The 112,051-nt window shown below is 68.8% G+C and carries 112 protein-coding genes and 1 tRNA gene (1 of these 113 cut by a window edge); 54 read left to right on the top strand and 59 right to left on the bottom strand.

The window, feature by feature from the left end:
• The 3 genes in view from AAFO60_RS13375 to AAFO60_RS13365 are tightly spaced (at most 43 nt apart) and all read left to right on the top strand, a layout consistent with a single transcriptional unit that may run on beyond the window.
• On the top strand, positions 1-264 hold the end of the coding sequence (locus AAFO60_RS13375; RefSeq protein WP_347956697.1) for a lipid droplet-associated protein. Its footprint begins 480 nt before the window's first position; the window shows 264 of its 744 coding nt (coding positions 481-744); the start codon falls outside the window, past its left edge; the stop codon is at positions 262-264.
• A gap of 43 nt (positions 265-307) precedes the next feature.
• A complete protein-coding gene (gene xseA, locus AAFO60_RS13370) occupies positions 308-1,609 on the top strand; it encodes an exodeoxyribonuclease VII large subunit (protein WP_347956696.1) in 1,302 nt (433 codons plus the stop codon).
• Positions 1,606-1,851, top strand: a complete 246-nt coding sequence (locus AAFO60_RS13365; protein WP_347956695.1) for an exodeoxyribonuclease VII small subunit — start codon at positions 1,606-1,608, stop codon at positions 1,849-1,851. The genes xseA and AAFO60_RS13365 overlap by 4 nt, the downstream gene beginning before the upstream one ends.
• Before the next feature lie 9 nt (positions 1,852-1,860).
• Here AAFO60_RS13365 and AAFO60_RS13360 read toward each other — a convergent pair whose 3' ends face one another.
• Entirely contained in the window at positions 1,861-2,433 is a 573-nt protein-coding gene (locus tag AAFO60_RS13360; protein ID WP_347956694.1) for a DUF4245 domain-containing protein, read from the bottom strand.
• A 110-nt stretch (positions 2,434-2,543) separates the two neighbouring features.
• Between AAFO60_RS13360 and glpX the strand changes: the two genes are divergently transcribed.
• Positions 2,544-3,530 carry a class II fructose-bisphosphatase gene (gene glpX / locus AAFO60_RS13355; RefSeq protein ID WP_347956693.1) on the top strand — a complete coding sequence of 329 codons (987 nt, stop codon included), beginning with the start codon at positions 2,544-2,546 and terminating at the stop codon, positions 3,528-3,530.
• A 117-nt stretch (positions 3,531-3,647) separates the two neighbouring features.
• On the opposite strand, the gene AAFO60_RS13350 is transcribed toward glpX, so the two are convergent.
• Positions 3,648-4,334: an ABC transporter ATP-binding protein gene (locus AAFO60_RS13350; protein ID WP_347956692.1), complete on the bottom strand. Its 687-nt coding sequence runs from the start codon at positions 4,332-4,334 to the stop codon at positions 3,648-3,650.
• Positions 4,335-4,371: 37 nt separating this feature from the next.
• Positions 4,372-5,283: an ABC transporter permease gene (locus tag AAFO60_RS13345; RefSeq protein WP_347956691.1), complete on the bottom strand. Its 912-nt coding sequence runs from the start codon at positions 5,281-5,283 to the stop codon at positions 4,372-4,374.
• Positions 5,284-5,522: 239 nt separating this feature from the next.
• On the opposite strand from AAFO60_RS13345, the gene AAFO60_RS13340 reads away from it, so the two are divergent.
• The 3 genes from AAFO60_RS13340 (at position 5,523) to AAFO60_RS13330 (ending at position 8,720) form a co-directional block, all read left to right on the top strand.
• Positions 5,523-6,710: a sensor histidine kinase gene (locus tag AAFO60_RS13340; protein WP_347956690.1), complete on the top strand. Its 1,188-nt coding sequence runs from the start codon at positions 5,523-5,525 to the stop codon at positions 6,708-6,710.
• A gap of 61 nt (positions 6,711-6,771) precedes the next feature.
• On the top strand, positions 6,772-7,404 hold the full coding sequence (locus AAFO60_RS13335; protein ID WP_347956689.1) for a response regulator transcription factor: 633 nt from the start codon (positions 6,772-6,774) through the stop codon (positions 7,402-7,404).
• Positions 7,405-8,039: 635 nt separating this feature from the next.
• The gene (locus tag AAFO60_RS13330) at positions 8,040-8,720 is read left to right on the top strand and encodes a PIG-L deacetylase family protein (RefSeq protein ID WP_347956688.1); all 681 of its coding nucleotides are present in this window, start codon (positions 8,040-8,042) and stop codon (positions 8,718-8,720) included.
• 98 nt (positions 8,721-8,818) lie between these two features.
• Here the strand turns inward: AAFO60_RS13330 and AAFO60_RS13325 are convergent, their stop codons facing one another.
• The gene (locus AAFO60_RS13325) at positions 8,819-9,664 is read right to left on the bottom strand and encodes a L,D-transpeptidase family protein (protein WP_347956687.1); all 846 of its coding nucleotides are present in this window, start codon (positions 9,662-9,664) and stop codon (positions 8,819-8,821) included.
• Positions 9,665-9,815: 151 nt separating this feature from the next.
• Here AAFO60_RS13325 and AAFO60_RS13320 point away from each other — a divergent pair, with 151 nt between their 5' ends.
• A complete protein-coding gene (locus AAFO60_RS13320; protein ID WP_347956686.1) occupies positions 9,816-10,415 on the top strand; it encodes a class I SAM-dependent methyltransferase in 600 nt (199 codons plus the stop codon).
• A gap of 20 nt (positions 10,416-10,435) precedes the next feature.
• Here the strand turns inward: AAFO60_RS13320 and AAFO60_RS13315 are convergent, their stop codons facing one another.
• Entirely contained in the window at positions 10,436-11,740 is a 1,305-nt protein-coding gene (locus AAFO60_RS13315) for a PhoH family protein (RefSeq protein ID WP_347956685.1), read from the bottom strand.
• A 373-nt stretch (positions 11,741-12,113) separates the two neighbouring features.
• Here AAFO60_RS13315 and AAFO60_RS13310 point away from each other — a divergent pair, with 373 nt between their 5' ends.
• Together AAFO60_RS13310 and AAFO60_RS13305 are read left to right on the top strand one after the other, a co-directional pair.
• The gene (locus AAFO60_RS13310) at positions 12,114-12,581 is read left to right on the top strand and encodes a hypothetical protein (RefSeq protein ID WP_347956684.1); all 468 of its coding nucleotides are present in this window, start codon (positions 12,114-12,116) and stop codon (positions 12,579-12,581) included.
• Positions 12,578-12,871, top strand: coding sequence for a transcriptional regulator (locus AAFO60_RS13305; protein ID WP_347956683.1), 294 nt, complete (start codon positions 12,578-12,580; stop codon positions 12,869-12,871). The genes AAFO60_RS13310 and AAFO60_RS13305 overlap by 4 nt, the downstream gene beginning before the upstream one ends.
• Before the next feature lie 91 nt (positions 12,872-12,962).
• On the opposite strand, the gene AAFO60_RS13300 is transcribed toward AAFO60_RS13305, so the two are convergent.
• The 3 genes from AAFO60_RS13300 to AAFO60_RS13290 all read right to left on the bottom strand — a co-directional run bounded on the left by AAFO60_RS13300 (position 12,963) and on the right by AAFO60_RS13290 (position 16,556).
• Entirely contained in the window at positions 12,963-13,835 is an 873-nt protein-coding gene (locus AAFO60_RS13300) for an acyl-ACP desaturase (protein ID WP_347956682.1), read from the bottom strand.
• Positions 13,836-14,022: 187 nt separating this feature from the next.
• The gene (glyA, locus tag AAFO60_RS13295) at positions 14,023-15,315 is read right to left on the bottom strand and encodes a serine hydroxymethyltransferase (RefSeq protein WP_347956681.1); all 1,293 of its coding nucleotides are present in this window, start codon (positions 15,313-15,315) and stop codon (positions 14,023-14,025) included.
• 11 nt (positions 15,316-15,326) lie between these two features.
• A complete protein-coding gene (locus AAFO60_RS13290) occupies positions 15,327-16,556 on the bottom strand; it encodes a DUF885 domain-containing protein (protein ID WP_347956680.1) in 1,230 nt (409 codons plus the stop codon).
• A gap of 53 nt (positions 16,557-16,609) precedes the next feature.
• Between AAFO60_RS13290 and coaA the strand changes: the two genes are divergently transcribed.
• Entirely contained in the window at positions 16,610-17,551 is a 942-nt protein-coding gene (gene coaA / locus AAFO60_RS13285) for a type I pantothenate kinase (protein WP_347956679.1), read from the top strand.
• A gap of 14 nt (positions 17,552-17,565) precedes the next feature.
• Here the strand turns inward: coaA and ybaK are convergent, their stop codons facing one another.
• Genes ybaK through AAFO60_RS13270 form a run of 3 tightly spaced genes read right to left on the bottom strand, consistent with a single transcriptional unit; the run spans position 17,566 to position 19,633 of the window.
• Complete coding sequence (gene ybaK, locus AAFO60_RS13280) at positions 17,566-18,072, bottom strand: Cys-tRNA(Pro) deacylase (RefSeq protein WP_347956739.1); 507 nt, start codon at positions 18,070-18,072, stop codon at positions 17,566-17,568.
• A complete protein-coding gene (locus AAFO60_RS21010; protein WP_424307887.1) occupies positions 18,054-18,794 on the bottom strand; it encodes an SDR family oxidoreductase in 741 nt (246 codons plus the stop codon). The genes ybaK and AAFO60_RS21010 overlap by 19 nt, the downstream gene beginning before the upstream one ends.
• A gap of 56 nt (positions 18,795-18,850) precedes the next feature.
• Positions 18,851-19,633: an isoprenyl transferase gene (locus tag AAFO60_RS13270; protein ID WP_347956678.1), complete on the bottom strand. Its 783-nt coding sequence runs from the start codon at positions 19,631-19,633 to the stop codon at positions 18,851-18,853.
• 118 nt (positions 19,634-19,751) lie between these two features.
• Between AAFO60_RS13270 and trhA the strand changes: the two genes are divergently transcribed.
• From trhA to AAFO60_RS13255, 3 genes are all read left to right on the top strand, one after another.
• The gene (trhA, locus tag AAFO60_RS13265) at positions 19,752-20,393 is read left to right on the top strand and encodes a PAQR family membrane homeostasis protein TrhA (RefSeq protein WP_347956677.1); all 642 of its coding nucleotides are present in this window, start codon (positions 19,752-19,754) and stop codon (positions 20,391-20,393) included.
• Between the two features lie 41 nt (positions 20,394-20,434).
• The gene (locus AAFO60_RS13260) at positions 20,435-20,947 is read left to right on the top strand and encodes a hypothetical protein (RefSeq protein ID WP_347956676.1); all 513 of its coding nucleotides are present in this window, start codon (positions 20,435-20,437) and stop codon (positions 20,945-20,947) included.
• A 193-nt stretch (positions 20,948-21,140) separates the two neighbouring features.
• Positions 21,141-22,478: a PepSY-associated TM helix domain-containing protein gene (locus tag AAFO60_RS13255; RefSeq protein WP_347956738.1), complete on the top strand. Its 1,338-nt coding sequence runs from the start codon at positions 21,141-21,143 to the stop codon at positions 22,476-22,478.
• Positions 22,479-22,663: 185 nt separating this feature from the next.
• Here AAFO60_RS13255 and AAFO60_RS13250 read toward each other — a convergent pair whose 3' ends face one another.
• The 4 genes from AAFO60_RS13250 to mca form a co-directional block, all read right to left on the bottom strand.
• Positions 22,664-23,761 (bottom strand): 3-deoxy-7-phosphoheptulonate synthase, encoded by a 1,098-nt coding sequence (locus tag AAFO60_RS13250; RefSeq protein WP_347956675.1) that lies wholly within the window; start codon positions 23,759-23,761, stop codon positions 22,664-22,666.
• Between the two features lie 269 nt (positions 23,762-24,030).
• A complete protein-coding gene (locus AAFO60_RS13245; RefSeq protein WP_347956674.1) occupies positions 24,031-26,052 on the bottom strand; it encodes a thioredoxin domain-containing protein in 2,022 nt (673 codons plus the stop codon).
• Positions 26,027-26,341: a hypothetical protein gene (locus tag AAFO60_RS13240; protein WP_347956673.1), complete on the bottom strand. Its 315-nt coding sequence runs from the start codon at positions 26,339-26,341 to the stop codon at positions 26,027-26,029. Before AAFO60_RS13240 ends, AAFO60_RS13245 begins: the two co-directional genes overlap by 26 nt.
• Complete coding sequence (mca, locus tag AAFO60_RS13235) at positions 26,338-27,189, bottom strand: mycothiol conjugate amidase Mca (RefSeq protein ID WP_347956737.1); 852 nt, start codon at positions 27,187-27,189, stop codon at positions 26,338-26,340. The genes AAFO60_RS13240 and mca overlap by 4 nt, the downstream gene beginning before the upstream one ends.
• Before the next feature lie 79 nt (positions 27,190-27,268).
• On the opposite strand from mca, the gene AAFO60_RS13230 reads away from it, so the two are divergent.
• The 3 genes from AAFO60_RS13230 (at position 27,269) to greA (ending at position 29,058) form a co-directional block, all read left to right on the top strand.
• Positions 27,269-27,724, top strand: coding sequence for a DUF4307 domain-containing protein (locus tag AAFO60_RS13230; RefSeq protein ID WP_347956672.1), 456 nt, complete (start codon positions 27,269-27,271; stop codon positions 27,722-27,724).
• Positions 27,721-28,470: a queuosine precursor transporter gene (locus tag AAFO60_RS13225; RefSeq protein ID WP_347956671.1), complete on the top strand. Its 750-nt coding sequence runs from the start codon at positions 27,721-27,723 to the stop codon at positions 28,468-28,470. The genes AAFO60_RS13230 and AAFO60_RS13225 overlap by 4 nt, the downstream gene beginning before the upstream one ends.
• A gap of 99 nt (positions 28,471-28,569) precedes the next feature.
• Positions 28,570-29,058, top strand: coding sequence for a transcription elongation factor GreA (gene greA, locus AAFO60_RS13220; RefSeq protein WP_347956670.1), 489 nt, complete (start codon positions 28,570-28,572; stop codon positions 29,056-29,058).
• A gap of 152 nt (positions 29,059-29,210) precedes the next feature.
• Here greA and AAFO60_RS13215 read toward each other — a convergent pair whose 3' ends face one another.
• The 3 genes from AAFO60_RS13215 to AAFO60_RS13210 all read right to left on the bottom strand — a co-directional run bounded on the left by AAFO60_RS13215 (position 29,211) and on the right by AAFO60_RS13210 (position 30,677).
• Positions 29,211-29,660: a helix-turn-helix domain-containing protein gene (locus AAFO60_RS13215; protein WP_347956669.1), complete on the bottom strand. Its 450-nt coding sequence runs from the start codon at positions 29,658-29,660 to the stop codon at positions 29,211-29,213.
• An 89-nt stretch (positions 29,661-29,749) separates the two neighbouring features.
• On the bottom strand, positions 29,750-30,406 hold the full coding sequence (locus AAFO60_RS21005) for a DUF3558 family protein (protein WP_432211714.1): 657 nt from the start codon (positions 30,404-30,406) through the stop codon (positions 29,750-29,752).
• Positions 30,381-30,677 (bottom strand): hypothetical protein, encoded by a 297-nt coding sequence (locus AAFO60_RS13210; RefSeq protein ID WP_347956668.1) that lies wholly within the window; start codon positions 30,675-30,677, stop codon positions 30,381-30,383. The genes AAFO60_RS21005 and AAFO60_RS13210 overlap by 26 nt, the downstream gene beginning before the upstream one ends.
• Positions 30,678-30,950: 273 nt before the next feature.
• Between AAFO60_RS13210 and AAFO60_RS13205 the strand changes: the two genes are divergently transcribed.
• Positions 30,951-31,448, top strand: coding sequence for an SRPBCC family protein (locus tag AAFO60_RS13205; RefSeq protein ID WP_347956667.1), 498 nt, complete (start codon positions 30,951-30,953; stop codon positions 31,446-31,448).
• A gap of 179 nt (positions 31,449-31,627) precedes the next feature.
• Here AAFO60_RS13205 and AAFO60_RS13200 read toward each other — a convergent pair whose 3' ends face one another.
• Both AAFO60_RS13200 and AAFO60_RS13195 read right to left on the bottom strand, forming a co-directional pair.
• Positions 31,628-32,770, bottom strand: a complete 1,143-nt coding sequence (locus AAFO60_RS13200) for a cystathionine gamma-synthase (RefSeq protein ID WP_347956666.1) — start codon at positions 32,768-32,770, stop codon at positions 31,628-31,630.
• Entirely contained in the window at positions 32,770-34,185 is a 1,416-nt protein-coding gene (locus tag AAFO60_RS13195) for a cystathionine beta-synthase (RefSeq protein WP_347956736.1), read from the bottom strand. The genes AAFO60_RS13200 and AAFO60_RS13195 overlap by 1 nt, the downstream gene beginning before the upstream one ends.
• 99 nt (positions 34,186-34,284) lie before the next feature.
• Here AAFO60_RS13195 and AAFO60_RS13190 point away from each other — a divergent pair, with 99 nt between their 5' ends.
• Complete coding sequence (locus AAFO60_RS13190) at positions 34,285-35,505, top strand: acetyl-CoA C-acetyltransferase (protein ID WP_347956665.1); 1,221 nt, start codon at positions 34,285-34,287, stop codon at positions 35,503-35,505.
• Here AAFO60_RS13190 and AAFO60_RS13185 read toward each other — a convergent pair.
• From AAFO60_RS13185 to AAFO60_RS13165, 5 genes are all read right to left on the bottom strand, one after another.
• The gene (locus AAFO60_RS13185) at positions 35,427-37,031 is read right to left on the bottom strand and encodes an MDR family MFS transporter (RefSeq protein WP_424325953.1); all 1,605 of its coding nucleotides are present in this window, start codon (positions 37,029-37,031) and stop codon (positions 35,427-35,429) included. The two genes, AAFO60_RS13190 and AAFO60_RS13185, sit on opposite strands and share 79 nt — an antisense overlap.
• 144 nt (positions 37,032-37,175) lie before the next feature.
• On the bottom strand, positions 37,176-37,631 hold the full coding sequence (locus AAFO60_RS13180) for a hypothetical protein (RefSeq protein ID WP_347956664.1): 456 nt from the start codon (positions 37,629-37,631) through the stop codon (positions 37,176-37,178).
• A gap of 164 nt (positions 37,632-37,795) precedes the next feature.
• Positions 37,796-38,659: a Bax inhibitor-1/YccA family protein gene (locus tag AAFO60_RS13175; protein ID WP_347956663.1), complete on the bottom strand. Its 864-nt coding sequence runs from the start codon at positions 38,657-38,659 to the stop codon at positions 37,796-37,798.
• A gap of 107 nt (positions 38,660-38,766) precedes the next feature.
• The gene (locus tag AAFO60_RS13170; protein WP_347956662.1) at positions 38,767-39,390 is read right to left on the bottom strand and encodes a TetR/AcrR family transcriptional regulator; all 624 of its coding nucleotides are present in this window, start codon (positions 39,388-39,390) and stop codon (positions 38,767-38,769) included.
• A gap of 9 nt (positions 39,391-39,399) precedes the next feature.
• Positions 39,400-41,613: an MMPL family transporter gene (locus AAFO60_RS13165; RefSeq protein ID WP_347956661.1), complete on the bottom strand. Its 2,214-nt coding sequence runs from the start codon at positions 41,611-41,613 to the stop codon at positions 39,400-39,402.
• A 127-nt stretch (positions 41,614-41,740) separates the two neighbouring features.
• Between AAFO60_RS13165 and AAFO60_RS13160 the strand changes: the two genes are divergently transcribed.
• Together AAFO60_RS13160 and AAFO60_RS13155 are read left to right on the top strand one after the other, a co-directional pair.
• Positions 41,741-42,859 carry a phosphotransferase family protein gene (locus AAFO60_RS13160; RefSeq protein ID WP_347956660.1) on the top strand — a complete coding sequence of 373 codons (1,119 nt, stop codon included), beginning with the start codon at positions 41,741-41,743 and terminating at the stop codon, positions 42,857-42,859.
• Complete coding sequence (locus AAFO60_RS13155) at positions 42,859-43,983, top strand: hypothetical protein (RefSeq protein ID WP_347956659.1); 1,125 nt, start codon at positions 42,859-42,861, stop codon at positions 43,981-43,983. The genes AAFO60_RS13160 and AAFO60_RS13155 overlap by 1 nt, the downstream gene beginning before the upstream one ends.
• Before the next feature lie 345 nt (positions 43,984-44,328).
• Here AAFO60_RS13155 and AAFO60_RS13150 read toward each other — a convergent pair whose 3' ends face one another.
• From AAFO60_RS13150 to AAFO60_RS13140, 3 genes are all read right to left on the bottom strand, one after another.
• A complete protein-coding gene (locus AAFO60_RS13150; protein WP_347956658.1) occupies positions 44,329-45,036 on the bottom strand; it encodes a DsbA family oxidoreductase in 708 nt (235 codons plus the stop codon).
• Positions 45,037-45,166: 130 nt separating this feature from the next.
• Positions 45,167-46,021, bottom strand: coding sequence for a 3-hydroxyacyl-CoA dehydrogenase (locus AAFO60_RS13145; protein ID WP_347956657.1), 855 nt, complete (start codon positions 46,019-46,021; stop codon positions 45,167-45,169).
• A 2-nt stretch (positions 46,022-46,023) separates the two neighbouring features.
• Positions 46,024-46,689 (bottom strand): TetR/AcrR family transcriptional regulator, encoded by a 666-nt coding sequence (locus AAFO60_RS13140; protein WP_347956656.1) that lies wholly within the window; start codon positions 46,687-46,689, stop codon positions 46,024-46,026.
• A gap of 126 nt (positions 46,690-46,815) precedes the next feature.
• Between AAFO60_RS13140 and AAFO60_RS13135 the strand changes: the two genes are divergently transcribed.
• A tRNA-Leu gene (locus tag AAFO60_RS13135) sits at positions 46,816-46,889 on the top strand.
• Positions 46,890-47,060: 171 nt separating this feature from the next.
• Positions 47,061-47,462, top strand: coding sequence for a hypothetical protein (locus AAFO60_RS13130; RefSeq protein ID WP_347956655.1), 402 nt, complete (start codon positions 47,061-47,063; stop codon positions 47,460-47,462).
• 11 nt (positions 47,463-47,473) lie between these two features.
• Here AAFO60_RS13130 and AAFO60_RS13125 read toward each other — a convergent pair whose 3' ends face one another.
• Positions 47,474-48,763, bottom strand: a complete 1,290-nt coding sequence (locus tag AAFO60_RS13125) for a competence/damage-inducible protein A (RefSeq protein WP_347956654.1) — start codon at positions 48,761-48,763, stop codon at positions 47,474-47,476.
• Positions 48,764-48,911: 148 nt separating this feature from the next.
• Between AAFO60_RS13125 and AAFO60_RS13120 the strand changes: the two genes are divergently transcribed.
• Complete coding sequence (locus AAFO60_RS13120) at positions 48,912-49,442, top strand: DinB family protein (RefSeq protein WP_347956653.1); 531 nt, start codon at positions 48,912-48,914, stop codon at positions 49,440-49,442.
• Positions 49,443-49,509: 67 nt separating this feature from the next.
• Positions 49,510-50,379, top strand: coding sequence for a patatin-like phospholipase family protein (locus AAFO60_RS13115; RefSeq protein WP_347956652.1), 870 nt, complete (start codon positions 49,510-49,512; stop codon positions 50,377-50,379).
• A 39-nt stretch (positions 50,380-50,418) separates the two neighbouring features.
• Here AAFO60_RS13115 and AAFO60_RS13110 read toward each other — a convergent pair whose 3' ends face one another.
• Complete coding sequence (locus tag AAFO60_RS13110; RefSeq protein WP_347956651.1) at positions 50,419-51,102, bottom strand: helix-turn-helix transcriptional regulator; 684 nt, start codon at positions 51,100-51,102, stop codon at positions 50,419-50,421.
• Between the two features lie 95 nt (positions 51,103-51,197).
• On the opposite strand from AAFO60_RS13110, the gene AAFO60_RS13105 reads away from it, so the two are divergent.
• Both AAFO60_RS13105 and AAFO60_RS13100 read left to right on the top strand, forming a co-directional pair.
• Positions 51,198-51,671 carry a DUF2231 domain-containing protein gene (locus tag AAFO60_RS13105; protein WP_347956650.1) on the top strand — a complete coding sequence of 158 codons (474 nt, stop codon included), beginning with the start codon at positions 51,198-51,200 and terminating at the stop codon, positions 51,669-51,671.
• Between the two features lie 73 nt (positions 51,672-51,744).
• On the top strand, positions 51,745-53,445 hold the full coding sequence (locus AAFO60_RS13100; protein ID WP_347956649.1) for a fumarate hydratase: 1,701 nt from the start codon (positions 51,745-51,747) through the stop codon (positions 53,443-53,445).
• A gap of 327 nt (positions 53,446-53,772) precedes the next feature.
• Here the strand turns inward: AAFO60_RS13100 and AAFO60_RS13095 are convergent, their stop codons facing one another.
• The 6 genes from AAFO60_RS13095 to AAFO60_RS13070 all read right to left on the bottom strand — a co-directional run bounded on the left by AAFO60_RS13095 (position 53,773) and on the right by AAFO60_RS13070 (position 60,126).
• Positions 53,773-55,179: a class II fumarate hydratase gene (locus AAFO60_RS13095; RefSeq protein ID WP_347956648.1), complete on the bottom strand. Its 1,407-nt coding sequence runs from the start codon at positions 55,177-55,179 to the stop codon at positions 53,773-53,775.
• 88 nt (positions 55,180-55,267) lie between these two features.
• A complete protein-coding gene (locus AAFO60_RS13090) occupies positions 55,268-56,245 on the bottom strand; it encodes a siderophore-interacting protein (RefSeq protein WP_347956647.1) in 978 nt (325 codons plus the stop codon).
• A gap of 29 nt (positions 56,246-56,274) precedes the next feature.
• Positions 56,275-57,333, bottom strand: a complete 1,059-nt coding sequence (locus tag AAFO60_RS13085; RefSeq protein WP_347956646.1) for a FecCD family ABC transporter permease — start codon at positions 57,331-57,333, stop codon at positions 56,275-56,277.
• Complete coding sequence (locus tag AAFO60_RS13080; RefSeq protein WP_432211715.1) at positions 57,330-58,280, bottom strand: FecCD family ABC transporter permease; 951 nt, start codon at positions 58,278-58,280, stop codon at positions 57,330-57,332. The genes AAFO60_RS13085 and AAFO60_RS13080 overlap by 4 nt, the downstream gene beginning before the upstream one ends.
• A 98-nt stretch (positions 58,281-58,378) precedes the next feature.
• Complete coding sequence (locus tag AAFO60_RS13075) at positions 58,379-59,395, bottom strand: iron-siderophore ABC transporter substrate-binding protein (RefSeq protein ID WP_347956644.1); 1,017 nt, start codon at positions 59,393-59,395, stop codon at positions 58,379-58,381.
• Positions 59,396-59,505: 110 nt separating this feature from the next.
• Positions 59,506-60,126 (bottom strand): phosphoribosylanthranilate isomerase, encoded by a 621-nt coding sequence (locus tag AAFO60_RS13070; protein WP_347956643.1) that lies wholly within the window; start codon positions 60,124-60,126, stop codon positions 59,506-59,508.
• 111 nt (positions 60,127-60,237) lie between these two features.
• On the opposite strand from AAFO60_RS13070, the gene AAFO60_RS13065 reads away from it, so the two are divergent.
• From AAFO60_RS13065 to AAFO60_RS13020, 10 genes are all read left to right on the top strand, one after another.
• A complete protein-coding gene (locus AAFO60_RS13065; protein ID WP_347956642.1) occupies positions 60,238-60,855 on the top strand; it encodes a TetR/AcrR family transcriptional regulator in 618 nt (205 codons plus the stop codon).
• Between the two features lie 86 nt (positions 60,856-60,941).
• A complete protein-coding gene (locus tag AAFO60_RS13060) occupies positions 60,942-62,099 on the top strand; it encodes an acyl-CoA dehydrogenase family protein (protein ID WP_347956641.1) in 1,158 nt (385 codons plus the stop codon).
• A gap of 76 nt (positions 62,100-62,175) precedes the next feature.
• Positions 62,176-63,723: a YibE/F family protein gene (locus AAFO60_RS13055; RefSeq protein WP_347956640.1), complete on the top strand. Its 1,548-nt coding sequence runs from the start codon at positions 62,176-62,178 to the stop codon at positions 63,721-63,723.
• Positions 63,724-63,734: 11 nt separating this feature from the next.
• Positions 63,735-65,981: an MMPL family transporter gene (locus tag AAFO60_RS13050; RefSeq protein WP_347956639.1), complete on the top strand. Its 2,247-nt coding sequence runs from the start codon at positions 63,735-63,737 to the stop codon at positions 65,979-65,981.
• A 9-nt stretch (positions 65,982-65,990) separates the two neighbouring features.
• Positions 65,991-66,653 (top strand): TetR/AcrR family transcriptional regulator, encoded by a 663-nt coding sequence (locus AAFO60_RS13045; protein ID WP_347956638.1) that lies wholly within the window; start codon positions 65,991-65,993, stop codon positions 66,651-66,653.
• Between the two features lie 9 nt (positions 66,654-66,662).
• The gene (locus tag AAFO60_RS13040; RefSeq protein WP_424326696.1) at positions 66,663-67,367 is read left to right on the top strand and encodes a hypothetical protein; all 705 of its coding nucleotides are present in this window, start codon (positions 66,663-66,665) and stop codon (positions 67,365-67,367) included.
• A 14-nt stretch (positions 67,368-67,381) separates the two neighbouring features.
• A complete protein-coding gene (locus AAFO60_RS13035) occupies positions 67,382-68,869 on the top strand; it encodes a serine/threonine-protein kinase (RefSeq protein WP_347956637.1) in 1,488 nt (495 codons plus the stop codon).
• Positions 68,870-69,102: 233 nt separating this feature from the next.
• Entirely contained in the window at positions 69,103-69,264 is a 162-nt protein-coding gene (locus tag AAFO60_RS13030) for a hypothetical protein (protein ID WP_347956636.1), read from the top strand.
• A 5-nt stretch (positions 69,265-69,269) separates the two neighbouring features.
• The gene (locus AAFO60_RS13025) at positions 69,270-70,115 is read left to right on the top strand and encodes an SDR family NAD(P)-dependent oxidoreductase (protein ID WP_424307978.1); all 846 of its coding nucleotides are present in this window, start codon (positions 69,270-69,272) and stop codon (positions 70,113-70,115) included.
• Positions 70,116-70,176: 61 nt separating this feature from the next.
• The gene (locus AAFO60_RS13020; RefSeq protein ID WP_347956634.1) at positions 70,177-71,982 is read left to right on the top strand and encodes an acyl-CoA dehydrogenase; all 1,806 of its coding nucleotides are present in this window, start codon (positions 70,177-70,179) and stop codon (positions 71,980-71,982) included.
• A gap of 525 nt (positions 71,983-72,507) precedes the next feature.
• Here the strand turns inward: AAFO60_RS13020 and AAFO60_RS13015 are convergent.
• The 3 genes from AAFO60_RS13015 to AAFO60_RS13005 all read right to left on the bottom strand — a co-directional run bounded on the left by AAFO60_RS13015 (position 72,508) and on the right by AAFO60_RS13005 (position 74,634).
• A complete protein-coding gene (locus AAFO60_RS13015) occupies positions 72,508-73,341 on the bottom strand; it encodes a lysophospholipase (RefSeq protein ID WP_432211713.1) in 834 nt (277 codons plus the stop codon).
• A 4-nt stretch (positions 73,342-73,345) separates the two neighbouring features.
• Positions 73,346-74,125, bottom strand: coding sequence for an aquaporin Z (aqpZ, locus tag AAFO60_RS13010; RefSeq protein ID WP_347956632.1), 780 nt, complete (start codon positions 74,123-74,125; stop codon positions 73,346-73,348).
• A gap of 95 nt (positions 74,126-74,220) precedes the next feature.
• Positions 74,221-74,634, bottom strand: a complete 414-nt coding sequence (locus AAFO60_RS13005) for a hypothetical protein (protein WP_347956631.1) — start codon at positions 74,632-74,634, stop codon at positions 74,221-74,223.
• Between the two features lie 116 nt (positions 74,635-74,750).
• Between AAFO60_RS13005 and AAFO60_RS13000 the strand changes: the two genes are divergently transcribed.
• The 4 genes from AAFO60_RS13000 to AAFO60_RS12985 are packed head-to-tail and all read left to right on the top strand — an operon-like array spanning position 74,751 to position 78,367.
• Positions 74,751-75,722 carry a pirin family protein gene (locus tag AAFO60_RS13000; protein ID WP_347956733.1) on the top strand — a complete coding sequence of 324 codons (972 nt, stop codon included), beginning with the start codon at positions 74,751-74,753 and terminating at the stop codon, positions 75,720-75,722.
• Positions 75,719-76,219 (top strand): MarR family winged helix-turn-helix transcriptional regulator, encoded by a 501-nt coding sequence (locus tag AAFO60_RS12995; protein WP_347956630.1) that lies wholly within the window; start codon positions 75,719-75,721, stop codon positions 76,217-76,219. The genes AAFO60_RS13000 and AAFO60_RS12995 overlap by 4 nt, the downstream gene beginning before the upstream one ends.
• Complete coding sequence (locus AAFO60_RS12990) at positions 76,216-76,974, top strand: pirin family protein (RefSeq protein WP_347956629.1); 759 nt, start codon at positions 76,216-76,218, stop codon at positions 76,972-76,974. The genes AAFO60_RS12995 and AAFO60_RS12990 overlap by 4 nt, the downstream gene beginning before the upstream one ends.
• Before the next feature lie 28 nt (positions 76,975-77,002).
• Positions 77,003-78,367, top strand: a complete 1,365-nt coding sequence (locus AAFO60_RS12985; protein ID WP_347956628.1) for a dipeptidase — start codon at positions 77,003-77,005, stop codon at positions 78,365-78,367.
• Between the two features lie 84 nt (positions 78,368-78,451).
• On the opposite strand, the gene AAFO60_RS12980 is transcribed toward AAFO60_RS12985, so the two are convergent.
• The 4 genes from AAFO60_RS12980 to AAFO60_RS12965 form a co-directional block, all read right to left on the bottom strand.
• A complete protein-coding gene (locus tag AAFO60_RS12980) occupies positions 78,452-79,333 on the bottom strand; it encodes a hypothetical protein (RefSeq protein ID WP_347956732.1) in 882 nt (293 codons plus the stop codon).
• Between the two features lie 139 nt (positions 79,334-79,472).
• Positions 79,473-80,384 (bottom strand): hypothetical protein, encoded by a 912-nt coding sequence (locus AAFO60_RS12975; RefSeq protein ID WP_347956627.1) that lies wholly within the window; start codon positions 80,382-80,384, stop codon positions 79,473-79,475.
• Positions 80,385-80,503: 119 nt separating this feature from the next.
• Complete coding sequence (locus AAFO60_RS12970; protein WP_347956626.1) at positions 80,504-82,075, bottom strand: serine/threonine-protein kinase; 1,572 nt, start codon at positions 82,073-82,075, stop codon at positions 80,504-80,506.
• Positions 82,076-82,205: 130 nt separating this feature from the next.
• Positions 82,206-82,898, bottom strand: a complete 693-nt coding sequence (locus AAFO60_RS12965) for a TetR family transcriptional regulator (RefSeq protein WP_347956625.1) — start codon at positions 82,896-82,898, stop codon at positions 82,206-82,208.
• Between the two features lie 166 nt (positions 82,899-83,064).
• On the opposite strand from AAFO60_RS12965, the gene AAFO60_RS12960 reads away from it, so the two are divergent.
• The 6 genes from AAFO60_RS12960 (at position 83,065) to AAFO60_RS12935 (ending at position 89,260) form a co-directional block, all read left to right on the top strand.
• Positions 83,065-84,141, top strand: a complete 1,077-nt coding sequence (locus tag AAFO60_RS12960; RefSeq protein ID WP_347956624.1) for a ferredoxin reductase — start codon at positions 83,065-83,067, stop codon at positions 84,139-84,141.
• A 2-nt stretch (positions 84,142-84,143) separates the two neighbouring features.
• Positions 84,144-85,301 carry a fatty acid desaturase family protein gene (locus AAFO60_RS12955; RefSeq protein ID WP_347956623.1) on the top strand — a complete coding sequence of 386 codons (1,158 nt, stop codon included), beginning with the start codon at positions 84,144-84,146 and terminating at the stop codon, positions 85,299-85,301.
• Positions 85,302-85,352: 51 nt separating this feature from the next.
• The gene (locus AAFO60_RS12950; RefSeq protein WP_347956622.1) at positions 85,353-86,285 is read left to right on the top strand and encodes an alpha/beta hydrolase; all 933 of its coding nucleotides are present in this window, start codon (positions 85,353-85,355) and stop codon (positions 86,283-86,285) included.
• A gap of 187 nt (positions 86,286-86,472) precedes the next feature.
• A complete protein-coding gene (locus tag AAFO60_RS12945) occupies positions 86,473-86,751 on the top strand; it encodes a hypothetical protein (RefSeq protein WP_347956621.1) in 279 nt (92 codons plus the stop codon).
• 8 nt (positions 86,752-86,759) lie between these two features.
• A complete protein-coding gene (gene recQ, locus AAFO60_RS12940; RefSeq protein ID WP_347956620.1) occupies positions 86,760-88,592 on the top strand; it encodes a DNA helicase RecQ in 1,833 nt (610 codons plus the stop codon).
• Positions 88,593-88,759: 167 nt separating this feature from the next.
• Positions 88,760-89,260 (top strand): DUF4395 domain-containing protein, encoded by a 501-nt coding sequence (locus tag AAFO60_RS12935; protein WP_347956731.1) that lies wholly within the window; start codon positions 88,760-88,762, stop codon positions 89,258-89,260.
• A gap of 480 nt (positions 89,261-89,740) precedes the next feature.
• Here AAFO60_RS12935 and AAFO60_RS12930 read toward each other — a convergent pair whose 3' ends face one another.
• From AAFO60_RS12930 to AAFO60_RS12910, 5 genes are all read right to left on the bottom strand, one after another.
• On the bottom strand, positions 89,741-90,697 hold the full coding sequence (locus tag AAFO60_RS12930; protein WP_347956619.1) for a Ppx/GppA phosphatase family protein: 957 nt from the start codon (positions 90,695-90,697) through the stop codon (positions 89,741-89,743).
• Positions 90,694-91,242 carry a DUF501 domain-containing protein gene (locus AAFO60_RS12925; protein WP_347956618.1) on the bottom strand — a complete coding sequence of 183 codons (549 nt, stop codon included), beginning with the start codon at positions 91,240-91,242 and terminating at the stop codon, positions 90,694-90,696. Before AAFO60_RS12925 ends, AAFO60_RS12930 begins: the two co-directional genes overlap by 4 nt.
• A 12-nt stretch (positions 91,243-91,254) precedes the next feature.
• Entirely contained in the window at positions 91,255-91,812 is a 558-nt protein-coding gene (locus tag AAFO60_RS12920; protein ID WP_347956617.1) for an FtsB family cell division protein, read from the bottom strand.
• Between the two features lie 193 nt (positions 91,813-92,005).
• The gene (gene eno, locus AAFO60_RS12915) at positions 92,006-93,289 is read right to left on the bottom strand and encodes a phosphopyruvate hydratase (protein WP_347956616.1); all 1,284 of its coding nucleotides are present in this window, start codon (positions 93,287-93,289) and stop codon (positions 92,006-92,008) included.
• Positions 93,290-93,364: 75 nt separating this feature from the next.
• The gene (locus AAFO60_RS12910) at positions 93,365-94,126 is read right to left on the bottom strand and encodes a lytic transglycosylase domain-containing protein (protein WP_347956615.1); all 762 of its coding nucleotides are present in this window, start codon (positions 94,124-94,126) and stop codon (positions 93,365-93,367) included.
• A gap of 316 nt (positions 94,127-94,442) precedes the next feature.
• On the opposite strand from AAFO60_RS12910, the gene efeU reads away from it, so the two are divergent.
• The 4 genes from efeU to AAFO60_RS12890 all read left to right on the top strand — a co-directional run bounded on the left by efeU (position 94,443) and on the right by AAFO60_RS12890 (position 98,781).
• Positions 94,443-95,330, top strand: coding sequence for an iron uptake transporter permease EfeU (gene efeU, locus AAFO60_RS12905; protein ID WP_347956614.1), 888 nt, complete (start codon positions 94,443-94,445; stop codon positions 95,328-95,330).
• Between the two features lie 56 nt (positions 95,331-95,386).
• Positions 95,387-96,604 carry an iron uptake system protein EfeO gene (efeO, locus tag AAFO60_RS12900; protein ID WP_347956613.1) on the top strand — a complete coding sequence of 406 codons (1,218 nt, stop codon included), beginning with the start codon at positions 95,387-95,389 and terminating at the stop codon, positions 96,602-96,604.
• 13 nt (positions 96,605-96,617) lie between these two features.
• Positions 96,618-97,943: an iron uptake transporter deferrochelatase/peroxidase subunit gene (efeB, locus tag AAFO60_RS12895; protein ID WP_347956612.1), complete on the top strand. Its 1,326-nt coding sequence runs from the start codon at positions 96,618-96,620 to the stop codon at positions 97,941-97,943.
• A gap of 421 nt (positions 97,944-98,364) precedes the next feature.
• Entirely contained in the window at positions 98,365-98,781 is a 417-nt protein-coding gene (locus AAFO60_RS12890; RefSeq protein ID WP_347956611.1) for a TIGR02611 family protein, read from the top strand.
• Here AAFO60_RS12890 and AAFO60_RS12885 read toward each other — a convergent pair.
• From AAFO60_RS12885 to AAFO60_RS12840, 10 genes are all read right to left on the bottom strand, one after another.
• The gene (locus AAFO60_RS12885; RefSeq protein ID WP_347956610.1) at positions 98,778-99,614 is read right to left on the bottom strand and encodes a GntR family transcriptional regulator; all 837 of its coding nucleotides are present in this window, start codon (positions 99,612-99,614) and stop codon (positions 98,778-98,780) included. The two genes, AAFO60_RS12890 and AAFO60_RS12885, sit on opposite strands and share 4 nt — an antisense overlap.
• A gap of 50 nt (positions 99,615-99,664) precedes the next feature.
• Positions 99,665-100,435: a 3-oxoacyl-ACP reductase FabG gene (fabG, locus tag AAFO60_RS12880; protein ID WP_347956609.1), complete on the bottom strand. Its 771-nt coding sequence runs from the start codon at positions 100,433-100,435 to the stop codon at positions 99,665-99,667.
• A 16-nt stretch (positions 100,436-100,451) separates the two neighbouring features.
• Positions 100,452-101,471 carry a phosphotransferase enzyme family protein gene (locus AAFO60_RS12875; RefSeq protein ID WP_347956608.1) on the bottom strand — a complete coding sequence of 340 codons (1,020 nt, stop codon included), beginning with the start codon at positions 101,469-101,471 and terminating at the stop codon, positions 100,452-100,454.
• A gap of 3 nt (positions 101,472-101,474) precedes the next feature.
• Positions 101,475-102,122 carry a microcompartment protein gene (locus AAFO60_RS12870; protein ID WP_347956607.1) on the bottom strand — a complete coding sequence of 216 codons (648 nt, stop codon included), beginning with the start codon at positions 102,120-102,122 and terminating at the stop codon, positions 101,475-101,477.
• 80 nt (positions 102,123-102,202) lie between these two features.
• Complete coding sequence (locus tag AAFO60_RS12865; protein ID WP_347956606.1) at positions 102,203-102,484, bottom strand: BMC domain-containing protein; 282 nt, start codon at positions 102,482-102,484, stop codon at positions 102,203-102,205.
• Positions 102,485-102,599: 115 nt separating this feature from the next.
• Positions 102,600-102,839, bottom strand: a complete 240-nt coding sequence (locus AAFO60_RS12860; protein WP_347956605.1) for a EutN/CcmL family microcompartment protein — start codon at positions 102,837-102,839, stop codon at positions 102,600-102,602.
• Positions 102,839-103,360, bottom strand: a complete 522-nt coding sequence (locus tag AAFO60_RS12855) for a hypothetical protein (protein WP_347956604.1) — start codon at positions 103,358-103,360, stop codon at positions 102,839-102,841. The genes AAFO60_RS12860 and AAFO60_RS12855 overlap by 1 nt, the downstream gene beginning before the upstream one ends.
• Entirely contained in the window at positions 103,360-103,959 is a 600-nt protein-coding gene (locus tag AAFO60_RS12850) for a BMC domain-containing protein (RefSeq protein WP_347956603.1), read from the bottom strand. Before AAFO60_RS12850 ends, AAFO60_RS12855 begins: the two co-directional genes overlap by 1 nt.
• Position 103,960: 1 nt before the next feature.
• Complete coding sequence (locus tag AAFO60_RS12845; protein ID WP_347956602.1) at positions 103,961-105,568, bottom strand: aldehyde dehydrogenase family protein; 1,608 nt, start codon at positions 105,566-105,568, stop codon at positions 103,961-103,963.
• Positions 105,568-106,851 (bottom strand): aspartate aminotransferase family protein, encoded by a 1,284-nt coding sequence (locus AAFO60_RS12840; protein ID WP_347956601.1) that lies wholly within the window; start codon positions 106,849-106,851, stop codon positions 105,568-105,570. The genes AAFO60_RS12845 and AAFO60_RS12840 overlap by 1 nt, the downstream gene beginning before the upstream one ends.
• Before the next feature lie 216 nt (positions 106,852-107,067).
• Between AAFO60_RS12840 and AAFO60_RS12835 the strand changes: the two genes are divergently transcribed.
• The 3 genes from AAFO60_RS12835 to AAFO60_RS12825 all read left to right on the top strand — a co-directional run bounded on the left by AAFO60_RS12835 (position 107,068) and on the right by AAFO60_RS12825 (position 110,700).
• Positions 107,068-108,690 carry an APC family permease gene (locus AAFO60_RS12835; RefSeq protein ID WP_432211712.1) on the top strand — a complete coding sequence of 541 codons (1,623 nt, stop codon included), beginning with the start codon at positions 107,068-107,070 and terminating at the stop codon, positions 108,688-108,690.
• A 130-nt stretch (positions 108,691-108,820) separates the two neighbouring features.
• On the top strand, positions 108,821-109,726 hold the full coding sequence (locus AAFO60_RS12830) for an ABC transporter substrate-binding protein (protein WP_347956600.1): 906 nt from the start codon (positions 108,821-108,823) through the stop codon (positions 109,724-109,726).
• 8 nt (positions 109,727-109,734) lie between these two features.
• Entirely contained in the window at positions 109,735-110,700 is a 966-nt protein-coding gene (locus tag AAFO60_RS12825; RefSeq protein ID WP_347956599.1) for an alpha/beta hydrolase family protein, read from the top strand.
• A gap of 342 nt (positions 110,701-111,042) precedes the next feature.
• Here AAFO60_RS12825 and AAFO60_RS12820 read toward each other — a convergent pair whose 3' ends face one another.
• Positions 111,043-111,636, bottom strand: a complete 594-nt coding sequence (locus AAFO60_RS12820) for a hypothetical protein (protein ID WP_347956598.1) — start codon at positions 111,634-111,636, stop codon at positions 111,043-111,045.
• Positions 111,637-112,051: the final 415 nt, after the last annotated feature.

Raw genomic sequence — 112,051 nt, 5'->3', positions numbered from 1 at the left:
GCCGCCCCCGCCGACCTCACCGCCGGCGCCACCTCCTCGCAGCCGGGCGAGGCCGACGGCCGCCCGCTTCCGCCTGCGGTCGCCGCGCTCGACTACCCGAACCTCACCCTTGCCCAGCTCCGCGCCAAGGTCCGCGGCCTCAGCGCCGACGATCTGACCGAGGTCCTCGCCTTCGAGAAGGCCGGACGCAACCGGACCCCGTTCGTGACGATGCTCGACAACCGTCTCGCGAGCCAGCAGAAGAAGTCCGAATCCGCCCAGTGAGCCGCAGGCAGCACTCGCTCACGCAGCCCGGCGTGGCGGGCCGATGACCTCGCCCCCTGGTTCGGGTGCCCCGGGCACGGGTCCGGCGCCCCCGCAGAACTCGGCGGAGACGCCGTGGCCGGTCCGGACACTGAGCTTCAAGATCGCCGATTGGATCCACCGGCTCGGGCAGGTGTGGGTGGAGGGTCAGCTGACCCAGATCAATCACCGACGCGGGACGCGCACGGCCTTCCTGACGCTGCGCGACCCGGCCGCCGACATGTCGATCTCGGTGACCTGCGATCCCGGCTTGCTGCAGCGCAGCGCCGTCCCGCTCACCGAGGGCACCCGGGTGGTGGTCTACGGTCGGCCCAACTTCTACGCCGGTCGCGGCACGCTGTCGTTGCGGATCACCGACATCCGGCCGGTCGGCATCGGCGAACTCCTCGCCCGCATCGAACGCGTCAAGGGGCTGCTGGCCGCCGAAGGTCTCTTCGACGCCCGGCGCAAGCGGCCCCTGCCCTTCCTGCCGCACACCGTCGGACTCATCAGCGGCCGCGCCAGCGCCGCCCAGCGCGACGTCTTGGCGGTGGCGCAGACGCGCTGGTCCGCGGTCCGGTTCGAGGTCCGCGACTCGCCCGTCCAGGGCCCGACGGCGGTGCCGTCGATCATCGAGCAGCTGGCCGCGCTCGACGCCGCACCGCACGTGGAGGTGATCATCATCGCGCGCGGCGGCGGCAGCGTCGAAGACCTGCTGCCCTTCTCCGACGAGACGCTGCTGCGCGCCGTCGCCGCGTGCCGGACACCGGTCGTCAGCGCGATCGGCCACGAGCCCGACAATCCGCTGCTCGACCTGGTCGCCGACGTGCGCGCCGCCACCCCCACCGATGCCGCCAAGAAGGTGGTGCCCGATGTGGCCGCGGAGACGGCCGCCATCGGACAGTTGCGCAGGCGCAGCGCCCACGCCCTGCGGAACTGGGTCCACCGGGAGCAGCACGTCCTCGACGGGCTGCGCGCACGACCGGCGCTGGCGAACCCGCTGCGGATGGTCGACGAGCGGCAGGCGCGAGTGGAGTCGGCCGTGCGCGACCTGCGCCGCAGCGTCACCCACCTGCTCGACCTCGAAGAGTACCGGGTCCACCGGCTGGCCGCGCAGTTGTCGACGCTCGGTCCGGCGCAGACGCTCGCCCGCGGCTACGCCGTCGTCCAACGCACCGATGCCGGCGCGCCGCACGCCGTGCGTTCCACCGACGACCTGCCGGTCGGCGCGCACGTGCGGATCCGGGTGTCCGACGGTTCCGCGGCCGCCGTCATCGCCCCCGCCACCACCCGTCCCGCAGATCAGCCCGAGGAGAACGACCAGTGACCGATCCCGGTGCCGACGGCTTCGTGCCCGTCGCGCAACTCGACTACGAGCAGGCCCGTGACGAGCTGACCGAGGTGGTGGCCGCCCTGGAGCGCGGCGGCCTCGGCCTCGACGAATCGCTGGCGCTCTGGGAGCGCGGCGAGGCGCTCGCGAAGCGATGCACCGAGCATCTGGAGGGTGCGCGGACCCGCATCGAGTCCGTGCTCAATCCCGAGGCGGACGACGAGTCCGAGTCGGACTGACGGGCTCGATCAGGGGTGGCCCTTGACCGGCAGCGGCTGGGCCTGCGTGACCGCCGCCGCGAGGGTCTGCATGTCGGCGTCACGACCGCGGCTCATCACGGCCAGGCGCACATCGCCCATGTCGGTGATCCAGGCCTTGCGATTCTCCTCGCCGGCGTAGGCGACCCACTGGTGTCCGGCGATGTCGCGGACCCCTTCACCGCTGGCGGTGTCGCCGAGCAGCTTGCGGACCAGTTGCTCCTCGGTGGCCGCGCTCTGCGTCAGCTGAACGTAGATGCCGCCCGGCGTGATCCAGCCGACGTTGCTCGAGACGGTGTTCCCGATCTCCTGTGTGGAGCCGGAGTTCGACTTCCAGTCCGCGGGCACCGCGGGTTCACGGATCGGGAAGGGCATGGTCTCGGCGTCGGCGCGCAGACCGGCCGAGACGTCGAAACTCGGGACTCGCTGGTCGGTCGCCGAACTCCCGAAACCCCAGGAGCAGCTACCACTGACGCCGGCGACGATCAGCGCGATCAGCATCAACGGGATCAGCGACCAGATCAGATCTTTGCCGTCATGCAGGATTCGGGGTTTGTCGGCCATGGCGTCGATTATCGCAGTACGCTGCCGCCCCCAGCCAATCGCCGCTCTCGCGCATGAAAGAATTGAAGCCCAGACCTCTATTCAAGGTTCGCAACGAAAGTGGAGTCCGCATGACGAAGCAAGCCCCCGATCGCAACCTGGCCATGGAACTGGTCCGAGTCACCGAGGCCGCGGCGCTGGCTGCAGGCCGCTGGGTCGGCCGCGGCAACAAGAACGCGGGCGACGGCGCCGCCGTCGACGCCATGCGGGATCTCCTCTCGACCGTGTCGATGCGCGGCACCGTGGTGATCGGCGAGGGCGAGAAGGACGAGGCCCCGATGCTGTACAACGGCGAGGTCGTCGGCAACGGCGAGGGCCCCGAGGTCGACGTCGCCGTCGACCCGATCGACGGCACCACCCTGATGGCCGAGGGTCGCCCCAACTCGATCGCGGTCATCGCCGTCTCCGAGCGCGGCACCATGTACGACCCGTCGGCCGTGTTCTACATGAACAAGATCGCCGTCGGCCCGGCCGCCAAGGGCGCCATCGACATCAACCAGTCGGTGGAGTGGAACATCAACTCGGTCGCCGCCGCCAAGGGCATCGACGTCGCCGACATGACCGTGGTGGTCCTCGACCGGCCCCGGCACGCCGACCTGATCAAGGAGATCCGCGAAGCCGGCGCCAAGATCCGCATGATCTCCGACGGCGACGTGGCCGGCGCGGTGGCCGCCGCGGGCGACTACAGCACCGTCGACATGCTGATGGGCATCGGCGGCACCCCCGAGGGCATCATCAGCGCCGTCGCGATGAAGTGCATGGGCGGCGAGATCCAGGGCAAGCTGTGGCCGACCAGCGACGCCGAGCGTCAGAAGGCGATCGACGCCGGTCTGGACCTCGACCAGGTGCTCACCAACGACGTCCTGGTCCGCGGCGAGAACTCCTTCTTCTGCGCGACCGGCGTCACCAACGGCGACATGCTGCGCGGGGTCACCTACCGACCGAACGGCGCCACCACGCGCTCGCTGGTGATGCGGTCCAAGTCGGGCACCATCCGCACCATCGAGGCCGTCCACCAGACCTCGAAGCTGCGCGAGTACGCCCGCCTCGACCTCTGATCGGACCGCCCGAACGCATCGAGCCCCCGTGCCTGGCACGGGGGCTCGATGCGTTCGGTCACTCGCGGGGAGCACGGGGCCGCCGGTTCGGGGACCCGGGGCGGTCCCGGGGATCGTTCACACCAGCGAGGCCTGGGAGATGAGCGCGCCGTCCTTCATGTGCAGCATGCCGTCGACCCCGTCGAGCGTCTCGACGTCGTGGCTGACCAGCAGGGAGGCGATGTCGCGGTCGCGGGCCAGCGAGGTCAGCAGCTCGATGATCTCGGCCCCGCGAACCGAGTCGAGAGCCGAGGTCGGCTCGTCGATCAGCAGCACCTCGGGGTCGCCGATGAGCGCCCGGGCGATGTTGACGCGCTGGCGCATGCCGCCCGACAACTGTCCCGGCAGGCGGCCGAGGGCGCCGGCCAGCCCGACGTCGGCGAGCAGGTCGCGGGCACGGGCGCGATAGCGCGACGGGCGCTTGCCGCGCACGTGGACCGCGAGCAGCACCTGCTCCTCGGCGGTCAGGCCGGGGATGAGGTTGTCGTTCTGGAAGATCAGGCCGACCTTCTCGCGTCGCACCCGCGCCAGGTCCTCGCCGGACATGCCGGTGATCGAGGTGTCGCCGATCTGCACGGTGCCCGAGTCGGGCTGGATCAGCGTTCCGGCGACGGCCAGCACGCTCGACTTGCCGCAGCCCGACGGGCCGGTCAGCGCCACCGTGCGACCCCGCGGGATCTGCAGGCTGACGCCGTCGACCGCGTGGACCACGGCGCCGTCGCCGTCCGGGTAGGTGAGGGTGATGTCGGTCAGGGTCAGGCTCATGATTCTTCCTTCCGAGAGGGTGGGAGACGGGTGACGGTCAGCGGTTGAGGGCGGTGAGCGGGTCGACCTTGACCAGCGGTCGCAGCGACAGCCCCGCACCGATCAGGCCGAGCGCGCCCATGCCGCCGAGAACGAGCGCCATCGTCGACGGGTCGATCGCGACCGGGGCCTTGCCCGACAGCAGCGAGACGAGTCCGAAGCCCAGCAGGGCGCCCACGGCGAGCCCGCCGACGAGGACCAGGACCGCCTGGCCGAGTCCGTCGCGAAGCAGGTACCAGCGTCCGGCGCCCATCGCCCGGACCACCGCGAGCGAGCCGACGCGCTGGCCGGTCCACACGGCGAAGAAGCCGCCGACGACGACCGCGGAGACGATCAGCAACAGCCCCTGGATCAGCAGCAGCGACATGTGCTCCGAGCTGTAGCCGGGCACGAGGTCGGTGACGGCCGAACGCTCGACCCAGACCGCACCCGGCAGGTCGGCCGGCGCGCGGTCGGCGATGAGCGCGTTGACGTGATCGCGCCCGGTGACCTGCTGCCACGTCGCGACCGGCATCTCGATGACCGGCTGGTGCGCGTACTGTCCGACGTCCGCGACCTGTTCCACGCGCAGCGCCTCATCGCCGATCCGGACGGTGTCGCCCACCGCCAGCGAGAGGTCGTCGGCGACCGACGGCGACACCGTCACCGAATGCACGTCGCTGCGCCCGAAGGCGGCCACGGTCGCGTTCCGGTTGTCGGCGCCGGCGCGAACCGTCGCGATCCCCAGTTCGGTGACCTGACCGGTGGACTGCGCCGCGAGCAGCGTCGCGGGGTCGAGCTGGCTGTCGGACAGGACGGCGGGCGCGCCGTCGTCGGCCTGCACCACCAGTCCGTTGCCGGGCAACGCCTCCACCGCTGACACCGACTGCTGGCGCAGCCCCTCGGTCAGCGCCGAAAGCGTGAACACCATGAATGCAACCAATGCCACGACTCCGGCGATGACTCCGAATCGTCCTGCTGCAGCGCGAATCTCACGCAGACCCAAGTACATGTCGACCTCCTGAACTCCTAGTGACTCCAGCCTGTCGAAGATCGCGCGCCGGAACATCGCTCCCGTACCCGAGTTCGTCGTCCATCCGACGACGCCGCCGCATCCATCGAAAGTCGTACTCGGGCCGCACTGTCGTGGGCACCGGCGATACTGGTCCCATGAGTCCGGCTCGCCACACCGATCAGTACGCCGAATGGGGTGGCCACATCCTGTTCCTCGCCCTGCTGGGCGTCGGTCTGGGGCAGGTGCTGTCCGGTTCGGCGCCGGTCGCGTTCGGTGGCACCGCACTCGTGCTCGGCGGGGCGGCCGCCGTCGCCGCCTGGTACGTGTACGGCGCGGTCACGATCGCGCTCGATCGCCGCGACCGCGCACCGCGCTGGGTCGTGGCGCTGACCGTCCTGTGGATCGGGTTGGTGCTGCTGTCGCCCGCCTTCGTCTGGCTGGCCTTCGTGCTGGCCATGCTGTGCTGGCGTTTCCTGCCGCTGCCCTTCGCGGTGGTCGCCGAGATCGTGGTCGCGGGCACCTCCATCTCCGCGACGCTGATTCACACCCCGCAGACGGGTGTCGGCGGCGTCGTCGGACCGGTGATCGGCATCGCCACCGCCGCCGCCGTCACCGAGGTCTACGGCCGGGTGTCGGTGATGGTCGACGAGCGCGACGCGCTGGTCGCCGATCTGCTGGCGACCAGGCAGCGGCTGGCGCAGCAGCAGCGGCAGGCCGGCGTGCTGGCCGAACGGGAACGGCTCGGTGGCGAGATCCACGACGGGACCGGGCAGAGTCTGGCCAGCATCATCCTGCTGCTGCGGTCGGCGACCAGCCCGGAGACCCCGGCCGACCGGCGGGAGGTGCAGGTCGCCACCGCGTTGGAGACGGCGCAGGCGGCGCTGGTGGAGTCGCGGCGGTTCCTGCGCGGCCTCGACGGCCCGGAACTCGACTCCGACGGTCTGATCGAAGCCTTGCGCGCGGAGGTCGCCCGTTCCACCGACGCCGGGCTGCCCGCCGAGTTCCGCCTCGACGGCACACCGGTGCCGCTCCCCCGCGATGCCGGGACGACGCTGCTGCGCGTGGCACAGGAGGCGCTGACGAATGCGGGCAAGCACTCGGGTGCCGACCGCGCGGTGGTCACGCTGACCCATCTGCCCGGCGAGGTTCACCTCGACGTCGCCGACAACGGTGCCGGTTTCGATCCGGCGCGCCCGACGCCGTCGGAGGCGACGGGTGCGGGGTTCGGCCTGCGCGCGATGCGGCGGCGGGTGTCGGAGTGCGGCGGTAGTGTGTCGGTCGAGTCCCAGCCCGGCGACGGCACCATCGTTCACGCCCGGATCCCCATCGAGGTCCCGGACTGACCGCTGCGTCAACAGCATTCATCCCCCTGCAGGATTCGAGCTCTCGACGGAAAGGCCCTCAATGATCCGGATCATGCTGGTCGACGACCACCCGGTCGTCCGCGCCGGTCTGCGCGCCGTCCTCAGCGCCGCCGCCGACCTCGATGTGGTCGCCGAGGCGGGCACGGCGGCCGAGGCGATCGCCCAGGCGGGCGACCTCTCCCTCGACGTGGTCCTGATGGACCTGCGGCTGCACGGCACCGAGCAGCACGAGGCTGACGGTGTCTATGCGACGCAGGAGATCAGGCGCCTCGCCGATCCGCCGAACGTCCTGATCCTGACGACGTACGAGTCCGACGCCGACATCGTGCGCGCGGTGAACGCCGGCGCGACGGGCTATCTGCTCAAGGATGCGGCGCCGGAGACTCTCATCGGCGCCATCCGGTCGGCCGCGGCCGGCGAGACGGTCCTGGGTCCCGCGGTGGCGGCGCGCCTGCTCAACCGGGTCACCGACACCCGTCCGGCGCTGACCCCGCGGGAGTTGGAGATCGTCGAACACCTCGACCTCGGCCTGAGCAATCGGGAGATCGCCAAACGCCTCTTCATCTCGGAGGCGACCGTGAAATCCCACCTGGTGCACATCTTCGACAAGCTCGACGTCAACAGCCGCAGCAAGGTCGTCGCCGTCGCCCGCCAGCGCGGCCTGATCGGCTGATCCAAGCCTCAGCCGTGAGCGCCCAGGCTGGTCGAGTAGCCCCCACACCCCCGGTCTCGATGCGCGGCCTCCGCTACGCTCCGGTCGCTTACTCGACCACCCTAAAGCCGCCCAGCCCAGGCTGGTCGAGTAGCCCGCGAACGAAGTGAGCGAGCGTATCGAGACCCCACCCCCGGCCTCGATGCGCGGCCTCCGCTACGCTCCGGACACTTACTCGACCACCCTGAAAAACCGCCCAGCCTAGGCTGGTCGAGTAGCCCGCGAACGAAGTGAGCGAGCGTATCGAGACCCCGCCCACGCGGTCTCGATGCGCGGCCTCCGCTACGCTCCGGTCGCTTACTCGACAACCCTAAAAAGCCGCCCCTCCCAGGCTGGTCGAGTAGCCCCTGCATCCCAGGTCTCGATGCGCGGCCTGCACTACGCTCCGGACGCTTACTCGACCACCCTAAAAACCTCCATCCCCAGGCTGGTCGAGTAGCCCGCGAACGTAGTGAGCGAGCGTATCGAGACCCCCGCACCCCGGTCTCGATACTCGACCACCCTGAAACGCCACCGTCCCAGGCTGAGCGAGCGTATCCACTGCGGCTGGCGCCGTCCCGGCGCGCCGGGAGGTCGGCCGCTGTACGGTGACCGATATGAGCCTGATGGAGTTCCCCACCGATTGGTCCACCGCGCTTGTTCTCGTCGCACACCCCGACGACCCGGAGTACGGCATGTCGGCGGCGATCGCCCGCTGGACCCGTGAGGGCAAGCGCATCGTCTACGGGTTGGCCACCAGCGGCGAGGTCGGCATCGAAGGCATGCCCGCCGAGAAGGCCGGCCCGCTGAGAGAGGACGAGCAGATCGCCTCCGCCGCCGTCGTCGGCGTCGACGAGGTCGAGTTCTGGGGCTTCCCCGACAGCAACGTCGAGAACACTCCGGCGTTGCGCGCCAAGATCACCGAGGTCATCGACCGGGTGAAGCCCGACATCGTGCTGTGCACCTACGGCGGCCCCGGCTGGTCCCCGGAGCAGCCGAATCAGCGCGACCACATCGAGTTCGCCGCCGCCGTCATCGACGCCTACGACGAACTGGCCGACCCGCCGTCGCGGCTGTTCTGGAACGGTCCAGACCGTTCGCACGCGGTCGACGTGACCGGCTTCGTCGAATCGGCGGTCGAGGCGCTCGCCTGCCACCGGGTCTACCTCGAAGTCCTCGACCCCGCGACGCCGGTCCGCACGCAGGCCCGCAACCAGGTCGAGTCCTTCACCGCACCCATCGACGGGTTCGACGCCGAGCACGCGACCGCCTTCCTGCAGCTGCGCCCGCCGCTCTGACCTCCGCCGGACCCTCGGTCCGGCCCCGAACAGCACCGGAGCCGCACGCGCAGGTCGCGTACGGCTCCGGGTTTCACCGAGATGGCTTGTCGTTCAGGTCAGCTGAGACCCTTAAGCGCAGTCGGGATCAGCGCGGCGAGGTTGCCGAGCACGCCGCCGAGCAGATCGGCGCCGGGCAGCGACGGGGTCGCGGGCGTGTCCTTGGGCACGTCGACGTTGGTGCCGATGGTGATCTTCGGGTTCTTCGCGGGATCGAGCCACTTGAGGATCTCGATCATCTTCTCGCGCTCGATCGCCACGCAGCCCATCGTCGGGTTGCCGTCGCTGACATGCAGGAAGATCGCCGAGGCGTCACCGGGGGTCCGGCTCGGGTTGTGGTTGATGTTGACCGCGTAGTCGTACATCGGGCCCGTGTTGTACAGGTTCTCGCTGTCGCCGCCGGGGCTGGTGTCCGACACGACGTGGGTGTTGTACGTCGGCGACTTCTCGTTGGAGTCCCACCAGTCACGCGGCGTGGTCTGGAAGTACTTCATCTTGGTGCCGGGATTCTCCTGGCGACCGAAGGCCTGGTCGAGCGGGAACGTGCCCTCCGGGGTCCGGTAGACGTTGTCCTGCGCCTTGCCCATGCCCTTCTCGCCGAGGAACGCCTGGGTGGGGCCGATGACCGGCTTCCACTTGCCTTCGGCGTCCTTCTCGAACGCGGTCAGGGTGGCGGTGGTCGACGTCGCCACCGGGGCGGTCACCATGATCATCTGCCCGGTCTCCGGTGCGCCGGGCACCGCCGGAGTTCCGGGCTGGATGAAGCCCTTGATCAGGTTCTCGATCAGTGTCGTGATGCTGTCGGACCCGGCGGGCGGTGCTGTCTGCGGCACCGCGGCCGCCTGTCCGGCGCCCACGACGAGTGCTCCGAGGAGTGCGGTGACCACAAACCCCACTTGCAACATTCGTCTCATCAGTAACTTCAGCACCACCTCAGTGTGCCAGTGCCACTGCGCCCCCGCCACCGACGGAGAGCATCGTCACCTTTCCGCAACTGTTCCGTGAGTGACGCCGGCGCGGCGCGTCGCGCCGTCGAACCGGGCTACGGTGGACGTCATGACCAGGCCTCCCCGATGGATCACCGACACCTCTCCCGGCCACAGCGAGTGGTATGTCGAGCGCTTTCGTCAGATGGCGGCCGACGGCGACGACCTGTTCGGCGAGGCGCGGTTCATCGACGCGACCGTCGGCCGCGGGGCACGGATCCTCGACGCCGGGTGCGGACCGGGCCGGGTCGGCGGGTACCTGCACACCGTCGGACATCGCGTCACCGGCGTCGACGTGGACCCGGTGCTCATCGAGGCCGCACAGGCCGACTATCCCGGACCGGATTGGCGGGTCGGCGACCTCACCGAACTCGACCTGCGCGACGACGACGGCTCCCGCAGCACCTTCGACGCGATCGTCTGCGCGGGCAACGTGCTGGCCTTCGTCGCCCCGGAGACCGAAGCCCTGGTCCTGAACCGACTGGCCGACCACCTCGCCCCCGAGGGGCGCCTGACCGTCGGCTTCCATGTCGCCAAGCTGGCGCTCGACGACTTCGACACCGCGCTGGCCGAGACCGGTCTGGTCCTGGACCTGCGACTGGCGACGTGGGCCGTCCACCCGTGGCACGACGGCGCCGACTTCGCCGTCTCGGTGCTGCGCCACGGATAGGACGACCCCGCCGACCGCGGCTACGCGCCCGAGCCCGGCGCGAACTCCTCCAGCATGTCGGTGACCAGCGCGGCGATCGGCGACCGCTCACTGCGAGTCAGCGTGATGTGCGCGAACAGCGGATGACCCTTCAGCTTCTCGATCACCGCGGCGACACCGTCGTGCCGCCCGACACGCAGGTTGTCGCGCTGGGCGACGTCGTGGGTCAACACGACGCGCGACCCGGAACCGAGCCGCGACAGCACGGTGAGCAGCACGTTGCGTTCCAGCGACTGCGCCTCGTCGACGATGACGAACGAGTCGTGCAGCGATCGGCCCCGGATGTGGGTCAGCGGCAGGACTTCGAGCATGCCGCGCGAGAGCACCTCGTCGACGACCTCGGTGGAGACCAGGCCTTCGAGGGTGTCGAACACCGCCTGCGCCCAGGGCCCCATCTTCTCTGCCTCGCCACCGGGCAGGTAGCCGAGCTGCTGGCCGCCGACCGCGTACAGCGGCCGGAACACCACGACCTTGCGCTGCGTGCGTCGTTCGAGGACCGCTTCGAGCCCCGCGCACAGCGCCAGGGCGGACTTTCCGGTGCCCGCCTTGCCGCCGAGGGAGACGATGCCGACCGATTCGTCGAGCAGCAGGTCCAGGGCCACGCGCTGTTCGGCTGAGCGGCCCCGCAGGCCGAAGGCCTCCCGGTCGCCCCGCACCAGTTGCACCTGCTTGGTCTCGGTCACCCGTCCCAGCGCGCTGCCGCCGTTGCCGAGCAGCCGCAGTCCGGTGTGGCACGGCAGCTCGCGGGCCTCGTCGAGATCGATCTGCCCGTCGGCGAACAGCGCATCGATCGCGGTGTCGGCGACGTCGGTCTCGGCCATCCCGGTCCACCCCGACACCACGACGTCCTGGGCGTGATACTCGTCGGCCGCCAATCCGACCGCGCCCGCCTTGACGCGCAGGGGCGTGTCCTTCGAGACGAGGGTGACTTCGCGGCCTTCGGCCCGCAGGTTGAGCGCGCACGCCAGGATCCGCGAGTCGTTGGTGTCGGTACGGAAGCCTGCGGGCAGGACCGCCGGATCGGTGTGGTTGAGCTCCACCTGCACGGTGCCGCCGTCGTCGCCGATCGGGATCGGGCGGTCGAGCCGCTCGTGCTGTACGCGCAGGTCGTCGAGCAGGCGCAACGCCTGACGCGCGAACCAGCCGAGTTCACTGTGGTGCCGTTTGCCCTCGAGCTCACCGATCACGACCAGTGGCAGCACCACGTGGTGCTCGGCGAAGCGGGTCACCGCCCACGGATCGGACAGGAGGACGGAGGTATCGAGGACGTAGGTGCGTGCGGTCACGTCGGACTCCTAGGCGTCCATGCGGGCCCCGCACGGAACCATGTTGTCTTGAGCAGCCGGTCGGCTCGTGCCTTGCCGATTCCCGCCTCGCGGCGGTCAGCGGTCCTCGGCGAGAGCCGGGGCCGGCTCCCTCGTGACACCTGCGTCGTTCACGAATCGAACCTCCCGAACGAACCGCTTCTCACGGCCCGTTGCGCTCAACGTACGCGGGTTCGACACCACGATCGGCGACCGACAGTCGGCGCGTCGGTTAACTTCACGTGGCCGAAAGCTCGACGTCAGCGCTCTCCCGCCACCCACGACGCACCCGCACCATCAGCCCCACTTCCGAGATCACTTGCCGGTTTGGAAACCGATCCGTACGCTTTCCAGTATGGAAAGCGACCAGCAGCCAGACGACGTCCGCGTCCTCCTGCGCATCGCCGAGCGCGCGGCGGCGGCTCCGTTCGTCGACTATCCACCGACGCCCTCGTGGTATCCGCCGGCCGTGGGCGCCTGGACCGCGGCCCTCGCGGGCGTCCTCGCCCATCGACCCGCACCGGTGATCGCCATTCCCATCCTCGTGCTCCTGGTCGGCCTGCTCGGCGGTTTCGTCGGCTGGTACACCCGTCTGCGCGGGACCATGCCGACGATCACCGACGCTCCCCCGGAGTTCCGGCACCTCTTCAAGCGCTATCTGGCCGGGGTGATCGCGGTTGCGGCGATCGTGATCGCGCTGATGCTGTTCACTCCGGCCCCGATCGGCATCGCGGCGACCTTCGTACTCGTCACGGCCGCGATCGCGCTGTACGAGCGCGCGTACGCGCGCGCCGCCGTCGCGACCCGGGAACGACTGGGATGACCGGCCCGCTCGACGACATCGACTCGGTCATTCAACCGCCCAAGCGTCTGGCCGCGATGGCCGTGCTCGCCCATTCGACGGCGACCGACTTCCCGTTCCTGAAGAACCACCTGCAGATCAGTGATTCGGACCTGTCGAAACAGATGGCGGCACTGATCACCGCGGGATACGTGACGTCGACGCGGGCGCGCGGGCGCGGCAGCATGACGACCTACCGCATCACGAAGTCCGGGCGCCGGGCGTTCGACGCGCACGTCGAGGCGCTCCAGCGACTGGTCTCGTTCGGCTGAGGCCCGGCCTCACTGCCGCTCCCGCCCGAAGACGCCGAAGCCGGTGCCCGCTCGGCCGAGCGGGCACCGGCTGTTCGGTCGACGGAGTCGATCAGGCCTTTCCGGCGGCCAGCGCAAGAATACGCAGGCGGGCGGCCTCGGCCTCGTCGCCGAGACCGTGGACGTTCTCGAGCTTGAGCTCGTCGGCGAGCTTCTTCGCGATCGCCGCGTCCGACGACACGTCCTCGAAGTCGGAGATGAAGTCGCGCTTGGCGTCGAAGTCGGCGATGTCGGCACCGATGTGCTCGATCGCGGCGAGCGCGCGGTCGACCGCGACGATGGTGGCTTCCTGGTCGGCGACCATGCCCGCCATCAGGAAGGCCTGGAAGGTGGCGGCCTGCACGGCGTCGTCGGTGCGCACCTTCTTCAGGATCTCGACGAGGTTCTCGTCGTCGACGTAGCCGATGAGCTTGTCGACGAAGGTGACGCACTGGTTCTCGTGGACGGCGAGCAGGGCCAGCACGTCCATCGGGGCCAGCTCTTCGACGGCCGCCGGGTTCTGCCGCCAACCGGCGACGACGTGGATCCGGCGGCGGTTCTCGGCCTCCACCGGGTCGACGGCGCGCGTGACGACCAGGTAGTCGCGCAGGACGATCGAGTGACGGTTGTCCTCGGCGGTCCACACGCCGACGAGCTGACGCCAGTCGGAGAACGCCGGGAAGTGCATGGCGAGCACGCGATGGAAGGACGGGAGGTTGTCCTTGGTCAGCAGCAGGGCGAGCAGGCCCGCGGCCGCCGTGTCCGACAGCTTGGAGTCGCCGGGTTCGTAGTCACTGCCGCCCAGGAAGGCGAAGTTGCGACCGAGATCCCACGGCACCCAGTCCGACGGGGTCCACGAGACAGCACCCTCGGCGTGCTCCTCGGCGATTTCCGGAAGCGCCTTCTCGAGCGCGGTGATCAACTCGTCATTGCTCAGTACAGCCACGGACCCACCCTAATCGACACCCCGTCCCGACGGGTAATACGCGAGCGAGTCCACGGTACGGCTGGGTTCCGCACCCCACACACGACCCAGCAGATTCACCGACTCCAGGCCGAGAAGCGGAGACCCCGCGGCATCCGCCGGTCCGGGGACCGGTCGATGCCGCGGGGTTTCGAGTCGCTCAACCAGCTCAGGCGCCGCTCATCAGGCCCCAGGTCTCCAGGCCCTCGTACAGCGGCAGTTCCAGGGCGAGCTTGCTGACGCGGGCGCGCAGCGCGGAGACGTCGGCGCCCTTGCCCGCGGCGAGCGCGGTGCCGATGATGTCGGCGACCTCGGTGAACTCGGCGTCGCCGAAACCGCGGGTGGCCAGCGCCGGCGTGCCGATGCGCAGACCCGAGGTGACCATCGGCGGGCGCGGATCGAACGGCACGGCGTTGCGGTTGACGGTGATGCCGACCTCGTGGAGCAGGTCCTCGGCCTGCTGCCCGTCGAGGTCGGAGTTGCGCAGGTCCACCAGCACCAGGTGCACGTCGGTGCCGCCGGTCAGGACCGAGACGCCGGCCTTGGCGACGTCGGCGGCGGTCAGCCGCTCGGCCAGGATCTTGGCGCCCGAGAGCGTGCGACGCTGACGCTCGGCGAACTCCTCGCTCGCGGCGATCTTCAGCGCGACGGCCTTGGCGGCCACCACGTGCATCAGCGGCCCGCCCTGCTGACCCGGGAAGACTGCGGAGTTGAGCTTCTTGGCCCACTCCTTCTTCGCCAGGATCATGCCCGACCGCGGTCCGCCGAGGGTCTTGTGCACGGTGGTGGAGACGACGTCGGCGTGCGGCACCGGGCTCGGGTGCAGACCGGCGGCGACGAGGCCGGCGAAGTGCGCCATGTCGACCCACAGGTGCGCACCGACCTCGTCGGCGATCTCGCGGAACGCCGCGAAGTCGAGGGTGCGCGGGTAGGCCGACCAGCCGGCGACGATCACCTTGGGCTTGGTGTCGAGGGCGATCTTGCGCACCTCGTCCATGTCGACCCGGAAGTCTTCCTTGCTGACGCCGTAGAAGGCGTTCTCGTACAGCTTGCCGGAGAAGTTGAGCCGCATCCCGTGGGTGAGGTGACCGCCGTGTGCGAGATCGAGCCCGAGCAGGGTCTCGCCCGGCTCCATCAGCGCCTGCAGCACGGCGGCGTTGGCCTGTGCGCCCGCGTGCGGCTGCACGTTGGCGAACTCCGCGCCGAACAGCGCCTTCGCGCGGTCGCGTGCGATGTCCTCGACGACGTCGACGTGCTCGCAGCCGCCGTAGTAGCGGCGGCCGGGGTAGCCTTCGGCGTACTTGTTGGTGAGCACACTGCCCTGCGCCTGCAGGACGGCGCGGGGAACGAAGTTCTCCGATGCGATCATCTCGAGCGTGTCGCGCTGGCGCGACAGCTCACCGTTCATGGCAGCGGCGACATCGGGGTCCAGGTCGGCAAGGGACTGGGAAAACTGGCTCATGACCCCCAAGTCTAAAGCGCCAACTCCCTGCGCAGTACCGCCGGGGTGAGCGGCTCGTCGAGCAGGCGACCAAAGCGCGCCAGTCGCGCCGGACCCGCGGGCCCCGCGACGTCGAGCCACTGTCCCAGCAGCGCGTATCCCTCGACGTACGTGGAGATGTATGCGCGCCACAGCGGCGAGGTCAGGAAGCGCAGCATCTGCCGTGACCGGTCGGGGGCGACGAGCAGCCATCGCTGCAGGAAGGCGGCGACGTCGTCGAGGTCGGCGCCCCGGTCGTGCAGGGCCAGGGCCGCGTCCTGGCGCACGCGGAGCAGTCCGGCCGCGGCCGTCGACACGGCGCGCGCCCGCTCGGCGTCGAACCGGAGCCCGAAGTCGGCGTAGATCCGGCTCGCCCACTCCTGCCAGGACGTGCCCATCGCGGCGGCGAGCGCGTGGTCGGCGAGCCCCTCGGCCATCAGGCACTGCGGCGTGTTGACCAGGAAGACGGTGTGCTCGAGCTGACCGGTCCCCACCAGCCGCTGCTCCTTGCGGCAGTGCTCGGTGTGGTGGCCGGGATACGCCTCGTGCGCGATCAGCCCGGGAAGCGACGAGAGGTACTGCGGCAGATCGGTGTTGACGGCGACCTTGGAGCGGTAGTCGCCGAGGTAGTAGTTGAACCCCGACCACGGCTTGTCGCCGACGACCTCGAAGTCGACGATCTCGGTGTCGGGCAACGGGAACTCCCGCCGCACCGTCTCGCGCAGGCTGCCGGCGAACTCGGCGATCAGTTGCGCGACCAGCTCGGCGGGGATCTCGTCGGCGCGCCGGTAACGGGCGTAGGCCGCGCGCAGCGCATCGCCGGTGGCGCCGGGGACGCCGAGGGCGTCGGCCATCCGCGCGTGCGCCTCGCGGTACACGTCCTCCTCGCCCGGCTCGATGCGGACGTCGAAGTACGCCTGCACCTCGTCGACGAAGCCGATCTCCTCGCCGGCGAACTTGCGCGCCGAGCACTCCAGCGCGCGCAGGTGCGAGGCGATGAACTCGGCGCGGTCGACCGGCAGTCCTGCGGGCAACGCGTCCCGGAGCGCCCGTGCCCGGTTCGCCAGGTCGGCCGGGTCGGGCGCGGGACCGTTCTCGGCCTCCACGCGAAGCGCGGGGTCACCGGTGTAGGCGTCGACGAATCCCTCTTCGATCCGGTCGAAGGCCAGCCCCAGCCGCAGGTACTCGGTCACCGGATCGTCGGTGATACGACCAACACTCATGTGACCAACGCTACCGGCGTGCCGCCGAAGTGGCCCCTGTAGCCTTACCGTCCATGGCGCGTCTACCCCATGACCGCGACCCCGGGCTGTACCTGGAGCTCGACCGCAAGCAGTGGCGTGAACTGCGGCAGTCGATGCCGATGGTGCTGAACGAGACCGAGCTCGACAAGCTCGTCGGCCTGGGCGAGCAGGTCGACCTCAACGAGGTCGCCGAGGTGTACCTGCCGCTGTCGCGTCTGATCCACCTGCAGGTGGAGGCCCGACAGCGGCTGTTCGCGGCTACCTCCACGTTCCTGGGCGAGCGGCAACGCAATCGGCAGGTGCCGTTCGTGATCGGGATCGCCGGGTCGGTCGCGGTCGGCAAGTCGACGACCGCGCGCGTGCTGGCCACCCTGCTGTCGCGCTGGGAGACGCACCCGAAGGTCGATCTGATCACGACCGACGGCTTCCTGCTGCCGACGGCCGAACTCGAGCGGCGAGGCATCATGCACCGCAAGGGTTTTCCGGAGTCGTACGACCGCCGGGCGCTGCTGCGGTTCGTCACCGAGGTCAAGTCCGGGACCCCGGAGGTGACCGCGCCGGTGTACTCGCACATCAGCTACGACATCGTGCCGGGCGAGGTGCATTCGGTACGCCAGCCCGACATCCTGATCGTCGAGGGCCTGAACGTGCTGCAGACCGGGCCCACCCTGACCGTCTCGGACCTGTTCGACTTCTCGGTCTATGTGGACGCCAAGACCTCCGACATCGAGAAGTGGTACATCTCGCGGTTCCTGCAGATGCGGACCGGCTCGTTCGCCGATCCCCAGTCGCACTTCCACTTCTACTCGTCGCTGACCGACGAGCAGGCGACGATCGCCGCCCGCGACATCTGGACGTCGATCAACCGCCCCAACCTGATCGAGAACATCCTGCCGACCCGCCCGCGCGCCACCCTGGTGTTGCGCAAAGACGGCAACCACGCGATCAATCGGGTACGACTGCGGAAGCTGTAGCGGCCTGCGGGCGGTCACACCGTCACTTCGGCGACCACCGCGCCGGTCGCCGACACCAGGTCGGCTGGCGCCAACCGGATCTCCAGTCCGCGTCGGCCACCGCTGCACAGCACCGAATCCCATTGCAGCGCAGAGTCGTCCACCACGGTCGGCAGGGTCGTCTTCTGCCCGAGCGGCGACACTCCGCCCAGCACGTAGCCGGTGGAGCGAGTGACCTTCGCGGCCTGCGCCATCTGCGCCTTGGGTGCCCCCAGGGCTTTCGCGACGGCCTTCATCGACAGCTTCTGCGGCACCGGGATCACCGCGACGCCCAGCCGCCCGTCGCCGAGTTCGACGACGAGCGTCTTGAAGATCTGCGCCGCCTCGACGCCGAGCGTCGCCGCCGTGATTGCGACGGCCTCGTCGCCGTAGTCGTCGCGGCGGGAGTCGTGCTTGTACTTGTGGACCTCGAAGGGCAGCCCGGCCGCCTCGAGTGCGGCGATCGCCGGCGTGGCCGCTGCCATCAGTGCGTCTCCAGCCATTGGTCGAGCGTCGTCTCGGTGATCACATCGGGCTGCTGCGGCACCAGACCGCCGGTCTTGAGCCCCTTCGCCAGGGTCACCGCGAAGACCTTCTTCGGGGAGCCCCGCTTGGCGGCGATCGCGCGGGCGACGTCGGCCATGTCCATGACCTCCGGACCGGCGACGACCACGCGTTCGGGACGCGCCGGGTCCTCGACGACCGCGGTCATCGCCGCAGCGACGTCCTCGACGGATGCCGGCCTGCTCACCATGTGCGGCGCGGCGGCGATCGGCCCCAGCCGCATCATCGACATGAAGGCCTCGGCCAGCGAGTACCACTGCACCGAGGCGAGCGCGGTGGCCTTCGCTCCGAGCCGTTCGGCGTAGACCCGCTCCTGTTCCGCCTTGCCCTGGTAGTGCCCCATCTTGGCGTTGACCACCGGGTCGGTCGCGCCGTAGATCGTCAGGTACACCACCGCGGCGCCGGACCGTTTCGCCACCTCGGAGATGTTGCGCGCCACCGCCCCGAAGAAGGCCTTCGACCTGGCCGCGCTGCGGTCCATCGCCCCGGTGGCGTCGACGATCACGTCGGCGCCCTCGCACGCCTTCGCCAGTCCGACGCCGGTGACGGCGTCGACGCCGCTGCCGCGGTGTGCGCGCGTCACGGTCACGCCGTGCTTCTCCAACAGTTCGCAGACCACCGAACCGAACTGGCCGCTCGCCCCGACAACCGTCACGTGCATCGTCTCGCCCTTCTCTCGTGGTCCGACCCGTCGCTGACCTCGGGGTCGGGCGCTGCCTACTTACCGAATCTGCGATTGCGCGCCGCGAAGTCACGCAGTGCGCGCAGGAAGTCCACGCGGCGGAACTCGGGCCAGTAGGCGTCGGTGAACCAGATCTCCGAGTACGCCGACTGCCACAGGAGGAAGCCGCTGAGCCGCTGCTCGCCGGACGTCCGGATCACCAGGTCGGGGTCGGGTGTGCCGCTGGTGTACAGATGGGAGTCGATGCCGTCGACGGTGACCGCCTCGACCATCTCCTCTCGCGAGGCGCCCGCGTCGATCGCCTCGACGAGCAGGGTCTGCACGGCGTCGACGATCTCCTGCCTGCCGCCGTAGCCGACGGCGACGTTGACCGTCATGTCGGCGGCGCCCTCGGTGCGGTGCGAGGCCTCGCGCAGACGGTCGGCGACCGCGTCGGGCAGTTGCTCCAGGTTGCCGACGATCCGGACCCGCCAGTCGGCGTCGACGTCGGAGATCTCGTCGACGATGTCGGGAACGATCTCCATGAGGGCGTCGAGCTCGTCGGACTCGCGAGAGAGGTTCTCGGTCGAGAGCAGGTAGATGGTGACCGCCTCGATGCCCAGTTCAGAGCACCAGCCGAGCATGTCCGCGATCCGCTGAGCCCCGACGCGGTGTCCGTGGCTGACGTCCTCAAAGCCGGCCTCGCGCGCCCAGCGCCGATTGCCGTCGCAGATGATGGCCACGTGCCGGGGGACCCGTTCCGGGTCCATCAGCTGCACAAGCCGGTGTTCGTACACGCGCAGCATGCCGCCGCGAAGCCGGTCTGGGAGCAGTTTCACAGCAGCGACCTTACTCTGCCGATAAGTTACCGGAGCGGAACTTACGGTACCGTAGGTTGCATGACGGAGTCCTCCCCCGCTGCCTCGATCTCGGTCCCCGAGGACGTCGGTGCCCCCCGTGGGTCGGCCGACCCTGCGCGGTGTCATCCACAAGTACGCCGCGTTCATCGCCGCGGCGGTCGGGATCGTGCTCATCGTGGGCACGGCGATGCACCGCAGCGGCGCCGCGGTCGCCGCGGTGTCGGTGTACGTCGTGACGATCTGCGCCCTGTTCACCACGAGCAGCGTGTACCACCGGATCAACTGGCGCAGTCCACGCGCCCGGATCGCGATGAAACGCGCCGACCACTCGATGATCTTCCTCTTCATCGCGGGCACCTACAGCCCGTTCTGCGTGATGGGACTCGACTCGCCGACCCGCTGGTGGGTGCTGGGAGTCGTCTGGGCCGGCGCCGTGGGCGGCGTGACCTTGAAGGTGATCTGGCCCGGATCACCGCGGTCGCTCGGCGTCATCCTCTACATCGTCCTGGGCTGGGTCATCGTCGCCGTGTCTCCGATGCTGGTGCACAACACCGGGATCGCGGTGATCGTGCTGCTGGCGGTCGGCGGCGTCCTCTACAGCGTGGGCGGCGTGCTGTTCGCCCTGCGCTGGCCGGACCCCTGGCCCGGCGTCTTCGGTCATCACGAGGTCTTCCACGCCTGCACGGCGGTCGCGGCGGCACTGCACTACATCGCGGTGTGGCTGGTCGTCATCGGGTAGGGGCGGTACGCGGCGTCGGGGGTCGTCGCTATTCTGACCGGGTGAGAACGCCGACCGCACTTTCGCGCCTGCGTGGCGCGGTGGTCGGTGGCACGTCGGCGCTGACCGGCGTCGGCGCTCACGCCGCAGCTCAGGGCATGCTGCCCGACACCTCGACGCTGCTACTGGTGGCCGCGACCGCGGTCGCCGTCGGGGTCGGGACGTCGGCGGCGCCCGGATTGCGGTCGCTGCCCGCCCTGATGGTCGGGCAGGGTCTGATCCACCTGCTGCTGGTGCTGGCCTCGGGCCACCACCACGACATATTCACCGCGCCGATGGCCGCGATGCACACCGCCGGCACCCTCGCCGCACTCCTGCTGCTGTGCGGTGCCGAACTGCTCGTCCGCGCGCTGTCGCTGGTGGCGGTCCGGACCGCGCGACTGCGGTTCCGTCCGCGAACCCGGACGACGATCGCCGTCCGGCACCGGATCGTCGTGCCCGCAGCACCCGCACTCGTCTTCCTCGGCGCCGTCGGACGCCGCGGTCCTCCCCTTTCGGTCTCGCAGTACTGCTGACCTCGCGTCGGCAGGTCTCGTTTCGTCGTGTCCACCGATCGTGGCCGACGACTCCCCTCTCATCGCGCCCCGTCATCGGCGTGCGATCTCTGCTGCTTTCAACCGAAAGGCACCTGCGTTGTCCACCTCTGTCTCCACGACGACCCCGGGTCACTCGTCCGACCCGTCTCCCCGACCTCCGGTCGGCACCGTGATGAACCGTCTGGCCGCCCGCCTGCACTTCTACGCGGGCGTGTTGATCGCCCCGTTCCTACTGGTGGCGGCGGTCACCGGCGGACTGTATGCGCTGTCGCCGACGGCCGAGCAGTTCGTCTACCGCCAGCAGTTGCACACCGACGCCGTCGGCTCGGCGAAGTCGGTCGCCGAGCAGGTCCGGGCCGCCGAGAAGGTGCGCCCCGACCTGCGCCTGGATGCGGTGCAGCCGGCGACGAACCCCGGCGACACCACCCGCGTCCTGTTCGCCGATCCGTCACTCGGTGAGTCCGAACGACTCGCCGTGTTCATCGATCCGGTGACCCTCGAATCGCGCGGCGAGCTGGTCAGCTACGGCTCGAGCGGTGCGCTGCCGCTGCGCACCTGGATCGACCGTCTGCACCGCGACCTGCACCTGGGCGATCCGGGTCGCCTGTACTCCGAGCTGGCCGCGTCGTGGCTGTGGGTGGTCGCGCTCGGCGGACTCGCGCTGTGGGTGATACACGTGCGCAAGCGTCGTCGCGCAACCGGTTCGGGCACGCTGCTGCGCGGGGTCGCGGGCTCCCGCGGACGGGGCCGCACCGTCAATCGGCACGGTGTCATCGGCGCCTGGGTCGTGGTCTTCGCCCTGTTCCTGTCCGCGACCGGTCTGACCTGGTCGAAGTACGCGGGCGAGCATGTCACCGAACTGCGCTCGGCCCTGAGCTGGACCACCCCGTCGGTCGACGCCTCGCTCACCGGTGGCGGTCACGCGGCAGGCGGCGAGCACGCCGATCACGGTTCTGCGGCGATGCCGGAGCCGACGGCCGACCGCGTCGCCGGCGTCGACGGGGCCGTCGCGATCGCCCGCGCGAACGGCGTCGACGGCGCCGTCGAGGTCAAGGTTCCGGCTGACGCCGAGACCGCCTTCGTCGTGTCCCAGCGGCGCGTCCCGTGGCGTGCGTCGACGAGTTCGATCGCCGTGGATCCGTCGCGCGACGCGGTGGTCGATGTGAATCGGTTCGCCGACTGGCCGTTGGCGGCCAAACTGTCGGCGTGGGGTGTGCAGCTGCACATGGGCGTGCTGTTCGGGCTGCCCAATCAGCTCGTCCTGTTGGGTGTGGTCGGTGCGCTGATCGCGTTGATCGTGCTCGGCTACCGAGCCTGGTGGCAGCGACGCCGGGGCGCGTCGTTCGGTGCTCCCCCGGCTCGCGGCGCCCTGCGGGAGCTGCCCGTCCCGGCCGCCGCCGCACTGCTGGCCGCCTCCGCCGCCGTCGGCTGGTTCCTCCCACTCCTGGGCTGGCCCCTCCTCGCTTTCCTGCTGCTGGACACCGCGATCGGAGCCGCTCGATCCAAATAAGCACGAAAGGCGCCGTCCCGGCCTCCTGACCCCGCAGGCCGGGACGGCGACCGCCACTACCAGCGAAGTCAGGCGGCGGGAGACTTCGATCCGAGCCCTCCGCAGCAACGAGGCGCTAGCCGAGTCGCGAGGACTGCGAGGAACGAAGTCCCCCGCCGCCTGACGCCCACGGACAGACGAGAACGTCACACAGATGCAGCGCGAGCAAGAGCATCGAGCACGGACGCCGACGCCTCCCACCCCATGCACTTGTCGGTGACGGACTGCCCGTAGACGAGTTCGCCGCCGAGCGACTGGGCGCCGGGGACCAGGAAGCTCTCCAGCATGACGCCCGACAGGACCGGGCCGCGACCGTCGCGGCGTGCGGCGGCGAACATGTCGGCGACCTCGACGGCCACCTGTGCCTGACGCTCATGGTCCTTGCCCGAGTTGGCGTGCGAGCAGTCGATCATCACCTTGGGTGAGAGTCCGGCCGCGGCGAGGTTCTCGACGGCGTCGGCCACCGACTCGGCGTCGTAGTTGGGTCCGGCGGTGCCGCCGCGCAGGATGATGTGGCAGTCGTCGTTGCCCGCGGTGTGGACGACGGCGCCGCGGCCGAAGTCGTCGACGCCGAAGAAGACGTGTTCGGCGGCGGCGGCGTTGACGCCGTCGATCGCCACCTGGACGTTGCCGTCGGTGCCGTTCTTGAAGCCGACGGGCATCGACAGGCCCGAGACCAGTTGGCGGTGCACCTGCGATTCGGTGGTGCGGGCGCCGATCGCGCCCCAGGCGACCGTGTCGGCGATGTACTGGGGGCTGGTGGGTTCGAGGAACTCGCAGCCGACGGGCAACCCGAGGTCGATGACGTCGAGCAGCAGGGCCCGCGCGGTCCGCAGGCCACGTTCGATGTCGAACGAGCCGTCCATGCCCGGGTCGTTGATCAGGCCCTTCCAGCCGACGGTGGTGCGGGGCTTCTCGAAGTAGACACGCATCACGATCTTGAGCGAGTCGCGGTACTGCTTGGCCAGCGGCGCCAGGCGCCGCGCGTAGTCGAGGGCGGCGACCGGGTCGTGCACCGAGCAGGGGCCGACGACGACGATCATCCGGTCGTCGCGCCCGGCGAGGATGGCGGCGATCTCCTCGCGGTCGCACTGAACCATTTCAGCGCGTCGGGCGGTCAGCGGCAGTTCACTGCGCAGGGCCTCCGGTGACGGGATCGGCGAGAACGCCGTCACCCGCCGGTCGGAGGTGGACGTGTGCGACGCCGAGTCGGTCGGCGCTGCGGTGCCGGTGGTGAGAGTCAAGGTAGTGGCCTTTCAGGTCGTATCCGCGAAATCAGTTCGAACTCGCCGCTTCCGGATGACGCCTGTGGCGCTGAAGAGAGTTCCCGGAGACGACGAGAGCAGCGACCAATGGTCACTGCTCGGCTCCGGGAGGTGTTGAGGCGCGCGCTATCGCTTCATCTCGGCCCCACCCGGAGCCTTGATAAAGAAACGCCAATAGCGTGCGGTGAACATCACGTCCTGCAACGTACCAGCGGTGCCGAGTCGGCGCAAACCGGCGGTCCGCGATCTCACCGAAGCGAGGCCAGCACCGCGTTCGCGTCACCGACCGGCAGGTCGCACACCGTCCCGCGGCACACGTACGCTGCGTCGGCACCGTCGACGGGGCCGCGATCGGCCAGCAGCGGTAGCGAATCTCGTTGTCCGGCAACGACGACCACACCGCCCGGCGCACTCCGACGAATGGTCGCGGCCATCGTTCCGGGGCTGTCGTCGGTCTGCGCGATCGCCACCTGCAGCGGTCCGGCGACGCGTGCGAACGCCACCGACAGCCAGTGCCCCGCCGAGCGCGGCGCCTTCGCCAGAATCAGGCCGGACCGGCTCAGCGTCGCGTCGAGCAGATCGGTGTAGCGTGCCGCGTCCTCGATCACCGGGGTCAGCGCGGAGGCCAGCAGAAGCGCCTCGGCTGCCAGGGAGGCGCCCGACGGGGTGGCACCGTCGACCGGATCGCGGGGCCGCAGCAGCAGCCCCTCGCCGTGGGCGTCGTACCAGGCGCCCTCGGCCTCCGGGTCGGCGAAGACCTCGATCATCCGCTCGACCAGCGGCAGCGCGTCGGCGCGCCACTCGGTCCGGCCGGTCACCTGATGCAGGGTCAGCAGCGCGGTGACCAGGGCCGCGTAATCGTCGAGGCCGCCGAGGGGGACGGCGACGCGACCGTCGAGCGACGAGCGATGCAGATCGCCGTCGACGAGGTGCACCTCGAGCAAGCCGCGGGCGCAGCCGGCCGCCCGCCTCACCCATTCCGGCCTGCCGAGCGCGGCGCCGCCCTCGGCCAGCGCGGTGACCGCCATGGCGTTCCACGCGGTGACGACCTTGTCGTCGCGGTCGGGTTGCGGGCGGGTGTCCCTGGCGCGGCGCAGGCGGGCACGGACCGAGGCGTAGCGGATCGGGTCGTCGGGGTCGCGGAGCAACTGCAGGGTGGAGGCGCCCTGTTCGAAAGTGCCGTGCTCGGTGACGGTGAGCAGCTGCGCCGCCCACGCGGCGTCGTCGGCCCCGAGGACGTCGACGAGTTCGGCGGGCCGCCACACGTATGTGAGACCTTCGACGCCTTCGGTGTCGGCGTCCAAGGACGAGGCGAACCCGGTTCCCGTCCACAGTTGTTCGTCCAGGAAGGCGGCGGTCTCGTCGGCGATCCGGGCGGCCGTCGCGTCGCCGCGACGAGCCAGATGCGCGTAGGCCCGCAGGAGGAGCGCGTTGTCGTAGAGCATCTTCTCGAAGTGCGGGACCACCCAGTCGGAGTCGACCGCGTAGCGCGCGAAGCCACCGGCCAGCTGGTCGTAGATTCCGCCGCGAGCCATCGCGTGCGCGGTCCGCGTCGCGGTCTCCGCCGCGGCGCCGAGGCCGCCGAGTTCGTCGGCGCGCAGCAGCGCCTCCAGCAGCGCGGTCGGCGGAAACTTGGGTGCCCCGCCGAATCCGGACGAGCGCGGGTCCTCGTCGGCGAGCACCGACCGGATCGCGTCGGCCAGCAGTTGCCCGTCCAACGCCGGACCGGCGGGCAGCGATTCGGAGTTGGCACGCAGATGATCGGCGATCTTCGCGCCGGCGACTGTCACCTCGTCGCGCCGCTGCTCCCAGGTGCGAGTGATCGCATCCATCACCTCGCCGAACCCCGGCTGTCCCTGGCGCGGAGCGGGCGGATAGTAGGTGCCGCAGTAGAACGGATCGGCGTCGGGCGTCAGGAAGCAGGTCATCGGCCACCCGCCCTGGCCGGTCATCGCGACCGTCGCCGCCATGTAGATCGCGTCGATGTCGGGCCGCTCTTCACGATCGACCTTGATGCACACGAAGTCGCGGTTCATCTGCGCGGCGAGCTGCTCGTTCTCGAACGTCTCGTGCGCCATCACGTGGCACCAGTGGCAGGCGGCGTAGCCGACGCTCAACAGCACCGGCACGTCGCGGCGGCGGGCCTCGTCGAAGGCCCCGTCGGTCCATTCCCGCCAGTGCACGGGGTTGGCCGCGTGCTGGCGCAGGTAGGGGCTCGACGACTCGCCGAGCCGGTTGCGGGGACTATCCGCGCTCCGCTGATCCTCCATGTCGCTGACCTCCATCACCGGTTCCGTTCTCCGAGCCGGTCGACGGATCGTCGTCGACGCGGTCGGTGCCGTCGTCGAAGGCCTGATCCGCCTGCGGGTTCTCGGTGTCGAAGCTCTCGGGGAGCTTCTTGAGCTGCCGGTTCATCGACCGGATCAGCAGGAAGACGGCGATCAGCAGCAGCAGGATGATCAGCAGGCCGATCGGCGAAGCCTTGCCGAACTCCGGGCCGCGAGCAGGCTCTTCGGCCAGCCACATCGCGGCGTCGGACGACAGGGACAGGACATTCATGACTGCTCGATTCCGGTGAAGAGGTCGTTCTCGGGAAGTGCGGTCTGCACTCGGGTCTGCGCCAGTTCGAACTCCTCGGTGGGCCACAGACGCTGCTGCCAGTCCAGCGGGACGGCGAAGAAGAAGCCGTTGGGGTCGATCTGGGTGGCGTGGGCGCGCAGGGCGTCGTCACGCTGCGGGAAGTACTTGCCGCACTCGACCTGCGTGGTGACCCGGGCCATCATGTCGCCCTGGTTGCGGCGCCACTTGGCGAGCCACTCCTTGAAGGGGCTCTCCTGGCCGGCCTTCTCGAACTCTTCGGAGAAGGCGTGGATGCGGTCGCGGATGAACCCGTGCGTGTAGTAGATCTTCAGCGGCGTCCACGGCTCCCCCGCATCGGGGAAGGCCTCGGCATCGCCGGCCGACTCCCACGCGGCCATCGAGACCTCGTGGCACTTGATGTGGTCGGGATGCGGGTAGCCGCCGTTCTCGTCGTAGGTGATGATCACGTGCGGCCGGAACTCGCGGATCACCTTCACCAGACGTTCGTTCGCCTCGTCGAGCGGCACCAGCGCGAAGCAGCCCTCCGGCAGCGGCGGGAGCGGATCGCCTTCGGGCAGCCCCGAGTCGACGAAGCCCAGCCACCGCTGCTGCACGCCGAGCGCCTTGGCCGCCGCGGCCATCTCCTCGCGCCGGATCTCGGGGAGGTTCTCCATGACTCCCGGCCGATCCATGGCCGGATTCAGGATGTCGCCGCGCTCACCGCCGGTGAGCGTGACAACCATCACCTCGTGGCCCTCGTCGGCGTATTTGGCCAGCGTCGCCGCAGCCTTCGACGCCTCGTCGTCCGGATGGGCGTGCACCGCCATGAGTCGCAGCCCGTTCGCGCGTTCGGTCACGCTTCCTCACCTTCGCTTAGCTCCTACCCAACATGGTAGGTATTGAACAGTGAGCACATCAGACGGGGGCGATCAGCAGAAGCCGCGCAGCGGCCCGCGAGCCACCTATCCGACCGATCGGTCACCGCGTAGCAAGCGGCGCTGGTTCTACGGGCTGGCACTCCTCGTCGTCGTCGCCGGAGTCGGGATCGCCTATCTCGGGTTCCGACAGTTCGGCGACCCCGAGGTCTCTGGGCAGGCGACCGGATACGAGCTGCTGTCCTCGGATCGGGTCGCCGTGCAGTACACCGTCAACCGTTCGAACCCCGACGACGCCGTCGTGTGCATCGTCCGGGCCCGCGCCAAGGACGGCTCCGAGGTGGGCCGTCGCGAGGTCGTCGTACCGGCTGGCCGCGACCTGCAGGTCGGTGCCCGCGTCGAGTTGACCACCTCCCGCCCCGCCGTGATCGGCGAGGTCTTCGGCTGCGGCGTCCACGTTCCGCCGTACCTCGACACCCGCGCGTGACCCGCTCCGGCAAGGCGGTCTTCGCCAAGCTCGCCAGCCCCTACTACGCGGCGCTGACCGCGGTGTTCGTCGGCATCATGCTGATCAGCAACATCGCCGCCACCAAGGCCGTGGTCCTGTTCGACGACTGGCTGCACTTCGACCTCGGCCCGCTCCACGTCAACGGCCTGGTCACCGACGGCGCCTTCTTCCTGTTCCCGCTCAGCTATGTGATCGGCGACGTGATCAGCGAGGTGTACGGGTTCCGCGCCATGCGGCGGACCATCGCCTCCGGTTTCGCCGTGATCGTCCTCGCGTCGATCTGCTTCTGGATCGCGATCGAACTGCCTGCCGCCGACTTCTACGAGGGCCAGGCCGGGTTCGAGTCGGTGCTGGGAACGGTGCCGAGGATCGTCGCCGCGGGCCTGGCCGGCTACGTCGTCGGCGAGCTGCTGAACTCCTTCGTGCTGGTCAAGATGAAGGAGCGGGCCGGCGAGAAGCGGCTGTGGGCGCGACTGATCGGCTCGACGGTGGTCGGTGAGTTCTTCGACACTCTCGTCTTCTGCTCCATCGCGGCCACCGCGATCGGCATCAGCACGTGGTCGGACTTCACCAACTACGTCGTCATCGGTTTCGTGTGGAAGACACTGGTCGAGGTGGCGGTCATGCCGATCACCTACGCGGTCGTTCGCCACCTGAAACGAGCCGAACCGACGTATCGTGAGGCACTGGCGAATGTTACGCAGATCACGCGCGATGTGCCATAGGACACAGGCACTGGTACGCTGGGCATCGCACGGCTCCGAGAGGGGCCGTGTTGCTGCATTTATGAGCAGTCCACTTAGCGGACAGCAAAGGAGACCACAATGACCGATGCGGGTGTGACTTGGTTGACGCCAGAGTCGTACGAGCGCTTGAAGGGGGAGCTCGATTCGCTCATTGCGAATCGGCCGGTCATTGCCGCCGAGATCAATGAGCGCCGCGAAGAAGGCGACCTCAAGGAGAACGGCGGCTACCACGCAGCGCGTGAAGAGCAGGGCCAGCAGGAGGCGCGAATCCGCCAGCTGCAGGATCTGCTGAACAAGGCCCAGGTCGGCGAGGCGCCGAAGCAGTCGGGCGTCGCCCTTCCCGGATCCGTCGTCACCGTCTACTACGACGGCGACGAGTCCGATAAGGAGACCTTCCTCATCGCCACGCGCGAAGAGGGTTCCGGCGATATCGAGATCTACTCGCCGAGCTCACCGCTGGGTGCTGCCCTCATCGACGCCAAGGTCGGCGAGACGCGCAAGTACATCGTTCCCAGCGGCGCCGAGGTCAGCGTGACGCTGGTCAGCGCGGAGCCGTACCAGCCGTAATCAGGCTGTGCACGGGCCGGTTCGCTTGGCGGACCGGCCCTTTTGCATGCGCTGAGCAGGGGCGTCGCGTGCGGTCGGTGCTCGTGCGGGGACTCGCAGGATCGCCACGCACCGTGCGAGCACCGGTGACGGCCGTGAGGCCACCGCGGTGATCAGGGAAGCTCGCCTCCCGGCGATTCCGCGTGAGCGTCGAATCTGGCAGGACTGTCGAGTCTTTCAGAACCGTCGGCGGCGTGCTGCGTATCGTTCTCGCGGGTGAGCATCGCGAGCAGTTGGGACTCGATCTCCGACAACGCCTCGTTGCTCTCCTGCTCCGCCGCACGGTCGGGCAGACGGCCGTCGGCGCCGGGCAGCAGAAGCACCGGCGCGACGTCCAGCGCCCGCGCCAGTCGGTACACGGTCGACATCAGCGGGTCGGCGACTCCCGAGGACCCGTTGCTCGTGGCCCGCTCCAGATTCGACACCGCGTTCCGGTGCATTCCGCTGCGCTCGGCAAGCTGCTCCTGCGACAGACCCCGCGCCTTCCGGATCGTCACCAACCGATGCCCGAAGGCAAACGCATAGGTGTCCCACTCCAGGGATCCGCGGTCGGTCGGCAGCACAACACCCAATCTGTCGGCTGCACACCAGAATGTCCGCACACCAGAGTGTGTGAGCGCCGCGACCTGCGACTATGCGCCCAATTCTGTTCTCAAAGAGGCATTTTCGAGATCGTGGCGCGAGTGAACGCAATGGCCCGATCACAGATCTCGGACGGTGGTGGCGGAGTCGGGCCAATGTACATGACCAACGTGTGGACACCAGCGGCCCCCGACTGGACGTACGTATCACAATCGGAGAGAGTCGCGGTGCGATGGATACCAACGGTACGTCCATCGAGCACTGCATCCTGCAGCCAGATGTCGTCCGCCAACGAGTACCTTTGCTTATCGGCGGCGAGACTAGGTGAGTTCGCGACGAACTGGGAAACGGACCAACCCCGGTCGTTGTTCCTCACCATGAACTTCCACCGACAGCCACGAAGAGTCTGACCATCAGTCCCCGCGGCGTCTCGGGTGCTCCGTGCATCGACTCCGTTGTCATACAGTTCACCGTCCGTCAGCGCGGTACACGGCTCGTAAGGAGTGCCATCGTTCGCCCGATTCCACCGGCGCTGATGATCAGTCTCGAAGGGCAACTTTTTGCCAGCATCGTCCACCTGCCGAACTCCGCTTCTTGTGACCGGTCCTCCGACTTCCGGCTGAACCTTCGCAGCACAGGCAACTACCCCCGACAGAATCAGTGCCAAGATGAGAAACGGCTTCAGGCATCGCCCTATCTCCCTAATTCCCAAAGGTCGCAGTCGCATCTGCCACCTCAAGTGCATTCACCGCCTCAAACGCAACGCGCGCGAGCCCGTCCGCCGTAACGGATGCCCCACCGAGCGATTGAACTCCCCTACCGACCGTGTCCCTCAGCAGAACATACAGCGCTCCGCCCTCCTCACATCCGCGGCCGAAGTAGTTGGCGCGAACTACCGAACCTAACTCCTCTGCAAGAAGGTCCAACTCCTCCGCACACTCTTGCGCGACCTCGGCTCGCTTGAGCCATTCGTCGCGGACGTAGACGAGATCGGTCACTGCGACCTCCGGAATGCGGGCGATGGGATCTGCGCTGGAGCGTCCTGCGCCATTCCATGACGGAGACCGTCACCCCCCATAGAGACGGTCTCCGTCACAGAATCCCCCCATCCGCAGGCAAGTCTCGTGATCACCTGCCTACTGAATTAGACGCACCAAACCGCCGATCGGTTCCACTTCTTGCGAAAATTCTTCAAGGACAGGAGTTTTCGCAGGTCACGGGAGACCGGACATCGCGCACGGGCGGGTTGCGCCGGACTACACTGCGTACCCATGGCTTACGACCTCGAACCGTTCGACGAGTCCTACTTCGGCGCCGCACCGATGACCTACGTCATCGACGTCAACATCCCGGTGGCCCCGGAGCGGGCATGGGCGGAGTTCACCCGCCAGAACACCCTCGACTGGTGCCGCGCCCTCAACTCGGTCCGCTACACCTCGGCGGAGCCGTACGGAATCGGGACCACCCGGTCGGTGGCTCTGGCACCGGGCTTCGTCAAGATGGACGAACTGTTCTTCGTCTGGGACGAGAACGCAGAGACCCGCACGTTCAAGCACGCGTTCCACGGTGTCCGGGCGAGCATTCCCGGCCTGAAGAAGTTCGGCGAGTACACCGAGGTGTCCCCCGCCGAGCACGGATCACGCCTCGTCTGGAAGTTCGCGATGGAACTCGGCGGCGTCGGGCTGCCGTCATTCCTGTCCGGCCCCATCGCCGACACGGCCTTCGGCACAGTCGAAGCCGACACGATCAAACACTTCGCGTCGCTCTGAGCCCGACACGCCCGGCATGCACTGAAATGGAACCGTGCAGGGCATCGGTGCGTCCTAGCTCGTGTGGGGAATCAACGACCGACCGCGGTGCCGGCTACGAAGCACCTGGCCGCCGATGAAAGAGCTGGTGCGCTCGTGCGGCTATGCAAGCCACACGAGCGCACCAGCTTCACGGGAGATCAGGCGAGGGCCTGGCGCACATCCTCCACGAGGTCAGCGGCGTCCTCGATGCCCACCGACAGCCGCACCAGATTGTCCGGGACCTCGAGCAGCGAGCCCGCCGTGGAGGCATGGGTCATCGCGCCCGGGTGCTCGATCAGCGACTCGATGCCGCCGAGCGATTCGGCGAGGGTGAAGATCTTGGTGCGCGAGCAGAAGTCGAGCGCAGCCTCGCGGCCGCCCGCCAACTGCACCGAGATCATGCCGCCGAAGCGGCGCATCTGCTTGGCCGCGACGTCGTGACCGGGATGATCGGCCAGACCGGGGTACAGCACCTTCTCGATCTTCGGATGCGACGCGAAGAATTCGACGAGCGCCTCGGCGTTGTCGCAGTGACGCTCCATGCGAACCGCGAGGGTCTTGATGCCGCGCATGGTCAGGTAGGCGTCGAAGGGCCCGGGAACGGCGCCCGCACCGTTCTGGAGGAAGGCGATGTCGGCGTCGAGCTTCTCGTCGTTGGTGACGATGGCTCCGCCGACGACGTCGGAGTGTCCGCCGAGGTACTTGGTGGTCGAGTGCACGACGACGTCGGCGCCCAGGGTCAGCGGCTGCTGCAGGTAGGGGCTGGCGAAGGTGTTGTCGACGACGAGCTTGGCGCCGGCCTTGTGCGCGACCTCCGCGGTGGCGGCGATGTCGCCGACGTTGAGCAGCGGGTTGGTCGGGGTCTCGACCCACACCAGCTTGGTCTGCGGGGTGATCGCCGCGGCGATGGCGTCGACGTCGACGACCGGCGCGACCGAGTAGGTGATGCCCCACTCGGAGAACACCTTGTCGATCAGTCGGAAGGTGCCACCGTAGGCGTCGTTCGGGATCACCAGGTGATCACCGGGACGCAGGGTGGCGCGCAGGAGCGCGTCGGTGGCGGCCATGCCCGAGGAGAACCCGCGGCCGAACTGTCCGGCTTCGATGGCGGCGATGTTCGCCTCCAACACCCGGCGGGTGGGATTGCCGGTGCGCGCGTATTCGAAGCCGTCGCGCATGTTGCCGACCCCGTCCTGCGCGAAGGTCGAACTCGCGTAGATCGGCACGTTGACCGCACCGGTCCGACCGTCGGGATCCCAGCCCGCATGAATCGCCTTGGTCGAAAATCCCTGTTCAGACACTACTTCTCCTCCTGCTGACGGACGGCGATGGGATGGGTGCTCGCGAACGCGAGCAGATCGTGCCGGGTGATGACACCGATCGGCTTGCCGTCCTCGACCACCATCAACGCATCGGAGGTGCTCAAAGCTTCCATCGCCGACGACACCGGCTCGCCGGCGCCGATCAGCGGCAGCGCCTCGCTCATGTGGGCCGACACCGGGTCGGCCAAGTTGGCCCGACCCTCGAAGACCGCGCTGAGCAGGTCCCGCTCGGAGACGGCGCCGGCCACTTCGCCTGCGGTGATGGGCGGCTCGGCGCCGACCACCGGCATCTGCGAGACACCGAACTCTCGCAGGATCTCGATCGCGTCGCGCAAGGTCTCCTGCGGATGGGTGTGCACCAGATCGGGCAGCGCGCCGCCCTTGCCGCGCAGGACGTCGCCGACCACCGACTCGGTGCGCTGGACGCCGTCGAGCGGGGTGCGCAGGAAGCCGTAGCTGCTCATCCAGTCGTCGTTGAAGATCTTCGACATGTAGCCGCGACCGCCGTCCGGCAGCAGCACGACGACGACGGCGTCGGGCCCCTCGCGTTCGGCCACCCGCAGCGCGGCGACGACGGCCATGCCGCACGAGCCGCCGACCAGGAGGCCCTCTTCGCGGGCCAGTCGGCGGGTCATCTCGAACGAGTCGGCGTCGGAGACGGCGATGATCTCGTCGGGGACGGTCGGATCGTAGGCGCCCGGCCAGAAGTCCTCACCGACGCCCTCCACCAGGTAGGGGCGGCCGGATCCACCCGAGTACACCGAGCCTTCGGGGTCGACGCCGACCACCTTGACGCGACCGTCGGAGACCTCCTTGAGGTAGCGACCGGTGCCGGTGATGGTACCGCCGGTGCCGACGCCTGCGACGAAGTGGGTCACCTTGCCGTCGGTGTCGCGCCAGATCTCCGGGCCGGTCGTCTCGTAGTGGCTGAGCGGACCGTTCTGGTTCTCGTATTGGTTGGGCTTCCAGCCGCCGGGCAGGTCGCGGGCGAGTCGGTCGGAGACGTTGTAGTAGCTGTCGGGATGCTCCGGCGGCACCGCGGTCGGGCACACCACGACTTCGGCGCCGTATGCGCGCAACACGTTCCGCTTGTCCTCGGCCACCTTGTCGGGGCACACGAAGACGCACTTGTAGCCGCGCTGCTGCGCCACCAGCGCCAGTCCGACGCCGGTGTTGCCCGAGGTCGGTTCGACGATGGTGCCGCCGGGCTTCAGCTCTCCGGAGGCTTCGGCGGCGTCGATCATCCGGGTGGCGATGCGGTCTTTGGAACTGCCGCCGGGGTTCATGTACTCGACCTTGGCCGCCACCAGGCCGGAGCCTGCCTTCACGACCTTGTTGAGCTTGACGAGCGGGGTGTTTCCGACCAGGTCTACGACGTGATTGGCGATGCGCATGGCTCCCATGTTCCCACCTGCGAGGTTTTGCCGCCCGGTCGGGCGGTAATCGGGCCGTCCCCCCAGGCGATGTCGGGGGCCTAGCGTAACGTGGCGCACATGTCTGAAGCTGTTATCGTCTCCACCGCACGCTCCCCCATCGGCCGCGCCGGGAAGGGCTCACTCAAGGACGTCCGTCCGGACGAGTTGGCCCGCCAGATGGTCGCCGCGGCCCTGGCCAAGGTCCCCGAGCTCAATGCCGCCGACATCGAGGACATCCACCTCGGCATCGGCCAGCCCGGCGGGCAGGGCGCCTACAACATCGCCCGCGTCGTCGCCGTCGAACTCGGTCTCGACCATGTTCCGGGTGTCACCGTCAACCGCTACTGCTCGTCGTCGCTGCAGACCACTCGCATGGCGATGCACGCCATCAAGGCCGGCGAGGGCGACGTCTTCATCTCCGGCGGCGTCGAGAGCGTCTCGAGCTTCGGTGTCTCCGGCGGCGCCGACGGCCAGCCGAACTCCAAGAACCCGCTGTTCGACGACGCCCAGGCACGGACCGCGAAGACCGCGGAGGGCGGCGCCGGCCAGTGGCACGACCCCCGCGAAGACGGCCTGATCCCCGACGTCTACATCCCGATGGGCCAGACCGCCGAGAACGTCGCGACCATGACCGGCATCTCGCGTGAGGACCAGGACCGCTGGGGCGTCCTGAGCCAGAACCGCGCGGAGAAGGCGATCAACGAGGGCTTCTTCGCCCGCGAGATCACCCCGATCACGCTGGCCGACGGCACCCAGGTCACCACCGACGACGGCCCCCGCGCGGGCACCACCTACGAGAAGATCAGCCAGCTGAAGCCGGTCTTCCGTCCCGACGGCACCATCACCGCCGGTAACGCCTGCCCGCTCAACGACGGTGCCGCGGCGCTGGTCGTCATGAGCGACACCAAGGCCAAGGCGCTGGGCCTCAAGCCGCTGGCGCGCATCGTCGCGACCGCGGCCACCGGCCTGAGCCCGGAGATCATGGGTCTGGGCCCGATCGAGGCGATCCGCAAGGTCCTGCGCGTGGCGGGCATGTCGATCTCCGACATCGATCTGTTCGAGATCAACGAGGCCTTCGCCGTGCAGGTGCTCGGCTCGGCCGCAGAGCTGAACATCGATCACGACAAGCTGAACGTCTCCGGCGGCGCGATCGCCCTGGGTCACCCGTTCGGCATGACCGGTGCCCGCATCACCACCACCCTGCTCAACAACCTGAACACCTACGACGGCCAGTTCGGCATCGAGAGCATGTGCGTGGGCGGCGGCCAGGGCATGGCGATGATCCTCGAGCGCCTCTGACCTTCCGCTGATCCGACTTCGCACCCCTTCCGTTCTTCGCACCTGGTCGCGACCGAGTGCGCAGAACGAAAGGGGTGCGATTTCGTCTTTCCGTCAGTCCGAGGGGCGCGGACCAGAAACGACAGCGCGATCAGCACCAGGCTCAGGCAGCCGGCGATGTAGAACACCATGCGGACCCCGCTCGTGATCGCCTCGGGCGCCGCCGTCCCGGAGTCGGTCTCGGCGGCGGCCACCACGGTCATCACCGTGATGAACAGTGCGGTGCCGGCCGCCCCGGCCACCTGCTGGACGGTGCCGAGCACCGCGGACCCGTGCGAGTACAGGCGCGGTTCGAGCGAACCCAGACTCAACGTCATCAGCGGCGTGAACGTGGCCGCCAGGCCGAGGCACAGGATCGCGTTGGATGCCAACAGCAACCAGGCCGACGTCGTCGGGGTCACCGTCGTCAGCAGCCACACGCCCGCGGCGATGGCGACGGTGCCGGGGATCACCAGCAGACGAGGTCCGCGCAGATCGTAGATGCGCCCGATCAGCGGCGCCGACAGTCCCATCAGCAGACCGCCAGGCAGGGTGAGCAGACCCGTCGTGAACGGGCTCAGTTCGAGGACCTTCTGCGCGAAGTACGGGACCACGATGAACGTCCCCATCATGGTGGCCATCGCGGCCACCACGAGCACGATCGACAGCGTGAACGCCCCGGAGGCGAAGACGCGCAGGTCGAGCAGTGCGCGGTCGGTGCGCTGCAGTTGCAACTGCCGTCCGACGAAGCCGGCGAGGCCGGCCGCGCCGACGACGAACGGAATCCAGACGGGCATCGCGGCGGTCCCGTCGGCGGCCTGACCGACGCCCACGAGGCCGTAGACGAAACCGCCGAAGCCGAAGACCGCCAGCGGGATCGAGGCGTAGTCGATCGGCTCGGACGTCCGGTCGCCGACCGGCCGGACCGTCATCGCGCCGATCACCAGGGCGACGGCGGCGATCGGGAGCACGAAACCGAAGACCCACCGCCAGTGCCAGTGGTCGAGGATGAAGCCCGAAACCGTCGGTCCCAGTGCCGGCGCCACCGCGATGACGACGGAGATGTTGCCCATCATCACGCCGCGTCGATCCTCGGGGACCAAGGTCATCACGGTCGTCATCAGCAGCGGCAGCATGATGGCGGTGCCGAGGGCCTGAATCACGCGGGCCACCAGCAGCACGGCGAATCCCGGCGCGAGGATCGCCACCACGGTGCCGATCGCGAACAGGGTCATCGCCGCCAGGAACATCGTCCGGGTCCCGAATCGCTGGATCAGGAAGCCCGTCAACGGGATCACGACCGCCATCGTGAGCATGAAGATGGTGGTGAGCCATTGTCCTGCGCTGGGGGCGACGCCGAGGTCGTCTTGCAGTACGGGGATCGCCACGGTCATCACGGTCTCGTTGAGAATGACGACGAAGGTGGCGACGATCAGCGTCGCGATGAGGGCGACACTGCTCCGGGCCATCCGCCCGCCGGGTGTCGGGGCGATGGTGTCGGTGGTCATCTGTGCCTAACGGTCAGGTCGTGCCGATCTGGCAGAACCGGTCCAGCAAATCGCACGATCGCCGGGTCGCGCAACTGAATTTCGGTGCCGTGCCGCCCTTTCGGATGGATTCGGGGCGGCGCGCTCAGATCAGTGAAGGTCAGATCACCGCACGGCGACGGTCGCGAATCCCGGTGTGATGACGCCACTTGCGGTCACCATGACCACCACCTGCCCCGGCCCGGTCCGCAGCCGCGCCTGCGCGGGGCGGCCGCCGAGTCCGCCCGACATCCGCGCCGCGCCGGTGGCCCCGGTGGCGAGGTTGAGCCACGACACGTGGGCGCCGGGCAGGCATCCCCAGCCGTCGGCGAGCGTTCCGGTGACGGTGACCCCGCCGCGCAGGGAACTCGCGGTACCGCAGTGGATGGGCGGCACGTCGAAGCTGCCGTTGGGATTGCCGAACGAGGCCGGTTGGATATGGAACGGCCGGACCGTCGCCGCCGCCGCGACGCCGGGTCCGGTGAGAACGGTTGCGGCGGCCGCGCACGCTGTCGCGGCCAGCGTCGTGATCGTCTGCAGCCGCCGGCGTCTGCGCCGGTCGTTCGGTCGCGGTTGCGTCATCGCCGACCTCCCCAGTCGTCGTTCAATGCTCGCACAGTCTCCGGTGCGCCGGGCCGCTCGCGGAGGATCCCGGCGGTCCCGGGAACGCACGACGCCCGGTCGCGCAACCGCCGTGTGGCGGTGCGGACCGGGCGTCGTGGGAGCAGAAGCCGAGGACTCGGCGTCTAGTCGCTGTTGAGGTAGCTGAGCAGTCGCAGGATCTCGACGTACAGCCAGACCAGGGTGACCGTGAGACCGAGGGCGATGCCCCAGGCGGCCTTCGACGGGGCGCCGGCGCGGATGAGCTCGTCGGCCTGGTCGAAGTCGAGCAGGAACGAGAACGCGGCCAGCGCGATGCACACCAGCGAGAAGATGATGGCGATGGGGCCGCCGCTGCGAATGCCCATGTCGACGCCGAACAGTCCCAGAACCAGGTTGCCCAGCATCAGGACCAGGACGCCGACCATGCCGGCCATCAGCATGCGCGTGAAGCGCGGGGTGACGCGGATGGCGCCGACCTTGTAGACCACGAGCATGCCGAAGAACACGCCGAGCGTGCCGAGCACGGCCTGCCCGATCAGTGCACCGGCCGAGGTGCCGGAGACGACCCAGTTGCCGAAGACGTACGAGATCGAACCGACGAAGAGGCCCTCGAAGGCGGCGTAGGTCAAGACGATCGCGGGGTTGTCCTGCTTGCGGCCGAAGCTCGCGATCAGGACCAGGATCAGTCCGCCGATCGCACCGACCGCGAGCAGCGGCGTCGCCAGCGAGGCCTGCTGCGCGACCGCGTAGTACGCGGCAGCGGCCACCACGACGAGGACGCCGAGGGTCATCGCGGTCTTGGTGACGACGTCGTCGATGGTCAGGGGCCGGGTGTCGGCCTGCGGCGCGTACCCCTGGGTGTACTGGTCGGTGTACTGCTGCTGGCCGGCCGCCATCGACGCCTGGCCTGCGCCGGCGAGTCCCTGACCGAAGGAGGCGTATCCGCCGGCTTCCTTCTTGTTGTCACGGACCACGCCACGCATGATCGGGTTACTGCTCTCTCGCACTGGTGCTCCTTTGGAAAGATGTATGCATCAGTTGACTGGCTGATTCACCTGTTCAACGATCATCGTGCTCATTCGGTTCCGAGTTTACCCATTCTCGACAAAGTGGCTCACTGGAGTCCGAGGCCGTCGCACACGGCGCGCAGGGTCGATTCGGCCAGAGCGAATCCGTCGCCCCACGGCAGTCCGGGCTTGGCGATCATCAACGACGCCACCCCGTGCGCGGCCGCCCACAGTTGAAGCACGGTCTGCACGGTGTCGCCGCGCGGCACCAGCCCGGCGTCCATCAGTGCCTCGACGGTGTCGGTGAAGTGGACGAACGCCGACGACAGCAGGACCTGGTCGGTGAGCGTCGGCTCGCCCGGCGGCGTCACGCGGGCGAAGGTGATCCGATACATGACCGCGCTGTCGATCGCGAAGCGGACGTAGGCCATGCCTTGGGCGAGCGCCCGGTCGCGCACGTCGTCGATGCCGTCGGCGGCACGGGTCATGACCTCATCGAACTGCTCGAAGAACCGTGCGCACACGGCGTCGAGCAATGCCTCCTTGTCTTCGAAGTGCAGGTAGATCGACGGCGACGTGACCCCCACCCGGCTCGCGACCGCCCGGATCGACACCTTCTCCTCGGTCCCCGCCTCGATCAGCAGGTCGGTGGTCGCGTCGATGATCTCGTCGGCGAGCCGGTCACCTGAGCCGCGCGGCGAGCGCGGCCGCGGCGAGGTCTGGTGGTTCATGACCGCTGATCACTCCTCCTTGAATCCGATCCGCTCGTGCAGTCGGCGCAGCGGCGCCGGTGCCCACCAGTTTCCCACTCCCATCAGCCGCATGAACGCCGGGACCAGAAGCATGCGGATGAAGGTGGCGTCCATGAGCACCGCGATCGCCAGTCCGACGCCGAACATCCGCATGAACGACACCTCGGAGGCGGCGATCCCGGCGAAGACGATGCTCATCAGCAGTGCGGCGGCGGTCACCACGCGGCCGGTGCGGGCCAGTCCGACGGCGACCGCATGGTCGTTCGCGGCCCGGGTCCGGTCGGATCGGAGCCATTCCTCCCGGATCCGGCCCAGCAGGAAGACCTCGTAGTCCATCGAGAGCCCGAAGGCGATGCAGAACATCAGCACGGGCATCGTCGCGACGAGGTACCCGGTCGAGGTGGTGCCGAGCCCGCCGAGGTGGCCGTCCTGGAAGATCCAGACCATCGCGCCGAACGTCGCCGACAACGACAGCACGTTCATGACCAGTGCCTTCAAGGGGAGGACGACGCTGCCGGTGAACAGGAACAGCAGCGCGTAGGTCAGGATCGCGATCACCCCGAGCACCCACGGAAGGTAGGAGTACAGCGAGTCGACGACGTCGTGGTTCAGTGCTGCCAGTCCGGTGAAGCTCACGGTGGTTCCGGCCGGGGCGGGCACCGCGCGCAAGGCTTCGACCTGCCCTCGCCCGGCGTCGCCGAGCGGTTCGACGGTGCTCGAGACGGTCAGCACCGCCAGGTCACCCGACCGGGCGGCGGGATCGCCGGGAGCCACCGCCAGACCGTCGGCGAAGACTCCGGCCGCCGAGGTGACCGCGCCGACGCCGTCGACCTTCGACAGCGCGGCCGAGTATCGGCCCAGCTCCGCGTCGGATACGGGTCCGGCCAGGACCGCGGTGGCCGAGCCGCCGGAGTCCTGCGCGAACTGATCGCGGACCTCCTGCTGCACCGAGTTCGCGGTCGCGGTCGCCGGGAGCACGCGGTCGTCGGGGAAGCCGAACTTGATGCCGAGGAACGGGGCGCCGAGCAGCAGCAGGACGGCGGGGACGATGATCGCGACCGGTGCGGCGCGCCGCAGGACGGCCATCGAGACGCGGTACCAGCCGGTGGCCTCGATCGGTTTCGCCTCGGGCTCGCCCCGCCCGCGGCGACGCCGGATCCACGCACGGACGTCGAGGGCGTCGACTCGGTCGCCGAGGACGATGAGCAGGGCGGGCGTGATGATCAGGGCGGCGGCCACCGCGACGACGACCACGCCGACGCCCGCGTAGGCGAACGAGCGCAGGAAGTACATGGGGAAGATCGCCAGGGCGGCCAGCGACAGGCCCACGGTGATGCCGGAGAAGAAGACGGTGCGGCCGGCGGTGTCCATGGTGCGCAGGACCGCCGCCCGTCGATCGAGGCCGCGATCCACCTCTTCCCGGTAGCGCGTCACGATCAGCAGGGTGTAGTCGATGGCCAGCGCCAACCCCATCGCGGTGGTGAGGTTGAGGGCGAAGATCGAGACGTCGGTCAAGCCGGCGATCAACCGGAGCATGGCCAGCGTGCCCGCGATGGCCGCGAGCCCGATCGCGATCGGCAGCGACGCCGCGACCAGCCCGCCGAAGACGACGATCAGCAGCAGGAAGCTGATCGGGATGGCGATGGCCTCGGCCACCGCGAGGTCCTTCGACGTCTGCGTGTTGATCTGGCTGAACATCAGCGCCTGACCGCCGACCTTGACGTCGAATCCGTCGACGCGGCCGGACAACTGCTCGGCGAGGGCGGCGGCGTGACACGGGGCGTCCTCGTCGCCGCCGGACAGCCCGGCGAGGATCTGGGTGGAGCCCTTGTCGCGGCTGAGGAGTTCGCCGGCGAGGCCGGGGTTCGCCCAGATGTCGAGGATCGGCCGCTGCACGAAGCCGGTGGCTTCGAGGTCGGCGACGATCCGCCTGCCGACCGCCTCGGCCGCGGGGCTGGTGGACATGTCGGTGCCGCGCGGACCGTCGATCTTGACCACGAGGGAGGCGCCGCCGCGGTCGAAGTTCTGGTCGAGGATCGCGCGGGCGTGGGAGGACTCGGCGTTCGGGTCCTCGAACCCGCCGGCGAGCATCTTGTCGGCGGCACCGAGTCCGTACAGGCCGCACAGCGCGAGCAGGACGACGGCGAGCCCGAGAACGAGCCGGGGTGCGGCGGCGACGAGGTGCGTCAAACGGGTGAGCATGCGGGTTCTCCCAGATCGGCGATCACTTATCACCGTTAAGTTATCAGCGCTATCCGAGTGGCGAAAAGCCGTGCCGATCCACTGAGATCCGATCAGGGAATGCGACCGAACGTGTTTCACTTCACTCATGGCGGCAATCGATGACGAAGACGGAGCTCAGCTGGCCCGGCCGAGCGACTCGCGGCGCGACCCCGAGCAGTTGCGTCTGCGACTCGACGCCTGGCTGAAGCATCAGCAGGGCCCGAACGCGAAGGTCACCGAGGTGACCGTCCCCGAATCGAACGGGATGTCGAGCGAGACCCTGCTGGCGTCAGCGGCGTGGGACGGCCGCGACCACGCCCTGGTCGTGCGGGTGGCACCCCAGCCCGACAGCGATCCGGTGTTCCCCCACTACGATCTCGACGGTCAGTACCGATTGATCGAGCACGTCCGCGCCCACACCGACGTCCCGCTGCCGACGCTGTGGTGGTCGGAGACCGGATCCGACGCCCTCGGCGCCCCGTTCTTCGTGATGGATCGCGTGGACGGCCGCGTCCCCCCGGATGTGATGCCCTACAACTTCGGCTCCTGGGTCAGCGAGGCGACCGACGCCCAACGCGACTCGATGATGCGCGAATCGGTCCGGGTCCTGGCCCGGATCCATGCCGTTCCGGTGCCCGGGAGCGGCGTCGCCGCGCCGGCCGAGGGCGAGACCGCGCTGGCCGCGCATGTACGTCGCCTGCGCGAGTTCTACCGGTGGGCGTGCGCCGATCGCGCGGGATCACCGTTGATCGAGCGAGCCTTCGACTGGGTCGACGCGAATCTGCCCGACGCTTCGGAGACGGTCTTGACCTGGGGCGACGCCCGCATCGGCAACATCATCTACCGCGACTTCGCTCCGGTGGCGGTGCTCGACTGGGAGATGGCGGCGGCCGGCCCGCGCGAGTTGGATGTGGCGTGGATGATCTTTCTGCACCGGTTCTTCCAGGACCTCGCCGAGCTGGCCGGGATGGAAGGGCTGCCCGGCTTCCTGCGCCGCGAGGATGTCGTCGCCGAGTACCGGCGGCAGACCGGGTACCAGCCCGCCGACCTCGACTTCTACACCGCATACGCCGCGCTCATCCACGCGGTGATCATGTTCCGGATCCAGTGCCGGGCGATCCACTTCGGGCAGGCGGCGCAGCCCGCCGATCCCGACGAGATGATCCTGCATCGCGCGACGCTGGAGGCGATGCTCGACGGTACGTACTGGGGACAGGTGAAGTGATGCTCTCGAAGATGGACGACTACCCGATCCACCAGGTCGCCGAGGTCATTCGGCACGTCGGCACCTCGGACCGGAACTTCTACGACCGCTACTACTTCAACTGCCATCACGGCAGTCCGGACGATCCGTGGCTGATCGTCGGACTCGGCGTCTACCCCAATCTCGGTGTCACCGACTGCTTCGCCGTCGTGCGTCACCGGGACGAGCACATCGTGGTCCGCGGCTCGCGCGCGCTCGACGCCGATCGCAGCGACCTGCGCGTGGGCCCCTTCCTGGTCGAGGTGATCGACGGCCTGCAGACGTTGCACGTGAAACTCTCGCCTGGTCACGGCGACCTCGCGTTCGACCTCGTCTTCGACGCCGACGGCCCCGCCGTGCTGGAACCGCGCCACTTCCAGCGGCAGGTGGAGCGGGTCACGTTCGACACCATGCGCTTCGTGCAGACCGGCCGCTGGTCCGGATCGTTGACCGTCGACGGCGCGCACTTCGACGTCGAACCCGACACGTGGCGCGGTAACCGCGATCGCTCGTGGGGTGTGCGGCCGGTCGGCGAGGCGGAGCCGCCCGGTCGGCGTGCGGCCGAGACCGAGGCGACGTCGTTCTTCTGGATCTACTCGGTGATGCGATTCGCCGACTATGCGGTGGTCGTCATCGTCCAGGAGCTGCGCACGGGCGAGCGGATCATGGGCGACGCCCGGCGGGTCTGGAACGATCCGGCGCGCGAGCCCGAATGGCTGGGGCGGGTCGAGCACGACGTGCGGTTCGTCTCGGGCGGCCGCGAACCGGCGTCGGCGACGCTGCGTTTCGTCAAGCCGAACGGCGACGAGGTCGTCGTGGAATGCCGGCCGTCACTCGCCAACTACATCGGCTTCGGCACCGGCTACGGCCTGGAACAGGATTGGCGCCACGGCATGTGGCAGGGCGCGGAGAAGGTGGAGTCGTTGCGGCACAAGGTGTCCGAGCTCGACGCCACGATGAGGCTGTTCTGCCCGGTCGATCACCTCGCCGATTTCGAGCTCACCGAGAACGGCCGCACCGACGCCGGCCAGGGCCTGTTCGAGTTCGCCGTCATCGGCCCGCACGATCAGTACGGCTTCGCCGACTACACCGACGTGGCGCCGTGAGCCGATCCCTCAGGCTGATCGCCCCAGGCACCGCCCTCAGGCTGATCGACCCACGCACCACCCCAGGCTGATCGACCCACATACCGCCCCAGGCACCACCCAGGCCCACTGACCCACGCACCACCCCAGGCACCACCCAAGCCCACTGACCCACGCACCACCCAGGCTCACTGACCCACGCACCGACCCCAGGCTGATCGAGTACGACGCTGCGAGCGCAGCGAGCAACGTCGGTATCGAGATCCCCCGACCGTGAACGCATCCGCTCCGCCGACGACGGCACTCCGCGTTCTACCCGCGTGACGTTCTACCCGCGTCCCGCCGACGTCGGCCGCCGAGTCGTCCTCAGCGCGGCGGCACCTCGCAGCCGTCGGGGCCGCAAGCGTCGCCGTCGGCGAGCATCGTCGGCTGCGGGCGATCGTCCCAGGCCTGAGTCAACGCCTGCGCGAACAACTCCGGCGGCTGCGCACCCGAGACGGCGTACTTGCGGTCGAAGACGTAGAACGGGACGCCGTTGACCCCGAACTCCTGCGCCTGCTTCTCGTCGGCCCGGACGTCGGCGGCGTACCGCTGCGGGTCGTCGAGGACCTCGCGCACGCCGGTCTCGTCGAAACCTGCGCCGACGGCGACCTTCACCAGGCGTTCGGTGTCGCCGAAGAAGGGTTCGGTCTCGGCGAAGTTCGCCAGGTAGAGGGCGTCGAGCATCTCCTCCTGGCGCCCGAGATCCTTGGCCCAGTGCAGGAGTCGGTGCATGTCGAACGAGTTGCCGTAGTCGCGGCCGCTGGTGATGTAGTCCAGACCGACCGCATTGGCTGCCGCGCCGAGCTGACGCTCGCCGTCGACCACCTGCTCGACGGTGCGACCGTACTTCTTGGTCAGCTTGTCCACCACGTCACCGGACTCCCCCGCCGGGAAATCGGGGTCGAGTTCGAAGGACCGGTGCACCACCTGCACCTGATCTGCGTGCGCGAAGTCGGCCAGCGCGTCGTTGAACCGCTTCTTTCCGAGATAGCAGAACGGGCAGTTGACGTCGGTCCAGATCTCGACCTGCATGAGTGCGCCTCCAAACGCCGATGGGGATTCTCCGGGTGCAACGCGATCGGCGGCGACGATGTTCCCGCCCGCCCGGGTGCGGCGAACCCCCGCGGCACCCGGGGCGCCGGCGAGTGTTCGCCGGCCCGGGTCAGCTGTACTTGTAGAAGCCTTCGCCGGAGGCGATGCCGAGTTTGCCCTGGTCGATGTAGTTCTTCTTGAGCCAGGCGGCGAGCTTCTGCGCGTCCGCGTCGCCGCCCGCCATGATGTTGTAGGGCGTGTTCATTCCGATGATGTCGTAGAACTGGAACGGTCCCAGCGGCGAGCCGGTGGCGATGCGCCAGGTCTTGTCGACGTCCTCGGGTGCGGCGTACTCGCCCGCTGCGAGTTCCAGTGCCGCGCCCAGGAACGGCACCAGCAGCGAGTTCAGGACGTAGCCCGCCTTCTCCTTGTGGATCGGGATCGGCACCATGCCCATCTGCTGCGCGTACTGGACCACGGTGTCGAAGACGGCCGGCGAGGTGAGCGTCGTGCCCATGATCTCGGCGGTGTTCGCCCGCCAGATCTGGTTGGCGAAGTGCATGGCGAGGAATCGGTCGGGGCGACCGGTCGCGTCGACGATATCGCTGGGCAACAGCGTCGACGAGTTGGTGGCGAAGATCGTCTTCTGCGGCGCGACCGCGCCGAGCTTGCGGTACGTGGTGCGCTTGAGCTCCAGGATCTCCGGCACGGCTTCGATCACGAGGTCGGCGTCGTCGACGGCCTGCGCCAGGTCTGCCGAATACGACAGGTTGGCCAAGGCCGCGGCGGTCGCCGCCTCGTCGGCGCCGGGAACCTCCGCCAGGTAGGTCTTGGCCAGCCCGGCGAACCGTTCTTCGGCTCGCGCGAGCGCGGCGTCGTCGACGTCGTAGGCGGTCACGCGGAATCCGGCGTAGGCGCTTTGGAATGCGATCTGCGACCCCAGCACTCCCGTGCCAAGGACCACTACCTTCTTGATGTCGGACATGGTCAGTTCCTCTCATCACTTTCGGCGAGGAACCCGGTGACGATCTGCCGGAGTTGCCGGCGCAGGTCGTCGTCGGGCTCGGTGTCCGCGCCGCGGTCGGGCGCGGTGGTCGGAGGTGTCGCGGCGATGCGCGCGACGTCGAGGTGCACGGCGGCGAACACCGATCGCGCTGCGAGATCGGCGGCGTCCGGTGCGACGGCGGCCCCCTGGCGAAGGGCTTCGGCCCGCAGGATGTCGGCGAGTGCCCGTTCGGTCTGTCGGACCAGGTCCATCCCCTCGGCGCGGTACTGCTCCGCCTGCGGCCCGAACACCAGCTCACGCTGGTAGGCGGCCGCGTCCTCGGGTCGGACCCGCGCGTTGCGGAGGATCGGCGAGACGACGGCCAGCAGCGCGTCGATCACATCGCCCGCCTTCGCCGCCTCGCGTCGCCCGTCCTCCAGCGACACACGGAACTGCTCGTTGAACACCATCAACAGCAGTTCCACCTTCGAGGACGCGTAGCGGAACAGAGTGCCCGCGGCGACGTCGGCGCGCTCAGAGATCTCCCTCGTCGTCACGGCCTCGTAGCCGCGTTCGGCGAACAGTTCGGCGGCGGCGGCGAAGATGCGATCCCGTTTGGCCTGCATGTTGCGATCGCGGCGGCCGGAGGTCACCGTGTCGATGCTCATCACATCACCCCTTACTGAGCTTGATCATTTCTGAGTCTACTCATTTTCCCCGACGACGGGAAGGGCTCGACGACCGACCGCCCCGGCCGACGTGGAGCCGCGGCGGTCCTGTCATGCTTGTCGTGCGCCCCCATAGCCCAACTGGCAGAGGCATCGGACTTAAAATCCGCAGAGTGTCGGTTCGAATCCGACTGGGGGCACTGGTCAGAGTGTTTTTTAGATCATCCGGAAGTCCCGCGCGACGTCACTGCCCCGCGTGCGCGGGAAGCAGTTTTCCCACCGCCGCAACGATGCCTGCCCGACGCGATCAGGCCCCTGGCGGTAGGAGCAATCCACAGCAGCCGCTGCCACCGGCACCCTATGGTCGACCCATGACCCGACGCCTGATCATCGCCACGATCGTCATCCTGCTCGTGGCCGTCACCGCGGCGGTACCCCGAGCCGACGCGACACCGCCGCCGTATCCGAAGCTGCCGTCGTCGATCACCCTGCAGGTTCCCGGCTTCGCGTGGGGTTACGGCGGCGCGACCCTGGTGCCGGTGCGCGTCTCGTACGGCCACGGACAGATCTACCCGCAGCCCCTCGGCTACGGGTTCCGCTTCCAGTGGCGCAATCTCACCACCGGCGCGGCCGGCACCGTCTACGACCATCCGCTGCGCCGTCGCACCGTCCGCACCGGCGCCGGCCAGGTCGTCGTCACCGGCGGCTACTACCCGCGGCCCCGGATCTACGTCACCGTGCCCTCCACCGGCACGTTCTACGTGAACCCATAGGGCTCTGCCGGTCAGCGGGCGGCGTCTGCCTCCGGCGTCCGCAGGGCGGCGAGCACCAGATGCAACGCCGACGCCGTCGCCAGGCGTCGGACGGTCTCGCGGTCGCCGGGGAACCGGCGGGTGACGGTCACGGTCTCGCGGCCGGCGACGGCGACACCGAAACAGACCGTGCCGACAGGTTTTCCGGGGCGCGCGCCGCCGGGGCCGGCGATGCCGGTGGTCGAGACGGCGACGTCGGACCCCAGGACGCGCCGCGTGCCGTCGGCCATGGCGGCGGCCACCTCCTCGCTGACCGCACCCAACTTCTCGATCAGTTCGGGCGGCACGCCGAGCACCCCGGACTTCACCTCGTTGGCGTACGACACGACGCCGCCGAGCACGTACGCCGACGAACCGGGACGGTCGGTGAGGCGGCCCGCGACGAGTCCGCCGGTGCACGATTCGGCGGTGCCGATGGTCCGACCGTCGAGCAGTGCGGCGATCAGATCGTCGACGGTGGAGCCGTCGGTCGAGTACACACGGTCGCCGTGCCGCGCGAGCACCAGCTCCGACAGGGCCCGGTAAGCGGGGTCGGCCGCCACCCGATAGCGCGTCACGATCTCCAGCTCGCCGCCCCGCATGCAGGTGGTGATCTCCAGATCGGCATAGCCCGCGACTGCCTTCTCCGCCTCGCGCAGTGTGACGGCGAGGTCGGCCTCCGACAGTCCGTACGCGAGGATCATCTCCTGGCGGTACTCGCCGCGACCGGCGATCGCGGCGGCCACCGCGGGCGTCGCCAGCGCGGTCGGCCACATCTCGTGGACCTCGTGGGGCGGGCCGGGCAGCACCAGCACCGCGGGCAGTCCGTCGGTCGCGGGCACCGCGACACCGGGCGCGGTGCCGGTCGGCGCGATGGCCTCCGCGCCGGCGGGAATCAGTGCCTGCTTGTCGATCGCCGCGACCACCGACGCAGGCAGCCCGTCGTCGTACTTGCCCCAGCCTCGGATCACCGCCTCGATACGAGCGCGGATCGCCGGATCAGTGCGCATCGTCCGCGCGGTGAACTCGGCGACCACCGCGACGGTGAGATCGTCGGCGGTCGGCCCGAGGCCACCGGTGGTGACGATCAGGTCCAGGCCCTGATCGGCCATGAAGCGCAGTTGGGCGAGGAGATCGACGGGTCGGTCGCCGCACACCGTGAGGTGGGCGACGTCGACGCCCAGCTCGAGCAGTCTGGCCGACACCCACGGTCCGTTGCGATCGGTGATGCGTCCGCCGAGGACTTCGGTTCCGGTGACGACGATTCCTGCGCGAGTGCTCACCTCGTCGAGGTTACGTCTCCACGGCGCAGACCGGCACCCTCGCCCGGGGAAGTCGATTACGGTGCCGGAAATACCTCCGACAGCATCGGATTCATGCATTCACCGCTCAGGGGTGCCCACCGTGACCGATGCGAATTACGCTGTACTCATGACCATCGAACCCGAGACCAAGGACTGGGCCTGGGTGATCAGCATGCACTGCGACGAGTGCGGGTTCGATCCGGCATCGGTGCGGCGCGACGAGATCCCCGATCGCATCGTGGCATCGGCAGACGGGTGGGCGCAGGTCCTGGCCCGACCCGATGTGGCGCAGCGCCCGAACGACCACACGTGGTCGCCGCTGGAGTACGCGTGCCACGTCCGGGACCTCAGCAGCGTGATGACCGAGCGCCTGGACTCGATGCTCGAAACGCAGCCCGTGTGCTTCCCCGACTGGGATCAGGATCGGGCCGCCGAGCAGGCCGACTACCAGTCGCAGAACCCCGCCGACATCGCTGAACAGATCACCGCCGCCACAGCGGGTTTCGCCGAACTGTATCGGCTGGTAGACGACGCGGCGTGGTCGCGCCACGGACTGCGCAGCGACGGCACCACGTTCACCGTCGAGACGCTGGCGCTGTACGCACTGCACGACCTCGAGCATCATCGCGGCGACGTCGGCCTGCCGCCACGCTCCTGACCGACTGCCGCGAGCCGGCCGCCGAAGGGTCTCCTCGCGTCCTATCTTGGGATCAGGAGGTGACGCGATGACGGTCGCATTCGTACTGTCCGGGGGCGCCAATCTGGGCGCCATGCAAGTCGGGATGCTCCGCGCGCTCGCCGAGCGCGACATCGCCCCCGATCTACTGGTGGGGACATCCGTCGGGGCGTTGAACGCCGCCTTCATCGCCGACCGGGGACTGAGCGCAGAGGTCGTCGACGACCTCGAGCGCATCTGGCACGGACTGCACACCTGGCAGTTGTTCCCGCCGAGCCCCCGCCGGCTGGTCACCGCCCTCATCGGTCGGGAACCGGCGCTGTTCGGCGATCACGGCCTCCGCTCCCTGGCCGACCGCAATCTGGGCTTCGACCGGCTGGAGGACGCCGGGATCCCGCTCACCGTGATCGCCACCGATCTGTTGACCGGCGACGAGGTCGACATCGACCACGGATCGGCCACCGACGCCATCCTGGCCAGCGCCGCGATTCCCGGCCTGCTGCCGCCGGTCGAGTGGGACGGTCGGCTGCTGGTGGACGGCGGCATCGCCGACAACACCGCCATCTCGCGCGCCATCGGATCGGATGCCGAGACGATCTACGTCCTGCCGTGCGGCTACCCGTGCGCGCTGACCGAACCGCCGACGAGCGTCGCCAGCACGCTGCTGCACACGATGACGCTGCTGGTGCACAAGCGGCTGATCCGCGACATCCGCGAGTACGACGGACCGGCCGAGCTGATCGTGCTGCCGCCGCCGTGTCCGCTGGATGTCGGGCCGATGGACTTCGCACGCAGCGAGGAACTCATCACGCGCGCGCATCGGGTGTCGCAGAAGTTCCTCGCCGTCGACGGCGGTCGGCGCCGCGCGCCGGCCGACGAGATCGCCATGCACCACCACCATCACCTGCACCGCCACTGAGCGGGTCGGCAGCAGGTCCGTCGGCGGCGGCCTCGCGGATCAGCGATCCCCGCGAGCGATCCGGACGCAGCAGTACCCCTCCTGCGGATGCAGACGCGCCCGGTCCGGCTCGCCGTCGAGCACGCCGGACAGCAGATCGAGGTTCATGCCGCACACCAAGCCGGTGTGCTCCTTCGCGAGAGTGTGGAACGGGCAGTTCACCAGCACGATGCCGTCGCCTTCGATCCGCGGTTCGTACCCGCACTCGGCCAGCGCGACCATCAGTTCGTCGTCGGTGGCATCGGGGGCCACGCCGATGTCGCGGCCGAGTTCGGCGGCGCTGCGCGCCAGGCACACCCGCGGCGACACGCCGGTCCGGTCGGACTCCTCCACCGCCTGCGCCAGCAGGCTGCCCGCGATGTCGTACGAACGCTCGGGGAGTTGAACCTCGAGCTCGCGCGCGGTCCGTCGATACAGCTTCGACGGGCGCCCGGCCCCCGGCCCCGACCGGCCGCTGCGCCGCGCGAACTCGATCTCGAGCAGCCCCGCGTCGGCCAGCTTCTCGAGGTGAAACGCGGCCGTCTGACGGGGGATGTCGAGGTCGGCGCTGACATCGTCGCGACTGACGGCGTCGCGCTTGGGACACACGTAGTCGTAGATCCGGCGGCGCGTGGGCTCATCGAGCGCACTGATCGCGGCGACGTCGGCGGCCGCGGGTCGTACCCTCCGGAAACGCGAAAACACGACGACCACCTCCAAGACAAACACGCAAATGCGACAATAGTGAGCGTACTCTCTGCTCTAATTACAATTCTAACTGCTTTTAGAGACGGATCGCCATGCCCGCCCTTCGCGACGAGGACCGACACCCTGCGGTCGACCCTCCATCGGCCTACAGCCGTCGCGCCCTGCCGATCCTGGTCCGCCTGCCGATCATCGCATGGGTGCTGAGCATCGCCTTCGACCTCCTCGCCCGAGTCGGCGACCCCGAGGTCTTCACGCGCGGCGCCCGCTGGCTCATCGGGATCGGCGTCCTCGGTGCCGTCGCCGCCGCCGTAGTCGGCTTCCGCGAACTGCTCGCGATCCCCGAACGCTCCCCGACCTTCCGAACCGCCGCATGGCACATGAGCCTGATGCTCCTGGTCACCATCGGTTTCGGCGTCGACTTCTGGTGGCGGATCCCCGCGTCGGCGCCGGTCGCCACCGGGTGGGGGCCGCTCGCGCTGAGTGCGGTCTGCCTCACCGTCATGATCGTGGCGGGAGGGATGGGAACCCGCGTCCGCCGAGGCCGCCGAGGTCGTCGCCCCGGTTGAACCGACGATCCCCTACCGTCCGGTACCCCGGCGGCGGGCGGGCGCCCTCAGCAGGAGAGTTACCATGCAAGTCGTGAGTGAATCAGCCTCAGCCCCCGAATTCCTCTACTCCGACCTGCTGCCGATCGGTGAAGACGACACCCCCTACCGCCTCATCACCACCGAAGGCGTCTCCACCGTCGAGGTCGACGGCCAGACGTTCCTGAAGGTGGCGCCGGAGGCCCTGCAGAAGCTGACCGCGGAGGCGATGCACGACATCAGCCACTACCTGCGGCCGGCTCATCTGGCGCAGCTCCGCAAGATCATCGACGACCCCGAGGCGTCGGGCAACGACCGCTTCGTGGCGCTCGACCTGCTCAAGAACGTCAACATCTCGGCAGGCGGCGTCCTGCCGATGTGCCAGGACACGGGCACCGCGATCGTGATGGGTAAGAAGTCCGAAGGCGTGCTGACCGGCGTCGAGGACGGCGAGTGGATCTCGCGCGGCGTGTACGACGCGTACACGAAGCTGAACCTGCGGTACTCGCAGAACGCGCCGATCACCATGTACAAGGAGCGCAACACCGGCACCAACCTGCCGGCGCAGATCGAGATCTACGCCACCGAGCAGGGGCCGAAGGGACCCGAGTACAAGTTCCTGTTCATGGCCAAGGGCGGCGGCAGCGCCAACAAGTCGTTCCTGTTCCAGGAGACCAAGGCCATCCTGAACCCGAAGCGCCTGCTGGAGTACCTGGACGAGAAGATCCGGTCGCTCGGCACCGCCGCCTGCCCGCCCTACCACCTCGCCGTGGTCGTCGGCGGCACGTCGGCCGAGTTCGCGCTCAAGACCGCCAAGTACGCCTCGGCGCACTACCTGGACTCGCTGCCCACCGAGGGCGACATGACCGGGCACGCCTTCCGCGACCCCGAGCTGGAGGAAGAGGTCTTCAAGCTCACCCAGTCGTTCGGCATCGGCGCGCAGTTCGGCGGCAAGTACTTCTGCCACGACGTGCGCGTGGTCCGACTCCCCCGCCACGGCGCCTCGCTGCCGGTCGCGATCGCCGTCTCCTGCTCGGCCGACCGCCAGGCGCTGGGCAAGATCACCGCCGACGGCGTCTTCCTCGAGCAGCTCGAGACCGATCCGGCGCAGTACATGCCCGACGCGGGCGTCGCCGAGGACATCGCCGGCGGCGAGGTCGTGGAGATCGACCTGAACCAGCCGATGGACGAGATCCTGGCCGAGCTGAGCAAGCATCCGGTCAAGACGCGGCTGTCGCTGACCGGTCCGCTGGTGGTCGCGCGCGACATCGCCCACGCCAAGATCAAGGAGCGCCTGGACGCCGGCGAGCCGATGCCGGAGTACCTGAAGAACCATCCGGTGTACTACGCCGGACCGGCCAAGACGCCCGAGGGCATGGCCTCGGGGTCGTTCGGTCCGACGACCGCCGGCCGCATGGACAGCTACGTCGAGCAGTTCCAGGCCGCTGGCGGCTCCATGGTGATGCTCGCCAAGGGAAACCGCTCCAAGCAGGTCACCAATGCCTGCGACACGCATGGCGGCTTCTACCTCGGCTCCATCGGCGGTCCGGCCGCACGTCTGGCGCTGGACTGCATCAAGAGCCAGGAAGTGATCGAGTACCCCGAACTCGGCATGGAAGCCGTGTGGAAGATCGAGGTGGAGAACTTCCCGGCGTTCATCGTCGTCGACGACAAGGGCAACGACTTCTTCACCGACCCGGGCGGCACGGTGAGCGTTCCGCTCAGCGGCATCCGCATCCGGTCGAAGGAACGCTAGTCGCGCAGGTCTCGATACGGTCGCTCACTCCGTTCACGGCCTACTCGACCAGCCTGGGACGCAGCCGCCCTCACCCCCAGGGTGGTCGAGTACACGACCGGAGCGAAGCGACGGCCGCACATCGAGACCCCGCACCACAGTCTCGATACGGTCGCTCACTCCGTTCACGGCCTACTCGACCAACCTGGGAAGCAGCCGCCCTCAGGCTGGTCGAGTACGCGACCGGAGCGAAGCGACGGCCGCACATCGAGACCGACGACGGTCCCCCAGCTCAAGCGTGCGGGTTTTGACCACCTGGTGGTCAAAACCCGCACGCTTGTTCTTCCGTCACCGTTTGTGGTCGAGGTTCGCCATCTTGAGCACGTCCAGGCGCCGGTCGAGTTCCCCTTCGGACAGCTTGTCGCCGATCAGGCCGCGGTCGACGACCGTCTGGCGGATGGTCTTCCCCTCGCGCAGCGCCTCCTTGGCGACGGCGGCCGCCTCCTCGTATCCGATCGCGGAGTTCAGCGGCGTCACGATCGACGGTGACGACTCGGCGAGGGTCCGCAGCCGATCCTCGTGAGCCACCAGGCCCTTGATGCAGCGGTCGGCGAACAGTCGGGAGACGTTGGTCAGCAGCGTCACCGACTCCAGCACGTTGCGCGCCATCATCGGGATGTACACGTTGAGCTCGAAGGCGCCGTTGCCGCCGCCCCAGGTGATGGCGGCGTCGTTACCGATGACCTGGGCCGCGACCTGCGTGACCGCCTCGGGGAGAACGGGATTGACCTTTCCCGGCATGATCGAGCTGCCCGGCTGCAGGTCAGGCAGCGAGATCTCGCCGAGGCCGGTGAGCGGGCCGGAGCCCATCCAGCGGACGTCGTTGGCGATCTTGGTCAGCGACACCGCGATGGTCTTGAGCTGGCCCGACAGTTCGACGAGGCCGTCGCGCGCGGCCTGGGCCTCGAAGTTGTTCTTCGCCAGACGCAGGTCGTCGACACCGGTCAGGTCGATCAGTTCGGCCACCACCTTCGACCCGAAGTGGTCGGGGGCGTTGAGGCCGGTCCCGACCGCGGTGCCGCCGATCGGGAGCTCGGCCAGCCGCGGGAGGGTCGACCGCACGCGCTCCACCCCGGCCTCGACCTGCCGCGCGTAGCCGCCGAACTCCTGACCGAGGGTCACCGGAACCGCGTCCATCAGGTGGGTGCGACCGGACTTCACCACCGTCTGCCATTCCTGCGCCTTGCGATCCAGTTCGGCGTGCAGGTGCTGCAGGGCCGGGATCAGGTTGCACACCACCGCTTCGGCGGCTGCCACGTGGACGGCGGTCGGGAAGGTGTCGTTGGAGCTCTGCGACATGTTGACGTCGTCGTTGGGGTGCACGGGCACCCCGCCGGCCGCGGCGATCGAGGCGATGACCTCGTTGGTGTTCATGTTCGACGAGGTGCCCGACCCGGTCTGGAAGACGTCGATCGGGAACTGGTCGTCGTGGCGGCCGTCGGCGATCTCCTTCGCGGCGGCGATGATCGCGTCGGCCTTCGTCGGATCGAGCAGGCCGAGATCACGGTTGACCTGGGCGGCCGCGGCTTTGAGCAGACCCAGCGCGCGGATCTGCGGTCGCTCGAGCGGGCGGAAGCTGATCGGGAAGTTCTCGACGGCACGCTGGGTCTGGGCCTGCCACAGCGCCGCGGCCGGGACCCGCACCTCGCCCATCGTGTCGTGTTCGATTCGGTACTCACCAGTCTGCTCAGCCATGTCCCGTTCAACCTCTCTGCGTGTCGTGATGTTCCATCTGCCAGCCTCCTCCCCCGCGGGCGACGCCGCCGGAGGATGCCCGACCGGCTCACCCCTTCATGGCCACGCCCTCCCGCCAGTAGCCCATGAAGGCGACGTGCGCGCGCGGGACGCCGAGATCCTTCACCAGTCGACGACGCAGCGTGGTCACCATCCGGCTCTCCCCCGCGATCCAGTAGTAGCGTGCAGCCGAATCGTCTGCGCGACCGTCGATCTGCTCGCCCAGGCGGGAGAAGGTCGGCGTCTCCCAGACGAGTTCCTCATCGGGCGCATCGACGGTGTCGGCCGAGCTGCCCGCGGCTTCGCCCAGATGGGCCGCCACCGCCCGGTGCAGGCGATCGCCGTGCTCGGCGCCCTCCCGCGCAAGCCAGTGCACCGCCACTCCGTCCGGGCCGTTGATCGGCTGCGCATCGGCCGCGGTCGGCACTTCGATGAACGCCGCGCCGAGCAGCCCGGCGGGCGCGTCCTCCAGGATTCGGGCGATCGCGGGCGCCGCGGTCTCGTCGCCCGCGAGCAGTACGCGCGCGGCGCGGCCCGGCCGGTACTCGATGCCGCCGCCGTCGACCGCGCCGCGCCGCGGCCCGACCGCGATCACCTCGTCGCCGACCGTCGCCGCGGCCGCCCAGGAGGAGGCGGGTCCGGTCTTGCCGGGCACCAGGTGCAGGACGAAGTCGACATCCACCTCGGTGGCGCCGTCGTCGCCGACGCGGACGTCCCGCACCGAATAGGTGCGCATCGAGCCGCGGCTCGCTTCGGGAGTCGACAGCCATTCGGTGTACCAGTCGGTGGTGTCGCCGACCTCGGGCAGCGCCCCGGACGGCGCCGGGAAGATCAGCTTGATCCGCTGGTCGAAGGTCTCGCCGGGGTTGCCGAACTCCGTCAGCGAGTCACCGGTGAAGGTGATGCGGACGAAGTTCGGGGAGAGGGTCCGCACCCGTCCGACGACGGCGCGGACCAGGCACAGGGGCGCCGACGCACCGGCCTGCCGGGTCGGCGCCGCCGCCGTCGTCGATTCGGTACCAGCCATGAGCGTTCTCCATTCGTTGGTTCGGACGGTCAGAGGGATCCGCCCGCGCGGTTGACGCGGATCAGCAGATAGACGAGGAAGGGCGCGCCGAGCACCCCGGTCACCACCCCCACCGGGTAGCGGTGCGGCAGCAGGTGCTGTCCGACCAGGTCGGCGGCCAGCACCAGCGTCGCCCCGACCAGGGCCGACGCGAGCAGCGGCGACCGGCCCGGCCCGACGAGCCGGACCGCGATGGGTCCGGACATGAAGGCGACGAACGAGACGGGACCGGCCGCAGCGGTCGCGAACGCGAGCAACAGCACCGAGCCCGCGATGAACACCAGCCGCGCCCGGTCGACTCGTACGCCGAGGCCGGCGGCCGAGTCGTCGCCGAGGGTGAGGGTGCCGAGATGCCGGGCGTTGCCGAGCAGCAGCGGCACCAGCACCGCGACGGCGATCGCGAGCGGCACGGTCCGCGACCACGACACGCCCGACAGGCTGCCGGTGAGCCACTGGAGCGCGGCGGCGATGTCCCACTGGGAGGCCTTCGCCAACACATAGGAGACGAGGCTGGAGAGCATGGCCGCCACCCCGATCCCGATCAGGATGAGGCGGGTGCCGGCGAAACCGCCGGCGCTCGACAATCCGTAGACGGCGCCGGCCGCCGCGAGTGCGCCGATCAGTGCCACCGCGGAGACCGCCGGGCCGGTGAGTCCGAAGACGACGATCGCCCCGACCGCCGCGGCCGAGGCACCCCACGAGATGCCGATGATGTCCGGGGAGGCGAGCGGATTGCGCAGCAGCGCCTGGAACGTGACGCCGGCGACGCCGAAGGCGGCACCCGCCAGCAGTCCGGTCGTGGCGCGCGGCAGCCGCAGCTCGCCGACGGTGAACGACGCTCCGGCCACCTGTTGTCCGCCGATCACGCGGACGATGTCGTCGAGCGGATAGAAGGTCTTGCCGACCATGAGGCTCACCGCCCAGAGCACGGCGGTCGCGGCGGCGAGCCCCACCGTCACCCACGCGGCTCGGCGAGTTCGGGCGCGGCGGCCGGCGAACACGTCGAACCGCTCCGAGGTCGGTGAGCCCGAGGCGGGAATCGAGATCACAGGGCGCTCGCCTTCTGCTTGCGGACGATCCAGATGAACACCGGGGCGCCGATCAACGCGGTCACGACTCCCACGTCGACCTCGTCCGGACGCATCACCAGCCGGCCGACGACGTCGGAGAGCACCAGCAGGGCGGCTCCGGCGATCGCGGAGAACGGCAGCAGCCAGCGGTAGTCGACGTCGGCGACCACCCGGCAGGCATGGGGCACCAGCAGTCCGACGAAGGCGATCGGCCCGGCGACCGCGGTGGCCGCACCCGCCAGCACCACCGCGGCCGCCCCGGTCAGCAGCCGGGTCCGGAAGACGTTCGCCCCCAGCCCCGTCGCGACGTCGTCGCCGAGGGCGAGCGAGTTCATGCCGCCGGCGCACGCCGTGATCAGGAGCGCGCCGACGATCAGCACGGGCGCGACCACGCCGATGCGCTGCCAGTCGGCTCCGCCGACGCCGCCGACCTGCCAGTGCTGGAACTGCTGCATCGCGTCCAACCGGGGAAGCAGCACCGCACTGATCAGGCAGGTCAGCGCCGCCGCGGTCGCGGCTCCCGACAGCGCGATCTTGAGCGGGGTGGGTCCGCCGAATCCCATCGAACCGATCGCGTAGACGAAGATCGCCGTCAGGAAGGCGCCGCCGACGGCGACGGCGAGGTACCAGTACGGATCGGACATCCCGGTGGTGACGATCGCGGTCACCACCGCCAGCGAGGCGCCGGTCGAGACGCCCAGGACGCCCGGGTCGGCGACCGGGTTGCGGGTCACCGCCTGCATGCCCGCCCCCGACAGAGCGAGGGCCGCGCCGACCAGCATCGCCAGCACGGTCCGCGGGATCCGCTGCCGGACCGCCGCTTCGGCGAGGCCGTCGCCGCCGGTGAGACCGTTCCAGATCTCGTCGAGACCGACCTCGCGCGCCCCGAAGGCCACCGACGCCCCGAACAGCACGGCCAGCACCATCGCCCCCGCGACCAGCGCGCCGATCCGCAACCCCAACGTCCGAGACGCCGGGAAGGAGGTGTCGGTCGTGGCCGCTGCCCGTTCGGCCGTCGGCGCCCTCACTTGTCGGTGAGCCCGGCGGCCAGCGCGTCGAAGTACCGATCGATGCCCCACGGGATCGACAGCGGCGACGGATTGGCCATCGCGGCCAGCGGGGTCGCATCCTTCAGCACGGCCACGTGTCCCTTGGCGACGGCCGGGATCTTCGACAGCAACGGATGGGACTGGAGCCGCTGGAGGGTGGAGTCGTCACCGTAGGTGACGATCAGGTCGACGTCGGCGAAGCGCGCGGCGTGCTCGGCGCTCTCCTCGACGAAGAACTCGTCGGTTCCGGCGGTGCGCGCGGCCACCTCGCTCGGCGCCTTCATCCCGACGCTCTCCAGGAAGCCCTGACGGGTGTCGTGACTGGTGTAGAAGCCGATCTTGCTCAGGTCGGTCGGGTCGAGGTAGGTGAACAGCACGGTCCGGCCGGCCAGTTGCGGGCGCTTGGCGAAGGCCTCGGCGATCGTGGTGTGCAGGGAGTCGACGAGTTCGTCGCCGTCGTCGCCCGCGCCGATCGCCTTCGCGTTCATCCGTGTCATGTCCTCCCAGGACGTGCCCCACGGAGTCTTCGGGTACGCGATCACCGGCGCGATCTTCGACAGCTTCTCGTACTCCTCCTTCGACAGCCCGGAGTACGAGGCGAGGATGACGTCGGGCGCCGAGTCGGCGACGGCCTCGAAATCGATGCCGTCGGTCTCGTCGTACAGCTCGGGCACCGGCGCGCCGAGCTCGTCGAGGCTGCCCTGAACCCACGGCAGAACGCCGTTGCCGTCGTCGTCGCCCCACGCCGCCTTGCTCATGCCGACCGGCACCACGCCGAGCGCGAGCGGCACCTCGTGGTTGGCCCAGGCGATGGTGGCGACCCGCTCCGGCCGGCTGGTGATGGTCGTCGATCCGTAGACGTGGTCGACGGTCACCGGGAATCCCGCGCCCGCAGACGATCCCGCATCGACGGAGGTGTCGGGCGAGCAGGCGGTGGAGACCACGGCGACACAGGCCGCGAGGAGGAGGGCGAACGGTCGGCGAAAAGGCATCGGGCACACTTCCGAGTCGGCATCAGGCAACCCTATTAATAAATAGGGTGCCCTAACCTAACATCTCCGCGCGGGCCTCCACCACGCGCCGCGACCGAGTGCCAGGACGACTAGCGGCTCGCCGACTTCGCCGCCGCGACGAACCGTCGCACCGCGTCGAGATCCTTGATGCCGGGCGCGGATTCGACTCCGCTGGAGACGTCGACGCCCCACGGCCGCGCCTGCGCGATGGCCTCGGCGACGTTGTCGGGGTCGAGCCCGCCGGCGAGCAGCCACCGGCCCGACAACCCGCGATCGGCGAGCTCGGAGACGTCCCACCGCTCCCCCGAACCCGGTCGCGGAGCGTCCAGGAGCAGTCGTTCCTCGCCGTACGCGCCCACCTGTAGCGGCGGGTCGTGCGCCAGTGAGGTCGCCCGCCAGATCCGGTCGAAGCGCGGTGCCGCCGCAGCGAAGTCGTCGGCCGTGTAGCGGCCGTGCAACTGCAGGACGGTGAAGCCGAGGTCGGCCGCGAGGTCGGCCGCCTCCGCGGCCGGCTTGTCGTTGACCACCAGCACGATGTCCAGTTGCTCGCCGCCCGCCTTCCGAGCGGCGTCGACGATGATGCGCGCGGCCTCGGCATCGAGCGCCCGCGGGCTCGAACGGTTCATCACGACGCCGATCGCGTCGGCTCCGGCTTCGACCGCCGCCTCGACCGCATCGACCGAGGTCAGGCCGCACACCTTCACGTACATGCCCGCCATGGTAGTCGGCCGACGATTATGCGACCGGCGGGTAACCCGTGCTACCGTATCGGAATTAAGCGAGCGCTTAGTTATTTTTGACCCGCTGGGAGGAGGCGCACCATGGCGACACCGTCGCGCGCGGCCGACGCCGAGCCGTTGAGCAAGTCCGAGCAGACCCGGCGCCGACTTCTGGAGGGCGCCATGGCGTCGTTCTCCGAGTTCGGCTTCCACGGCACCAGCACCCGGCACATCGCCGCGGCCGCAGGCATGAGCCCGGCCGCCGTGTACGTGCACTACAGCTCGAAAGAGGAGCTGCTCTACCGCATCTCCCGCTACGGACACGAGACGATCCTGGCCGCGGTCAAGGACGCGGCGTCGGCGTCGGACGATCCCGTCGTCCAGTTGCGCGGGTTCGCCCGCGAGCTGGCGTCGTACCACGCGGACAAGCACGTCAGCGCCCGCGTGGTGAACTACGAGCTGGCCGCGCTCGAACCCGACCATCGCGACGAGATCGTCGCCATCCGCAAGCAGATCGACGCCGTCCTCGCCGAGATCCTGGCGCGCGGCATTGAACGCGGCGTCTTCGCCACCCCCGATCCGAGCATGGCCGCCGTCTCGATCGTCGGCAGCTCCATCGACATCGCGCGCTGGTTCCGCGACGACGGCGCCTGGACCTCCGCCGACGTCGGCGAGTTCTACGCGGACGCCGCCTTGCGCATCGCGGGCTTCACCACCTGATTCACCGCGAGCACCGTCCCGAACCGAACCGTTCCCCCGACCGTCCCCAATCGTGAAGAACACCAATCAGTGAAGGAGGTGGCGCCATGCGCCGCGACATCTACAACGAAGACCACGAAGCGTTCCGCAAGACGATCCGGGCGTTCATCGAGTCCGAGATCGTGCCCGTGTACGACCAGTGGCTCGAGAACGGCATCGTGCCGCGCGACTTCTACGGCAAGATCGCCGAGCTCGGCGTCTTCGGCATCGAGGTCCCCGAGGAGTTCGGCGGCGCGGGCGTCGAATCGTACAAGTACGAGGCCGTCATGACCGAGGAGATGGCCCGCGCGGGCGTCAGCCTCGGCGGCTCCTCCGTCCACATCCCGTTGTGCCTGCCGTACCTGCTGGCCCACGCCGACGACGAGCAGAAGCAGCGCTGGCTGCCCGCGATGGCCTCGGCCGAGACCATGTTCGCGATCGCGATGACCGAACCGGGCACCGGCTCGGATCTGGCGGGCATGCGGACGACCGCCAAGCTCACCGAGGACGGCACCCACTACATCCTCAACGGCGCCAAGACCTTCATCACCGGCGGCGTCAACGCCGACCGCGTCATCGTCTGCGCCCGGACCAGCGCTCCGAGCGAGACCGACCGCCGCTTCGGCATCAGCCTGCTCGTCGTCGACACCAAGTCCGAGGGATACCAGGTCGGACGCAAGCTCGACAAGATCGGCCTGCGCGTGTCGGACACCGCGGAACTGTCCTTCACCGACGTCAAGGTGCCGGTCGAGGATCTGCTCGGCGAGGAGAACCGGGGCTTCTACTACCTGGGTCAGCACCTGCCGCGCGAGCGCCTGTCGATCGCCGTCGGCGCCTACGCCCAGGGCGCGGCGGCCATCCGTTTCGCCAAGGAGTACACCCAGGAGCGCCAGGTCTTCGGCAAGCCGGTGGCCGCCTTCCAGAACACCAAGTTCGAGCTGGCCGCGTGCAAGGCGAAGGTCGACGCGATGGAGGCGGTCGTCGACCGCGCGCTGGAGGCATACGACCGCGGCGAGCTGACCGCCGCCGACGCCGCCTCGGCGAAGCTCTTCTGCACCGAGGCCGCCGCCGACGTCATCGACCGCTGCCTGCAGCTGCACGGCGGCTACGGGTACATGAACGAGTACCCGATCGCCCGCCTGTACGCCGACAACCGCGTCAACCGGATCTACGGCGGCACCAGCGAAGTGATGCGTTCGATCATCGCCAAGGACATGGGCCTGTAGTCGCGCCCCACGCGGGCGCACCCATACGTCCGCAGCCATAAGACAGCGTGAAGGTTGAGACTCTAGTGTCGGGTCGGTGAGCCATCGACTGCCGGACCCGGAGTCCGCCCCCGCGCCGGAACCAGCACGACAGCGCGCGGAACGCACCCCTCGGGGCGACGTTCCGCGCGCTGCGTCGTCTGTGCGACCGCCGTCTCGTCCACGGCCGGCCCCCGACCAGCGCCGACGCCCCGCACCGCCCGACCACCGGCACCATCACCACCACCACGACCACGACGGGACGCTGCCCGGCCAGTTGACCCGGTACGCGAAACCGCTGGTCGTGGGCCTGCTGGCGATCGCCGCATTGCTGGTCGGCGTCGGGGTCGTCGTGCTGTGGCCCAGCCACGCCGACCGCCCCATCCCGACCCAGTTCCGGTCGGCCGCCGGCGGCCCGATCCAGATCTCCGACGCACGGGTCGTCTCCCAGCTCAAGACCGACTGCTCGGCACCCGCGACGGGCGCCGCGAGCACCGAGTTCCCGACGGTCCCGAGCACCGGCGGCCCCTGCCGCGCGTCGATCATCGAGCTCACGTCCGGCGCAGACACCGGGAAGTACGCGGTGCTGCTGATCGCCACCAACGCCGCGCAGGCGGGCGTCGGCCCCGGCACCGCACCGGTGAATCCCGCGACCGCCGACAAGCCGCAGCCCGGACAGCCGAGACTGGAGTCCGGGGACAAGGTGCGCGTCAGCGCGATGCCGGGGCCCGACGGCGTCGCACAGTACGGGTTCTACGACTATCAGCGCGGCACCCCGACCATCGCCTGGGCCATCGCCTTCATGCTCGCCATCGTCGCCGTCGCGACGTGGCGGGGTGTGCGGGCGCTGCTCGGGCTGGTCGTCGCCTTCGCGGTGCTGGGCTTCTTCACCCTGCCGTCGATCCTCGACGGCCATTCGGTGGTGGCGGTGGCCGTCGTCTCCGCTTCGGCGATCCTGTTCGCCGTGCTGTACCTGGCGCACGGCTGGAATCTACGCACCAGCGCCGCCCTGCTCGGCACCCTCGCCTCGATGATCCTGGCCGCAGCTCTGAGCAGCCTGGCGATCTCGACGATGAGTCTGACCGGGCTCTCGGCCGAGTCGACGACCAGCCTGCAGCTCTACCAGGGCACCATCTCGTTGAACGGCCTGCTGCTGGCGGGCTTCGTCATCGGCACCATCGGCGTGCTCAACGACGTGACGATCACGCAGGCCGCGGCGACCTTCGAACTCGCGGCGATGCCCGGTCAGACGCGGCTGGGCGCCTTCCGCGCGGCCATGCGGGTGGGCCGCGACCACCTGGCTTCGACGGTGTACACCCTCGTCTTCGCCTACGCGGGCAGCGCGCTGCCGCTCCTGCTGCTGTTCTCGGTCGCCTCGCAGCCCTTCGGCTCGCTGATCACCACCGAACAGGTCGCCATCGAGCTCGCCCGCGCCTTCGTCGGCGGCATCGCGCTGGCCGGCAGCGTGCCGCTGACCACGGCGATCGCCGCGGCCCTGGTGGTGCCCGGAGCCGCAGCGCCCGCCGACGCCCCGGCGCCCGCCGGGCGTCGCCGCCGACTGTGGCGGTCGACACCGACCCTTGCGCGGAAAAGTGTTACTGACTAACAATCGTTAGCATGTCATCAATCCTGTTCCGCGTCGGACGGTTCTCATTCCGGCACAAATGGTGGGTGCTGACCGCGTGGGTCGCCGCACTCGTCGTCGCCGGGAGCGCCGTCGGTGCCCTGTCGCCGAAGTTCGCGCAGGATTTCGACCTGCCCGGGACCGACGGCGGCGCGGCGATGTCGATGCTGCAGGAGAACTTCCCCGCCCAGAACCAACAGCAGTCCGAGCCGTCGACCGTCGTGGTGATCGCCGCTCCCGACGGCCTCGCCGCGCACAACGCGCAGATCGACGCCCTGGTGACCGATCTGCAGAAGCTCGACGCGGTCACCCCCGAGACCATCGTCAACCCGGTGACCGTCGCCGCCGCCAAACCCGAGATGGCCGGCGCCGTCCTCGGCGACGACGGCCGGATCGGCCTCATCACCGTCCATCAGAAGGTCAACCTGATGGACGTCGACATGAGCCTGAAGAACCAGCTCCTCGACACCCTCGCCGAGCATCGCAGCGGCGGTCTCGACGTGCAGGCGACCGGCGGCATCATGTCGGCGCAGGAACCCGCGGGCAAAGCTGAGCTGATCGGCTTCGCCATCGCCTTCGTCGTCATGATCATCGCCTTCGGCGCCCTGATCGCCGCGTTCATCCCGCTGGTGACCGGCATCGTCGGCGTGGGTCTGACCATGATGCTGGTGACCCTGGCCGCCGAGGTCCTCTCGATCAACCAGGCCGCCACCGCCATCATCACGATGCTCGGGATCGCGGTCTCCATCGACTACGCGCTGTTCATCGTGTCCCGCTACCGGTCCGAAGCCGCCCGCGGCGGCGACCGGGCCGACGCCGCCGGTCGCGCCGTCGGCACCGCGGGCTCGGCGGTGGTCTTCGCCGGCCTGACCGTCATCATCGCCGTCGTCGCACTGACGGTGATCGGCATCCCGATCATCACCCAGATGGGCCTGGGCGCGGCGATCGCCATCCTGATCGCCGTACTGGCCGCCCTGACCTTCATCCCCGCGCTGCTCGGCGCGTTCGGCCGCTTCGCGTTCAGCCCGCGCATCCCGTGGATCAAGCACGCCGAACCGTCGCCGACCGCCGACACCCTCGGTGTGCGATTCGGTCGGGCCCTGGTCAAGCGTCCGATCCCGTTCGTCGTCGCCGGCTTGGCGATCCTCATCGCGGCCGCGATCCCGATCAAGAACATGCAGTTGGGCATGGACACCGCCACCGACGATCAGGTCGCAGGCCAGCAGCTCCTGGCGCAGGGCTTCGGCGAGGGAGTCGCCGGTCCCCTCGTCGTGGTGATGCACGCCGACCGCGGCACCGTCGAGGCCGCCGCCGACACCGCCGTCGCCGAGATCAAGCAGCTGCCCGGCGTCGCCGCCCCGCAGACGCTGCGCTGGATCGGCAACGGCCCGTCGCCGCAGAATCCGAATGCGGGCGCCGATTCGGCGATGATCATGGTGACCCCGCTCAGCGCACCCTCGTCGCCCCAGACCCACGATCTGGTCGAGGCCATCCGCGGCACGTCCGACACCGTCGCCGCGCAGGGCGCACAACTGCACGTGGGCGGTCAGACGGCGATCATGTCCGACCTGTCGGCCAAACTCGACAAAGCGCTGATCCCCTACCTCGTCGTCGTGGTCGGATTGGCCTTCCTGATCATGATCGGCGTCTTCCGCTCACTGTGGGTGCCGCTGATCGGCACGCTCGGCTTCGTGTTCTCCATGCTCGCGACCTTCGGCATCACCACCGCCATCTTCACCGACGGAGCGTTCGGCCTCATCGATCACACCAAGCCGCTGCTGTCGTTCCTGCCGATCTTCCTCATCGGCGTGGTCTTCGGCCTCGCGATGGACTACCAGGTGTTCCTGGTGACGCGGATGCGCGAGGAGTTCGTCCACGGGCTGAGCGCCGCAGACGCGATCGTCGCCGGGTTCCGGCACGGCTCCCGCGTGGTCACCTCGGCCGCGATCATCATGATCAGCGTCTTCGCCGCCTTCATGCTCTCGCCCGACACGACCGCCAAGATGATGGGCTTCGCGCTGGCCATCGCCGTCTTCTTCGACGCCTTCCTGGTGCGGATGATCATCGTTCCCGGCGTCCTGTCGCTGCTCGGGAAGCGCGCCTGGGGGCTGCCCGCCTGGCTCGACAAGCTGGTCCTGAACTTCGACATCGAAGGCGAGAAGGTCCGCAACCGGGGGCTGCCCGCCACCGGCGATGCGGCCTCCGACACCGCGCAGTCGACGGTGGTCGGGACCGCGTAGGCTCCGAGCATGATCGACCATTCGACCGTCGCGGCCCCGGGGACCACCCCGGGGCCGCGGCCGGGTCTGCGCGAACGACAGAAGGCGCAGACTCGCGCCGACATCCGAGCCGCAGCCCTGCGCCTGATCCTCGACCAGGGCTACGAGGCCACCACCGTCGCGCAGATCGCCGACGCCGCCAACGTCTCGCACACCACCTTCTTCCGGTACTTCCAGTCCAAGGAGCAGGTGATCATCAGCGACGACCTCGATGCGCAGCGGGAGTCGATCTTCGCCTCCATCCCTGCGGGGTTGACGCACTTCGGCCTGGTCCGCGAGTTGATCATCCGCATGTTCGAGATCGTCGAGGCCGACCCGTGGGCGTCGAACCCGGACCGGTTCCGGATCATCCGGACCGAACCCGTCCTGTATGCCACCTTCCAGCTCGAATCCGATCGGATCATCTCCGAGGCGACCGACGTCTTCGCCGACTATCTGGGCATCTCGCCGAACGATCGGGCCCTCCGGGTCTTCGTCGCCGCGATCTCCGGGGTGATGTTCCACCTGTCCGACGTCGCCCGCTACGACCCCGACGCCGGCCCGACCACCGCCGACGACTGCCTGAGCGCCCTCGACGTGATGGAACAGGGATTCCCGCTCGCCACCCCGAACCGGACCGGCGGAGGTCGGTAGGCTGAACACGTGCACGCGATGTTCGGCGCGATCGGGAACTACTGGTGGCTGATCTTCGTCTTCGGCGGGACGATCGGCGGCATCGTCCGCGGCGTCACCGCGTGGAACGAACGTCGTGCCGACCGCAGCCTGGAGCGCTTCCGGATCAAGCAGGAGGCCAAGGTCGCCGTCGCCCGGGCGCAGCAGACGGAACGGGTCGACGCCGAATCGGTGCAGCGTGAACTGAGGCGCGCCGTCGCCGACCACCAAGCGGTGGACGACCGCTGGTTCGCCTATGAGACCGATCTGTCGACCCTGCTCGACTTCCCGATGCTGATCGACATGCGCGAGCCGCTCACCGCCGAGTTCCACCGCGCCCGCAGTCGCGCCGAACTCCTGCGACCCTCGGCCGGCGACGAGTCCTCCCCCGCGGCCGTCGAGCAGTATCGGGATGCCGTCAACGCCTATCACGCGGCCCTCGACCTGGCGGAGAAGGAGGCGCGGCGACGCAGGCGCGGCGACTTCGACCAGGCCGAGCAGGAGCGTCTGGCCCGCGCACAACGGCTCCTGAATCTGGCCGCGGACGCGGGCGCCAGCCCGTCCGAACGCCAGCAGGCCTATGCTCGGGCCCGGCGGGAACTCGACGGGTTGATCGATCTGCCCGCCACCGGAGCCGCCGCGATCGAACAGCAGCTGCGCGCAGCACTGGAGTCCCCCGACCGTCCAGACGACTGAAGGACCGATGCCCGATGACCCGTTCCGACCGATCCGGCACCACGATCGGCCGCTACCGTCTCACTCGGCTCCTGGGCCGCGGCGGCATGGGCGAAGTCTACGAAGCCGTCGACACCGACAAGGACCGCGTCGTCGCGCTCAAGCTGCTGCCGGTCGCGCTGTCGGAAGACGGCGACTTCCGCGCCCGATTCCTGCGTGAATCGCAGACCGTCGCCAGACTGAACGACCCGCACATCATTCCGATCCACGATTTCGGTGAACTGGACGGCCAGCTGTTCCTCGACATGCGGATCGTCCACGGACGCGATCTGCGATCGATCATCGCCTCCGGGCCGCTGCCGCCCGAGCGCGCCGTCGCGGTGATCGAGCAGGTGGCCGCGGCCCTGGACACCGCGCACGCCACCGGACTGCTGCACCGCGATGTGAAACCCGAGAACATCCTGCTCGACGCCCGCGACTTCGCCTATCTGGCCGATTTCGGGCTTGCGCAGTCGGCCGGTCAGACCCGGCTGACCGCCACCGGCACGGCGATCGGCTCGTTCGCCTACATGGCACCCGAACGGTTCGGCGCCGACACCGCCGTCGGCCCGGCCGCCGACGTCTACTCGCTGGCCTGCGTGCTGTACGAATGCCTCACCGGCGCGCAGCCCTTCCCGTCGGCGAGCATCGAGCAGATCATCGCCGGACATCTGAGCCGCCCGATCCCGGCCACCGGCACCGCCTTCGACGCCGTCATCGCCGCAGGCACCGCGAAGAATCCGGCCGAGCGCCTCGCCTCGGCGGGCGCCTTCGCGGCTGCCGCGCGTCAGGCGCTCGTCGGGCGCGGCGCACCGGCCGCCGCGATCGCCGGGCACCAGCCCACGATGGTCGCACCGACGCCGATGGCCCCGCCGGGCCAGGCGGCGTACCCGCCGCCGGTCGTCGAACGACGTTCGCGCACCGGAGTCATCGCCGCGGCGGTGGCCGCGGTCATCCTGCTCGCCGCCGGCGCGATCGCCTGGACCCTGCTGCGCGACTCCGGCGAACCCGCCGTGACCGCCGCGTCGACCGCCGCCCCGTCGCCGGTGACCGTCACGCTGACCGAACAGTCGCAGGCCCCGGCCCCGACCGTCACCGAGGCGGACGAGCCCGCGCCGACGGCTCAGGAGCCGGCGGACCGCGGTTCGGCCGGGCGCGGCTCGGCCGACCTCGGGTTGAGCACCCGGATCAGCCACCCGCCGTGCAACGGCGAGACGGTCACCTTCGTCTACAACGCCGTCACCCCGGGCTCCTACGAGTCGGAGATCGCCGCCGCGTTGGCGCAGTATCCGGGGGCGTCGTACCTGCGGACCGACCGGTCGTGCCGATCCCTGAAGCAAGCCGAGGACGGCAATCCGATCTACGCCGTCTACTACCCGGGTTCATCGCTCGCCGACACCTGCGCGACCAGAGCCCGGGTCGGGGGCGGCGCCTACGCGCGACGCCTCGACAACTCCACCCCGGTGGGCACCGAGATCTGCTGACCCGACGTCGGCGGTCGATCATGCTGCACCGCACTCGATCTGCGCCGCCGGAGGATGTCGGACCGGACACAGTATCGGTCACCCGGTGGACCCTCCGTGACGGTCGAAAACCAATCGTCAAGTGCGAGTTCGGTTCATCCCGCCGACACGATCCGAGCCACCGATCCCGGCCGACAGGGCATCAGCGCGCCGTTGCAGCGAGCATGTTCACTTTGACGCGTTACCATCCAGTCGTGCTGGAAGATCTCAACAAGAAGGCCAAGAAGGCCGGACTCCACGTCGCCAACGCGAAGAAACCTGACCTGTACAGCGTGCGCAAGGTCAAGAACGGCAAGCTCGTCGCCAAGAACGTCGACGCGGAGGAAGCCCTTCAGGTGATCAAGAAGTTCAAGTGACATCGATGATGAACGTCGTCCGCAACGTCCTGCTGAACCCGCCGCAGACCCTTCATGAACTCCGGCACCTGGTCGGCGGTCGGCGTGACCTGCACGGAAAGACGGTCATCATCACCGGCGCCTCCTCCGGGATCGGCGAGGCCGCCGCGCGACAGTTCGCCGCCCGCGGCGCCGTCGTCATCGCGGTGGCACGGCACCTGGACGCGCTCGAGCGCACCTGCGAATCGATCGCCGTCGACGGCGGCGTCGCACATCCGCTGACCGCCGATCTGTCCGATCCGGCCGATGCCAAGCGGCTGGCCGAACAGATCCTGGTCCAGTTCGGCGTCCCCGACGTGTTGATCAACAATGCCGGACGCTCGATCCGTCGGTCGACGCTGGAGACCGTCGGCCGCTTCCACGACTACGAGCGCACCATGGCGCTCAACTACTTCGGCCCCGTCCAACTTGTGCTGGGACTGCTGCCTGCGATGGTCGACGCCGGCCGGGGGCACATCATCAACGTCGTCACCTGGGGTGTGAGCGCGGGCGCGATGCCCAAGTTCGGCGCCTACCACGCGTCCAAAGCGGCTCTTGCCGCGTTCGGGCGATCGTTGGACGCCGAGTGTGAAGGCACCGGCGTGGTCGTGACGAACGCCGGATTCCCGCTGGTCCGCACCCCGATGATCGCGCCGACCGCCGCCTACGGTGACGCGCCGGCGCTGACCGGCGAGGAGGCGGGTGCCTGGCTGGTGCGCGCCTACGACACCCGCCCGGCCGAGCTGTACCCGCGGTACGCGTTGGTGCTGCGGGCGCTGTCGGCGGTGTCCCCGCGTCTGGCCGGTCGGGTCACCAACCGGTCGGGGATCTGACCCCGTCCGCACCCCCGACCGCCACGGCACCCGGTGCCGCCCGGTGACGTAGTCTTCGGTCATGACCGAACACCTCTCCCGCCGGGATCTCGACTTCTTGCTGTACGAGTGGCTCGACACCCTCGAACTCCCCCGGCGGGAGCGGTTCGCCGAGCACTCCCGGGAGACGTTCGACGGCCTGCTGGACCTGTCCGAAGACATGGCGACCAAACTGTTCGCCCCGCACAACAAGAAGTCCGACCAGACCGATCCGGCGATCGGCCCGGACGGGAAAGTGGTGCTGATTCCGGAGATCGGGCAGGCCCTGTCGGCCTTCGGCGAAGCCGGCCTGATCGCGGCCTCGTTCGACGAGGAGCTCGGCGGCATGGCCCTGCCGAACACCGTCTCGCGTGCCTCGACCACCATCTTCCAGGCGGCGAACGCGGCCACCACGTCGTACGCGTTCTTGACGGTCGGCAATGCGAATCTGTTGGCGAAGTACGGTACGCCCGAGCAGATCGACACCTGGGTGCGGCCGATGCTGGAGGGCCGCTATTTCGGCACGATGTGCCTGTCGGAGCCGCAGGCGGGATCCTCGCTGGCCGACATCACGACCAAGGCTGCTCCGGCCGAGGACGGCACCTACCGGATCACCGGCACCAAGATGTGGATCTCGGGCGGCGACCACGAGCTCACCGAGAACATCGTGCACCTCGTGCTCGCCAAGGCGCCGGGCGGCGGTCCGGGCGTCAAGGGCATCTCCTTGTTCATCGTGCCCAAGTTCCTGCCCGACGGCACCCGCAACGACGTCGCGCTCGTCGGCCTGAACCACAAGATGGGCAACCGCGGCACCACCAACACGCTGCTGAACTTCGGCGACGGCTCGTTCCCCGTGCCCGCCGACGCCGGCAGCGCCTCGGGCGCGGTGGGTTACCTCGTCGGCGAACTGCACCGCGGCCTGTTCTACATGTTCAACATGATGAACGAGGCACGCATCGGCGTCGGCTTCCTCGCGACGGCCCTCGGTCACGCGGGTTTCCAGAAGTCGTTGGAGTACGCGAAGGTCCGCACGCAGGGACGCCCGGTGGACGCGAAGGGCGCGGACGTCGCGCCGGTGCCGATCATCGAGCATCCCGATGTGATGCGGATGATGCTGGCGCAGAAGTCATACGTGGAGGGCGCCCTGGCGCTCGGCCTGTACTGCGCGCGACTGCTCGACGAGGAGCAGACCGCGCCCGACGCCGCCGACCGCGACCGCGCGCACCTCCTGCTCGAGGTGCTGACGCCGATCGCGAAGAGCTGGCCCAGCCAGTGGTGTCTGGCCGCGAACGATCTCGCGATCCAGGTGCACGGCGGTTACGGCTACACCACCGAGTTCGACGTCGAGCAGTTCTACCGTGACAACCGACTGAACCTGATCCACGAGGGCGCGCACGGCATCCACGGCCTGGACCTGCTGGGTCGCAAGGTGATCATGGACGGCGGCAAGGGGTTCGCGGTCCTGGCCGAAGCGGTGTCGGCGACGGTCGAGCGGGCGCGAGCGGCCGGGCCGAGCGCCGCGGCGTACGCGGATCAGCTGGCCGCGAGCCTGGCGCGGTTGGGCGAGGTGACCGCCGCAGTCTGGGCACCGGGCGACCCTGCCCTCGCCCTCGCCAATGCGACCGCCTATCTGGAAGCGACCGGTCACATCGTCGTCGCCTGGCTGTGGCTCGACCAGTTCCTCGCCGCCGACGGCCCCGACGAGAAGTACGCCGGCGACTTCTACGCGGGCAAACGCGCAGCGACGAAGTACTTCTTCACCTATGAGCTGCCGAAGACCGCCACCGCGCTCGACCTGCTGGCCTCGCTGGATCGCACCACGATGGACACCGACCCCGCCTGGCTGTAGCCCGCGGCCGAGGACGTATCGAGGCCTCGCGCCAGGTCTCGATACACTCGCTCACTCCGTTCGCGGGCTACTCGACCACCCTGAAACGCCCCACCCGCCAGGCTCGCGGGCCACACCGCGCACCCCGCCAGGCTCGCGCGCCACACCGCCCACCTCCCCGCTCGCGCGCCACACCGCGCACGTCCCAGGCTGGTCGAGTAGACCGAGGCGCTAGCCGAGGACGTATCGAGACCCCCGTCGCTCACTCCGTTCCCGCGCTACTCGACCACCCTGAAAACGCCCCACCCCCAGGCTGGTCGAGTAGACCGAGGCGCTAGCCGAGGACGTATCGAGACCCCCGCACCAGGTCTCGATACACTCGCCCACCCCCGTTCGCGGGCTACTCGACCACCCTGAAAACGCCCCACCCCCAGGCTGGTCGAGTAGACCGAGGCGCTAGCCGAGGACGTATCGAGACCCCCGCACTAGGTCTCGATACACTCGCCCACCCCGTTCCCGGGCTACTCGACCACCCCTGGCGATCGCTCACGCCGTGCGGTGGGCCTCCAGCCATTCGGTGATGTCGCGGAGCACGACGTCCTGCTCCGGCTCGTTCAAGATCTCGTGGTAGAGGCCGTCGTAGATCTTGGTGGTCACGTCGTCGCCGCCGGCCAGCCGTCCGACCATCCGCGTGCCTTCGGGGTTCGCCAGTCTGTCTTCGCCGCCGTGCAGCGCCAGGACCGGCATAGTCAGCGTCGGCAGGCGGTCGGGGAAGGTCGCCATGGTGGCGATCAGGGCGCCGCCGAGCCCGGCGGGGATCTTGCCCTGCCACACCAGCGGATCACTCTGGTAGGCGGCGACGACCTTCGGGTCGCGGCTGAGCGCCGACGCGGGCAGCGCGGTCGACGGCAGCCACGGCACCAGCCTGCCCAGCACGGGCGCCAGTTTGACCAGGATCGGCGGCAGGTCGTCGCCGGGGACCAGCGCGGGGCCGGACAGCACCAGCCCGTCGAGCGCTGTCGGATGATCGAGGGCGTACTTGAGCGCGATGGCCCCGCCCATGCTGTGTCCGAGCAGGAAAGTCGGTCCGTCGACGGCGTCGATCTGTCCGATCACCGCGTGCAGGTCGTCGGTGAAGTCGTTGAAGTCCCGCACGCCGAGCCGTTTGCCGCCCGATCGTCCGTGCCCCGCGTGGTCGGGCGCCACCACCAGGTAGCCGAGGTCGGTCAGCGTCCGCGCCACGTGACCGTAGCGGCCGGCGTGCTCGCCGAGGCCGTGCGCAACAACGACGACGCCCACCGGCCCGGAGTCGGGGCGATGGACGTCGTAGACGATGTTGGTTCCGTGATTGCCTGCCACAGACAGATTTTGGGAGTTCACTCCCTCATTCTGCGGCACTCCTCGAGGCGAAGGCGAGCTTTCCGTTCTCGAACATCAGCGGATACAGCACGCCGCCGATCGCGCCGCCGATGAGGGGGAACACGAAGAACGCCCACAACTGCCCGGGGGCACCGTCGGCGTTGAAGAAGGCGACGCCCATCGATCGTGCCGGGTTGACCGATGTGTTCGAGATCGGAATCGAGATCAGGTGGATCAACGTCAACGACAGGCCGATCGCCAGGGGGCCGAACCCCTTCGGGGCGCGTCCGTCCGTGGCGCCGAGGATCACCACGATGAAGAAGGCCGTGAGGATGATCTCGGCGACGGCCACCGCCGCCAGCGAGTAGTGGCCGGGCGAATGCTCGCCGAAGCCGTTGGCGGCCATGCCTCCGGTGGATTCCCAGCCGGGTTTCCCGCCGGCGATCAGGTAGATCGCGGTGCCGCCGATCAGGCCGCCGACCAGTTGGGCGATCCAGTACCCGGGAACGTCTCGCCAGGGCAGCCGACCGCCCACGGCGGCACCGAGGGTGACGGCGGGGTTGAAGTGACCGCCGGAGATGTGACCGACGGCGTAGGCCATGGTGACCACGGTGAGACCGAAGGCGAGAGCGACGCCGAGGAAGCCGACGCCGACCTGGATCTGCATCACCTTTCCGTGGTCGCTGGTGGCATCGGCCACCTGCTTCGCCGCGAAGACCGCGGTGCCCGCGCCTCCGAAGACGAGCCAGAACGTGCCGAACAGTTCGGCGAGCCATTTTGCGGGATTGGACACGGTGTCAGTCATGAGTTCCCCTCGTCGTTTCGACTGATGAGGCGAACATTATGGGATGGATCACCGGGATATCCCGATTTTCGGATTGGTCGTGCGGTGTCGTTCGATCAGCCGAGACCGATGCGCGAGGCGAGCCCGCGGCCGACCGATTCGATCGTCTGTCCGGCGCTCTCGATCATGCCGATGGGTTTGAACGCCTGTTCGGCGACGCCGACGATGGTCTCGACGCGGCCGACGACCTTCTCCAACCGTGCAACGACCGTCGCCATGCGCCCGACCGTGTCGTCGACCTTGGCCAGGGTGGAGTTGAGCTCGTCGAGGGTGACGTTGAGTTTGGCGATGGTGGCGTCGAGCCCGTCGATCGTGTTGCCCATGGAACCCAGGACCGGCCCCACCTCGCCGAGGATGCCTTCGACCTGATCGACCGTCTGATCCGCGTTCAGCGCCGCCTGAGCCAGCTTGCGCAGACGCTGACGATCGCCGCCACGACTCGGGCGGTCGACGATCGGATTGATAGCCATGCCAGTGAGTATGACGGGTTCGGCGCCCGGAGGGAATCAAACTGGGCATGCCGACGTTTCAGATCTATGAAGTAGTTCAAATCTGAACTACTATGGTTCTCAACCAGGAGGTCACCATGCCCGCCGTCACCGCCGACACGCTCACCCTGCCCCGCATCTCGCTCCCCTCGGAGACCAGTACCGACCGCACCGTCACCGGCATCACCACCGGCCCCCGCGGATACGAGGGCGAGGGCTTCCCCGTCGTCCGCGCCTTCGCGGGCGTCCCGACCCAGCAGCTCGACCCGTTCGTCCACATGGACCAGATGGGCGAGGTCGAGTATCAGCCGGGCGAGCCGCGCGGCACCGACTGGCATCCTCATCGCGGCTTCGAGACCGTCACCTACATCATCGACGGCCGCTTCCAGCACCAGGATTCGGCGGGCGGCGGCGGTCTGATCGAGAACGGCGCCACCCAGTGGATGACCGCGGGCTCGGGCATTCTGCACATCGAGACCCCGCCGGCCGAGCTCGTCGAATCCGGCGGCACCTTCCACGGCATCCAGCTGTGGGTCAATCTGCCTGCGTCCGACAAGTTCCTCACCCCGCGCTACCAGAACCTCGAGGGCGGCCAGGTCGAGCTGATCGCCTCGGCCGACGGCGGCTCGCTGGTCCGGATCATCGCGGGCGAGATCGACGGCCACACCGGCCCCGGCGCCACGCACACCCCGATCACCTTCGCGCACGCGACCATCGCGCCAGGCGCGCAGTTGTCGACGCCGTGGCGCGCCGACTTCAACGCGCTGGTCTACGTGCTGTCGGGCCGCGGCCGGGTGGGCGCCGAGCAGCGACCGATTCACCAGGGCCAGCTGGCCGTTCTCGGGGCGGGCGACGCGATCACCGTCTCGGCCGACGCCGGTCAGGACTCCAACCGTCCCGCACTCGAGGTACTGCTGCTCGGCGGCAAGCCGCTGCGCGAGCCGGTCGCCCAGTACGGCCCGTTCGTGATGAACACCCGACAGCAGCTCATCGAGGCGATGGAGGACTACCAGTCCGGTAGGTTCGGGACCATCCCGGCGGACGCGCTGATGCCACACGTCGTCCGATGACGACCGCCGCCAAGCGGGCCGCGTGGCGGCTGTTCATCGAGAACTCGGCGCGCCTGCAGACCGAACTCGACCGCCGCCTGCGCGCCGAGGGCATGTGCCTGGCCGACTATCACGTGCTGCTGTCGCTGCACGAAGCCCCGGGGCGCCGGCTGCGGATGAACGAGATCAGCCGTCGGATGATCTTCGCCGCCTCGCGGCTCACCTACCAGGTCGACGTACTGCGCCGTCGCGGCTGGGTGCGCCGCGAGACCGCCGCCGAGGACCGACGCGGAAGCTACGCGGTTCTCACCGACGAGGGCGAGGCGGCGTTTCAGAAGGCCGCGGCCGCCCACGGCGACGACGTCGACGAGCTGTTCTTCGCCGCCGTCTCCGACGACGACGCCGCCGCGCTGGCCGACATCATGGTGCGGGTCGGCCGGCGGCTCGGCGTCGACGGCACCCGCGACGAAGCCGCACCCGCGCACCCCGCACCCAGGGAACGGAGCCAGACCCCATGATCGCGACCCTCATCCCCGCCGCCGACCGCCACTTCTGGGCCAATGAATGGCTCACCTCGCGGCAGTCGTTCCCCGGGACCGGAAACTTCGACATCTTCGCCAATGCGCACGGCGTGCTGGCCATGCACAACGACGACACCGTCGAGGCGGGCGAGGGGCTCGACTCGCACCATCACCAGAACATGGAGATCGTCACCTGGGTGGTGGCGGGGTCGGTGGCCCACCGCGATTCCCGCGGACACACCGAGGTCCTCCCGGCGGGCACCGCGGGCGCGATGACCGCGGGCAGCGGCATCGTCCACAGCGAGCGCAATGCCGCCGACCGCGCCGGCGGGCAGCGCGCCCGCGTCGTCCAGATGTGGGTGCCGCCCCACCGCGACGGTCTGCCCCCGGCGCACAGCGCCCGCGACTTCACTGCGGCGCTGGCCTCCGGTGAACCGGTGGTGATCGCTTCCGGGCGGCCCGAGCACACAGGCACCGAGGCGCTGCCGATCGCGAATCGCTATGCGGCGCTGCATATCGCCCGGCCGCGCGCCGGCCAGAGCATCGTCCTGCCCGGCGCCCCGTTCGGGCACCTGTTCGCGGTGCTCGGGGAGGCCCTCGTCGACGTCGACGATCTCACCGCCGCGCCGCTGACCGAGGGCGACGCCCTTCGTCTGACCGACGCCGGCCCGGTGACCGTCACCGCCGTCACCGACACCGAGGTCGTCTACTGGGAGATGCACGCGGAGTTCGACGTCGCCCGCCCGGCGTGACCGGCGCGCGCGTGCCATCCTGGAGACCATGAGCCCCGTGGAACTGACACCGGACACCCTCTCCTCCCGCGTCGACGAGCTGATGGACCGTGCCCGCGCCGACCTCGCCGAGTTGGTCGCCTTCCCCTCCATCCACATCGACCACGACCGTGTTCCGGCGAGCCGGTCCAGCGCCGAATGGGTGGCCGCGGCGTTCACCGACCTCGGCTTCGACGCGGAGGTCATCATCACCTCCGACGGCTCCCCCGCCGTCGTCGGCCATCGCGCCGGACCGGAGGGCAGCCCCACCGTCGCGCTCTACAGCCATCACGACGTGCAGCCGGCCGGTGACGAGAACCTGTGGGACACCCCGCCGTTCGAGCTCGTGGAACGCGACGGTCGCTGGTACGGACGCGGCAGCGCCGACTGCAAGGGCAACATCGTCGCGCACCTGACCGCGCTGCGGGCCGTCGGCGACGAGCTCGCGTGCAACGTCCGCCTGATCATCGAGGGCTCCGAGGAGGCAGGCGGCGAGGGGCTGGACGAACTGGTCCGCACCCGCCCCGAGCTCTTCGACGCCGACCTCATCCTCATCGGCGACACCGGCAACATCGCCGTCGGCATCCCGACCCTGACGACCAGCCTGCGCGGGGTGGTGAATGTGAAGGTCACCGTCTCGGCGCTGGCCAACGGCGTCCACTCCGGCGGTGCGGGCGGCCCGGCGCCCGACGCGATGGCGGCGTTGATCGCCGGTCTCGCCTCGCTGCGCAACGACCGCGGCGACACCACGATCGAAGGTCTGCGCGCCGACCAGAAGTGGGAGGGATTCGCGTTCACCGCCGAGCAGTTCCAGGAGACCGTCGGCGCGCTGCCGGGCACCGAGGTGCTGGGCAGCGGCAGCCCCGCCGACATGGCGTGGTCGCGCCCGGCGGTCACCGTGATCGGCGTCGACGCGCCAAGCACCGCCGACTGCGCGGCCGCCATCATGCCGAGCGCCGCGGCGATGCTGAACCTGCGCGTGCCGCCGGGCACCGATCCCCGCGAAGCGTACGAGCTCCTGGTCGCGCACCTGCGCAAGCACATCCCGTGGGGCTGCCACGTGGAGTTCGAGCCCGACGCCTTCGGCGGCCCCTTCTCCGCCGACCCGTCCGGACCGGCGTACCAGCAGCTCATCGATGCCATGTCGACCGCCTACGCGGGGCTTCCGGTTCAGTTCTCAGGTCAGGGCGGGTCGATTCCGCTGTGCACCGTGCTGGCCGAGACGGTGCCGCACGCCGAGATCGCGCTGCTCGGCGTCGAGGAGCCGCTGTGCGCCATCCACGCCCCCAACGAGAGCGTCGACCCCGGCGAACTGCGCCGGACCGCTCTCACCGAGGCCATCCTGCTCAGCTCGATGCGCAGAGTCTCCGAGTAGCCGCCCGCACTACCAACGCGTATGGCCGGAGGTCGGGGACGACACGCCGCGTCCGACGGCGTGTCGGTGGTGGAAATGCGAGGGTCAGATCTGCGGGACCGCGAGCGTCGGCGTGCATCGTCCGGCGGGCAGGTGCGCCAGGTTCCGCTGGACCCAGTCGCCAACGCGGGTGAGCATGGCGGCGCCGTCGGTGAGCGAGCCGCTGGCCGGCAGCGCCACCAGGCTCACCCCGACGGTGCCGCGTGCGGCGGTCACCACGGCCAGTTGTCGGACCACATATTTGCCGGTCCGATCCGACACCGGACCCCAGCCGCCCTTGACCGCGGTCGACACGCCGCGCTTTCCGGCGGCCAACCCCCACTTCTGGTTCGGACCCACCTCGGCCATGTTGGCCACCACGCGGTCCGCGCCGGGCAGGCACGGAAGATTGGCGGCGAAGACCGACTGGTCGGTGGTCGCCCAGCGGGTGGCGCCGGGAAAACTCGCGGGCCGGTTGAGTTCCGACGAGATCTGGGTGCGGTGATCGCCGCCCTCGCGCAGGACGGCACCGACGGCGTCGACCGCCTGGCGGGTGTCGCCCAGCGTCGCCCAGATCGCTTCGGCGGCGTCGTTGTCGGAGTCGCGAATCGACTTGGCCTCCATCGTGGGCAGGCCTTCGACGGCGGCGCGTTCGGCCGCGACGGCGACCGGCGCCTTCAGCGTCGACCAGGCCCGGGCCGTTCGGACCGTCCCGAAGAAGGCCGGTTCGCCCGAGCCGGTGGCCGTGATGGCCACTCCCACCCGGCCGGGGACGGACTTCGTGAGGTCTGCCGTCAGCCTGGCGAAGCTCTTGCCGAGGTCGATCGGCGGCGGCGGAAGCAGCGCCTCCAGCCCGGGGACCCGAGGGAGCACGTTGGGCAGCAGGGGCGGCGCCGCCTGGGCGATGCCCCCACCCGTCACGGTCATCGCGACCGCCACCGCCACCATCGCGGACACACGCCTTAAACGCAACAACAACACCTCACACAACTCTGACAACTTCAGTCACAGTAGTGACGGTCGGGTGCGCCCGCCATGCGCGTGGCACAGCCGAGACGTCGGCGTTGCCCAGCCGTTATCGGTCAGGCTAACGACAACGACCGGCGGGAAGCGCCGAGAGATGCTGCGCCAGCCAGCGCCCGACTGCGCTGAGCACCGCGGCCCCGGGTTCCATCGAGCCCGCCGCAGTCTGAGTGCTCATCGCCACCCCGACCTGTCGGCCGTCCTTCCGGGTCAGCAGGCCGAGCTGGCGCACCAGGTAGCCACCGGTCTCGCTCGGCCCCCAGCCGCCCTTGACCGCGGTCGCACGAGACTCGATCGCCTTCAGACCCCACTGCTGATTACCGGCGACCTGGCCCATCAGGGAGATCACGTGGTCGGTGCCGCCCAGGCACGGCAGGTCGGCGGCGAAGGTCGCCGCATCACCGAGAGCCCACGTGGTCTGACCGAAGATCGAGAACTCGGGGCGCAAGCGGTGCGACGGCACGGTGGAGGTCTTGTCGCCGCCCTCCCGCAGCACCCTGGTCACAGCGGCCGCCGCCTGGTCGGGCGTCCCCAACGACGACCACAACTGCTCGGCCGCAGCATTGTCGGAGTCGATGATCGCATTCGCCTCGGCATCACTGGGACCGTTCCGACGCGCGGCCGCGATCGCCAGGGGCACCTTGATCGTCGACCACGCCACGCGCGGCGTCTGGTCACCGAACACGGCCACCGGGCCACCGCCCACCGGCACCAGCGCGAGCCCCACCGGCGCCGACAGGGTTCGGCTCAGTTCCTCGAAACTCGCGGCCAGCGCACCGGCAGAGGCCGTGGTACGCGGCTCCGACGCCTGCGACGTCGCCGCAGGCACCCCCGCGGTCTCGGTCACGATCACGGTCGCGACACCGGCCTGCAGGGTCGGCGAGCCGCAGGCCGCCAGCGTCCCCGCGCACAGTGCGGCGACCCCCACCGCGACGGTCCGCCGCACCCGCATCGACCGTCCTGAAGCTCGTCTCACCGCAACCCTTCCCCACTCCGCATCGGCTCCATGCCACTGCGCCATATCTCGTTCATTCGCCCGATCTCGTTCCTGCGCCGCGTCTGTGTCATTCGTTCGCCGCGACCGTGCGGGCCGGCTCAGAAGATGACGACGACCGCGTTGTTGCCGCCCCGGCACACCACGACGCCCGATTCCGGATTGCAGTTCATCGAATAACTCATCCCGGTGACCGGGCTGCTCGCGACGACGGTTCGCGCCTGCCTGTCGGGGCTCGCCGACAGATATGCGGACCGCACGTTGTACGCGAACTCGCAACTGGTGACACTGGAGGCGACACCGACCTCGGCGCTGCAGTTCACCGTTCCCGGCGGCGGTGTCGCAGTCGTGGGCTGCGGTTCAACGGTGGTCGTCAGCGTGGTCGTCGACGACGGCGCCGCCACCGACCCCGATCCGCTCGAGTCGCGGAACCCGAACCAGTACACGGCCATGCCGATCAGCGCCAAGACCAGCAGTCCGATCAGCGCCCCCAGAACCACCTGCAGCGCCCGCCCCTCGCGCTCCTGCGGCGGGTAGCTCGGCACACCGAAGTCAGCGCCCGGCGGCGCGTAGTAGGGCGGAGGAGGCGCCTGGTGCGGACCGGAGTACCCCGGGACGCCGGCATAATTCTGCGGGCCCGAGTAGTTCTGCGGACCCGGGTAGTTCTGCGGGCCCGGGTAGTTCTGCGGGCCCGACTGACCCTGTGGGCCCGGGTATGCCGCGGCGGGCGGCATCTGCCCGATCATCGTCGGGTCGTATCCACCCGAGCCCGTCGGCATGCTCGTCGTCGGAACGGTCGTCGGCATGCTCGTCGTCGGCACCGAGTCGCCACCCGGCCAGTGCCCGGCGAGCGCGGCCCGGGCCGCGGAAGCGAGCTCGCCCGCCGAGGCGAACCGCACCCCCGGATCCTTGGCGAGTCCGCGCACCACCACCGCGTCCAACTGCGCAGACACCGCCGGAGCCATCGCTCGCGGCGACGGGACCTCGTTCATCACCGTCGCGCGCACCACCTGGCTAACGGTGGCTCCGGGGAAGGGCTGCGTGCCGGTGAGCATCTCGTACAGCACCGCAGCCAGCGAGTACACGTCGGAGGTCAGAGCGCTGGGCGCCCCGTCGAACTGCTCGGGCGCCATGTAGGTCAGCGACCCGATCGCAGTGCCGGCCTGGGTCAGTCGGGTGTCGGCGGCCTGGTGGGCGATGCCGAAATCGACGAGATACGCGAAGTCGGAGTTCGTCACCAGAACGTTCTCCGGTTTGACGTCGCGGTGCACCAGGCCGACCGCGTGCGCTGCGTCGAGCGCGGCGGCCAACTGTGCGGTCAGCGCGACGGCGTCGGCCGGTGGCATCGGGCCGGTGCGCCGCAGTCGTGAGCGCAGGTCTTCGCCCTCGACCAGCCGCATGTCGAGGTAGAGGATGCCGTCGATCTCACCGAAGTCGTGAATCGGGATGATGTGCGGCTCGCCGAGGCGCGCCACCGCCTGCGCCTCCCGCCGAAACCGCTCCTCGTAGGTCGCATCACCGGTGAATCGCTCGTGCAAGAGCTTGAGCGCGACCTCGCGATCGCGCACGGTGTCGAACGCACGGTACACCTCGCCCATACCGCCGTGTCCGAGGAGCGCATCGAGCCGATAGGGGCCGAACTGCGTGCCGACTCGCGATTCCTGCTGTGCCATGGGGACGATCTTCCCTTATCCCCCCCTGACATCGGTGCGGCGGCGCCGTCCCGACACCGCGCCGTGCCACCCGTTCGAATGACGAATCACGAAGACCGGACAGACACCGACGGGCGCCTGCGCCAGGTCGTCAGGACGTGGGCTTCCACTGATTCATGCCGAGGAAGACCATCACCAGCTGCCGCTCGGCGCGGTCGACGAGCGCACGCTCGGTCGCTTCTCTCCCATCGCCGTCGAGGAGTTCGGCGACCGTGGTCATCATGATCGTGACGATCAGATCGGCCGCGACCTCCAGATCCTCGGGCCCCCACTCCGCGAGCGCCGGCACGCGCGCCAGGTCGATCGCCAGTTCTCGCGAGAAGAGCCGAAGTTCGGTTCCGATCGCACGCCGGACCTCGGCGACGCCGCCGTGCTGCTCGCGGATGAGGAAGCGGAACTTGGACTCGTCGGCGTGCACCTTCTTGAGAAGTGTCGACAACGAGTCGCGGGCCGTCGGCATCCCGCGGCCGGCGAGGTCGCGCCGAGCCTCCCGCAGCGCGCCCCGCAGGACGCGCATCGCGTCCTCCACGAGGGTGACGCCGAGGTCCTCCATCGAGGCGAAGTGCCGATAGAAGGCGGTGGGCACGATCCCGGCGCCGCGCGCGACTTCACGCAGGCTGATGCTGCCGAAAGAACGGTCGTCCACCAAGTCGATCGTGGCGTCGAGCAGCGCCTGACGGGTCTGCTCCTTCTTCTCCGCACGACTGCCACCGGCCTCGGCGCGAGGCCGCTTGGAGCGCGCTCGGCGCGCCGTCGCGCCTGGTGAGTCGGGTGAGGATGCCACCGCACCAGTCTAGGCCGTGCCGAACAACGGCCGATCCGGCGACCGCCCCGCGACCGTGACCGCGAACACACGTGTGCAGCCTTGACACCGGTAGGGCGGTCCATGTCATTGTTGTTTGTGTACAAGCGTTCACTGAAATGCATTCACCGGATCGAGGAGTCACCCGATGGCCAATCGAATCGCCCACCTCGTTGAGAGCATCGTCGAGGCGACTGCCACGCCCTACCCCGTCGACCGCTACCTGGAACTGATCGACCCGATGATCACGTGGCGCACCACGCGCGCCAAGGTCATCGACGTCCGGCTCCAGACCGACCGTTCCGTCACCCTCACCCTCCGCCCCACCCGCCAGTGGAAAGGCCATTCGGCAGGCCAGTATGTCGAGGTCAGCACCGTCATCGACGGCGTCCGGCACCGACGCTTCTTCTCGCCCGCCAATGCCGACGCGCACACCGACGCCCTGGAGCTGACGGTGACCGCCCACGACGACGGGTTCGTCTCCCAGCACCTGCGCCGGAACGCCCGGCCCGGGATGGTCCTCGGCCTGGGCGCCCCAGCCGGAGTCTTCACACTGCCCGGCGACCGACCCGAGCACGTGGTCTTCCTGAGCGGCGGTAGTGGGATTACACCTGTCCTCTCAATGTTGAGAACACTGATCGAGGAGGGATCCCAGAAGCGTGCGACCTTCATCCACTACGCGCGCACCCCCGACGACGTTCCGTATCGCGCCGAACTGGACGCGATCGATCGGACGCTCCCCCACGTCGACGTGCAGTTTCACTACACCCGCACCGACGAACCCGAGCACTTCGAGCCGGCCCACCTCGACGGCATCGCCGATGCCGACGGTGCACAGGTGTTCCTGTGCGGCCCACCCGCGCTGATGACCGCCGTCCGCGACTACGCCGACCAGCGCGGCCTGGCCGATCGACTCCATGCCGAGGCGTTCACCATCGACACCGCACCGGTCGTCGACCCGGACCAGCCCGTCACCGGAGAGGTCTCGTTCACGAAGGCCGCAGTCGCCGCCGCGAACGACGGTCGAACGCTGCTCGAGCAGGCCGAATCCGCGGGCCTGAACCCGGAGTTCGGCTGCCGCATGGGCATCTGCTTCTCCTGCACCAAGGTCCGCAAGAGCGGATGCACCCGCAACATCCTGACCGGCGAGCTCGACTCCGAGCCCGATCAGCACATCCAGATCTGTGTCAACGCCCCCGTGGGCGACGTCGAAATCGAGGTTTGATCATGGCCGTCAACATCACCGACTACTTCCGCACCGAGCCGACCCGCGAGATCACCCTGAGCTACGAACAGGTGGAGCAACTCGGGCGCGACCTGGACGACCTGCGCGCACGGACCGTCGCCACCCTCGGCCAAGCCGACCGCGACTACCTCTACTCGATCATCCGCACCCAGCGAAGGCTCGAGTTCGCCGGCCGGGCGATGATGTTCGTCCCGTTCCTGCCGCCGGTCTGGCTGGCCGGCGTCGGCGCTCTCGGCGTCGCCAAGATCCTCGACAACATGGAGATCGGCCACAACGTCATGCACGGCCAGTACGACTGGATGCGTGAGGACACCTACAACTCGCGCGAGTTCGACTGGGACACCGTCTGCCCCGGCGAGCAGTGGAAGCACAGCCACAACTACCTGCACCACACCTTCACCAACATCGTCGGCGAAGACCGCGACATCGGCTACGGCATCCTCCGGATGGCGCGCGACCAGAAATGGAATCCGTACTTCCTCGGCAACCTCGGCTATGCGACCGCGCTGATGCTGCTGTTCGAGTGGGGCGTCATGCTTCACGATCTGGAAGCCGAGAACCTGCTCGCGGGTCGTCGCAAATGGACCGACGTCAAGGGGCTGGTCAAGGGCATGTGGCGCAAGGCCCGCAAGCAGGTGGCCAAGGACTACCTGATCTGGCCCGCCCTGACTGGACCGTTCTTCGTCACCACCCTCATCGGCAACGCCGGCGCCAACCTGATCCGCAACGTGTGGGCGTACTCGATCATCTTCTGCGGCCACTTCCCCTCCGGCGCACAGACCTTCACCGCGCAGGAGTGCCAGAACGAGACCAAGGGCCAGTGGTACCTGCGCCAGATGCTGGGCAGCGCCAACATCGAGGGCGGCGAGCTGTTCCACATCATGAGCGGCAACCTGTCCCACCAGATCGAGCACCACTTGTTCCCCGACGTGCCGGCGAACCGATACCCGCAGATGGCCGTGGAGGTCCGGGAGATCTGCGAACGCTACGGACTGCCCTACAACACCGGCAGCCTCCGTCGCCAGCTCGGTTCCACATGGCTCAAGATCGCCAAGCTCTCGCTGCCGAACGCCATGACGCGCGACGACAACGACGTCGTCGTCAACATCGAACGCTCGGCGGACGCCGGCGCCGCCTGAGCGGGCCCGTCTCCCACCCGCGAGCACTCCGGCCACGCTACCGTCGGCTCCATGGCACTGACTGAGATCTCCTTCCCCTCGCACAACGGCCGCGACACCATTCACGGATGGATCTACCGGCCCACCGTCCCCGCGCGTGCCGTGGTCCAGGTGATCCACGGACTCGGCGAACACTCCCGGCGCTATCTGCGCCTGATCGCCCGACTCCTCGACGCCGGCTTCGTGGTGGTGGCCGACGACCACGCCGGCCACGGCAAGACCGCCATGGTCTCGGGCATCTGGGCCGACTCCGGCGACGAGGGCGCTGCCACGGCGGTCGCCGACGAGCGGACGCTGTGGGAGACCGCACGAGCCGAGTACCCGGACCTGCCGTACCTCGTCTTCGGGCACTCGTGGGGATCGATGATCGCCCGACCGTTGGTCGCCGAGATCGGCGACGACATCGCCGGCGTCATCCTGTGCGGGATCGCCGCCCAGATGCACGGACTCGAGTCGGGCGTCGACCGCGCGGCACTGGCCGCCGAACCCGACCGAGCCGCGCCGGCCGCGTCGTCGTATGTGGAGGCGCTGTTCGACGGCTTCGTCTCCCGCTACGACGACGTCGCGGGCCCGACCGACTGGGTGGCACGCGACCGCGACGTGGTGCGCGACCACGCCGCTGATCCGTTCAACAACTTCGGCGCACCGATGAGCGTGCGGTTCCTGCAGGGGTTCATCGACCTGTACGACGACGCCAACGCCGACGACTGGTACCGAAGGGTCCGCAGCGACCTGCCGGTCTTGATTCTGGCAGGCGACCAGGATCCGGTCACCAACTACGGTGAGGGCGCCTATCACGTGGCGAACAAGCTGGTCGCCACCGGACATCGTGATGTGCGGACCCGCGTGTACACCGGCTTTCGTCACGAGGTCCACAATGAGCCGGAGATCCGCGACGAGGTGGCGGACGAGATCATCGCGTTCGTCGACCGGGTCTCGGCCTGACAGGAGCGTGGAGCCAGAGACTGAAACGTCCCCGTGACGATGACTGTCGGACAAATGGTCCGGCAGTCGGGCTCACGGGGACGTTTCCGTCAGCAATCCGGAGAATGGCGCACGCCCTCGACTCCCCGAGGCGGCCCGTGCCTACCATGGGTGGGGTCGCGCCGGGCGGCATCAGGAGGGCTGAGTCATGGTCGGACGGACCGAACGCACCAAGGATCTGATCCAGGACGTCGTCGAGAACACCGCGCACCGGGTCGGGAACATCGCATCGATCATCACCACCGCGGTGGCCGACGTCGCGCGCGAGGTCGGCGATCTGGTGACCGACGGCTTCGAGATGCGCGAGGCCGCCCGGAACGCGCGCAACGACACCGCACCCGCGCCCAAGCCGAAGTCGCCGCCGGAGGAGCTCGATTCGCTCAACGGATACGACGACGAGGGCGACGACGACTCCGAGGACGACTGACCGCCGCCGTGCCTGATCAATACCGAGTACTCCAAGACGTCTTCGGCTACGACTCCTTCCGCGGCGACCAGGAACAGATCGTCTCGCACGTCGTCGCGGGCGGGGACGCCGTCGTCCTGATGCCGACCGGCGGCGGCAAGAGCCTGTGCTACCAGGTGCCTGCCCTCGTCCGCGACGGATGCGCCGTCGTGGTCTCCCCGCTGATCGCGCTGATGGCCGACCAGGTCGGGGCCCTGCGGCAGCTGGGGGTGCGCGCGGCGTTTCTGAACTCGACCCAGTTCCCCGAGGATCGAGCGGAAGTCGAGCGCGCATACCTGGCGGGCGAACTGGATCTGATCTACATCGCCCCCGAACGACTCAGCCAGCGCGGCACCCGTGAGTTCCTCTCACGCGGAGAGCTGTCGTTGATCGCGATCGACGAGGCGCACTGCGTGTCGCAGTGGGGCCACGACTTCCGGCCCGACTATCTCGCGCTCGGCGAGCTCGCCGAGCTCTGGCCCGACGTTCCGCGCATCGCGCTGACCGCCACCGCGACCAAACGCACCCACGCAGAGCTGACCTCGCGGCTCCATCTGGAGAATGCGCGGCACTTCGTCTCGAGCTTCGACCGACCCAACATCACCTACCGGATCGAACCGAAGGCCAAGGTCAAGGACCAGCTGCTCGAGTTCATCCGCACCGAAGGCGTGGTGGACGGCGAGCAGGCCACCGGCATCGTCTACGCGCTCAGCCGCAAGAGTGTGGAGGAGTTGGCCGCATTCCTGCGCGCCAACGGGATCAATGCGGTCGCCTATCACGCGGGCCTGGACCGGCGCGTCCGCGAAGACACCCTGCACCGCTTTCTGCGCGAAGACGGCATCGTGGTGGTCGCGACAATCGCTTTCGGGATGGGGATCGACAAGCCCGACGTGCGGTTCGTCGCGCACGCGGATCTGCCCAAGAGCATCGAAGGCTACTACCAGGAGACCGGCCGCGCCGGCCGCGACGGGCTGCCGTCGGTGGCGTGGATGGCCTACGGTCTGGCCGATGTGATGAATCAGCGTCGGTTCATCGACCAGTCCGACGGCGACGCCGCGCACCGCCGCGTCCAGTCCCAGTTGCTCGACGCCATGCTCGCACTGTGTGAGACCCCCGGATGCCGTCGGCAGCAGTTGCTGCAGTACTTCGACCAGCACATCGAACCGTGCGGCAACTGCGACACCTGCCTGAATCCGCCCGCCACGTGGGACGGCACCGTGCCCGCGCAGAAGCTGCTGTCGACGATCGTGCGCCTCGACCGTGAGTTCAACCATTCCGCTTATGGCGCAGGGCATCTCATCGATATTCTGCGCGGCTCCGACAACGCTCGGATCCGGCAGTTGGGCCACGGTTCGCTGACCACCTACGGGATCGGCACCGAGCTCGACGCCGGCGGGTGGCGCAGCGTGGTCCGCCAGCTGGTGGCGCTGGGCATCATCGTCCCGCACGGCGAGTACGGTGTCCTGCGGGCCACCGAGAAGGCCGGCCCGGTCCTGCGCGGAGAGAGCACCGTGATGCTGCGCGAGGATGCGAAGGCGCCGGCCCGGGCGCGCAAGGCTGCCCGCGGCGTGTCCGCGGCACCGGACCTGTCCGAGCAGGACCGCGGTCTGTTCGAGGTGCTTCGCCGGTGGCGCACGGCGGTCGCGAAGGAGGCCGAGCTTCCCGCCTACACCGTCTTGAGCAACAAGACGCTCGAGGAGTTGGCGCACGTGAAGCCGACCAACCGCGACGAATTGCTCGCGATCAACGGCATCGGCCAGAACAAGCTGGACAAGTACGGCGATCAGGTGTTGGAGATCCTCGCCGATTTCGAATCGGCGTGAGATCCGGCTGCGGATCCCCGGCGACGCCGAGCAGCGCAGCAACCCGGTTTTCCCTCACCGTGACGTAAACCCTTGGCGAGTCGCCTGACCTGCCATACCGTGAACCGTCATCGCTAGAAGGAGTGCCCGTGACCAACTCTGATGTCTTCACCCAGGTCGACTCGTCCATCACCGTTCCCGACGCCCCGACGTGGCATCGCGGAGTATTCGACTTCCCGAATCCGGTGAACGATTACGCGGCACGGTCCACCGCCGGACTGGTCATCGCACTGGCGATCGCGTCGATCGCCGTCGACCAGCCCTGGTTGTACGGCATCCTCGCTCTGGGGTTCGCCCTCCGGGTGGCCGGCGGTCCGCGGTACTCCCCCTTCGGCCGTCTCGCCGTCCACGTCATCGTGCCGAAGGTGTGGCAGAAGTCCAAGGTCGTGCCCGGTCCGCCGAAGCGCTTCGCACAGACCATCGGCCTGGTCTTCTCCGGCACCGCCTTCGCGCTGTCGCTGGCCGGTCTCGGCCTGGCCGCCCAGATCGTCGTCGGTCTGCTGATCGTCGCCGCGTTCCTGGAGTTCGTGTTCGGCCTGTGCCTCGGCTGCGTCGGCTTCGGCCTGCTCCAGCGTGCGGGGATCATCCCCGAGAGCGTCTGCGAGTCGTGCAACAACTTCGGTCGGTAGTCGTCGCCCGGGTCTCGATACACTCGCTCACTCCGTTCGCGGACTACTCGACCACCCTGAGAACGCACCGGAGCGCGCCAGGCCTCACCCCGGACAACGCACCGAAGCCCCTTAGGCTGGTCGAGTAAGCGACCGAAGCGAAGCGCACGACGCGCATCGAGACCACCGCACCAGGCCTCGATACACCCCTGACAACGGTACCCAGGCCCCTTTAGGCTGGTCGAGTAAGCGACCGAAGCGAAGCGCAGGACGCGCATCGAGACCGCCGCACCAGGTCTCGATACACTCGCTCACTCCGTTCGCGGGCTACTCGACCACCCTGAAAGCGCACCGGAGCGCGCCAGGCCTCAACCCACCGTGACAACGCACCCAGGCCCCTTCAGGCTGGCCTAGTGAGCGACCGAAGCTCCTTTAAGGCTGGTCGAGTAAGCGACCGAAGCGAAGCGCAGGACGCGCATCGAGACCACCCCGACAACGCCCTCAGACCAGGCCGAGCGCGATACCGTCCAGGATGTCGTGCTCGGACACGACCATTCCGGTGATCCCGGCGCGGTCGGCGAACTGACGGGCCAACTCGCGCGTCACCAGCGCACCGCCGCCGATCACATCGGCGCGCCCGGGATGCATCGGGCCCAACGCCAGACGTTCCTCGCGGGTCATCGCCGCAATGCGGCCGCACAGCACATGCAGATCGGCCAGGGAGATCCGCGAATGGTGGATCACCTCCGGGTCGTACTCCGACAGTCCCGCATGCACGGCGGCGAAAGTAGTCAGCGTCCCCGCCACGCCCACCCACGTGCGAGCCAGCGAAACGTCAACCGCATCAAAGGCTTTCGCGAGCTCGTCGGCGGCGATGCGTTCCGCGCGGAAGACCTCGTCCGCGGTCGGCGGATCGGACGGCAGTGCGCGCTCGGTCAGACGCACACAACCGATGTCGGCCGAGTACGCGCCCACCACGAACGCTTCACCGCGCGACACCGACCCCACCACGACCTCGGTGCTGCCGCCGCCCAGATCGGTGACGACGAACGGACCGTCGGCCGGGTCGAGGCCGCCGACGGCGCCGCGGAACGACAACCGCGCCTCCTCGTCACCCGAGATCACCTCGGCGATCGCGCCGGGCACGACCTTCCCCAGCAGCTCGGCGGTCATCGCGAAGAACTCATCGCGGTTGCTCGCATCGCGCGTCGCCGACGTCGCGACCATCCGCACCCGTTCGACGCCGGCCGCGAGCATCCGATCCACATACCCCGCCAGCGCCACCCGGGTCCGTTCGATCGCCTCGTCGGCGAACTGCCCGGTCGCGTCCACACCCTGCCCCAGGCGGACGACGATCATGTCTCGCTCGACGTCGGTCAGGACCCCGTCCGCGTCGATGTCGGCGATCAGCAGGCGAATCGAGTTGGTGCCGCAGTCGACGGCGCCGACGCGAGTCATCCCTGATCCTCGGCGGAATCGGCGCCGCGAACAGCCCCGTCCGCAGCCGACAGCGGCCACTCGGCGGGCACCGCGATGCCGCGCAGCTTCTCCACGTCGGCCAGCAGCGCGACGGCCTCGTCGCCCAGCGGATTCACCCCGGGCCCCTTGGCGAGCGAATGAGCCACCAACACGTGCAGGCACTTCACCCGATCGGGCATGCCGCCGCCGGCGAAATCGGTGCCGAGCGACTCGATCGCGTCACGCTCTGCCAGATAGCTCTCGTAGGCGGCGCGATAGGCCGCGGCCAGCTCGGTGTCCGACGCCAGCCGCGCCGTCATCTCACGCATCACCCCGCCCGACTCCAACCGGCTGCACGCGCCGGTCAGCCGCTGATCGGTCAGGTAATACAGGGTCGGGAACGGCGTGCCGTCGGGCAGCCGCGGCGCGGTCTTCACCACCGCGGGCTGACCGTCGGGGGTGCGATAGCTGATCTCCAGCACGCCCCGCGGCTCCCGGCCCAACTGCTTCGCGACCGCCTGCAGGTCCGCTTCCGCAATACTCACTTCTGACAAGCCTCAGCCCTTCGGCGGTGTCGACACCGCATCCATCAAATTCTCGTACCACGGCGTCGCCGCACGCTGACGCTCCGCGGCCTGCTCCGCCTGCCGAGCCTGGCCCGCGGGATCGACGATCACCACCGCCTTGTCGCCCGGCATCACATACTGCAGCCGTGCGCGCGCTTCGTTCTCGATGTACGCCGGATCGCTCTGCTGCGCCAGCCGACTCCGGTACTCCCGCGTCTGCTGAATCAGCTCGGCATTCGACTGCTGCAGCTGGCTGAACTCCTTGCGCTGCGCGATATACGTGCGCACCGGCACCGCGAGCGTCAACATCAGGAAGATCACGATCCCGACGATCGCCCCGACCGTCGTCACGCTCACCCCCCGGCGATGCGCGAACAACGCCAACCGACTCGGCGGCGCCGACAGATCACCGGACGCCTGCGCCCGACCGCCGGCGGGTGGTCGGCGCCGACGGCCACCGACGTGCGACGACGACCCGCCGCCCGCGTCGTCCCGACGCTCCCGCGCCGACGCACGCGGCGGCTCGGCCACCGACGACTCCGCAGACACGCGCGACCGGGTACGCCGCTGATCCGGCCGCGACCGGCCCGACGAGCCCGCCCGCCGATCGCCCCGACTCCGAGACGACCGGCGACGACCGCCGTCGCCCCCGCTCGCCTCACTCCCGGCGCCCGTTTGATGGGGCCCGCTCGCTTCACTCCCGGCGCCCCCGGCCACGCTGCCTGCCATGCCCTCTAGCTAATCACGCACCGAACGAAAAGCGCGGGAACGCCAGGTCACCGGCGTAGCGTGCCGCATCGCCCAGACCCTCTTCGATGCGGAGCAGCTGGTTGTACTTGGCGACGCGCTCGCTGCGGGCCGGTGCACCCGTCTTGATCTGACCCGAGCTGCACGCGACCGCCAGATCGGCGATGGTGGTGTCCTCGGTCTCGCCCGAGCGGTGGCTCATCATCGTCTTGTAGCCGCTGTTGTGCGCCAGCGCGACGGCGTCCAGGGTCTCGGTCAGGGTGCCGATCTGGTTGACCTTCACCAGCAGCGCATTGGCGATGCCCTTGCTGATGCCCTCTTCCAGACGCTCCGGGTTGGTGACGAACAGGTCGTCGCCCACCAGCTGCACCTTGTCGCCGATGGCCTCGGTGAGCGCGGCCCAACCGGTCCAGTCGTCCTCGCCCAGGCCGTCCTCGATCGACACGATCGGGTAGTCGGCGACCAGCTTCTCGTAGAACTTGATCATCTCGTCGGCCGAATGCGGCTTGCCCTGGAACTGGTAGGCGCCGTCACGGTAGAACTCGGTCGACGCCGAGTCGAGGGCGATCACGACGTCGCTGCCGAACTTGTATCCGGCGCTCTCGACGGCCTTGGCGATCAGATCGATGGCCGACTCGGTGTTCGGCAGGTCGGGGGCGAAACCGCCCTCGTCGCCCAGCGCGGTGCTCAGGCCCTGCTTGTGCAGCTCGGCCTTGAGGGCGTGGTAGACCTCGGCGCCCCAACGAAGCGACTCGGCGAACGTGTCCGCACCGGTCGGCGCGATCATGAACTCCTGGAAGTCGATGCCGTTGTCGGCGTGCGCGCCGCCGTTGATGATGTTCATCATCGGGACCGGCAGGATGTGCGCGTTCGGTCCGCCGACGTAGCGGAACAGCGGCAGACCGGCCGACTCGGCCGCGGCCTTCGAGACCGCCAGCGAGACGCCCAGCAGCGCGTTGGCGCCCAAGCGCGACTTGTCCGGGGTGCCGTCCAGGTCGACCAGGGTCTGGTCGAGGACCCGCTGATCGTCGGCCTCGATACCGATGACCTCCGGCGCGATGTCGCCGAGAACCGCCTCGACGGCCTTCTTCACGCCCTTGCCCAAGTAGCGGTCGCCGCCGTCGCGCAGCTCGACGGCCTCGTGCTCACCGGTCGACGCGCCCGACGGCACCGCCGCCCGCGAGAACGTGCCGTCGTCCAGGACCACCTCGACCTCGACGGTCGGGTTGCCGCGGGAGTCGAGGATCTCGCGCGCGCCTACCTGCTCGATGATTGCCACTTGTCAGCCCCAATTCGATGTCGTCGGGTCGGCGGAGCGCTCCGCCGACGAGTACTGGTCCAGGATAAACGCAGATCAGTAACGGATGTTCACGGAGTATGCGTTCGCATAGTTGCGCACCTCGAGAACGTAGGCGGTGTGGTTGTTGTAGGCGTGAACGGCCCTCTCCCAGCCCTGCGGCGTGGTCATGTCGCCGCCCGACGAGACGCACAGATAGCGTGCCGCCGACAGCGCCGCGTCGTCGATGTTGTCGGGGTCGGCCACCCCGTCGCCGTTGGCGTCGACCCCGAATCGCTTCCAGGTCTCGGGAATGAACTGGAACGGTCCCATTGCGCGGTCGTACTTTGTGTCGCCGTCGAGTTTGCCGCCGTCGGTGTCGAGGATCTCGCGATTGCCGTTGGTGCCGTCGAGTTGCGGACCGCGGATCCGCGGTCGGACGTCGCCGTTGGGCGCGACGCTCGCACCACCGTGCCTGCCGTGCTTGGTCTCCACGGCCGCGATCCCGGCGAGCGTGGTCCATCCGATTCCGCACTCGGGATGCTGCTGCCGCTGGATCTCGGCGGCGTTGCCGTACGCCTCCAGGGAGGTCAGCGGAATGGCGGTCGCCTCGGAGATCGGTTCGGCCCACGCCCGCATCTTGTCGGCCGTGCGACCCGGCGCGTTCACGTCGATGTACGGCTGCTGCACGCCCATGCCCGGTGGCAGCCCGTCCGGGATGTCGGGACGCTCCCACGGGAGGCGGATGCTGCACGAGGAGACGGTGACCGCCACCGCCAGCGCGACCGGCGCGATCCGCCACCCGCGTCGCAGCGCCGTCGAACTCCCTGATCGGGACACACTCTCCCCATTTCCCCATGCAGAACCGATTTCGGCCCATGGCGTTCGCCGTCCGGGCCGCGCAAAAGCGTCCCACATCATCTGGTCAACTCCGAAACGGGCGCGCGGGTTCCCGGCGTCGCCCCGAATGTGATGTGCGACAGGCCTACGAGGCGGTGGGCCCTTGGCCCCCAGCCGCTGACTCCCTTTGCACTCTTCGTACGAAATGTCGATGCGGCAGTCAAATCCGATTAGGACAGGCTCACCCAACGTGCGTTATTCTGACCCGGTTATCCGGCTGCCAGGATCGTCGGAGGCGCAGACGGAAGGGACCTCGATGACGACGTTCATCGCGCAAGACGCACCGTCGGTGGTGACCCAGATGGTCGGCAGCGGGCTGATCGGCATCCGCGAGGGATTCGAAGCCGGGATCGTCGTGATGGTGCTGGTGGCCTTCGCCGTCAAATCCGGACGCCGCGATTCGCTCAAGTGGATCTGGCTGGGCGTGGCCGCCGCCCTCACCATGATGATCGGCACCTTCCTGATCATCCAGTTCGGGTCGTCGACCATCTCGTCGCTGGCCGCCGAACTGCTCGCGGGCCTCGCCTCGTTGGTCGCCGTCGCGATCGTCACGTTCATGGTCCTGTGGATGCGCAAGGCCGCCGCGCACATCTCCGGCGACCTGAAGTCCGGGCTCACCGATGCGATGGCCGTCGGCGGCGCCGCCGTGTTCGGTCTGGCCTTCCTCGCCGTCGGACGCGAGGGCTTCGAGACCGCGCTGCTGATGGTCGGCTACGCCGAGAGCGTCTCCGGCGGGGTGTGGCCGCTGATCGGGTTGCTGCTGGGCATGGTCGTCGCCGTGATCTTGACCTGGCTGCTCTACAAGGGCGCCATCGCCATCGACTTCGGCAAGTTCTTCACCTACACCGGCATCTTCCTGATCGTCGTCGCCGCGGGCATCCTCGCCTACGGCGTCCGGGCGCTGCAGGTGTACGGATGGCTGCCCGGCCTGCACGCCGTCGCCTTCGACATCTCGTCCTGGTACGACCAGAGCGCCTGGTACGGCGTCATCGCCTCGGGAATCTTCAACTTCCGGCCCGAGCCGACGGTGCTGCAGGTGATCGCCTGGGTCGGGTACGTGGTGATCGTCGGCGGACTGTTCATCCTCCGCGGCCGCTCGGTCGCGCCCAAACCCGCCGAACCCGCTCTCGAAGACGTCGCGTAAGCGGCTCGCTCCTCCGCGCCGGCCCCGCCGCGCCATCACCTCCCGAAAGGAAAATCATGGCCAAGCTCTCCCCTGCTCTGCGCACCGCCGTCGTACTCGGCGCCGTCGTGGCGACCCCGCTGGCGCTGGCCGCCTGCGAGGCCAAGTCGAGCAGTGACGGCGCCGTCACCGTCACCTCCACCGACGATGCCTGCGAACTGTCGAGCACGTCGCTGCAGACCGGACAGGTGAACTTCGAGGTCACCAACTCCGGCAGCAAGGTGACCGAGTTCTACGTGTACGGCCAGAACAATCGGGTGCTGGCCGAAGTGGAGAACATCGGCCCCGGACTCAAGGGCAAGCTCGGTGTGGAGTTCGCCGAACCGGGCACCTACACCGTCGCCTGCAAGCCGGGCATGGTCGGTGCGGGCATCCGCAAAGACGTGACCGTGAGCGGCGAGACGAAGGAGAAGAGTCAGGCCCCGGCCGACGTCGAGGCCGCCAAGGAGCGCTACCTGGAGTACGTGCGCGGACAGCTCAACGGCCTGGTCGCGCAGACCGAGACCTTCGTCGGCGAGGTGAAGGCCGGCAATCTCGATGCCGCGCGCAACCAGTTCGGCCTGGTCCGCACCTTCTACGAGCGCGTGGAGCCGGTCGCCGAATCGTTCCCCGACCTCGATCCCAAGATCGACATGCGCTGGGACGACACCGAGGACGGGAAGGTCGACTTCACCGGCTTCCACCGGATCGAGCGCTACCTGTTCCCGCCGCAGCCCGCCGAGGTCGGCGAAGGCGAGGGCAAGGTGGCACCGGCCGATGCCGCGAACGCCAAGACCGCCGACACCAAGGAGAAGATCGCCCCGATCGCCGACCAGCTGCTGACCGACGTCAAGGCGCTGCGCGACGAGGTGTCGGCGCCGGGCTTCGAGTTCGAGACGCAGATGTTCGTCCACGGTCCGCAGGCGCTGATCGACGAGATCGCCAAGACCAAGGTCGGCGGCGAAGAGGACCGCTACAGCCACTCCGACCTGTGGGACATCGCCGCCAACATCGACGGCTCGGAGACCCTGATCGCCGAACTGCAGCCGATCATCACCGCCAAGAACCCGAAGCTGATGGACAAGATCACCGAGCAGTTCGCCGGCGTGCGGTCGTTCCTCGAACAGTTCCGCGAGGGCGACGGCTACGTCTCCTACGACAAGGTGACCCCCGAGCAGCGCAAGGAACTGTCCGGCAAGGTCGACGCCCTCTCGGCCACCCTGTCGCAGGTGCCGGGCCTGGTTCTGCAGAAGTGAGAGTGACCGTCGCATGAGTGATCGCGAAGTGACGCCCGACGGGGCCGTCGACCCCGGCAGGGGCGGATTGTCGCGCAGAACTGTCCTCGGGGCGGCCGGCGTCGGCATGGGTGTGGGCATCGCCGCCGGGCTGGCCGGCGGCGCCGCCCTCGGTGCGACCGTCGGCCGCGAGGACGAGCCGGACCGGATCGTCGCCTTCCGCGGCGAGCATCAGGCAGGCATCGTCACCGAGGCGCAGGACCGGCTTCACTTCGCGGCGTTCGACGTCATCACCGACTCGCGCGAGGCGCTGGTCGACATGCTCAAGAAGTGGACAGTCGCCGCCGAGCGGATGACGCGCGGGCAGGAGACCGAACCCGACGGCGCCCTCGGCCTGGGCGACTACCACCCGCCCGCCGACACCGGCGAGGCGCTGGGCCTGTCCCCGGCGCACCTGACGCTGACGATCGGTTTCGGACCGGGGCTGTTCGGGCCCAGCGCGTCGGACCCCAACCGGCCCGACCGGTTCGGCATCGCCGACCGCAAGCCGGCCGCGCTGGCCGACCTGCCGGCATTCGCGCAGGAGAAGATCGAGGCCTCGCGCTCGTACGGCGACATCTGTCTGCAGGCCTGCGCCGACGACCCGCAGGTGGCCGTGCACGCCATCCGCAACCTGGCGCGCATCGGCGTCGGCGTCGTGTCGGTGCGGTGGTCGCAACTCGGGTTCGGGCGCACGTCGTCGACGACGCGGTCGCAGGACACCCCGCGCAACATGTTCGGGTTCAAGGACGGCACCGCGAACATCCGCGCCGAGGACACCGACACCCTCGACAAATGGGTGTGGGTGGCGCCGGAGGACAATCCGCCGTCGGCCCAGTGGATGACCGGCGGCACCTACCTGGTCGCGCGCCGGATCCGCATGGACATCGAGCCGTGGGACCGCGCCAACCTGCTCGAGCAGGAGAACATCATCGGCCGGACCAAGGGGTCGGGCGCACCGCTGGGCAAAGACGGGGAGTTCGACGAGCCCGACTTCCAGATCACCTCGTACGGTGCGCCGATCATCCCGGCGACCTCCCATGTGCGGCTGGCACACCCCGATCAGAACGGCGGCGTGCAGATCCTGCGCCGCGGCTACAACTTCACCGACGGCTCCGACGGCTTCGGCCATCTGGACGCCGGCCTGTTCTTCATCGCCTTCAACCGCGACACCTTCAAGCAGTTCGTGCCGATCCAGCACCAGCTGTCGCGCAAGGACGCGATGACCGAGTATCTGATCCCGAACGGCTCGGCCAACTTCGCCGTCCCCCCAGGCGTCGAACCGGGCGAGTACTGGGGCCAGCGCCTGTTCGAGAAGTAGTCGGCCGAGCTCCCCGGGCCGGTCGAGTAAGGGCCCGGAGCGAAGCGCAGGACCTACCCAGGCTGGTCGAGTAAGCGCCCGGAGCGAAGCGAAGGACCTACCCAGGCTGGTCGAGTAAGCGACCGAAGCGAAGCGAAGGACGCGCATCGAGACCCCCGCACCAGGCCTCGATACGCCGCCTCGCTGCGCTCAGTGGCTACTCGACCACCCTGAAAAAGAGCCCAGCCCAGACGAACCCAGGCCAGTGTAGCGAACGAGCTACCCAGGCTGGTCGAGTAAGCGCCCGGAGCGAAGCGAAGGACCTTTCCCAGGATGGTCGAGTAAGCGACCGAAGCGAAGCGGAGGACGCGCATCGAGACCCCGCCCGCCCCTTCTGGCACCCTGGAAACACCCTGTCCGTCGACCGCTGAGGAACCCGCCCGTGACCGCGACCCTCGACCGATTGAAGGCGCTCGGCGCCCGCTATCACCGTGTTCGGCACACGCATCGGCTCGGGTGGGTGCTGCGGTACGTCACCATCGGCGTCGGTTTCCTGGTGACCCTCGTCGGCGCGATCACCATCCCCTATCCGGGACCGGGCTGGGCCATCGTCTTCCTCGGACTGCTGATCCTGTCGCAGGAGCTCGAGTGGGCCGCACGTCTGCGCAAGTGGGTGATGGCCCGACTCAACAGCTTCTACACCGATTACATCGACGGCAACCGCCTGGCGCAAGTCGCTCTCGGCGTCGGCACCTGCGCCATCGTGCTGGGCACGCTCTGGGTGACGGGGGCGGCGGGGCTCGTCGGCGGTTGGGTCGGGATCGACGCCGACTGGCTCCGATCGCCGCTCTCCGACTAAGGAGATCCGCCCTCGTCCGAGGCGAGTCGATCGACGGCGGTCAGTGTCACCATCTCCTCGTGCCCGACGGCGGCGGCATGCAGTCCGCGACCCGGTGATCGCATGGTGATGCGGACCCGGTCGGACCGGAACAGGTCGTGCGAATACTCGAACGGCTCACCGACGTCGTCGTAGGTGATGCGCTCGATGGACACCAATGGGAACCCCACGTCGACACCGAGCACCTGCGCCTCGTCATCAGTTGCGTTGACCACCTCGATGGTCTCCGCGGCCTCACCGATCCGCAGGTCGAACCGCTCCTCCAGCAACGAGTACAACGACCCGCCGAGCGGCAACTCCAACAAGCCTTGAAACCGCGATGAGGGAAACAGCGCGCGGTCCAACGACAGCGGTCGTCCGTCTGCCAGCCGAAGCCGCTGAATCTCGGCGACGAGATCGCTGCCTCGCAGCTTGAGCGCTGTGCGGGTCTCGTCGTCCGGCGACGCGAGCCGAGTCGACAGCACCCGGGTGCCCGCCGCGTAGCCCTGGCTGGCCAACGACGCCGGGAGCCCGATCACCTCGGCGGAGTCGCGTGCCACCTTAGGGTGGCCGACGAAGGTGCCGCCGCCGCGGCCGGCGACCCGTTCGACGAGTCCGGCCTCCTCGAGGCCGCCGAGTACCTGCCGCAGCGTCGAACGGCTCACACCGTACGCCTCGGCGAGGTCGCGTTCACCGCCGAGGCGGGTGCCCGGAGTGAGGATCCCGGAGCTGATCTCCGACACGATTCGCCGACGCAGGGTCTCGACAAGCGACGTCGACTCGCGCGTCCCGGTGCCCATCGACTCCGCTGACATCGATCCCCCTCCGCCGACTGGTACTCCCGTCAAGGGTATCGCCGTGGCGCTCACATCTGTTCGAGAGCCTCGGGAGACTCCGGCAGCACCTGCCCGCCGTCGACGACGAGGGTCTGTCCGGTGACGTATCCGGTCTCGGGCGCAGCGAAGAACAGCGCCGCATGTCCGATGTCGGCGACGGTGCCGAGCCGACCGGCCGGGACTGCGGCCGCCATGCCCGCCAGGTAGTCGTCACCGAGCCCGTCCAGGCCCTCGGTCGCGATGTTGCCGGGCATCACCGCATTGATCGTGATGTGGCGTTTCGCCAGTTCGAGCGCCGCACTGCGCATGAATCCGAGCTGGGCGGCCTTGCTCGCCCCGTAGTGCGACCAGCCCGGATATCCGGTGAGCGGGCCGGTGATCGACGAGGTGAGGACGATGCGCCCGTGACCGGATGCGGCCAGCGCCTCCGTGCACGCCTGGACGGAGAACACCGTTCCGCTCAGGTTGGTCCGCATCACCAGATCCAGGTCGTCCTGCGTCATCTCCGACAATCGATGCTGCGGGAAGATCCCGGCGTTGCAGCACAGCACATCGATGCCGCCGTGCCGCTTCACCACCTCGGCCGCCATCTCGCGGCACTGGTCGCGGTCGCCGATGTCGGCGACCACGTAGTCGGCCCGCTCGCCCAGTTCACCGGCCGCCTTCGCCAGTTCTGCGGCATTGCGTCCGACGAGAACGACGCGCGCCCCGGCGTCGGCGAACACGGTGGCGATCCCGCGTCCGATCCCTCGGCTTCCGCCGGTCACCACCACGGTGTGGTCTGTCATTGAGGAGAACATCTGCCGGTCCTTGCTGTCAGGCCGCGCTGTCGCGGTCGATCGAGTGGCCGTCGGTGGCCAGATAGCGGTGAGCCAGAGTCATGGTTCCGGCCGTGAAACTCGTCCCGAGCGCCGCGGCTTCGGCCGAGTGCGAATGCGAGCCGATCCACGCGACCAGCATCAGCCGCCGCAGCATCACGAACGTGGCGAGCATCTGTTCGTGCTCGACGCCGAGGTCACGAACTTCGCGGTAGCCCGCCAGCCAGGCCGTACGCCACTCGGGGACGCGCGGATCGTCTTCGATGAACGAGACGGCGGTGCCGAAGTCGTACATGAACCACGAGAGCCCGCAGTCGTCGAAGTCGATGACGGTGATCTTGTCGTCGATGATCAGCAGGTTCGCCAACCGCAGATCGGCGTGGACCAGCCCGTAACGGTCCGGTCCGGCACCGTAGTCGCGCAGCTTGCGGTGGATGAGCTCGCTGGTGCGGCCGAGCACATCGAGTTCTTCGGTGCCGATGCCGACACCGTCGCTCCACCGGCCCCAACGGGGTTCGTCGCCGAGGAAGGCCTCCCAGTTCCATTCGAAACGGGAGAAGGTCGACGGCCGCTGCCACGTCGAGGCGTGCTCGTGCAGTTTCGCGGTGAGCCGACCGAGTAGCTCGAAGTCGGACACACGGAGCAGTTCTCCGTCGGGCTCCACACCGGGTGCCAAGTCGAACAGCACCACGTAGCGGTCCACGTCGCCGTCGTGCACTGTCGTCACCCGGCTGCCGTCGCGGGCCGGGATCACCGCAGGCGTGGCGATTCCGGTGTCCTCCCGCAGCGCGGTGGTCCAGTCAAGTTCACTCTCGACCGACGCCTTGTCGTGGTAACCGATGCGGTGGACCCGCATCACGGCCTTGTGGTCACTGTCGGTGGCCGTGACCAGGAAGGTCGCGTTCTCCGACAGGTTGATGAGCTCGAGTTCGTACGGTTCAGGGAACTCGTACGCCGCCATCGCCGTATGCGCGAGGCCCTCGGTGGCATCGATACCGATGTTCATCGAATCGGTCATGACTCACTGCTCCCGACCCTTGATGGAGGCGAGCACCTCGGTGATTCGGTCCCGGGCGGCCGTGACCTCGTCGGTGGTCCCGCCCAGGTACAGCCTGCCCGCCGCACCGATCATCTGGACGTCGATCACCGACAGTCCCGGCGCCACCCGCTCGGCCTCGTTGGCGGCCACCGCCGCGAACAGAGCCGGCGTCATCTCGTAGACGAGCAGCGACTGGCCGGGAATCAGCATCGATCCCTGCCGGTTGCGGTTGATCAGCACGGCGTGCTGATCGGTCACGTCCTCGATGATGTCGTGATAGAGCACCCGCGGCCGGAGCTGATCACCGGCCGCGGATCCGGTGCCCGCGAGCACCGCCTCACCGGCACGGGTGACCTCGGCGAGATCTCGTCCGTGCAGTTCCAGGACCCCGAACTGTCGTTCGACGAACAGGATGCCCGGCTCCACGCTCGGCACGGCGCGGAGGGCGAGGTCGATCACGCGCTCGATCGCGAGGGCCGGAGCGACCTCGATGATGAGTGCGTGATCGCCGGCGTACGGCGGGTACCCGCGGGCGCGCGTCGGGGTTCCCAGGTATGCGGCGAACTGTTCTTGAAGGTCTTCCACCATCAAGTAGACGCGCAGTTCACTGCTGATCGATGTGTCGGACATCGGCGACTCCTGTCTCATGTCACGGCCGGACGAGGTGAGGGCTCACCGAGACGGCCGGACCTCACCGGGTGGGGCAGAACTCACTTCGCGGACACGTCGAAGTGGTTGCCCAGCTCGGCGTGCGGGCGCGGGATGACGTGGACGCTGACGAGTTCGCCGACCTGCGACGCGGCTTCGGCGCCGGCCTCGGTGGCGGCCTTGACCGCGCCCACCTCGCCGGTGACGATCACCGCGACGAGGCCGTCGCCGACTTCCTGGCGGTCGGTGATGACCACGTTGGCAGCCTTCACCATCGCGTCGGCGGCGGTGAGAGCGGCGACGAATCCCTTGGTCTCGATCATTCCGATTGCGGTGCTCGACATGATGTGTCTCCTTGCTTTCTTCCCCGGTCCGGCGGATCGGGGTGGGTGGTTTCCAGGTGGGTGATTTCTGAGGGGGTGAAGCTGCTCGGGGGCTGCGGCCCTTCGGGGGCTGCAGCTACTCGGGGTCGACCGAGCCGATGATCAGCGCGTCGACGGGTGGCGGGGTTCCGGTGAACCATGCGGCGGCGACCGAGCCCTGGGTGATCAGGACCTCCTCGCCGACTCCGCTGCCCAGGACGTCGAAGGCGACGAGGTCGTCTCCGCCGGCGGTCCGCACCTTCAGGAGTGCGCCCGGCGGCATGCCCTCGATCCGTTTGGTCGACCAGACGGTGCCGGTCACGACTGCCTGCTGCATCAGCGTGTCTCCTTCTCGATCGGGACTCTCAGCGCTCGGGCGCGTTCACGGGCGAGCGGGGTGGCCACGGCACGGCGAGCCAGGACGATCCGTCGTCCCTGCTCGTGCGCGGTCTCCACCTGCCGCTCGGTCAGGGCGCCCGACTCGACCCGCATCACCGGGCCGGCGTCGTCGGCCAGCGTGGAGCGGCCTTCGAGCCGGAAGCTCAGGCGGCCGGCTTTGATGTCCTGGCGCACCTTGGGGTTCTCGAACATGGTCACCAGGCGTCGGACGAACTGGTCGAGGTCGGCGTTGTCGGAGATGCGGACGCTCTCGACCGTCTGCCGGTCCGGGGCGCGGACCACGTACTCCGCTCCGGCCACCCCGGTCGATTCGGGTATCGGCGACGGCGGCTCGGGCGGCGGGGTGTCCGCGACCGCCCCGGACACCGCGTCCCGTACCGAACCGGCAACCATCTCCGCGACCACGTCGCGGACGGTGTCCGCGATCATCGCGCGAAGATCGAGCTGGGGCTGGTTCATCACAGCCTCCGCAGCGCGTCGAGTGCGGCCTCGGCGGCCTGCCGCACGTCGGCTTCCTTGCCCGCGAGGTAGACGCGGCCGGTGGCGCCGATCATGCGGTAGTCGACCACCTTGATGTCCGCGGCCTTCTCCGCCTCGTTGGTGGCGAGGATGGCGTACGACGCCGGCTGCACCTCGAGCACGAACAGCGATTCGCCGGGCACCACCATCGACCCGATCTTGTTCCGGTTGATCAGGAACGCGTGCTGGCGGTCGATGGACGAGATGATCTCGTTGGCCAGCACCTTCGGCCGAACCGCCGAGCCCGGGTCGGCGCCGATGACGTCGAGCACCCCTTCGGCCGCGGCCTTGACCGAACCGGTCTCGCCGTGGAACTCGAGGTAGCCGAACTGGCGTTCCACCACCAGGATTCCCGCGGACACCTCCGCGTATTTGAGGGCCCCGTCGGTGATCTGCTCGATGTCGATGCCGGGCGCCACCTCGATGATCTGCGCGGCCATGCCTGCGCGCGGCAGCGTGCCCTTGATCCACGTGGCGAGATAGCACATCGTCTGCGGCGCCAGCCGGTCGATGAAGATGAACGAACGCAACTCAGTCATGTCAGCCCTTGATCAGTTGGGACAGTTCTTCGGCGACCAGGCGACGGATCTCCTCGCGGACGAGGCCCTGGTCGGCCCCGCCGGCGCCCGCGCTGCCGAGACTCGACAGCGCCGACGATGCGGACAGACGCTTGCTCACCTGCGCGACGGCGTGCGCGGCGACCGCGTCGGGATCGTTGGACGCCACCGGATAGGCGGGCACCGGGTTCGGATGCTCGCGGCTCGGGTCCTGGTTCGCATACGACGGCATCACTTCGGCCGGATCGGAGTTGTACGCGATCCGCGCGATGTCGACCAGGTGCTCCGGTTTGAGGTTCTCGCCGAGCGAGCTGCGTCCGGCGAACCCGGTGCCGATCGTCATCGAGATCGGCAGGTTGGTGTCCAGACCCGAGCTTCCGGTGCTGTTGCCGACGTTCACCGACACGCGCAGCACCGGCACCTTCGCCGTGAAGGTCATGATCGTCTCGGGGTCGGCGCTGTGGATCGAGGCACTGTGGCCGGCGCCGACGCCGCGCACGATGGCCCGGGCGGTCGCGATGCCCTGCGCGCGATCGCGGACGGTGATCAGGCCGAGCACCGGCGAGAGCTTCTCATGGGTCAGGGGCTCGTCGGGGACGGCGACGTGGAACGGGGCCAGCAGCACCTTGGTACGCGGTCCCACCCGTATGCCCGCACCGGTGGCGATCACCGCGGCGTCCTTGCCGACCACGGCGGTGTTGAGTTGCCCGTCGGGGAACATGTAGTCGCGAAGCTGTTCCGTCTCACCGGCATTCAGCAGTGCCGCGCCGATGTTCTTCATCTCGCGGATCAGCCCATCGGACACCGACTCCTCGACGATCAGAACCGATTCGTTGGTGCACAGCACCGAGTTGTCGAAGGCCTTGCTCTCCACGATGCGGCGGGCGGCGGCACGCAGGTCGGCGGAGTGGTCGACGAACACCGGGACGTTGCCCGGGCCGACACCCATCGCCGGGTTGCCGGAGCTGTAGGCGGCGCGGACCACGCCGGAGCCGCCGGTGGCGAGAATCAGGTTGGTCCGCTCATCGGCCATCATCGATTCGATCAGCGGAATCGTCGGCTCGGCGACGACCTGGATCACTCCGTCCGGGGCGCCCGCGGCCACCGCGGCGTCGGCGAGCAGTTCCGCGGCTTCGGCGCAGCAGCGCTTGGCCATCGGATGCGGCGAGACCACCACCGCGTTGCGCGTCATCAGCGCCAGGAGCACCTTGAAGTACACGCTGGCCACCGGGTTGGTCGACGGGGTGATCGCCAGGACCACGCCGGCCGGTCGGGGCACCTCGACGATCTTGGCTTCGGTGTCGATCCGAGGCGTGGCGAAGTCGCTGCCGGAGTAGGCCTCGACCAGACCGCGCGAGCAGGCCTCGTTCTTCTGGACCTTGTGGTCGACGACGCCGAACGTCGTCTCGGCGACGGCCGCCTCGGCGAATCGACGCGCATTGACGAAGGCGACGTCGGCGACGGCGCGGACGATCTTGTCGACGTCGCGCTGCGAATAGTCGGCGAACGCCCGGGCCGCCCATCCGGCACGTTCCAGCAGGTGGCCGGCGGCCGCCGTCTGTGACATCGTCGCGATGCTCTCCAAGCCCATCAGCTCGCCTTCCTCGTGGTGCTGCCCACCGCCGCCTCCGCGCGGGCGATCGCCAGCGCGGTGCGGTCGAGCAGTTCTTCGGTGATGTCGGGGGTCAGCAGGATTCCGGGCTTGTACTGCAGCACTCGGGGATCGAGCGTCGAGAAGATGGCCCACACGCCCAGCTGGTACAGCTCGCGCATGACGAACTTGGCGCCCTCAGGATGGGCGAACTCCAGACCGAAGATCACACCGTTCTGTCGGATGCCAGTAAACCAATTCGGATGATCTGCTTGAATGTCGCGCAGACCCGAACCGATGACGTCGGCGATGTAGTGGACCATCGACCGCACCGCCGGCCGCTGAGAGATCTCCAGGGCCTTGAGCGCCGAGATGCAGGCGAGTTCGGCGCCGCCGAAGGTCGACATGTGCGCGAACCCGTCCTCGCGCAGCCACGAGCCGGAGCGTTCACTCAACAGAGCCGCGGCGATCGGGTACATGCCGCCCGAGATGCCCTTGCCGGTCACCAGGATGTCCGGCTCGATGCCGCGCTTGCTGATGCCCCACATCTCGCCGGTGCGCATCATGCCGGTCTGGACCTCGTCGGCGATGTAGAGGGAGCCGTACTTCTCGCACAGCTTCTTGACCTGTTCGAGGTATCCGGGTTCGGGGAGCGGGAAACCGTACGTCGCCGGAATCGTCTCCATGATCACCGCGGCGGCATTGCGTCCGCGCAGGGCGGCCTCCATCGCGGGCAGGTCGTTGAACGGCACCTGGTGGAACTCGGGCCGGTCAGACAGGAAGAAGTCCGCAAACCGTTCGTCACCTGCAGCAACGGCCAACCCGGTATGCCCGTGGTAGGCCTTGACGATCGAGACGATGTCGCGCCGCTTGGTGGCGTGCCGGGCGCTCTTGAGTGCGATGTCGATCGCCTCGCCGCCGCCGGAGGCGAAGGCCACCTTCGTCAGTCCCGGTGGAGCACTCTTCACGAGCTCTTTCGCCAGGGCCGCCCGCGCCACCGAGGGGAAGTGGTGGTTGCCCATGTCGAAGTGATCCATCGCCACCTTCAACGCTTCGACGATCTCCGGGTTGCGATGACCCAGGTTGTAGGTGCCGCCGTTGAGGTGGGTGTCGATCAGCCGTCGCCCGTCCATGTCCCACAGGAAGTAGCCCTCGCGTCGGTCGATGACCAGATCGACACCGCTGTCGGACCAGAACTGAGTCTTGTCGGGGTTCCAGTACTCCTTCGACGACTCGAGGACGTCCGCCTTCGACTCGAAACTGAACGCTCCGTAATCGTGCATCGATTCACCGTTCTCCTCGCCTGTCCTCACCCCATTCGTATCGCCGGGGAGGTCGTAACTAGAAGCTATACGGTCCAGACCAATTAGCGCAATGGTTTTGGAAAAGTTAAACCAATTCTCCTGAAACCATTGAACCGAAACGGAAAACGGTGTAATCATCGTGGGTGACCTACGACACAGCGGGTCCCGAGGCACACTTCCAGGAGGATCTCCCCCATGTCGCCTGACACTCCCCCCACGACATCGACCGCGTCGGCCGCCGCCGATTCGGCGACAGCCGACTCCGGACCCCAGGTCCAACGATTGAAAGCCAACGCCGTCGGCCTCACCGGAGTCGTGTTCATGGCGGTTGCGACCGCGGCTCCCATCACCGCCATGATCGGCAACGTGCCCATCGCGGTGGGCTTCGGCAACGGCGCCGGGGCCCCGGCCGGCTATCTGGTGGCCACGGTGATCCTCGGCCTGTTCGCCCTCGGATACTCGGCGATGAGCAAGCACATCACCTCCACCGGCGCGTTCTACGGCTTCATCTCACACGGACTCGGCCGCATCGTCGGGATGGCCGCCGGATCGCTCACCACCCTCGCCTACGTCGTCTTCGAGGCCGCACTGGTCGGCATCTTCTCGTTCTTCGCCAACAACTTCTTCAAGAACCACATGGGAATCGACATCTCGTGGGTCTGGTACGCGCTGGCGATGCTGCTGGTGAACACCGTACTGACCTACTTCGACGTCAATCTCACCGCCAAGGTGCTCGGCTTCTTCCTGATCACCGAGATCCTGATCCTCGGTGCCATGACCGTGTCGGTGATCGGCAGCGGCGGCGGCCCCGAGGGCTGGTCGTGGTCGTCGCTGAACCCGCTGAGCGCCTTCGACAGCCTCTCCGGCGTCGTCGCCGATCCGCTCCACGCCGGTTCCACCATCGCCGTCGCCGGATCGGCCGGCATCGGCCTGTTCTTCGCCTTCTGGTCGTGGGTCGGCTTCGAATCGACCGCCATGTACGGCGAAGAGTCCCGGAACCCGAAGAAGATCATCCCGATCGCAACGATGGTCGCAGTGCTCGGAGTCGGCATCTTCTACGTCATCGTCTCGTGGTCGGCGCTGGTCGGCACCGGCCCGAGCCGGGCGATCGCCTACGCCCAGCACCCCGACACCGCGGGCAACATGTTCTTCATCCCGATCGAACAGCACCTCGGCCACTGGTCGCTGATCCTGGTCGAGTTCCTGATGATGACCGGTTCGTACGCGTGCGGCATGGCCTTCCACAACTGCGCCTCGCGCTACATCTACGCCATCGGCCGCGAAGACCTGATCCCCGGCATGTCCAAGACGCTGGGCGCCTCGCACGCCAAGCACGGATCGCCGCACATCGCCGGATTCATCCAGACCGCCATCGCCACCGTGATCGTGCTGTTCTTCTTCTTCAGCGACCGCAACCCGTACACCCAGCTGTACACGCTGATGGCGATCCTCGGGACCACCGCGATCCTGATCGTGCAAGCCCTCGCCGCGTTCTCCTGCGTCTCCTACTTCCACGTGATGAAGATGCATCCCGAGTCGGCCAACTGGTTCCGCACCCTCGTCGCCCCGCTGCTCGGCGGCATCGGGATGCTCGGCGTCGGCTGGCTGTTGATCAAGAACGCCGGATTCGCCGCCGGTGACGCGGCCTCCGACCTCGTCTTCAAGCTCTCGCCCTGGGTCGTCGGGGTGGTCGGCCTGTCCGGTCTGCTCTTCGCCCTCTGGACCAGGAAGTTCGCGCCCGCGAAATACGAGATCATCGGTCGCGTCGTCCTCGACGACAGCAGCGAGCGCGATGAGGACCTCTCCGCCGCCGACTGAATCCGCCTCCCGACATCACGTTGGCGCATCGGCTCGACGTCCACGGACCGACCGTGGTCCCGAGCCGATGCGTCGACGCGGGGCTTACGATGATGCCGGAATCGTCACTCCCGACCGACATGAGGTCTTCATGCGAATCTCCCTGCCGGCGCGACGGATCGTCGTCGCCTGCGCCGCACTGATGATGACGGCAGGCGTGGCCGCGTGTTCGTCGGACGAAGCCGGCACCTCACCGGCGTCGACGTCGAGTTCGGCCGCAGCGCAGACTGTCGACGTAGCCGCGCTGAAGGCTCGGCTCCCCGAGCGCGTCCGCACCTCGGGCACGCTGATCGTGGGCACCAACGCCCCGTTCGCGCCGATGGAGTTCGAGCAGGACGGCGAACTGACCGGGTTCGACATCGATCTGGTCGAGGCGATCGCGCAGACCCTCGAGCTCAACACTGACATTCGGCAGTCACCGTTCCCGCAGCTGCTCCCCGATGTGCAGAGCGGTGCGGTCGACATGGCCGCGCGAGGACTGTTCGACACCCGGAGCCGCGAACAGCTCGTCGACATGGTGACCTACATGCGCGCGGGCACCCAGTGGGCACAGCGCACCGGCAGCGGCGTCGAACCGGAGAACGCGTGCGGCAAGAAGGTCGGGGCCGAGGCCGACACCGTACAGCTGACCGTGGAGCTGCCCGCGAAGAGTCAGGCGTGCAAGGCCGTCGGCGAGGAGCGGATCGACGTCGTCGCCTTCGATTCCGAGCAGGCGGCGATGGACGGGCTGCTCGCCGGCGAGGTGGACGCCATTTCCGCCGACTCCCCCGTCATCCGCTACTCGGCGCGCCGGTCCGGCGGCCGGATCGAGGCCGTCGACAACGCCTTCGACACCCAGCCGTACGCGTTCCCCGTCGCCAAGGGTTCACCGCTCGCGCCGGTGCTGCAGCAGGTGATCCAGCATCTGATCGACACCGGCGAGATGAAGGCCCTCGCCGACCGTTGGGGTCTGCAGGGCCTGATCGCCGCCTCCACCGTCAACGCCGCGATCAACTGAGGACCACGATGCGCTCCGTCTCCCGAACCGTCGTCACCGCCGTCGCCACCGCGGCCGCACTGCTGATCGCCTCGTGCTCGTCCCCCGATCACGACGATTCACCGGCGGCCTCGCCCGCGCACCCGGGGAAGGCGGCCGCCGATTTCGCGAAGGTGCACGCGTCCACCAAGATCGACGCCACACGGTATCTGTACCCGACCACCACCGGCAGTCGCGACGACGATCAGAACTGGGCCGACCTGTTTCTGCCCGAGGGCGAGCACCCGCCGAACTCCGTGCCGCTGGTGGTGCTGATCCACGGCGGGGCCTGGCAATCCGAGATCGGTGCCGACGTGTTCGTCACGTTTGCCCAGCGGCTCGCCGAGCGCGGTCTGGCCGTCTACAACGTGGAGTACCGGCGCGTCGGCGCGGGCGGCGGCTGGCCGACCACCTTCGCCGACGTCGCCGCGGCCCTCGACTACATCCCGAGTGTCGAGAAGGCCGTTCCCGCGCTCGACACCGACGCCGTCGTCGTCGCCGGGCACTCGGCCGGCGGACAGTTGTCGATGTGGGCGGGCACCCGGCACGAACTCGACGGCGACCAAGTGGGCGCGAACCCCAAGTTCCGGCCGACGCACGTGATCTCCCTGGCCGGACCGCTCGACATGCGCACCGCCGTGCAGATGGGCGACCACAACATCGTCAAGGCGCTCGGCGCCACGCCCAAGCAGGCACCTGCGCGGTACGAGGCCGTCGACCCGATCCAGAACATCGACCCCTCCATGCCCACCATCGCGATGAACGGCGACAAGGACCACATCGTCCCCGCCGTCCTGGGCCAGAACTACGTGGCGGCCGCCAAGAAGGCCGGCGCGGAATCGACGTTCGTGATGATCCCCGGCGGCAATCACGTCTCCATCGTCGACGTGAACAATCCGCAGTTCCAGGTGGTTCTCGAGACCATCAGTCGGGCCTCGCACAGCGCGAATCGGTGAGTTGAGGCTCCCGGCCCCGCACCGATGGTCGGCAGGGTGTGCGCGGCGTCGGACTGCGCCCTCGGGCTATTCCTGTTCGCGATCGACGCCACGTCGGCCTCATCCACGCCGACCGCATCGATCCTTGACGGCTCCGGATCCATGGCCACCGCCGACATCATCGCAGCGGGCGGCAGCAAAGCCGCCCAATTGCGGGCGGCCACCGAAGCCTCCAGCAAGGCGACCGATTCCTCGTTCAAGGGGCAACGTCGACGCGTCGGATGCTGTCCCCGACCCGCCTGTCATCACCGATAGCAGTGCTGGCACACCGAGCCTCACCAAAGGCTTCGAGGTCTGCTCGGGTTAGGTCTGTTGACGGCGTTCGTCGGCCGATTCCAGTCGGCGGGTGAGGGCTCCACGCATCTCATGGACTGCTGCTGTGCATGCCGCCTCCCGCCGGGAGAGCTCGTCGTGGTGTCGTGGGCAGCCTTCGATGCCCGGCCCGCAAGCGTCCTCACAGATCACTCGAACCTCGGAGACCTGCTCCGCCAACGTCTGCACCCGATCCATCTCGTCGGCCACCGGGCACGGCACGGCGGGGCGCGGGTGCGCGGTGAGGAAGTCCAGTGCCGCCCGTTTGGCGTGCACGCTCATCGCCCACGCTCGCGCTTCGTGCAGACACGCTTCGGCCAGTCCGTCCTTCCCGCCGCTCGCCTCCACCAACAGCGGGTCCGGGTTCCCGGTGCGAGCCGCCAGCGCATCCGCTGCCCACTGCTCGGCCTGCTCCTCGTCCTCTTCCAGCAGTGCGGTGATGAACACCGGATCGTTGCCCAGAAGGAACGCAACCTGCTCGGCGGTGAGCGCCCCGATCGGCTCATCGAGATACATCAGGGCGACACCGCCGGGGTAGGCGTCGGTGTCTCGGGCCGAGCCGGTGAAGTCAAGTTCTTGATCCATGCGAGGACCGTAGCGTCAGGGTGTGACATTGATGATGGTTAGTAGTTCCGTGGTGGTCGTGACTCTGGGTGTGACTGACGCCCTGCTGGGTTGTCTACCAATTGATCTGTCCGACCGCTACGGAGCGTTCGAATGCTCACGGGCGGACGGTGGCCATGACCTAATCAGGAGCCTGGCCGGTGCCTAACCAATGTCTTGTCTGACCGCCGCCGCCCGGAGCGCCCACTTCACGAAGGGACATCTCCATCATGGCAGTCGACGGTCTCGGTAGGAACATCGCTGGAATCGGGTAGTGCCCCTTAGAGTGGTGTAACCGCGGTGACCAGCTGCTCGGTACGAGAGCGGTCACCGTGTGATCCTTCGAGTCAACCTTCCACAGAATCCTCGAACGGAGTCATCACGATGACCGCACCTC

The organism is Gordonia aichiensis (assembly GCF_039946255.1).
Classification (GTDB): domain Bacteria; phylum Actinomycetota; class Actinomycetes; order Mycobacteriales; family Mycobacteriaceae; genus Gordonia; species Gordonia aichiensis_A.
Note: the sequence above shows the minus strand (reverse complement) of the source record. Positions and strands in the feature narration are given on the sequence as shown.

Coding starts and splice junctions, on each gene's coding strand:
- xseA (WP_347956696.1), top strand. CDS start 308: ATGACCTCGCCCCCTGGTTCGGGTGCCCCGGGCACGGGTCCGGCGCCC.
- AAFO60_RS13360 (WP_347956694.1), bottom strand. CDS start 2,433: ATGGCCGACAAACCCCGAATCCTGCATGACGGCAAAGATCTGATCTGG.
- glpX (WP_347956693.1), top strand. CDS start 2,544: ATGACGAAGCAAGCCCCCGATCGCAACCTGGCCATGGAACTGGTCCGA.
- AAFO60_RS13350 (WP_347956692.1), bottom strand. CDS start 4,334: ATGAGCCTGACCCTGACCGACATCACCCTCACCTACCCGGACGGCGAC.
- AAFO60_RS13345 (WP_347956691.1), bottom strand. CDS start 5,283: ATGGTGTTCACGCTTTCGGCGCTGACCGAGGGGCTGCGCCAGCAGTCG.
- AAFO60_RS13340 (WP_347956690.1), top strand. CDS start 5,523: ATGAGTCCGGCTCGCCACACCGATCAGTACGCCGAATGGGGTGGCCAC.
- AAFO60_RS13335 (WP_347956689.1), top strand. CDS start 6,772: ATGATCCGGATCATGCTGGTCGACGACCACCCGGTCGTCCGCGCCGGT.
- AAFO60_RS13330 (WP_347956688.1), top strand. CDS start 8,040: ATGAGCCTGATGGAGTTCCCCACCGATTGGTCCACCGCGCTTGTTCTC.
- AAFO60_RS13325 (WP_347956687.1), bottom strand. CDS start 9,664: ATGTTGCAAGTGGGGTTTGTGGTCACCGCACTCCTCGGAGCACTCGTC.
- AAFO60_RS13320 (WP_347956686.1), top strand. CDS start 9,816: ATGACCAGGCCTCCCCGATGGATCACCGACACCTCTCCCGGCCACAGC.
- AAFO60_RS13310 (WP_347956684.1), top strand. CDS start 12,114: ATGGAAAGCGACCAGCAGCCAGACGACGTCCGCGTCCTCCTGCGCATC.
- AAFO60_RS13305 (WP_347956683.1), top strand. CDS start 12,578: ATGACCGGCCCGCTCGACGACATCGACTCGGTCATTCAACCGCCCAAG.
- glyA (WP_347956681.1), bottom strand. CDS start 15,315: ATGAGCCAGTTTTCCCAGTCCCTTGCCGACCTGGACCCCGATGTCGCC.
- AAFO60_RS13290 (WP_347956680.1), bottom strand. CDS start 16,556: ATGAGTGTTGGTCGTATCACCGACGATCCGGTGACCGAGTACCTGCGG.
- coaA (WP_347956679.1), top strand. CDS start 16,610: ATGGCGCGTCTACCCCATGACCGCGACCCCGGGCTGTACCTGGAGCTC.
- ybaK (WP_347956739.1), bottom strand. CDS start 18,072: ATGGCTGGAGACGCACTGATGGCAGCGGCCACGCCGGCGATCGCCGCA.
- AAFO60_RS21010 (WP_424307887.1), bottom strand. CDS start 18,794: ATGCACGTGACGGTTGTCGGGGCGAGCGGCCAGTTCGGTTCGGTGGTC.
- AAFO60_RS13255 (WP_347956738.1), top strand. CDS start 21,141: ATGAACCGTCTGGCCGCCCGCCTGCACTTCTACGCGGGCGTGTTGATC.
- AAFO60_RS13245 (WP_347956674.1), bottom strand. CDS start 26,052: ATGGAGGATCAGCGGAGCGCGGATAGTCCCCGCAACCGGCTCGGCGAG.
- AAFO60_RS13240 (WP_347956673.1), bottom strand. CDS start 26,341: ATGAATGTCCTGTCCCTGTCGTCCGACGCCGCGATGTGGCTGGCCGAA.
- mca (WP_347956737.1), bottom strand. CDS start 27,189: ATGGCGGTGCACGCCCATCCGGACGACGAGGCGTCGAAGGCTGCGGCG.
- greA (WP_347956670.1), top strand. CDS start 28,570: ATGACCGATGCGGGTGTGACTTGGTTGACGCCAGAGTCGTACGAGCGC.
- AAFO60_RS21005 (WP_432211714.1), bottom strand. CDS start 30,406: ATGCGACTGCGACCTTTGGGAATTAGGGAGATAGGGCGATGCCTGAAG.
- AAFO60_RS13205 (WP_347956667.1), top strand. CDS start 30,951: ATGGCTTACGACCTCGAACCGTTCGACGAGTCCTACTTCGGCGCCGCA.
- AAFO60_RS13195 (WP_347956736.1), bottom strand. CDS start 34,185: ATGCGCATCGCCAATCACGTCGTAGACCTGGTCGGAAACACCCCGCTC.
- AAFO60_RS13190 (WP_347956665.1), top strand. CDS start 34,285: ATGTCTGAAGCTGTTATCGTCTCCACCGCACGCTCCCCCATCGGCCGC.
- AAFO60_RS13185 (WP_424325953.1), bottom strand. CDS start 37,031: ATGACCACCGACACCATCGCCCCGACACCCGGCGGGCGGATGGCCCGG.
- AAFO60_RS13180 (WP_347956664.1), bottom strand. CDS start 37,631: ATGACGCAACCGCGACCGAACGACCGGCGCAGACGCCGGCGGCTGCAG.
- AAFO60_RS13170 (WP_347956662.1), bottom strand. CDS start 39,390: ATGAACCACCAGACCTCGCCGCGGCCGCGCTCGCCGCGCGGCTCAGGT.
- AAFO60_RS13165 (WP_347956661.1), bottom strand. CDS start 41,613: ATGCTCACCCGTTTGACGCACCTCGTCGCCGCCGCACCCCGGCTCGTT.
- AAFO60_RS13160 (WP_347956660.1), top strand. CDS start 41,741: ATGGCGGCAATCGATGACGAAGACGGAGCTCAGCTGGCCCGGCCGAGC.
- AAFO60_RS13155 (WP_347956659.1), top strand. CDS start 42,859: ATGCTCTCGAAGATGGACGACTACCCGATCCACCAGGTCGCCGAGGTC.
- AAFO60_RS13150 (WP_347956658.1), bottom strand. CDS start 45,036: ATGCAGGTCGAGATCTGGACCGACGTCAACTGCCCGTTCTGCTATCTC.
- AAFO60_RS13145 (WP_347956657.1), bottom strand. CDS start 46,021: ATGTCCGACATCAAGAAGGTAGTGGTCCTTGGCACGGGAGTGCTGGGG.
- AAFO60_RS13140 (WP_347956656.1), bottom strand. CDS start 46,689: ATGAGCATCGACACGGTGACCTCCGGCCGCCGCGATCGCAACATGCAG.
- AAFO60_RS13130 (WP_347956655.1), top strand. CDS start 47,061: ATGACCCGACGCCTGATCATCGCCACGATCGTCATCCTGCTCGTGGCC.
- AAFO60_RS13120 (WP_347956653.1), top strand. CDS start 48,912: ATGACCATCGAACCCGAGACCAAGGACTGGGCCTGGGTGATCAGCATG.
- AAFO60_RS13115 (WP_347956652.1), top strand. CDS start 49,510: ATGACGGTCGCATTCGTACTGTCCGGGGGCGCCAATCTGGGCGCCATG.
- AAFO60_RS13105 (WP_347956650.1), top strand. CDS start 51,198: ATGCCCGCCCTTCGCGACGAGGACCGACACCCTGCGGTCGACCCTCCA.
- AAFO60_RS13095 (WP_347956648.1), bottom strand. CDS start 55,179: ATGGCTGAGCAGACTGGTGAGTACCGAATCGAACACGACACGATGGGC.
- AAFO60_RS13090 (WP_347956647.1), bottom strand. CDS start 56,245: ATGGCTGGTACCGAATCGACGACGGCGGCGGCGCCGACCCGGCAGGCC.
- AAFO60_RS13080 (WP_432211715.1), bottom strand. CDS start 58,280: ATGGTGCTGGCCGTGCTGTTCGGGGCGTCGGTGGCCTTCGGGGCGCGC.
- AAFO60_RS13075 (WP_347956644.1), bottom strand. CDS start 59,395: ATGCCTTTTCGCCGACCGTTCGCCCTCCTCCTCGCGGCCTGTGTCGCC.
- AAFO60_RS13070 (WP_347956643.1), bottom strand. CDS start 60,126: ATGTACGTGAAGGTGTGCGGCCTGACCTCGGTCGATGCGGTCGAGGCG.
- AAFO60_RS13065 (WP_347956642.1), top strand. CDS start 60,238: ATGGCGACACCGTCGCGCGCGGCCGACGCCGAGCCGTTGAGCAAGTCC.
- AAFO60_RS13060 (WP_347956641.1), top strand. CDS start 60,942: ATGCGCCGCGACATCTACAACGAAGACCACGAAGCGTTCCGCAAGACG.
- AAFO60_RS13050 (WP_347956639.1), top strand. CDS start 63,735: ATGTCATCAATCCTGTTCCGCGTCGGACGGTTCTCATTCCGGCACAAA.
- AAFO60_RS13045 (WP_347956638.1), top strand. CDS start 65,991: ATGATCGACCATTCGACCGTCGCGGCCCCGGGGACCACCCCGGGGCCG.
- AAFO60_RS13035 (WP_347956637.1), top strand. CDS start 67,382: ATGACCCGTTCCGACCGATCCGGCACCACGATCGGCCGCTACCGTCTC.
- AAFO60_RS13025 (WP_424307978.1), top strand. CDS start 69,270: ATGATGAACGTCGTCCGCAACGTCCTGCTGAACCCGCCGCAGACCCTT.
- AAFO60_RS13020 (WP_347956634.1), top strand. CDS start 70,177: ATGACCGAACACCTCTCCCGCCGGGATCTCGACTTCTTGCTGTACGAG.
- aqpZ (WP_347956632.1), bottom strand. CDS start 74,125: ATGACTGACACCGTGTCCAATCCCGCAAAATGGCTCGCCGAACTGTTC.
- AAFO60_RS13005 (WP_347956631.1), bottom strand. CDS start 74,634: ATGGCTATCAATCCGATCGTCGACCGCCCGAGTCGTGGCGGCGATCGT.
- AAFO60_RS13000 (WP_347956733.1), top strand. CDS start 74,751: ATGCCCGCCGTCACCGCCGACACGCTCACCCTGCCCCGCATCTCGCTC.
- AAFO60_RS12995 (WP_347956630.1), top strand. CDS start 75,719: ATGACGACCGCCGCCAAGCGGGCCGCGTGGCGGCTGTTCATCGAGAAC.
- AAFO60_RS12990 (WP_347956629.1), top strand. CDS start 76,216: ATGATCGCGACCCTCATCCCCGCCGCCGACCGCCACTTCTGGGCCAAT.
- AAFO60_RS12985 (WP_347956628.1), top strand. CDS start 77,003: ATGAGCCCCGTGGAACTGACACCGGACACCCTCTCCTCCCGCGTCGAC.
- AAFO60_RS12980 (WP_347956732.1), bottom strand. CDS start 79,333: ATGGTGGCGGTGGCGGTCGCGATGACCGTGACGGGTGGGGGCATCGCC.
- AAFO60_RS12970 (WP_347956626.1), bottom strand. CDS start 82,075: ATGGCACAGCAGGAATCGCGAGTCGGCACGCAGTTCGGCCCCTATCGG.
- AAFO60_RS12960 (WP_347956624.1), top strand. CDS start 83,065: ATGGCCAATCGAATCGCCCACCTCGTTGAGAGCATCGTCGAGGCGACT.
- AAFO60_RS12955 (WP_347956623.1), top strand. CDS start 84,144: ATGGCCGTCAACATCACCGACTACTTCCGCACCGAGCCGACCCGCGAG.
- AAFO60_RS12950 (WP_347956622.1), top strand. CDS start 85,353: ATGGCACTGACTGAGATCTCCTTCCCCTCGCACAACGGCCGCGACACC.
- AAFO60_RS12945 (WP_347956621.1), top strand. CDS start 86,473: ATGGTCGGACGGACCGAACGCACCAAGGATCTGATCCAGGACGTCGTC.
- AAFO60_RS12930 (WP_347956619.1), bottom strand. CDS start 90,697: ATGACTCGCGTCGGCGCCGTCGACTGCGGCACCAACTCGATTCGCCTG.
- efeU (WP_347956614.1), top strand. CDS start 94,443: ATGACGACGTTCATCGCGCAAGACGCACCGTCGGTGGTGACCCAGATG.
- efeO (WP_347956613.1), top strand. CDS start 95,387: ATGGCCAAGCTCTCCCCTGCTCTGCGCACCGCCGTCGTACTCGGCGCC.
- efeB (WP_347956612.1), top strand. CDS start 96,618: ATGAGTGATCGCGAAGTGACGCCCGACGGGGCCGTCGACCCCGGCAGG.
- AAFO60_RS12885 (WP_347956610.1), bottom strand. CDS start 99,614: ATGTCAGCGGAGTCGATGGGCACCGGGACGCGCGAGTCGACGTCGCTT.
- fabG (WP_347956609.1), bottom strand. CDS start 100,435: ATGTTCTCCTCAATGACAGACCACACCGTGGTGGTGACCGGCGGAAGC.
- AAFO60_RS12875 (WP_347956608.1), bottom strand. CDS start 101,471: ATGACCGATTCGATGAACATCGGTATCGATGCCACCGAGGGCCTCGCG.
- AAFO60_RS12870 (WP_347956607.1), bottom strand. CDS start 102,122: ATGTCCGACACATCGATCAGCAGTGAACTGCGCGTCTACTTGATGGTG.
- AAFO60_RS12865 (WP_347956606.1), bottom strand. CDS start 102,484: ATGTCGAGCACCGCAATCGGAATGATCGAGACCAAGGGATTCGTCGCC.
- AAFO60_RS12860 (WP_347956605.1), bottom strand. CDS start 102,839: ATGCAGCAGGCAGTCGTGACCGGCACCGTCTGGTCGACCAAACGGATC.
- AAFO60_RS12855 (WP_347956604.1), bottom strand. CDS start 103,360: ATGAACCAGCCCCAGCTCGATCTTCGCGCGATGATCGCGGACACCGTC.
- AAFO60_RS12850 (WP_347956603.1), bottom strand. CDS start 103,959: ATGACTGAGTTGCGTTCGTTCATCTTCATCGACCGGCTGGCGCCGCAG.
- AAFO60_RS12845 (WP_347956602.1), bottom strand. CDS start 105,568: ATGGGCTTGGAGAGCATCGCGACGATGTCACAGACGGCGGCCGCCGGC.
- AAFO60_RS12840 (WP_347956601.1), bottom strand. CDS start 106,851: ATGCACGATTACGGAGCGTTCAGTTTCGAGTCGAAGGCGGACGTCCTC.
- AAFO60_RS12835 (WP_432211712.1), top strand. CDS start 107,068: ATGTCGCCTGACACTCCCCCCACGACATCGACCGCGTCGGCCGCCGCC.
- AAFO60_RS12830 (WP_347956600.1), top strand. CDS start 108,821: ATGCGAATCTCCCTGCCGGCGCGACGGATCGTCGTCGCCTGCGCCGCA.
- AAFO60_RS12825 (WP_347956599.1), top strand. CDS start 109,735: ATGCGCTCCGTCTCCCGAACCGTCGTCACCGCCGTCGCCACCGCGGCC.
- AAFO60_RS12820 (WP_347956598.1), bottom strand. CDS start 111,636: ATGGATCAAGAACTTGACTTCACCGGCTCGGCCCGAGACACCGACGCC.